A 115,343-nucleotide genomic window follows, 5' to 3' on the forward strand; every position below is an offset into this window, starting at 1 on the left:
ACTATTATCGACAATTAGCCGAAGATACGGCAGCATGACTCAAACAAATCCGCCTCCGAATTTACCGGCGCGATTCAATAGGTGGGAGTGGGTATGATAGGTTGGGATTGACCATCTCTAATTAAGCAGGAACCAATTTCTAATTCTAAAGTCAGAAAGTGGCTTTGTCTGAAAAATTACTAAAATGGATTGAAATTGAAAAATTAGATGAGCAGTTTTGAGCAAGCAAACTGCCTGCTATTACATTAGTTCTTTTAACTAGTTCTGTTACCTAAGTACTATTACTTACACCGGACATTTTGTAAGATGCCAAGCGGACATTTTGTTTAATCCTACCGGACAAAATATTATTCCCTATCGGACATTTTGTAAGGTCGAAAGTCAAAAACGACTTTTTTATAGTCGAATTCGACTTGACTCCATAGGTGGGAACAAGGGTGTTAATTTGAGCAAATAGCATCACGTAAGGCCTCGGCTCGCACTTCTTGTTTGTCCATCATGTAGGATTCCATATAAATTACTGTTGGGTCATCTTCTGATGCCCTGACGACAAATTGACTTCCTGAGTAGTTGTATGTAACCACTCCTAATTGTCTTAGTTTTTGAAGGTGCCGGTAAGCTGTACCTCGGCCTAGATTAGACCAGTATTCGAAATGCGCGTTTGACCTGAAATATAGCTCAGTCTGGCCTCTCGCAGATTGCGCCCAGGAAATTCTACAAAGCAGATAAGCAGATTTGATATCCTGCGTAGTGTCTATGGAATCAATAGTCAGTATTTGAAAGCTGGGTATCTCTTTATAGTCGTTCCCACAACCATCAAATTCCCCAAAATCATGATCGGGTGAATTATTTGTGAGAAGCTTCGTATAGAGTTCTTTTAACGCGTTACTGTTATGGCTGTTCACATGCGAGTATTCGTATGCTCCTAACCAGCCTGAGTTCATTCTTGTTCTTTTACGGTGGAAATAGCCCTGTTCTTCAAATAGTGTTCGCAGCTTCCTTCTAATCGTTTTTTCGTTTACGTAGAACATTTCAGCGTAGTCTTCGGCACATTTCCAAGGGTTGTAGCCTTTAGCAATCCAATAATAAATGTCGCCAGTCATAGCGGCTCCAAGTACACCCTGGTAATTAACAACAGTATCGAAAAGAAATATTTTCTCAGGGCGCTTTGTAAGCACCTTTCTTTCTGACATAATCTTTCCCCGAACGGGTAGCCCCTAAGGGCTACGCTGCGTTTGGATGGGACGGTGGTTCGAAGCTCAGTGGATCGGCTTTTCGCTTGCTACGAAAGAAATTAAGAAGAATTATCGCTTTCTTCCTCTGTTCATCGTCTGCTAACCAATAGCGATTGAAAGCCTTCTGGCAGTAGTTAACGATTGTCGATTTATCAGGCTTTCTCGCTACCGTTATTCCATGTTGTTTCTGTAAAGAGCTTACAGAAGTATGGAGGCACGATTCGCGGTAATCCCAAAATGCTTCAGGTTGGGTTATACCATCGCTTCCTTTTCGAATTAAAAGCATGAGAAAACGTTCTATTTTTTTTGGTGGATGTAATGGTTTAGACTTACCAGTGTTCAGATTGGTGTTGTCGTCTTTCGGGGCGGCTGCACTATTAATTTTCATAATAGTTACCTCATGCCGCTATTACGTCTAAGAGTCGACTTGCTCTTAATTTTCGATATTTGACAAGTCTTTCAACTATTTCTTTTAGTTCATCGTCACTCATACCAATAGAACGAGCCGTAAGAACCGCCTGTACTTCTTCAGTTATGTAGCCAGTTGATCGAGCACCTAAATTTAGAGCTGGTGGGAAAAGTCCTTCTAAAACTTGTCTTCGTAGGCCAGAGGTTGACCATGTAGTTAGTTTGAGGACTTCAGCGGGTTTCAGAATTGAAATATCATCTTTCATTTGAATCACCTGAGTTGTTGTTTAACGTTCAAAGCTCACAGTGATTTTCTTGATAATCCTAAGAGAAGTAACGGACAGCTAATCACGTTATTTGTCCGCTTTTTTTTTCCAGCGTCTCCAGTTTCGCAAAAATGTCTCAACGTCCGTACCGCTTAATTTTTCAAGAAACTCTTTATCCCCAAACGGATACCTACCGTTTAAAAATTCCTCAGCCAGTTCAGACTGAGAAGGCGACTTTCCCCCTTTATTTTTAGCTCCTAACTTTTCTAAGCCAACTATTCCAGAAAATGTCATATAAAGCTGATCAGAAGATCGTCTTGCTGCTTCATTACCGACAGACGGCTTTTCACGTCCAAAAAAAATGTGCTCTAAACTTTTTGAACCGCCACTCTTAAAGTACTCCATGAAGCAATCGGTTAACCATAGAAGAATTTCTGGGGGAGGATAAAATCCACTATCAATATAGTAATTAAAGGCGTCTAAGGGAGTCGCCGCTAGCCTCTCGTCGCTCTCACGATCTAATACATTATGTAAAGTGTGGTCGTAGTTAAAAGTATATACTTGATTACTGAGCACTTCCCATGAGTGTTCCAGTGAAGCTTTAACAGGATAATCATCATGATCTTTTAATTCTTCTCTCCATAGACGAACTTCGTTCCAATCATTTTTTTTAATTTTTCTGGCTCTCATTCATTCTTCTCCCTTTATTTTACGCGACCACCATTCCATCATTTCACGTCTACGCTGAAGATATTGAGCACGGTTGTACGCTGCCCTCACCTCATTCTCATCTTTATGAGCAAGCGCAGCTTCAATAACATCATGGTCAAAACCTTGTTCATTCAAAATTGTACTCGCAAGCGCCCTCATACCATGAGCCACTAAGCGATCTCTGAATCCCATATCTCTGAGTGCTTTATTTGCTGATTGTCGATTAGCGGGCCGTTTAGGGTCGATATGTGAAGGAAAAATATACTCACGGTGAAAGCTGATAGGTTTCATTAACTCTAGAAGTTCTATTACTTGTGGTGTTAGAGGCACTAAATGCTGCCTATCCATTTTCATTCGTTCCGCAGGTATAGCCCAGATAGCTTCTTTAAAATCAATTTCAGCCCATTTCGCTTCTGCTGCCTCGCCAGGACGAACCATTGTGTGAAGTTGAAACTCAATTAGACAGCGAGTGGTTATTTTAGCTGACGAATAACGCAAAGCTTTCATCAGGGCTGGTAATTCTTCCGGTGGCAAAGTTAATTGGTGCTTTACCTTGGTGATAGGAATTAATTCTTTAATACCTATCAGTGGATTATGGTGGATAATTCCCGCATTGACCGCATAGGTCATAACGCTATTCATTCGCCTAGCCACTTTTCGCGCTATTTCATGACTACCTCTTTCGATTATTTTATTTAAAACTTCTATCGCTCTAGGAGCTGTCAGGCTTTCAATTGGGACTTTACCGATATAAGGAAATATATCATTTTTAAATGAGCGCTTTATGTTCTTCAACGTTCCATCAGCTACTTTGCTTGAGTGAACTACAAACCACTTTCTCGCAACACTCTCAAAAGTGGTCTCTGCAGATTGAACCGCCCTCACCTTTTCTGAATCTCTGTGATCTTTCGGGTCGATATCTTTGACTAGGAGCTTTCTTAACGATTCTCTTGCTTCTCTTGCTTCTGCCAGGGATATTTCTGGATATGAACCAATACTTATATTGCTTCTCTTCTTAGTATGGGGGCGTGTGTAATTGAATAGCCACAGCTTAGAGCCGTTAGGTTTTACTCTTAAAGCGAGCCCTTTTCCATCCGCCAGGTTGTATTCCTTATCTTGCGGTTTCGCTTGTTTTATTTGGGTTGCGTTAAGTGCGGTTACATTCCGTGGCATGTTTTTGTAACACCGTTTAAGTAACATTTTTTCGTTGTTACAGTGAGTGTTACTAAAAAATTGGAATGTTGCAAATCATCACAAACGTTCAAAAGTGTTTTTAGTGAGGTAAAACACTGATTTAACAAAGTTAAAAACGTTTATAGAATTTTATGGAATTAGAAAATGGTGCCCGGGGCCGGACTTGAACCGGCACACTCTAACGAGCGAGGGATTTTAAATCCCTTGTGTCTACCAATTTCACCACCCGGGCATGGGCTTGTCTTTCGACAATAAGGTGTGGCCTAAAGCCATTACTGCGTAACGGAATAATGGAGGCGGAACCCGGAGTCGAACCGAGATCCACGGATTTGCAATCCGCTGCATAGCCATTCTGCCATTCCGCCGAATTGGAGCGGGAAACGAGACTCGAACTCGCGACCCCAACCTTGGCAAGGTTGTGCTCTACCAACTGAGCTATTCCCGCCCTTTTTGAATCCGTAACAGTGTTTGCAGTTTACATTTCGCGCAACCTGCCAAGAAGCTTGGCAATCGCTATCGCGACGAGGTATGTACACTACCAACTGTACTATTCCGTACTCTTTTGAGTCCGTAACAGTATTTGCAGTTTACATTTCGCGCAACCTGCCAAGAAGCTTGGCAATCGCTATCGCGACGAGGTATGTACACTACCAATTGTACTATTCCGTACTCTTTTGAGTCCGCAACAGTATTTGCAGTTTACATTTCGCGCAACCAGCCAAGAGGCTTGGCAATCGCTATCGCGACGAGGCATGTACACTACCAACTGTACTATTCCGTACTCTTTGTGATGAATCTCATCACTACAATTGAGCTAGTTATCAATACGGTAACCCGCTTCAAATGTGGGGTGCATTCTACCGTTAACACCTAAACTGTCAATACAAAAAAACGAATAATTTGCTGTTTATGAACTGTTTGCTAATTTTTTATTCAGTTTGCTTGAAGAAACATCAATTTTTAGCAGTGGCGGGTGATTTCAAGTATTTGCCCGCGGCGGCTGAGTAAACAACCATCGACCATAACGACAAAATTGCAGCTATGTATAATAAACCATGGCCTAACGTGACCCAATAAATAGGAATTCCCATGAAGGTTTCTAATTCAGAAAGTAAGCCTATTAGTGCCAGCATTTGTGCCATCGTTTTTGCTTTACCTATAAAGGATACTTTTACCTGTTCACTCATGCCAATTTGGCCCATCCATTCTCGTAGCGCAGATATGTACACTTCTCTTACCATTAAAATAATGGCCGGTATGGTTATCCATAGTGACTGATAGGAGTGCGTTATCATAAGAAGCGCGGCGGCAACAATCAACTTGTCGGCCACGGGATCCAGAAACGCGCCGAAGGGAGTGCTTTGTTGTAGTTTTCTAGCCAAATAACCGTCTATCCAATCGGTTATTGCGGCTAACCAAAAAATAAATGCGCCAGCCTGTTTCGCCCACTGCCAGTCTAAAAAGTAAACGAACACAAATACAGGTATAAGAATAACGCGAAATAGGGTGATGATATTGGGTACTGTCCACATAATTACTTATTCACCAGCGTAACCGGCTGTCCTTCTTTTTGTTCTATTATCAGATTAACGTAATTTTGAACTCATCAATAGTGATTTATAAATGCAAATGATCATAAATTGTCTCAGCGAGTTCTTTACTGATACCAGGGACATTAGCAATTTCATCTTTACTTGCCTTTTTCAAACCTTGTAAGCCCCCCATATACTTAAGTAACGTTTGACGTCTTTTGGCCCCTATACCGGGGATACTCTCAAGGCTTGATGTGGTTTTAACTTTCTGACGGCGATTACGATGGCCACTGATGGCAAAACGGTGAGATTCATCTCGTATGTGTTGGATTAAATGCAGGCCCGGAGAATGCGAGTCCAACGCGATAGTTTCATGCGAACCAGCCAGGATCAAGGTCTCCAACCCAGGTTTTCGAGTCGTGCCTTTCGCCACGCCTATCAACAAAGGTTTGGCCTCTTCTGGCCAGTCCTCGAAAAAATTTTCAGCTTGAGCTAACTGGCCTTTTCCTCCATCTATAAACAAGATGTCAGGAATTTTACTGACCTCTTTAACATTCTTATAGCGGCGTTTTAGTGCCTGTGCCATGGCCGCATAGTCGTCGCCAGGGGTAATACCTTCAATGTTGAAACGTCTGTAATCACTTTTAAGCGGGCCTTCGCGATTAAACACCACACATGAGGCAACCGTCTGCTCCCCCGCGGTGTGACTGATGTCGAAACACTCCATGCGCTGAATGGGCATATCCCGTTCAAGGGCCGATTCCAAGTCTATATAACGCGCTAAAATAGACTGTTGTTTGCCAAACTGTGCTTCTAATGCTGATTCTGCATTTTTTTGTGCTAATTGCAGATAACGACGTTTTTCCTCTCTCGCCCCGCGGAAAAGTTTAACCTTATGTTTGGCTTCGTGTGACAATAAGTCAATAATTGCGGGCTCATCCGAAAGTGCAGTATTAAGCACTATCTGTTTGGGGATAATTTTATTTCCTGCTAAATAAAATTGTAAAAAGAATGATTCAAATATTTCTTCTTGTTCTGTATTAGCGGGCACCTTGGGAAAATAGGCTTTACTTCCTAATAATTGATTATCGCGGATAAACAGCACCTGTATACACGCCATCCCCCCTTTAACAGCGAAACCGAACACATCCATCTCATCCAGAGTCCCAGAGACCCATTGACGTTCCTGCACTTTCCTAAGTACATTAATTTGATCACGATATCGCGCAGCTGCTTCAAAATTTAGCGATTCGCTGGCGCGTTCCATTTTATCTACCATTGTGGCAATAACTTGCTGGTTCTTACCCTGTAAGAATAAGCGCGCCAGACTCACCTGTTCCTGATACTCTTCGTCGCTTACATAGCCTTCTACACACGGCGCCGAGCAACGCTTCATCTGATATTGCAGGCATGGACGGCTGCGTGCCCGGTAATAACTATCCTCACACTGTCTCACAGGAAATATTCGCTGCATTGAGCGCAGACTCTCTCTCACTGACCACGCGCTGGGATAAGGACCGAAGTATTCGCCTTTGGCTTTTTGAGGACCTCGATGAAACGCGAGTCTTGGGTGGTCGTGAGCGGACAAAAAAATAAAAGGGTAAGATTTATCATCCCGTAAAAGCACGTTATAGCGAGGTTTGTATTTCTTAATGAAGTTATTTTCTAACAGGAACGCTTCAGTTTCACTGTTAACCACCGTTACATCCATGTTCGCTATTTGACTGACAAGCGCACGAGTCTTAGCATTATCCACTTTCATTCTGAAATAGCTGGATACCCTATTTTTCAGGTTTTTGGCTTTCCCTACATAAATTACATCCCCTTCCTGATTGTACATACGGTACACACCAGGTTGGTGAGATAAATGCTTTAGGAACTCATTTGCGTCAAAGTCTGACATGCATCTTATTACTATCTACAACAAGTTTGGATCGATAAGTTTATGGCGCAATGCGAGATGCGTGAGTTCAACGTCAGTTGAAACACCCAGTTTCTCGAACATGCGATAACGATAGGTATTAACCGTTTTCGAATTGATGCTTAATTCAACAGCAATTTCTGGCACTTTTTGCCCACGGGTAAGTCGCAATGCAATATTAAGTTCACGGGTTGAAAGGCCATCAAATGGATTATCATTGTCGGGGGCTATCCGGCTAATCGCAATACTTTGTGCAATGTCAGGGGGTAAATATTTTTGTCCCGCCGCCACTTTATAGATAGCACGGATCATTTCATTGGGTTCAGTATCTTTTGTCAGAAAGCCGTAAGCGCCTTGCTGCATTACCTGCGCAGGTATGGGGTTTTCTTTGTGCATTGATAAACATATAACACGCGTGTTTTCAGACATGCGTACGACTTTTTTCGTCGCCTCTAAGCCTCCCATACCTGGCATGTTCACATCCATTAACACCACATCAGGGGCATTTCTACGACATAACTGGACAGCTTCTTCACCATTTTTAGCTTCGCCAATCACGGTAAAATCACCTACATCTTCGAGAATTCGGCGAATTCCATTACGTACCAGGTCATGATCGTCCGCTAGGAGTATTTTGATCACGTTTTACGCTCACTATTTTGATAGTGGTTTCACTTCGAATCGCATCATATCATGTTAGTTAAAACTGTGAATACTTGAACGAGAGAGTTTTGGCTATCCCTAGTAATTAAGTGTTGAACGATGAAACGATAACAGAAGTATAAAGTTATTTTCAGAGGAATAATAAACCATGCCATACGAAAATAAACAGGATTTACCCGTCGCCGTCAAAAACAATTTACCTTCCCATGCGCAGGATATATTCAAAGAAGCCTTTAACAGTGCGTGGGACGAATATAAAGATAAAGAGGATCGTCGAGGAAACGACAGTCGTGAAGAGGTCGCTTTTAAAGTTGCATGGGCCGCTGTCAAAGAAAAATATCATAAAAATGCAGATGACAAGTGGGTGAAAAAGTAACGGGCTATATCGCCCCCTCACTTACCCCTTCACAGGCTTTCTGACAACATACAACACCACCCAAGCTGCTGCCGCCACAGCAAGCCCAGTTAGCTTAGGGTTTATTTCTTGAAAATTTAAAAATAAACCAGCATGCATAGTTAGATAAAGAAAAAGGCAATAAAAGCCAAATGGTTTGCGTTTTATTACGCCATATGCACCGGTGAGTAGAATCCCCCCCATTAAGAAAATATATAAAAAATAGATTGGGAGTGTGAATACAACAAGTTGTTCATTCAATCGCGCATTAATAAAAGATTGGGTTTCCAGTAGTGCATCTTGCAGCGGTACTAGATCGATTAGCGTCTGTGACTGTAAAAAAAGTGCCGCCCCTACCCCTACACGCACGATCCCAAACAATACGAAATATAAAATAATTAACCAGCCGACGAGATGCGTCAGGCTAGTAATGTATGAATGCAAACCTCTGAAATGCGCCATATTCCCTACCCATTTTTTTCACTACCTTAGCAGAAACTTTCTGCCATGGGCTGGCTGGGAAACAGAACGTTACATTTTATGCCAGGTTGTTACGAGTAAGGCCCACCTTTATCGATAGTAAAAATCTGGTTAACGTCATTGTTCGCAAAAGAGAGTCATGGTTATTTAAATGGAGCGGGTAATGACAACAGTCGGTTCGTAAAACGATTTGGTAAGCTTAATGATGCTGTTGTTACTAGCCCTAATCAAATAGGCCGCGCATAAACCCATCCGTTTTTGCCGCTTTTTCGACACTAATTGGGTGCAACAAAGTTGAAGCGTTAATTGCCCTGCTCAATTTTTTTGACGTAAGTTTGAAACGGCAATGCGAAAAAATAACTAAGGTTAGGGCCACGGATGAAAGCGACATTCTCTAAGGGTAGCGGGCTGCTTCCCGCATATCATTACCGCTACAAAACTGAGGAGTTAGCAAGCACCCCTTCTCCCACCGCAGCCTACCCGATAGCCTGTTGATTCTTCAGGCTAAAGCAGATGGGGGATAGAACTAACTTAGCATACTTCACTTCTTCAGCGACGCCTGTCCTATTAGAGCCCGCCCTGCCACAACCGTCTTAAAACCAACGAGTTAATAGCTGAAATTAACATGCTGAGGCAGCACTTTGTTGCGGATAAAACTAGATATACCGGAACGGACCCGTTCCAACTGTAAAAAGAAAAAAACCGCACGATTGTGCGGTTTTAAGAATGTGGCGGAGAGTGAGGGATTCGAACCCCCGGAAGGTTTGACCCTTCGCCTGATTTCAAGTCAGGTGCATTCAACCGGACTCTGCCAACTCTCCGTGAAGTGAGGCGTATCTTAATGATATTTTTCGCACTGTAAAGGGTTAATTTAAAAAAAAAGTTTAACTGCTTGAGAAATAACCATAGCGTTTATTTTTACAGCTTGTTACACAAAATTTGTTTTGAATAGTGGGTATAGTTGCCGAAAACACTTGAAAAAAGAAACCAAAAGCCATACAAAGGAAGTAATAAATAGTATGACCGTTTATGGTCGAATTCGAGTGTCCAGTTGGAGAAAATAATGGATCAACGTTCGATGTATGCAAGTGCATCTCAGACATCTGTACTGCAGACTAATAAAGTTTTGCGCAACACCTATATGTTACTCGCCATGACACTGGCATTCAGTGCGGTGTGTGCAGGTATCGCAATGGCTGTTGGCATTACTCCTATGATGTCGTTAGTAATGACAATCGGTGCTTTCATCACCTTGTTTGTCGTTCATAAGAAAGCGGACTCAGCTTCCGGTATCTACTGGGTTTTCCTTTTCACAGGCTTGATGGGTGCATCCTTAGGTTATACGCTTAATTTTTATTTAGGTGTAGCGGGCCCTGGACTCATCATGGAAGCGCTTGGAGCGACAGCGCTCGTGTTTTTTGCTCTTTCCGGTTACGTTCTAACTACTAAGAAGGACTTCTCATTCTTGGGTGGTTTCTTAATGGTTGGTTTGGTAGTAGCTATTATTGCGGGTATAGCAAATATCTTTTTTGCTATTCCAGCGGTTAGCCTGGCATTAAGCGCAGCTATCGTATTCATCATGTCTGGCCTGATTTTGTTTGATACCAGTCGAATCATTCACGGTGGTGAAACCAATTATATCCGGGCTACTGTCTCGTTATATTTGAACATCTACAACTTGTTTGTATCTATGCTTCACCTATTAGGTGCATTCGGTGGCGACGACTAATACCGCTAGTCGAATTGTAATGGAGAAACACCCCTTTTAGGGGTGTTTTTTATTGGTATGCTTTCATATTCGATGTTAATTACCAGCGCCCCGTATGATGGCGAACGTATAAGCAGTGCACAACTGTTTGCCCAGGCGCTAGCAGAAAACCCTGATACCTGTTTACGCAATATATTTTTTTACCAACAAGGCGTATTTAACGCTAACTTTCTCAGTACGCCTACAGCAGGCCAGGTCAATCTGTATAAAGGTTGGTGCAAACTGGCTGCGCAAAACAATATTAAATTACAAGTCTGTGTCACGGCTGCGGCAAAACGTGGAATAATTAGCCAACAAGAGCAAGTAGAAAACGATTTAGCTGCATTCACTTTACAAGCTCCGTTTGAACAAACCGGGTTAGCGGATTTTTTTACTCAGCTTCATAAAGCTGATCGATTGGTACAGTTTTAATGGCAACTATTCTTATTCGTATGACCAGTGCTCCCTACGGCACCAACAGTGCCGAGGAAGGATTAGACTTTGCTATTTCAGCAACCAATTTTGGGCACGAGGTACTGCTAGTTTTTGAAGGTGAAGGCCTTTATCAACTAATAATGCGACAACAGCCAGAGGGTACGCCAAATCATGCTAAGCGATTAACCGCCCTACCATTTTTTGATATTGAAGAATGTTTTTACAGTGAACTCAGTTTACAGTTGTTAGGTTTGTCGGAAAGTGTACTAGGCGACGTCGCATCCCCAGTCACCGAAAAAGAATTGCAGGCTTTGTATAATAAAGCCAATCATGTGGTAACGTTCTGATGCTTTATATCATTAGAAATTCACAATTAAGTGAGTGGCAAAAGCAAACCCTTAAATCCTTAAGCGCTGAAGACGCTATTATGTTTGCCGAAAACGGGGTTTATAATTTGTACACGGGTGTTATAAACAGTAACGCAAATATATATGCGTTAAAGCAAGATTGCCTTTCGCGAGGCGTTGACAGTGTTGACGTTGATATGGTCGATTACGCAGCATGGGTTAAGTTAACTACAACACACAAACATTGGTTGAACTGGTAGTGCAGAATTCTTATTTTTTAGACTGGGAACAACAGCAAATAGAAGTCGACAAGGCGGGCTACCTGCTGGATTACCGAGACTGGCGAGAGGAAATGGTTCCCATTTTAGCTGAACAGGAGAATATCGTTTTAACCGATGCTCATTGGGAAGTCGTACGGTTTGTAAGAGCGTTCTATTTAGAGTACGAAACGAGTCCAGCAATACGAGCGCTAGTTAAAGCAATGGCAGTAAAATTCGGCCCGGAAAAAGGTAACAGCCGTTATCTGCAACGATTGTTCCCCAGAGGCCCTGCCAAGCAGGCCACAAAATTAGCGGGTCTGCCAAAACCCGCTAAATGTCTTTAATGCTATTTTGCTGCAGCGCGAAGCTCAGTTATTCCCCCCATATAGGGAAGTAGCACTTCAGGTACTTTAACTGAACCATCAGCTTGCTGATAGTTTTCCAAAACCGCTACCAGTGTTCGGCCAACGGCTAAACCAGAACCATTCAAAGTATGAAGCAATTCAGGCTTTTTCGTTTCAGGATTACGATAGCGGCCTTGCATACGACGGGCCTGAAAATCGAGCATATTCGAGCACGACGAAATCTCTCGATAAGTATCTTGTGCAGGCAACCACACTTCCAAATCGTAGGTTTTGCACGACCCGAAACCCATATCTCCAGTACAAAGAAGCATCTTGCGATAAGGAAGATTGAGCTTTTGTAAGATCACTTCAGCATGATTGGTTAGCTCTTCAAGTGCTTCAAAGCTTTTCGACGGTTCGACCAATTGGACCAATTCCACCTTATCGAACTGATGCATTCTGATAAGGCCTCTGGTATCTCGCCCGTAGGAACCGGCTTCACTCCTGAAACACGGCGTATGCGCTGTCATTTTCACGGGCAATTGCTTTGCTTCAAAAATGTGATCGCGAGCGACATTTGTCAACGGCACTTCGGCGGTAGGGATTAGCGACAAGCGCTGGCCTTCTTCGGTAGCAGGTTCTGTATGAAAGGAATCACCTGCGAACTTAGGTAGCTGTCCAGTACCCAGCATACTTTCAGTATTAACTAAGTAAGGTACGTAATTTTCCTCGTAGCCATGCTCCTGAGTATGGACGTCCAACATAAACTGCGAAAGTGCACGATGTAGCCTGGCAACCTCTCCCCGCATTAACACAAAACGGCTTCCAGAGAGTTTTACCCCAGTCTCGAAATCTGCACCATTATCCAACCCCTGGGCAATATCGACATGATCTTTCACTTCAAAATCGAATTTAGAAGGTTCTCCCCAACGAGATACTTCCTCATTTTCTTCTTCATCTTTACCAACAGGCACTGATTCATGAGGTAGGTTCGGGATGCCTAGCGCAATATCTTGTATTTGTTGGAGAAGCTCTGACAACTCTTCTTTTGCACTATCCAATTCATTACCCAATTTACCCACTTCGGCTAAAAGTGGGGCAATGTCCTGGCCCTGAGCTTTGGCTTTCCCAATCGACTTACTTCGAACGTTACGTTCGTTTTGTAGTTCCTGTGTTTTAATCTGTAAGCTCTTACGCTTTTCTTCAAGCGCTTTTAGTTGCTCCACGTCCAGCATAAAACCGCGGCTCTTAAGACGCATCGCCGTGTGTTCAATTTCTTCTCGTAAAAACTTAGGATCTAACATGGATCTTCTTTTATCCTTTAATTAACAAAATAGCCAACCAGCCAGCAATCAGGCAGGCGGTCACATTTACCAGTATGTTCATTACTGCTTTTTCCCACAAACCGTTTTCTAGTAGAGTTAGCGTTTCCAGGGAAAAGGTTGAAAAAGTGGTAAAAGCACCAAGCAGCCCTACCCCAACTAACGCTCGATAAGGAAATTCTGCCCAACTGCCATGTTCGATTAAACCGTACACGATGGCCAGTAAAAAAGAACCCACTACATTAACCGTGAGTGTACCAAATGGGAATTGTTTTCCAAACCAAGAATCAACTGATTGGGTGACAAAAAAACGTAAACATGCACCAGCAGCCCCACCCAGGGCAATGTAAAAATACAGGGTGACTGACGGACTCATCTTAATTCCTTTTTAGACTACTGTTGCGGTTGAGCTCGTCCAGATAATCGCGTTTAGCTTTTAAGGTTTTTTCCAGTCCCCGTTCATTCGGGTGGTAGAGTCTTAACTCAGATAATTCTGGTGGGAGATAACATTCACCGGCGGCAAAAGCATTCGCTTCATCGTGCGCATAACGATAACTTTTACCAAACCCTTGATCTTTCATCAAACTCGTTGGGGCATTGCGTAAGTGGTTCGGTACCGGATAGTCAGGACATTTAGAAACAATCGCCTTGGCCTCGTTAAAAGCCTTATAAACCGCGTTACTCTTTGCTGCTAGCGCGCAATATATAGCGGCCTGGGCAATTGCACGTTCTCCTTCAGCTGGCCCCACCCGATGATACGTATCCCAGGCATTCAGACTTAATTGAATAGCGCGCGGGTCTGCATTACCAATGTCCTCAGACGCTATCGCCAACAACCTGCGAGCAACGTAGAGAGGGTCTCCGCCACCGTTGAGGATCCTTACATACCAATAAAGTGCTGCATCCGGATCTGACCCCCGCACCGACTTATGAAACGCCGATATAAGATCATAAAATGCGTCTCCTTGTTTGTCGTATGCGGCTATCTTTTGACCCACTGCCGCTTCTACCTCACTGAGACTAATAGTATTATTTTCTGCAAAATCACAAGCCAATTCCAAATAAAACAAGAGGCGTCTTGCATCGCCAGCACACGCTACCAGCAAGGCCGTTCTGGCGTCGTCTTCAAGTGACAAGGATAAACTACCCAGCCCTCTGTCTACGTCAGACAGCGCCCTGTCTAGTAGTCCAGACAAAGCTTCTTCATGTAAAGATTGTAGAATGTAAACCCTGACCCTGGATAACAATGCTTTATTAAGCTCGAATGAGGGGTTTTCGGTGGTTGCACCAATGAGGGTTACCGTACCGTCTTCAACAAAAGGGAGAAATGCATCCTGTTGACTCTTATTGAACCGATGGATTTCATCTATAAACAAAATAGTGCGTTTGTGATAACGAGCATCCTGTGTAGCCTTTTCCATTGCCGCTCGCACATCCTTCACTCCTGATGTAACAGCAGACAGCTGAATGACACTGGCCTCGGTATACTGAGCAATCAATTGGGCGAGCGTTGTTTTGCCTGTACCCGGAGGCCCCCACAGGACCATCGAATGACATTGCCCGGCTAACAACATCTTTCTAAGTGGCTTCCCTTCACCAAGAATATGCTCTTGCCCTACATATTCATCCACATTTTGTGGACGCAGCCGAGCCGCAAGTGGTGTATAGGGTTTTGACGACTGCTGGTTCACCGTTGATCATCGACCGTGAACGAATCTGGATAGTTGGGAAGGAACATATCGTCAACAACCGAAAACTGCGTTTCAATATTGGAAAATAGCAATTCACTGATTTGCTCTTGTGCGTCCTTCATGGTCAGGCCAACAAGTTGATCATTTTTAAAACGCAAAGTTAAACGCTTAATCTGCCCTTTATCTGCCTTAGGAGTGATAACAAATTGGTTCGCATTGGCTACTTTTTCAATATTAAATTGCGACCATGCCTCCTCACTGGTATTCGTTAGCAATATAAACGGATTGTCAGCCACAATCTGACTCTGACTCATGATGGTGACTTGCTCAACAAATTGATCGATATTCCATACATTGTTACCGTCGGCAATTAACAAAACTTCATCAGGTTCATCGGTTTGCCAGCGCAACTTATCCGGCCGAGCCATCACCAGACGGCCCGCTGACTGGTGTACCATTTCTTGATTACTGTCTTTCACCACTTGCTTGAACGATGCCCGATATTGTTCCATACCAGATAATTTTTGTTTAAGCATCTTTTCATCTGACTCGGCTAAGGTACAAAAACTCAAAACGAGCATGCTAAAGCTTATCAATCGAAACATATTCACCATCACTTTTCTATTACTCTTTTTGTTTCCAATCTAACACCAGGGGCGACTAATCTTTGGGTGCAGGCGGGGCTAACACTTCACGATTTCCGTTATGCCCTGGCGAGCTAACCACTCCGCTTGCTTCCATTTGTTCGACGAGTCGGGCCGCACGATTATATCCGATACGGAATTTACGTTGTACACTCGAAACACTTGCTCTTCTCGACTCCGTCACAAACGCTACAGCCTCATCATAGAATGCATCAAGTTCTTGATCAGCGCCCTCAGGTTGTTCGCCAGGAAGTAAAACTTCTGCTGAAGCTTCACCATTGAGAATTTCGTCAATGTATTCAGGCTCACCCCGTTTCTTCCAATCTGCGACTACTGCATGCACTTCGTGGTCGTCAACAAATGCTCCGTGCACTCTGGTAGGGACAGGGCTGCCCGGCGGTAGATATAACATATCTCCCATTCCCAACAACGCTTCTGCTCCCTGCTGGTCAAGAATGGTACGGGAATCTATTTTACTAGATACCTGAAATGCAATACGGGTTGGGATATTGGCTTTTATTAGACCTGTAATCACATCAACCGAAGGACGTTGGGTTGCCAACACTAAATGTATACCCGCTGCACGCGCTTTTTGTGCAATACGCGCGATAAGTTCTTCTACTTTTTTACCCACGATCATCATCATGTCAGCAAATTCATCTACGACGACGACGATTGCTGGCAATTTTTCCAGATCCGGAGCTTCAGTTTCCATACTGTCTTCTGACCGCCAGAGGGGATCCTTAATTGGTTGCCCATCAGCGATAGCTTGTTTCACTTTCGCGTTGTAGCCCTTTAGGTTTCTTACGCCTAAAGCAGACATAAGACGATAACGCCGTTCCATTTCACCCACACACCAGCGCAGAGCATTTGCCGCCTCTTTCATGTCAGTAACGACCTCTGCCAAAAGGTGAGGAATGCCTTCGTAGACCGACAGTTCCAGCATCTTGGGGTCAATCATGATCATCCGTACATCCTCTGGCGTGGATTTGTACAATAAGCTTAAGATCATTACGTTTACCCCAACCGATTTACCCGCGCCAGTCGTACCGGCCACCAGTAAGTGGGGCATTTTTGCCAGATCAACTACGACTGGCTTACCACTGATATCAGCGCCCAGCACCATGGTTAAAGCAGAACTATTTGATTGGAAGGTGTCACAACTGATGACTTCACTTAATCGCACCATTTCACGCTTTTTATTTGGAAGCTCTAACCCAATTACGGACTTCCCGGGGATGACTTCAACCACGCGCACTGAAATAGCTGACATTGCACGAGCTAAATCTTTAGATAAACTGGTGATTTTGCTGACCTTAACGCCTGGCGCAAGATCTAATTCAAAACGGGTAATAACGGGGCCAGGAAAGACACCCACGACTTTTGCTTCGATGTTAAAGTCAGAGAGTTTTTCCTCGACTAAACGAGAAACAATATCCAATTCTTCCTGCGAAATTGGGTTTTCATGTTTGTCAGCTCTTTCCAATAAATCGAACGATGGCATCGGACCTTCAGGCGTCTGGATTTCATCATCACGCGATAGCGATGAAGTCTGCCCTGCCCCACTGTCGAGATTTTTTTCGCCATCAGGTTGCCTCGCCTTTGCCTTACTTTTAAAAGGGTTGCTGAATTTTTTGGTCGGTTGCTGGGCTGACGAATTCTCCTCCACTGAAAATGGCGGTAAATCTTCATCGTCATCTTCAAATACTTCAGCCGGAATATCAAACTTAGGCTCTTCTCTTTGAAAAGCAGGCTTCGTTTGATGGTTAAACGCAGGTGGCTCTGCGCGCATGCTGGTGATATCTATTTCTGTGTTACTTTCACTGGCTTGTGAGACGGTGCGATTGGGCAACGCAAGTGTCGGAAATTCTAAGCCCATCAACTGCTGAGGCATCGCCATTGCTTTTCTACCAGACCAGACCACACCCGATCCTATACCGTCAATTATAGCGAGCCAGCTTATCCCTGTAAGTAATGTAAATCCCGTACAAAAAAAGCAAAGTAGTAACAAGATTGTGCCAGGGATATTAAAATAAGGCACCAGCGCAGAGCTAATGACATCTCCAACAAACCCGCCTGCGGAAAAGTTGAATAAGTCGTTAAAGTTAAGACTCGCAATACCGCACGCGCCTAACGCCATTAGCACGCCGCCAATGATACGTAGTCCGATCGTTAAATAATCAAATTCTTCCAGAGTTTTTATATGCTGAAAAAGAAACCAACCAAGGAATGCACTACAAAAAGGAAGCAAATAGGCAAGATACCCAACGCTAAATAATAACAAATCTGCAATCCAGGCACCGGTAGCGCCTACCCAATTATGTACATCGAGTTGCAGGCCAGCCTGACTCCAGCCAGGATCGCCCGGATGGAAAGAGGCCAATGCTAACAACAAAAAAAATGCAAAAACGCAAGCTATAATCATGCCTGCTTCCAGCAATCGCTGAATACCTGAAAGTCGCGCCATACCCAAAAAATTTCTATCCAAAAAAACGTATCTTCCTGATCTTAAAAAATAAACGTAAACAGTAAAAGTATTGGTAACTATGCTATTTCCACTCTTAACCGATACTGAATCAGGCGTAATGTTAGTTGTTATAATATCTATATTAGCTATTGCTGAAGACTACCACATCCCCTAAAGCTTACCTACTTTTTACTTTTAAGAAAATTCCTCAGCGCATTTACTTAATTTGTATGCGTAATGCTGAGGTACTTTTAACTTCTTCCATTACGACGTACGTGCGTGATTCACTCACCCCTGGCAACCTGAGTAAGGTATCTCCAAGCAGGCGACGATAGCTCGACATATCAGCGACTCTCGCCTTAAGTAGAAAATCAAAATTACCTGATACTAGGTGACATTCCTGAATATCGTCATGCTTTTGCACTGCCGCAGAAAATTCGGCAAAGATATCAACAGATGTTTTAGTCAGAGTTATTTCAACAAACACCAGCATTGCTGCGCCTAGTTTAACCGGGTCAACTTCGGCATGATACCCTTTAATATAACCTTGGGATTCAAGTCGCTTTACCCTTTCCAGACAAGGGCTTGGACTGAGCCCCACTTGTTTGGCAAGTTCCACATTGGAAATTCGACCATCTTTTTGCAGCACGACTAATATATTTCTATCGATTCTATCTAAGTGTTTTGGTGTTTTTACCAACATTACAATATGCTTTCCACTCCATCATTTACAGAATTTTACACTGCCTTTGCGCAACATTCAGCATACAACGCTTTTTTTATTTCAGTATACTGCGCACCAAATTTGTTCCCTACATTTGAAGGAAGCCGTTATGCTTATAGGTGTACCAAAAGAAATAAAAAATCACGAGTATCGGGTGGGCCTCACTCCTGCGGCCGTTAAAGAATTCGTTACTCACGGCCACAAAGTTGCCGTGCAGTCCACCGCTGGGGAAGCGATCGGCTTTTCTGATACCATGTATCGTGAAGCGGGTGCCCAAATTATTGACAGTGCGGAAAAAATCTTTGCTGAAGCAGAAATGATCGTTAAGGTTAAGGAGCCTCAGCCGAACGAGTGTAAGCAGTTGAGTAAAGGCCAGACCCTGTATACCTACCTTCACCTGGCTCCAGATCCTATTCAAACAGAACTTTTAGTCGCTTCAGGCGCTACCTGTATTGCCTATGAAACAGTAACAGATGATCGTGGTGGCCTACCTCTGCTTGCACCTATGAGTGAGGTAGCTGGCCGTATGTCCGTTCAAGCAGGCGCCCATTATCTTGAAAAGGCTCACGGTGGCAGCGGTACGTTGCTTGGCGGGGTGCCGGGCGTTGCTTCAGGAAAAGTCGTCGTCATTGGCGGTGGAGTTGTGGGTATTAATGCCGCCAAAATGGCGCTTGGTCTAGGCGCAGATGTCACTATCCTGGATCGTTCGTTACCACGCTTGCGTCAGCTGGACGATATCTTTAATGGACACGTTAAGACCGTATTTTCAACAGTAGATGCGTTGGAATACTATTCGTCTAAGGCCGATCTCGTAGTGGGTGCAGTACTCATTCCTGGTGCGGCCGCTCCAAAGTTACTTAATCGCGACCATATTGCCGCTATGAAGCCAGGCAGTGTCGTGGTTGATGTTGCAATTGATCAGGGAGGATGTTTTGCCACATCAAAAGCAACCACGCACCAAGACCCGGTTTACATTGTCGATGACGTTGTTCATTACTGTGTAGCTAACATGCCAGGCGGCGTGGCGAGAACCTCCACTATGGCGCTTAACAATGCCACTCTTCCCTTCGGCCTGGCGTTAGCCAATAAAGGACCAAAACAAGCAATGCTTGCAGACCACCATTTACTCAATGGTTTGAATGTGCATGAAGGTAAGGTGACATATAAAGCAGTGGTTGATGCATTGGGTGACCAACTAAACCTAACCTATGTTGATGCAAAAGACGCGTTAAAATAACACGTTAAAATGATTGGAAAGCGCCTGACTAGGCGCTTTTTTTTAGGCAATATCTTTATTAACCTGCTTAAGCGTTTCTAGGGGGTGCCCAGACTGCGTAATGGGACGTCCCATAACCAGGTAACTGACACCACTTTTCATCGCCATCGCTGGCGTCATCACACGTTTTTGATCGCCCTTATCACTTCCGGCAGGTCTGATCCCCGGTGTAACCAGCAAAAAATCGGGGGCGAATTTATCACGCAATAATTTTGCTTCCTGTGCTGAACAGACTACGCCATCCAAGCCGGCCTGATTGGCTAACGTGGCGAGTTTAGTCACTTGCTCAGCAGGAGTTACTGCTGGAACGACCTGAGCAAGTTGCTCAGCATCCATACTGGTAAGCACTGTTACCGCAATAAGTTTTGTTTCTGGATGAGTGCTATCCGCAATAGCTTGTTTCGCTTTCTGCATCATTTCGAGACCGCCGGATGCGTGTACATTAACCATCCACACGCCTAGTTCAGCAGCAGCTTTGCATGCTTTTGCCACTGTATTGGGAATGTCATGAAATTTTAAATCCAGGAAAATATCGAACCCTTTGGCAATCAGCAGCTTTACGAAATCTGGGCCAAACAGAGTAAACATTTCCTTCCCGACTTTGAGCTTGCACTCGCTTGGGTCCAGTTGTGCTACCAGCGCCGTGGCCTCCTCTTTAGTGTCAAAATCGAGGGCGACAATAACTTTAGGATCTTGATTCAACGATTATTCTCCATCCAGACCTTTTATAGGCTTAACTGTATTCCACTTTTTACACGATGGGCATAGCCAGTAAAGTTTTCGCCCTGAAAATCCACAACTTTGACAGCGGTATTTAGGACGTTGAGATATCTGGTCTGCTACCAACTCTTTAAGCATTTTAAGACTGTCGGTGGAGGCAGAATCGCCCAAGTTATCAATATACAGGCCCATTAAGGTTTTGAATCCTTTCATGGTGGGCCTATCGCGTAATTGATTTAATAAATATTCTGCCGCTTGATTGGCATTCCCTTTCGACACCAATACATCGACCATTGCTAAATAAGATGTCGCACATTGTTGCCAATGCGCTTGTAATTGCTGTTCAAATGTATCCCAGTCGCCCGTTTCGGTGGCGATAGTCTCAAGTTTAGGTACCGCTTCACTAAACCAGTTGATATCTCTTTCAGCGACCTGTAACAAATAGCTTTGTGCTTCGCCGTAGCGCTTCTGTTGTAAAGCGAGATCGCCTAACATTAACCAGGGCCTGACTGCATGTTCATCGGCATTCACCGCCTTTTGCAGTAACGAAAGAGCCTGTCCCTGGTTATCGTCATTTATTTCACGCTGCGCTTGTTCACAGTAAAAGTGAGCAAGACGCTCACTCACATCATCGTTATCCCCGTGACACTCCACCATACGCTCTGCTAACTCGATCGCGCGGTCCCATTCTTTCGTAGTTTGGTAAATGCTGAACAGCTGTTGTTGGGCCACTAAATAATGTTTGTCACTATTTAACAACTGCAAAAATGCATTCTCTGCACGTTCAAGAAAACCTGCTTGCGTGTAATCCTTACCTAACTCTTTCAACGCATTTTCACGCTGACTCGGTGGTAATTCTTCCCGACTTACAAGATTTTGATGGACGAGGATAGCGCGATCAATTTCGCCTCGATGACGAAAAAAATTACCCATTGCGATATGGGTTTCAACCGTATCGCTATTCAGGTTTATCATTTTAATTAGGGTGTCGACGGCTTTATCCGGTTGGTCAGATAAAAGAAAATTAAGCCCTTTGTAATAATGTCGGGACAAAATACTTGATTGCTTACGCTGTGCCTGACGGACACTGTTTCGCCCCATCACCCATCCGTAACCGGCAGCAACTGGCAGCAAAAGAAACAGCAATTCGAGCATATCAGGCTTCTTTGGTTAACTTACGTATTTTTGCACGTGCCGCCATCAACTGGACACGCAAGGCCAACCAGCTTACCAGCATCATTAACAATCCAATTACAACGCCGAGAGCAACCGAAACGGCTATCAACGTAGACACGCGCATATCAGATTGTGCGATGAGGTAATTCACTGTAATCAGCGTTTCGTTTTGGGATCCCACAGCAAAGGCCAGAACCAATAAAACGAGAATCAATATAAGAGAAATTATTCCTTTCAATACAATAGTCTTAGTCGCGTTGCATTAAATCAAGCATAGCAAATTGAATTCTAAACTAACATGCAAAAATAGCTTTTTGACTTAAATTCTAGAATTTGGAGGGGGGAGATTAACCTAACTGGCCTGTTTTGCTATTTCTTTTGGCGATGAGCCTGAAGTGTTATTTTCTTTCTTGGCTGGCCGCAATGGCCGTAACTTAGCTTTTAACAACTCATTATGTAGGGTCGACTCATTGGTCAAGTAAATTACATGAGTATAAGCTGATTGCATATTGGCAAGTTTGTCGTACATTGTTTTATCAATTTTCGATAGTTGCGCTAAGCGTTTCTTAGTCAATGGCGTAGTAGCTTTACTGCAACGCACCGGCTCAATATGAGTTACGCATAACTCAACTTTATCCTGTTGCAGGTGGTTAGCGATATTTTGCCGCATGGTGCCATAGAGAAAATGCTTTTCGGAAATATACACTAGTTTACTATCATCTTTTCTCACACAATGAACGACTAACGCATCCGCTTTTTTACCTATCATTATCTGCTCTAGTAAAGCAGATTTAGGGCGCATGGTTTCTCTGTCTGCAAAAAAGCCATGCAATGGTACGACGTTTTGAAACCTTGAAAATGGATACAAGTCATCAGACTTTTCGCTTTGATAGACGGTTTTCAAGCGATCGAGAATGTGTCGATTTGATACACATAAAACACTGACTGATGGGTGATGGCGCATAGCGAGTTCCCAAATGAATCTATGCGTATTTCGTTGAGCCCTTGCAATATCCCGTTGGCGAAAAAATGCCAAATTCTGTTCTAATAAGGAATCAACCGACCCCTTCTTATTGAGTTCGGGGAGCTTAAGCCGCAAGATACCTCGTGTTTCATTATAATGCACTACCATGTATTTCTCGTTGCGCATTTTAAAGTCTGGTACGGATATTTTAATAGCATCGGTAAAGTTGGATGCTGCGACCTTTTCAACTAATTCAACCTGCATCCCACTAGCAGAGATATCTTTTACTTTAGCTTGGAATGAGGTGAGAAATCCGGTCTTAATGGAAGCTTCTTTTTCGATAACATAGCGATGTTCACTGCGTCGATCTAGGTCTTCCTCCATAACATAAGAAATAGACCATTTATTTTTATCAGCCACAAGTGCCTTAGGTATTGCTGGAAACTGGCACTTTTCACCAATAGTAAGTTCTTTAAGCGTGGGCGTAATGTCTTTACAAAAGACAATTGAAGTCATGACCGCCAAATCAGGAAAATCGGCTTTCGAGAGGTCGTGGATCTCAAACGCTTTACTTTTATCCTCTTCATCTACGCCAGCCAGCCGACAATGCATGCACGTCAACGTACCTGATTTCATCATCAAATATATTAGTGGGCTCATTTGCTCGCTTGCTACCAAATCTCGGTGTGTTGCGCAAATTTCGATTGGCCCCTTTTTTGTATTGACCGTCCCATTAAATAAGAATGCTTCACCAAATCGCTGCAGTTCTGCATAAAGCCTGTTAAACGAATTTTTGCCCGCAAGTTTATCCAGAAATACATACGCATTGTTTCGTTCAACATTAGATTTTGTGAATAAAGCTATAATGGGAATCGCCTGCTTTTTGTTAGCTTTAACAAAAACCGGCATCCAAGGGCTATTTTCTAAAATACGATCACGTTCCAAATCTTGCATAGCACGCTCAATTTCTAACTCGCGTTTAAGCGGTTGATGAAACGCTGCGGTATCGATGTATTTTTTTAGTTGATCAAATAAGCGCTTGTCCGTCTCTTCATTGAAATCAAACTGCAACTCGTAGTTGGAGGTATGTTGATTGAATTTTATAGAATCCAACTTACATTTAATTTTAATTTCTTTCGTCGTCAACCCCTGTACTTCAGGAAAATTAAAGGAAACCTCCTCTCCCTGACTCATTTTCGGCGGTCTTCTAACCTCGACAGCCATGGTTTTGTAACCCAATGAGGCAATGTTGCAATTTCGTCCATTTTGAAAATCGGCAGAGGATACCTGGAAGTTAGGAGTGATAGATATATCGTCCCCAAAGTCGATGTCATTCTGAGATTGTGACTCCACCGCGAAAGCATCAACAATTTTTTTATATTGTTCTTTCTTAATTTGCGTTTGATAAAATTCAGAGCTGGTGATGGACTCAAACACACCGACGGTATAACGGTTTTGATAAAGTCCGGACTCTTTTTTCAAAATCTGGGCGCCAATCTTATCCAGACACATATCAATACCGAAGTGCTTGAATTTAATGACAGGAAATTGTGCGAAAGATGAGTTATCCGCGGGCGCGTCGGTAAGAGAAGTAAGCCTGATAACTTCTTCTTTTATAATTTTCCGCACATTTGTAGGTAAACGCTGCGAGAATTTATTTAATCCTTCAAGCAACCTGTTTTCTTGCTCATAAGGTATGAGCGCCCGAATCAAATGTTGGAACTGTTTAATTACTTGCGTTTCATCACCGGCAGACATTCGACCACACCAGCCTCAAGACTATATTATTATTCGTTATTTAAGGCTTCTTCTTAAACAAAAGTACTGTGCAATTAACGTATCGCAAAGCGCCTTTCGTTACTACTAAGAGATATAAAGGTTATCGGCAGGTATCAATATTATATTAACGAAATGTTATTTTCGTTCAACCTTTAACCAAACATTAAGAATAGTGCCTAATTATTTAATGAAAGGCAATAAAAAAGCCGTAGAAACTACGGCTTAATGTGAGGATGCGTCAACACGTTCTCTTAATTCTTTACCAGGTTTGAAATGGGGGACGTACTTTCCATCCAACTTTACAGTTTCACCCGTTTTCGGATTTCGACCGACTCTAGGCGCCCGGTAATGAAGAGAAAAACTTCCAAAGCCACGAATCTCTATCCGTTCACCTTTTTGCAGGGTTTGCGCCATCTGCTCAAGCAACTCTTTGATAGCCGACTCCAACTCTTTAGCAGGAACATGGCGTGCCGAATCGGCTAGCCGCTCAATTAGTTCAGACTTAGTCATAGTAATCCCTATGTCAAAATTTAATCAAAACAGCTACCAATGAGAGGAGTGCCCAATCTGAACACCCCTGACCAAATTACTCGCCTTTAGCAGCCTTGAAAGCTTCAGCCATTGCATTTGCAAAACCAGCGTCATCTTGCTGATTTACTTTATCAATAGCGTCTTTCTCGTCTGCTTGATCCTTCGCTTTAACCGAAAGATTTACAGTGCGGTTTTTACGGTCAACACCCATGAATTTCGCTTCAATGCTGTCACCCACGTTCACTTCTTCAGAAGCATCTTCTACACGGTCACGTGACAAATCACCAACACGAATATAGCCGTCAACTTCTTCTGCTAAGTTAACAGTAACACCTTTAGCATCAACTGCGGTAACTGTACCAGTAACAATAGCACCTTTCTTGTTATCTGTCAGATACTTATTGAACGGATCTTCTTCAATTTGCTTAACGCCTAATGAAATACGCTCACGCTCTGGGTCGACTTGCAGAACAACAGCAGAGATTTCGTCGCCTTTCTTGTATTCACGAACGGCATCTTCACCTGTTTTGTTCCAGCTGATGTCAGATAAGTGAACCAAACCGTCGATACCGCCATCAAGACCGATGAAGATACCAAAGTCAGTGATCGACTTAATCTTACCAGAAACTTTGTCACCTTTTTCGTGTGACTTAGCAAACTCTTCCCAAGGGTTAGCAATGCATTGCTTAAGACCCAGTGAAATACGACGACGTTCTTCATCGATTTCAAGTACCATTACTTCTACAGTATCACCAAGATTAACCACTTTAGACGGGTGGATATTCTTGTTTGTCCAATCCATTTCAGAAACGTGAACCAGACCTTCCACACCATCTTCGATTTCAACGAAACAACCGTAGTCAGTAAGGTTGGTTACCTGACCTGAAATCTTAGTACCTTCAGGGTAACGCTGAGCAATTTCTTGCCATGGATCGTTGCCCATTTGCTTCATACCAAGAGATACACGTTGCTTATCTTTGTCGAACTTCAACACTTTTACGTTGATTTCGTCGCCAACGTTCACTATTTCACTTGGATGCTTAACACGCTTCCACGCCATATCGGTGATATGTAGAAGGCCATCTACGCCGCCCAAGTCAACGAATGCACCGTAATCAGTAAGATTCTTAACGATACCTTTAATCTCATGACCTTCTTCAAGGTTCGCTAATAAAGATTCGCGCTCAGCGCTGCTTTCTGCTTCAATCACTGCGCGGCGAGATACCACGACGTTATTACGTTTAGCATCTAGCTTGATAACTTTAAACTCAAGCTCTTTACCTTCAAGGTGAGTAGTATCACGAACAGGGCGTACATCTACTAATGAACCAGGCAAGAACGCGCGTACACTGTTAACTTCAACAGTGAAACCGCCTTTAACCTTGCCATTGATAACACCTTTAATTGTCTCTTTTTCTTCGTAGGCTTTTTCAAGCTCAACCCACGCTTCATGGCGCTTGGCTTTTTCACGAGAAAGAATAGTTTCACCGAAGCCATCTTCAACTGCGTCAAGCGCTACATCTACTTGATCGCCAATTTCAATTTCCAGCTCGCCTTCGGCATTTTTGAATTGATCCGCAGGGATCGCACTTTCTGATTTCAAGCCAGCATCAACAAGAACGATGTCTTTGTCGATTGAAACTACCGTACCTTTAACAATTGAACCTGGACGGGTTTCTAGTTCTAAAAGGCTTTCTTCAAAAAGTTGTGCAAAATTTTCAGTCATAAGGTTTAAATTTAATATAAAGTTGAGATCCATATGTCAATCCAGAGCACATGGGGTTATTAATACATATCGCAACATCCTATTGTCGCGACTTTAACCAATGATAATTAAAGGCTTCTTGTTACAATCGTGAAGTAATAATTTCCATTGCTTTTTCAAACACTTGATCGATATTCAAGTGCGTTGAATCTATCACTACAGCGTCTTCAGCCGGTACCAATGGTGCGATTGAACGATTAGCATCACGCTCATCACGAGCTTTGATATCGGTTAAAAGGCGCGCAATATTAACATCCATCCCTTTTGCTTTCAACTGGCTATATCGCCTCTCAGCTCTAGTTTCAGCACTTGCTGTCAGGAATAGTTTGACCGGTGCATCAGGAAATACCACAGTGCCCATATCGCGTCCATCCGCAACCAATCCTGGTGCCTGCTGAAACGCGCGCTGTCTTCTTAATAACGCTTCCCGTACGCGGGGTAAAGCTGCGATCTGCGACGCCACACTGCCGACTTGCTCTGTACGAATGTCGTCAGTAACATCTTCACCTTCTAATATGATGCGACTGGATTCACCGTTCGTTTCGAAACTAACATCTAAACCTGTGGCTAATGGCACAATTGATTCTTCGTCATTGCATGGTAAATCATGATGTAAGCTAGCTACGGCCAGAACGCGATAAATGGCTCCGCTGTCCAAAAAATGCCAGCCTAGTTGCTTTGCCAACAAACTGCTTAAAGTCCCCTTGCCTGCTCCGCTAGGGCCGTCAACCGTGACTATAGGTGTTGGATGCATACCTGCTCCAGATTTCAATAGTTAAAAAACGCGCGCAATTATACTCACAGATTGCTGTATATACCATGATTGTTTAAAAATGGTTGCCCTACGGCACTGCTTTAATGTTTACAAATTGTTGCTAAACGGGAGAAGTAGTCGGGAAACGTTTTGGCTGTGCAACCAGGGTCATTTATCGTTACGGGCTGTTCGTTCAACGCTAGCAGTGAAAAACACATGGCAATTCTATGGTCATGATAGGTGTCAATGGCGGCGTGTACGAAGTTTCCTAAAGGCCACACCTTGATATAGTCTCTCCCCTCTTCCACCTCTGCACCAATTTTCTTTAATTCCGTTGCCATTGCATGCAGGCGGTCAGTTTCTTTTACCCGCCAGTTATATATATTCCGGATCGTCGTGGGTGAATCTGCAAACAATGCAGTGGTGGCAATCGTCATGGCTGCATCAGGAATATGATTCAGGTCCATATCGATACCGGTAAGCGTTCCTCTCGTTACGCTTATCGACTCTTCCTGCCAATTCACCTTCGCGCCCATCTTTTCAAGGACATCCGCAAAACGGATATCACCCTGAACACTGTTACTGCCAATCCCGGTTACTGTAACTTTTCCCCCCTTGATAGCCGCAGCTGCAAGAAAATAGGAGGCTGATGAAGCGTCTCCCTCCACCATAAAGCGACCCGGTGAAACATAGGCTTGCCCTGCCTTTATAAAAAATTGCTGGTAATCACGGTTTATTACTTCAACACCAAACTGTTTCATTATATGCAGCGTGATGTCGATATAAGGTTTAGAAACGAGCTGGCCTTGAATATTGATTATGACATTACCTTTAAAGAGTGGCGCTGCCATTAGCAATGCAGTTAAAAACTGACTCGACACACTACCGTCGACAGATATTTCGCCACCACTGAGCGGCTTTCCGTGGACAAGCAAGGGAGGAAAGCCAGCTGTTTGGCGATATTGAATGTCTGCGCCGGCTTCCTGCAGGGCGTTGACTAAGTCACCGATTGGCCGCTCTTCCATCCGTGGCTCACCTGTCAGTTCTACGTTTACATCACTAGCGGCAAGCGCAGCGCACAGCGGCCGCATCGCCGTTCCTGCATTTCCTAGAAACAACGGTTTACTCGGCGAATGAGTGAAGGCGCCACCTAAACCTTCAACTCTACATTCAGTTTTATCCGAACTGAGTTGATAGCTTACGCCTAATAGCTTCAACGCATTTAACATATGGCGGATATCGTCACTGTCCAGCAGATTAGAGACGGTGGTGGTTCCCTTAGCCAATGCAGCCAGCAGCAGAGCCCGATTAGATAAGCTTTTTGAACCGGGTACATTAACCGTCCCTTCCACTTTTTTAATCGGATTAAGCGTTATAGCGTTTTGTTCCATTAGCCCTGTCTCCGTTCAAAGTCGCGCATAAACTCGACCAAACGTTTAACACCTTCTAGTGACATGGCGTTATATATACTCGCACGCATCCCCCCTACGAACCGATGTCCCTTAAGCGCTACGAGTCCTTGTTCTGCAGCCTGTGTAAGAAAGAGATCATCCAAAGAGGGATCGCTTAATTGAAAAGGGACATTCATTATTGACCGGCATTCAGGGTGAATTTGACTGCGATAAAAATCGGATTGATCTATCGCGTTGTATAAACAGGCAGCTTTGGCTTCATTATGTTTCGCGATTGCCGCTACACCGCCTTCATTGAGCAACCATTTGAAAACCAAGCCAGCCAGATACCAGGAAAATGTTGGCGGGGTATTATACATGGAGCGCGTGGTGGCCAATTCGTTGTAGTCAAATATAGAAGGAGTATATTTTTGCGCTCGCCCTAATAAGTCGTCTCTGACAATCACAACGCTCAAGCCTGATGGCCCGATATTTTTTTGCGCGCCAGCATAAATAACACCGTACCGGCTCACGTCAATAGGTTTGGATAGTATGCAGGATGACATGTCTGCGACTAAAGGTACTTCACCTGCTTGTGGTAACCAATCAAACGCCACACCATCGACAGTTTCGTTGGGACAAAAGTGTAGGTAGGCCGCATCTTGATCAATTTCCTCTGCAGAAGGTTGCTGCATGAAGTCCAGTCCGTCTTTCTGAGTAAGCTCTCCAATTACCTTTGGCTGGTTAAATTTGCCCGCTTCAGATACAGCACCCTTTGACCAGGAGCCGGAAACAAGATGGAGCGAGGTATCTTCAGGTTTGGACAAATTTAAGGGTACCGCAGCAAAATGTGCACGCCCACCGCCGTGGGTAAACAGGACATGGTAGTTATCTGGCACTTGCATGAGTTGGCGAAGATCGGTTTCAGCCTGTTCCGCAACGGCCATAAATTCATCTCCCCGATGACTCACCTCCATCACCGAGCAACCACTGTTTTGCCAATTTAATAACTCCTGCTGCGCTTGTCGCAATACAGCAGGCGGCAACATCGCCGGCCCCGCACTAAAATTGAATACTTGCGTCATTTGAAATATTAACCTCAAAAACAAAACAAGCGGCTCAGAGCCGCTTGTTTAAGACATGATAACAGTGTGTCAGCGTCCTGACATCACCGCACTACTCTTCTGTCGCGGGCTTATCGCTGGCTTCTACTGAAGCTTCTGAAGCATTTTCTTCGAGGGTATTTTCGTCTCCCTCAACGCTTTCTAATAATTCTTCATCCATCTCTTCGATGCGTTGAAGACCCACCACGTGTTCATTCTCTCCGGTACGAATTAAGCGAACCCCTTGTGTATTCCTTCCCACAATGGATACCTCGCTGACACGAGTTCTTACCAGTGTTCCTTGATCACTAATCAACATTATTTCATTGGTTTCGTCTACTTGAACAGCCCCAATTACTTTACCGTTGCGCTCAGAAACCTTGATAGAAACAACACCCTGTGTGGCACGACTTTTCGCTGGATAATCTGCGAGTGGTGTACGTTTTCCAAAGCCATTTTCTGTAGCCGTAAGAATGTCGCCTTCGCCTTGAGGGACAATTAACGACACGACTTTCTGACCCTCTTGCATACGAATCCCACGTACACCGGTGGCGGTACGACCCATTGGACGAAGGGCCAGAATTTCTTCACCAGTTTCAGGATCAATTTTCACTTCACCCGTTTCCGCGTCACGCGCTTTTTCGTTAAAGCGTACTACCTTACCAGCATCAGAAAACAGCATAATGTCATCACTACCGGTAGTAATCGCCACACCAATTAACTCATCACCTTCGTTAAGGTTGACGGCAATAATTCCGTTAGAGCGTGGACGTGAGTAAGAACTTAAGTCTGTTTTCTTAACCGTACCGTTAGCGGTTGCCATGAGAACATATTTACCTTCCTCAAATTCTTTGATGGGAAGAATAGCGGTTATTCTCTCGTCGGCCTCTAACGGCAATATGTTAACGATTGGTCGGCCACGTGCATTTCGCGACGCAAATGGGAGCTGATACACTTTTAACCAGTATAATCTACCCCGTGTCGAGAAACATAAGATATGATCGTGTGTATTAGCCACTAACAACCGTTCGATGAAATCTTCATCTTTCATTTTAGTTGCTGACTTACCTCGACCGCCGCGACGTTGTGCTTCATAGTCTGACAGTTTCTGGTATTTAACGTATCCTTCGCGCGAAAGCGTAACAACCACGTCTTCTTGCTCAATCAAATCTTCAATATCGATATCGTGCGTGGCAGCGGTAATTTCAGTGCGGCGTGCATCACCGTACTCGTCGCGCACTGCTTCCAGTTCTTCACGAATAACTTCCATTAAACGCTCTGGCGAACGAAGAATGTGAAGTAACTCAGCAATCTGTTCAAGCAACACTTTGTATTCATCAAGAATTTTTTCGTGTTCTAGACCTGTTAGCTTATGCAGGCGAAGATCTAGAATGGCTTGAGCTTGTTGCTCGGTTAAATGATATTTTCCTTCCCGGATCCCAAACTCAGGTAACAACCAATCTGGACGCGCAGCATCGTTCCCTGCCCGTTCAAGCATGTCCGCTACATCTCCAAGCTGCCATCCTTGTGCTACTAACGCCTGCTTAGCTTCCGCTGGGCTTGGCGAGGCTTTAATTAAATCAATAATTGGGTCGATGTTAGCAAGCGCAATTGCTAAACCTTCAAGAATGTGAGCACGGTCGCGAGCTTTACGTAGCTCAAACACCGTACGCCTGGTGACCACTTCACGACGGTGAAGGATAAAACATTCTAATGTTTCTTTAAGATTAAAGACTTTTGGTTGGCCATTGTCCAACGCCACCATATTGATACCGAATACCGTTTGTAACTGAGTATTCGCATATAAATGGTTCAATAGCACTTCGGCTGATTCGGAGCGTTTTACTTCGATAACGATACGCATACCGTCTTTATCTGACTCGTCGCGTAGAGCTGAGATACCCTCAATACGTTTTTCTTTGACCAGCTCTGCGATTTTTTCAATTAGGCGCGCTTTGTTGACCTGATACGGAATTTCATTGACCACAATGGTCTCTTTGCCATTGGTGTCAGTTTCTATTTCAGCTTTAGCTCTAAGGTATATTTTGCCCCGTCCTGTACGGTATGCGTCATCAATGCCCTTACGGCCACTGATCATTGCAGCGGTGGGAAAATCAGGTCCAGGAATGTGTTCCATCAAGCCATCAATACTGATGTCTGGGTCTTCAATTAGTGCTACACAGCCATTGATCACTTCAGATAAATTGTGTGGCGGTATATTAGTCGCCATACCTACGGCAATACCGGAAGATCCGTTAACCAGTAAGTTGGGGACCCGCGTAGGTAACACCTCTGGAATTTGTTCTGTACCATCATAATTAGGTACAAAATCAACGGTTTCTTTATCTAAGTCGGCAAGGAGTTCGTGCGCAATTTTCGCCATCCGAACTTCGGTGTAACGCATCGCAGCAGCTGAATCGCCATCTACCGAACCAAAGTTACCTTGGCCATCAACCAGCATGTAACGCAATGAGAAAGGCTGCGCCATACGTACGATAGTGTCATAGACGGCTGAATCGCCGTGAGGGTGGTATTTACCGATAACGTCCCCTACAACACGGGCTGATTTTTTATATGGCTTATTGAAATCATTTTTAAGCTCATTCATCGCGAAAAGAACGCGGCGGTGAACAGGCTTCAAACCATCTCTAACGTCAGGCAAAGCACGCCCGACAATTACGCTCATTGCGTAATCAAGGTAAGAGTTTTTTAACTCTTCCTCTATATTAATGGGAAGGATTTCTTTCGCGTCATCACTCATAAACTGCGTTATCCCTTTTTTCTAAACACATGCGGCGCTGTACAATTCGTTTGTAGAAAACGATAAAGGTGGGAGCGCACACTATTATTATTGGGTTGTAAAACAATCGATGAGTGTACCACTGCCAAATGAAATTATGTAGCAGTTAATCTATTACATGCGTTAATTTCATCGATTTTGGGCTTCCATTGGCTCAAGTTGATTACTAAATCATCGATTGCAGCCAATATTAAATAAAGCGGCTCGTATTTTCTATAAATTGCGGTAAGGTTTAGTGATCAATTCCATTACAGGCGGATTAAAAAATGGTGAATGTAGACAGTCAGGAAATTAATAAGTTTGCTGAACTTGCTTCGCGATGGTGGGACCCGGAAGGAGAATTTAAACCATTACATGCAATCAACCCCCTGCGGTTAGAGTTTATCGAAACCCACGCTAAAGGCCTGCATGGCAAAAAAGTGGTAGACATTGGATGTGGGGGGGGCATTCTTGCTGAATCAATGGCGAAATGCGGCGCTTCAGTTACCGGTATAGATATGGCGGAAGCGTCATTGGAGGTAGCCCGATTACACGGTCTGGAAAGTCAGGTTAGCGTGAATTATTTATGTATCACAGCTGAAGATTTTGCTGCCCAACATGAAAATGGTTACGACGTTGTAACCTGTATGGAGATGCTTGAGCATGTCCCAGACCCCGCTTCAGTAGTTGAAGCCTGCGCTAAACTTGTTAAACCCGGCGGCCACGTTTTTTTCTCTACATTAAATAGAAACATTAAATCCTATCTGATGGGCATTATCGGTGCAGAGTATATAATGAACTTAGTGCCCAAAGGAACGCACCAGTTCAGCCGTTTTATTAAACCATCTGAACTGATGGCAATGACAGATCAGGCCGGTTTGCTCAATAAAGACGTAACGGGATTACATATGAACCCGTTAACCCAAGCGTTTTATCTTTCTGAACGTAACATCGATGTGAACTACTTACTTCACACCCAAGCCTAGACCCCACCCATATATAGTGCGTACCCTTCAATTTTCGCACTATATATCGTGTTATTATAAAAAAACAGAGATAGCAAACAAATTAGTTTAATAAATTTTCAACTCGCAAAAAACGCTTGCATTTGATTAAAAGAAGAGACGTATAAAGCTGTTAGGTGAGTCACCACTAACCAAAGCCTGCTCAATGTCTGATTGCTGTTAAAACCACCAGATATTGGGTTGCAATACGGTTAAAACCTCACTATCTTGTGTCATGTTCAGAGCGTTAAAACGATAAAAAAAATTAGTCCTAAAACGTTCACAGTTGCCAAGGAAAGCAATGGACACCAACACTTATAATGGCCTCTTTAGAAGTAACGTGTCGTTAAAAGTGTTAATCAACAAGATTGAAGAATAATAATGTGGCTTCCGAAACTATTCCCAGTTTTTACAACTGTTTTGCGAAGACCAACGCTACATGCGCTAACTAAACTACGGCCAGCACAATGAATAATAATTTGTATGTCACCAAACGTAATGGTGAGAAAGAACCCATCGATCTAGATAAAATTCATAAAGTTATTACCTGGGCAGCAGACGGATTAAATAATGTCTCCGTTTCACAGGTAGAAATTCGTGCTCACATCCAGTTTTATGACGGTATTACTACCAGTGAAATTCATGAAACTCTCATCAAGTCAGCGGCAGATCTTATCTCTACCGATGCACCCGACTATCAGTATTTAGCAGCTCGATTGGCGATTTTCCACTTACGTAAAAAGGCCTACGGTCAGTTTGAGCCTCCTTCGTTACTTGATCATGTGAAAAAAATGATCGCTGGGGGCAAATATGACTCTCACATTTTAGAGGATTACTCTGAAGCTGAAATTGCCGAAATGGGTAGCTTCGTTGACCATTGGCGCGATATGACGTTCAGCTATGCTGCGGTCAAACAGCTTGAAGGAAAGTATTTAGTTCAAAACCGTGTTACCGGTGAAATTTATGAAAGCGCGCAGTTTTTATATGTGTTGGTGGCTGCCTGCTTATTTGCAAATTATCCTAAAGCTGAACGCCTCAATTATATACGTCGTTTTTATGACGCAACCTCCACTTTCAAGATTTCATTACCCACGCCGATTATGGCGGGTGTGCGTACGCCCACAAGACAATTTAGCTCATGCGTGCTTATCGAAACTGGAGATAGTCTGGACTCAATCAATGCCACAGCTAGTGCGATTGTTAAGTACGTAAGCCAACGTGCTGGAATCGGGGTGAATGCAGGTAGGATCCGCGCTCTGGGCAGCCCGATTCGCGGTGGTGAGGCCTTCCATACAGGTTGTATTCCTTTTTATAAATATTTTCAAACCGCGGTAAAAAGCTGTTCCCAAGGCGGCGTGCGCGGTGGTGCCGCCACCCTGTTTTATCCATTGTGGCATATGGAAGTAGAATCGCTCCTGGTACTTAAGAATAACCGTGGGGTTGAAGAAAACCGGGTTCGTCATCTCGACTACGGCGTGCAATTTAATAAGTTAATGTATCAGCGCATGATGAAAGATGATTTCATCACTTTGTTTAGTCCTTCAGATGTACCAGGGTTATACGATGCGTTTTTTGCTGATCAAGCTAAATTTGAACAGCTATACGTACAATACGAAAACGATGACAATATTCGCAAGAAACGTATTAAAGCGATGGAGTTGTTTAGTTTGTTTATGCAGGAACGTGCCAGCACTGGCCGAATTTATCTGCAAAACGTCGATCATTGCAATACGCACAGTCCGTTTAATCCAGAGCTTGCACCGGTACGTCAAAGCAACTTATGTCTTGAAATAGCATTACCGACCAAGCCGCTTGAGCATGTGAATGACGAAAATGGTGAAATTGCCCTGTGTACCCTTTCAGCTTTCAATTTAGGCGCGATAAAGTCCCTGGATGAATTCGAAGAGTTAGCCGATTTAGCCGTACGTGCACTAGATAACTTGCTTGATTATCAAGACTATCCGGTTCCAGCAGCCTACAACGCAACGATGAACCGCAGAACGTTGGGAATAGGCGTTATCAACTTCGCTTATTATCTGGCTAAAAACGGGGTTAAGTATTCTGATTTCAGCGCAAATGGTCTTATCCATCGCACTTTCGAGGCAATGCAATATTACTTGCTTAAAGCATCAAATAATCTTGCGAAGGAAAAAGGTGCCTGCCCTAAATTTAATGAGACAACCTATTCTCAGGGAATATTACCAATAGACAGCTATAAAAAAGAGCTAGACCAGGTTTGCAACGAACCTCTTCACTATGACTGGGAAAGTTTGCGTGAAGAAATTAAAACTCATGGTCTTCGCAACTCTACTTTATCCGCACTGATGCCATCTGAAACTTCGTCTCAGATATCGAATGCCACAAATGGAATTGAACCCCCGCGCGGGCACATTAGTGTTAAAGCAAGTAAAGACGGCATACTTAAACAAGTCGTGCCGGAATATGAAGAGCTTAAAGACAAGTATGAACTGTTATGGGATATCCCGTCTAACGATGGTTACCTACAGCTTGTCGGCGTGATGCAAAAATTTATCGATCAAACTATTTCTGCTAACACGAATTACGACCCAGGCAAATACGAGGGCGGAAAAGTGCCTATGAAAGTTTTGCTGAAAGACTTGCTAACTACATATAAGTTGGGTGTGAAAACACTTTACTATCATAATACCCGAGACGGTGCGGCGGACCAGAGCACACAAGAAGTGAAAACAGCTGAGCACGTGCCCCAAGAAGCGGTAATGGTAGAAGATGATGATTGTGCAGGTGGTGCGTGTAAAATATAGCACGCCTCGCACCATCTAGTGTTGTTACGTTAACTAAAGATTTCTATTGAGCAATTATGAAATACACAACGTTTAACCAGAAAAGTGTCAACCCACTCGCGGAACCCATGTTTTTCGGCAATCCCGTAAATGTGGCACGTTATGATCAGCAAAAACATGACATCTTCGAGAAATTAATTGAAAAGCAGATAAGTTTTTTTTGGCGTCCGGAAGAAGTGGATGTATCCAGAGACAGAGTTGACTTTCAAAAACTCACCGAACCAGAAAAGCATATTTTTATTTCAAACCTGAAATACCAGACATTGCTAGATTCGGTGCAAGGTCGAAGCCCGAATATTGCTATGCTTCCCATTGTATCCTTGCCAGAATTAGAAACATGGATTGAAACCTGGTCCTTTTTTGAAACGATCCACTCGCGCTCGTACACCCATATTCTTCGCAACTTGTTTTCAGATCCTAGCGCTGTATTTGATGACATTGTGGCCAATGAAGAAATAAAACGTCGCGCTACCGATATTTCTCGCTATTATGACGACTTGATATTCGCCACCCAACTTTGGCAGACCCAAGGTGAAGGTGTTCACACGGTGAATGGTGAAACGCATGAAATCACCATGCGCGAATTAAAGAAAAAATTATATCTTTGCATGAATTCCGTTAATGCTTTGGAAGCAATTCGTTTTTATGTTTCCTTTGCGTGTACTTTCGCTTTTGCTGAACGTAAATTGATGGAAGGTAACTCGAAGATTATTCGTCTTATTGCTCGCGATGAAAACCTGCATCTGACGTCCACGCAACATATTCTAAACATCTGGGCCAAAGGTAAAGATGATCCGGAAATGGCTGAAATTGCTCAGGAGTGTAAAGAAGAAGCTACCGCTATCTTTCTCACCGCGGTAGAGCAAGAGAAGGAATGGGCAGAATACTTGTTCCAGCATGGATCAATGATTGGATTGAACAAGGACATACTCTGCCAGTACGTTGAGTATATAGCGGTTCAACGGATGGGCGCTATTGGTCTTGAAGCTCCGTATTCAGTTAAAAGTAATCCCCTGCCCTGGATGAATAATTATTTGAATTCGGATAACGTACAAGTGGCCCCGCAAGAGTCCGAAATCAGCTCCTATCTGGTTGGGCAAATTGATTCATCTGTTAGCGGAGATGACTTTGCGGACATGGAACTATAGGTTAGACAGTTCCATTCATGTCCACCCCACCAGGTGAAGTATTCCACATCGATGTAATAGATGTGGGATGCGCAAGGTCTTCGCCTGACAAGACCTTATTGGAATCGCTAGAAAGCGCCAGCATTGATATTCACTTTCATTGTCGTGAAGGATTCTGTGGTGCGTGTCGAACTCAATTACTTGAGGGAGAGGTCGATTATACTACCGACCCGCTCGCCTATATTGATGATGATGAAATATTACCTTGTTGTTGTGTCGCTAAAAGCAATATAAAAATAAAAGTACCGCTTTAAAGTGTCTTGAAACAGGTTTGATTTCTTCCAGATTGCTTCGCTTCGTATAATAACTTGTCGGCTTCTTCTATCATGGGCGTAATAGCATAAGGAGCACTCGCGGAGACACAACCTATACTTAACGTAACCCTACCCGCTTCCGTGTCTTTGTTCTCTAATTTGCGTTTGGCAAGGGATTGGTGAATATTCATAGCCACCAACTTAGCGCCTTTTTGATCCGTAGCGGGAAGCATAAGAATAAACTCTTCGCCCCCATAACGCGCGACAAAATCAGTGCTACGCGTTGCCGTTTTCGATAATATCTGTGCGACCTCTCGTAAACACTCGTCACCCTGTTGGTGACCATAATTGTCGTTGTAGCGTTTAAAATAATCGATGTCCAACATCATCAAAGTGAAAACCTGATAATCCCGTGTCGCCTGGGTATTATGTTTGGTGAGGTAGTTTTCGAGGTACCGACGGTTGTAAACGTTTGTCAGCCCGTCAAGCATCGCTAGCGTGCTTAGTTTGTCTGTTACCAGCTTAAGTTTGATGTGGGTTTGCAACCGGTATTTGAGTGTGGCGAAAACAATAGGTTTGGGGACAAAATCCACACACCCCGCCTCCCAGCACTTGAGCTGGGTTTCCTGATCATCGTGGCCAGTTAAAAATACAATAGGCAAATCTTCTAATTGTTCAGTTGCTTTAATTTGGCGACAAAGCTCAACCCCATTTAATCCTGGCATTTCCATATCCAGCATAATCAAGTCTGGCATAGCTTCTTTAATTTTCCGTAGCGCTTCCGTAGGTTCGCTGCAGCCAATCACATGATAATCGTTCTGTAAATTATGTATCAGCATTTCAAGCGTTATGATGTCATCATCGACAATAAACACTTTCGCCCCTGTTTTTGGTGTGCTTAACACATGTTTAAGAAATGATGTCATTAAACCTCTCAAAACCAATGAACAAGCAAATTTCTACGTAACTATCTAACATAGAAAGCATAATCATCTAATCTATAGATGAAGATCAATATACCCAGTAAAGCAAATTTAACTGACTTTGGGAAGATGCAAAGCAAAACACCCGCTTAATGCGGGTGTTTTCAAATCGTGTTTTACAGTTCAACCCCGAGTCGATTTGCCACTTCGATATAGGTTTCAACAACGCTTCCTAATCCTTGCCTGAATCTGTCTTTATCCATTTTATTTTTCGTTTCAGCATCCCATAAGCGACAACCATCCGGCGTAAACTCGTCGCCTAACACTATGTTACCTTCTCTATCCACACCAAACTCTAGTTTATAGTCTACCAGTATCATACCCGCATCAGCGAAAAGGGTTTTCAACACCGAATTAACTTCAAAAGTTAACTCTTTCATCTTCGCTATTTGCGTCTCTGTTGCCCAACCAAACGAAATAATGTGGTAATCGTTAACCATGGGATCGTGCAATGCATCATTTTTTAAGAAGAATTCGAAAACCGGTGGGTTAAGCTCCCCCCCTTCTTCCACACCTAATCGTTTGACTAACGAGCCGGCAGCAACATTTCTTACCACGCACTCCACCGGGATCATATCCAGCTTTTTAACTAACGATTCGGTATCCGAAAGCAACTCTTCAACTTGCGTTTTGATGCCCGCTTGTTCAAGCTTCGACATAATAAAGTGATTGAATTTGTTATTCACTTCACCCTTACGCTCTAACTGTTCAATTTTTTGCCCATCAAATGCTGAAGTGTCATTCCTAAAATGCAAAATTAATTTATCTTCTGCATCAGTTAAATAAACAGTTTTTGCTTTACCACGATAAAGTTCGTCGCGCTTTTCCATTATACGTCTCAAATTAAATGTCTAAATTTTCTTCTGACATTACCTTTTTAAAAGGTTCAAAAATGTCAGCAATCATATTTGCTTCAAAAGGTTTACTTTCATCGTCCATGAAGGTGACTGAAGTTTTTTCACCAGCCTTTTTTACTACTAAGCGATAATCGTCTTCTTCCAGCAAGTCATCATCACTGCTAAACCAGTCAGAAAACCAGCTGGAATCATCCCCTACATAAGAAACGAACAACAAGCCAGTCGATTTATCAAGGTCTTTGACGTTGAAGCCTAATTTACGCAAAACTAGAAGCAATCTTGGCCAGGTAATATCATATTTTTCATCCACCACGAAGGCAGGATTACCGTCTGCGTCAAAACCCATCGACATTTGTAATCCTTGACGGATTTTGGTTAATTTGCGGCTGTCTTCAAGTTGTACCTGATATTCATAATGGTTAATTACCTGGTTTAGAATATCAACTTCTTCACGGCGTTGCTGTGCATCGTCCAACGATGCCACCACATCGCCTTTGGTGGTGGCCATGTAATCTTTTAATTCAACATGGAGTGCCGCCGTGCGTCCGTGGGATTTTTTGTCTAACGAGAATTCAAAACGCTTTCCTATTTGACTTTCAGTAGACGTCCACTTATACCATTTGCTATCCACTTCCTTGGTGATAACCATCCAGTCGGTCAGCAACTTCCCCGCTTCCGGGTCAAAAGAGTCAACGCCTATCCCCTGCTGTTCAAGAAAACTTAGTAATGAATTCCAGATCGCACGATCCAACGGTTGGCTATCATCAACCTGATCAAACCACACTGTGGCCGCAGTTTGCCCCTCCTGGACATGTGAACCTGTGACTAACGGCAGTACCAACGCAGGAGACTGCACCGATAACTTTTTACCAAGCAAATCAGGGTCAGCATTTTCTCCTAATGAAGGAAGCTCATAGTCTCTGGAAAACTCTGGGTTATCAACGTCATCAGGAACTTTTAGAGACGCACGTTCCTGAGCCTCTAGATAATCGTAACTGCCAGAAGCGGTGGTACGCTCCAGCTGGCTTGCACAACCCGTAAGTGTTACTACTGCGCCACTTACTAAAGCCAGAAATATTTTCATTTATTGTCCTTTATTACCTGCAATGAGTGCATGTTTATCAAGTAAGGCTTCGATTTGTTTTTTACTTTTTAGTTCCGGTAATACCAATGGCAGACGTAAATGAGCAGAATTAATTTTGCCCATCTTGTATAGCGCCCACTTTGGCATAACTGGATTAGACTCGACAAATAACGCATGATGGAATGCGTGGATCTGTTCATCCAACTCTCTACATTTAGTAAAGTTACCCGCTAGCGCCGCATTGCATATTTGAGCCATAATGGCAGGTAAAATATTGGCTGTTACCGAGATAACACCATGTCCACCCTGACAGAGAAATTCGCAACTTGTGGCATCATCGCCACTTAACAAAACAAAGTCTTCCGGTACCAGTGCTTGGGTAACTTTTAATCTGCTTATATCACCTGTCGCGTCTTTTAGACCGACAATATTCTTATGTTGCGCCAGCTCTGCAACTGTTTCAGACAACATATCGGCCACCGTTCTGCCTGGCACATTGTATAATAAAAGCGGGATATCTGTCGCGTCAGCTATTGCATTAAAATGGGCCACCATACCAGCCTGTTGAGGCTTATTATAATAAGGTACCACACTCAGGAAGCCATCAACCCCCAGATGTGCCATTTGTTCGCTCAAGTATATTGCTTCTGCAGTAGAGTTGGCACCGCTTCCTGCAAGGACGGGTAAGGCGCCATTTACCATCGCAACGGTCTGTTTGACGACTTCAATGTGTTCTTCAAAAGGTAAGGTCGCCGATTCTCCCGTCGTTCCTGCCGCTACAATTCCATGCGTGCCGCTGTCGATATGAAATTTAATTAAGTTTTCTAAAGCCGGATAGTCTACCCTGCCTTGATCATTCATTGGCGTAATAAGTGCGACATAGCTGCCTTTAAACATTAGAAACCTCATTGTTGAGAAGGCCACATGGTAATTATCTAAACTAGTAAAAACAAGCGATCTATCCCCCTCAAACGTAAAAAACAATCTTTTTTTTCACATTTCAGTTTGCATGTGGTCATAAGAAAAAACTCTGTGCTACCATTTGCTCCTCTCAAGACTGGAAAAGTTTTCATGAAGCAGCAATTGATAGTGACAATTCTCGGTACTGACAAAAGTGGAATATTGAGTCAGATTGCGTCAACTGTCTCTGAGGTACAATGTAATATTTTGGATAGCAGGCAAGCTATATATGGCAAGGAGTTTTCTCTTACCATGATACTGGAAGGGTCTCATACCGCCATCACCAAGGCTGAATGTACTTTGCCATCAGTTTGTCAGCGCCTTGATTTACTCTCTCTGATGAAGCGTACAAGCCATCATGAAAAACAAAATCTTGAGCATCTTTTTAATGTTGAGTTTAGTGGAGCTGATGCCGCGGGTTTAGTTCAGGCGGTGACCGGTTTTTTTGCTGAACGAAACGCATCAATTAGTGCATTCAGACAGCGAACGTTTCGCGATAGTGCCACTCAGCAAGAAACCATGCGCTGTAAATTTGTCGTCAATGCGCCCAATTCGGTAAACTTCAATGAATTGGAAGTGGCGTTGAATGCCCTCTTTGAAAAGTTGAATGTAACGGGCAAGGTTACAGATAAACAAAAAAAGGAAGAAAATGAAAACTCTACAAGCTGGTGATAAAGCACCATCATTCACTTTACCAGATCATAACGGCAATTTAGTCTCGTTAGACAACATTAAATCCAGCAAGGTCTTAGTTTACTTTTACCCAAAAGCAATGACCCCTGGCTGCACAGTCCAAGCCCAAAACCTTCGCGATAGTAAAACAGAACTAGAAGCTAAAAATGTAGTGATTTTAGGGATAAGCCCCGACCCGGTTAAACGCTTGCCGAAATTTATCGAAAAAGAAAACCTTAACTTCACTTTATTATCAGACGAAGATCATGCCGTCGCAGAAAAATTCGGCGTGTGGGGACAAAAGAAGTTTATGGGGAAAGAATATGATGGAATACATCGTATCAGTTTTTTAATCAACGAAAACGGCGAAATCGAGAAGGTGTTTGATAAATTCAAGACCAAAGAACATCATCAAGTGGTATTGGATTATTTAAGCTAAACAAAAGCCAAACGGCCCGTGCCCATGTTGTTAACACAACATGGGTCAAGATAGATTAAACCGCATTGGCTTTACTTGGACTGGGATTACTAGACCACGCCGTGATGACTGCCTTTACCAATGTCGCTAGGGGTATAGCAAAAAATACCCCCCAGAAGCCCCACAGTCCTCCAAAGAACAAGACCGCAATAATAATGTACAGAGGGTGCAAACTTACTGCTTCTGAAAATAAGATGGGCACGAGAACATTCCCATCTAAAGCCTGGATGATTCCATAGGCTGCCATTAGGTACCAGAATTCGGGGCTAATTCCCCACTGGAACATAGCAACTACTGCCACCGGAATGGTTACAACCGCAGCGCCTATATAAGGAATAAGTACCGAGAGCCCCACTAGTACACCTAACAACATCGCATAGCGCAGATCCATAAGCACAAACGTGATACACGAAACAGCCCCAACTATCACTATTTCAATCACTTTACCACGTATGTAATTGGCGATTTGCGCATTCATTTCGTGACCCACCTGGGTAATCAGCCGGCGCTCCTGCGGCAGCAAACGAGATATGCTCTGAAGAAAAAACGCCTTGTCTTTCAACATAAAGAACACCATTAACGGCACGAGTATCAGATACACCAACAGTGCCGCTAAGTTACCTATTGAACTAAATGACGCCGATAATAACTGTTCACCAAACTCAACAAGCTTGTCATTAAGCCCCTCCATCATATTGTGGATCTGGTATACCTGAACGTAATCTGGGTACTTTTGCGGAAGCGTTATTAGCCAGTCTTGGGCACGTTGCCAAATGAGGGGCGTTTCTTGGATTAAATTTACACTTTGTTTAGAGATTATGGGCATAAGACCGATGAGGATAAGTACCGTCACACCAATAAACAGGGAAAGTACGATAGCACAGGCAATGGCTCTTCCCACCCCAATCCGCATTAAACGATTTACCGGCCAATCCAGCAGATAAGCAATGCCCGCCGCGACCAGAACAGGCATGATAAGCCCTCCCCAGAATACGATCACCGCGGTGGACAAAAGGATTAAGATGAGTAACATCGCGGCGTCGGGATCGGAAAACTTTCGACGATACCAGCGACCAAAAACACTTAGCATAAATATTCCCGCTAAAACGACTTCGCTTTAAGGTTTGGCATAATAGGTAAATGACGTAGGGCTAGCAATAGAATTATTTCTATTCTTATCACAATCTCTTACAGCTTAAGATTGGAATTTACTTAATGTACGTTTAAAAATTAGGATAAGATGACTATTTAATACAATGTGTTGTGGTAAACGTATATTAATACGGTAATTAACTTGAAGGTGAGTGCTGCGTTGATCTGCCCTCCCTGCAGGACGAATTGTGAAACCATCTGACAATTAAAGACTCTAACGCACCATAAACGCAATTGCAGTGCTCAAATTTGGCAGGATCAATGAGATTATTCGCGCGAACTTTACGATTTTCTGGATTACTAACCCTCGGTCTGACGCTTGCCGCTGTGGCTCAGGATGGCACGTTTAATAATAAAAATACTCTTCCCGAAATTGGCGTGGTGGCATCCGATGCGCTCCCCCTCGATAAAGAATTGATTATTGGCGATGCGGTGATGCGCCAAATGCGAGCGCAATCCCCTGTTATCGCCGATCCGCTACTCGATGAATATTTACAGGATTTAGGGAACCGTTTAGTCGCCCAGGCGGAGAATGTGAAATTCCCATTCAAGTTTTTTTGGGTCAATAATAACGCGCTGAATGCGTTTGCTTTTTTTGGAGGCCATATTGGTGTACACACCGGCCTGATATTCAAATCAAAATCTGAAAGCGAGTTGGCGTCTGTACTAGCGCACGAAGTCGCTCACGTCACTCAGCGACATCTAGCCAGACGTATCCAGTCGCAGCAGCGCTCTACTCCCATTGCAATAGCTTCAATGCTCGGGGGTATCCTCGTTGCCATGGCAAATCCGCAAGCGGGGATGGCAGTAATGCAAACGGGCCAGGCCGCATCTGCTCAGATGCAGATTGATTATACGCGTTCTAACGAACAAGAGGCAGACCGCATCGGAATTGCCATGCTGTCACGGGCGAACTTTGATCCTGAAGGCGCAGCATCATTCTTCTCAACCCTGGCTGAAGAATATCGGTTGGTATCCAGACCCCCTGCACGCTTACTTTCACACCCTCTTACTGAAACACGTATAGCTGATGCCCGGGCACGAGCGAGCAGTTATCCCCAAACGCACGTGCCAGAAAGCCTGTCTTTTCATCTGGCCAGGGCACGTGTAATGGCACGCTACGTATTTGAAGCGGATTATGCGTTGGATTACTTTAAAGCGGCAGTGGAAAAAAATACGTTTAAGGTTAATCAGGCTGCTCAATACGGTTTGGCGCTCGCCTACCTGAGAGCCGAAAAATATGACAAAGCAGAAGAAACACTATCAGTTTTATTGCAACAACGTCCGGAAAATCTGTTTTATCTCGATTTAGCCACCGACATTTCTTTGGCAAAAGACCAGTTCGCAGAAGCCATTGAGCGATTAGCTCCGCATCTGGCGCGTACGCCCAGAAACCAGGTGTTAGCGTTAAATCAAGCTAACGCAATGATTGAAGCAGGACAATACCAAAACGCAATAGCGATACTAAAAGACTTCTTATTGGTAAATAATCAGCATCAATTACCTTATCAATTGTTAACTGAGGCGTACAAGCAATCCCGTCAATTAAAAGACATGCATCAAAGTAAAGCGGAGACGTTCGCGCTTTATGGTGCTTATTCGCGTGCAGTGGATGAACTTCAGCACGCTTATAACTTTGCCAAAGAAAATCATCTAGAAAAACAAAAAATTCGCGCAAGAATTAAACAGCTACGGGAAGAAGAAGAGCGCTTAAAGCGATTGTGATTTTAGCGCTTGAATTTTTTGATGAAGCCCCTTTTCAGTTTGTTCACCGAATAAGGTAGCGGCAACGTCCCCATTTGGGGCAATAATAAATGTTGCGGGTAGATAGCCTGGGGTCTGAGTGGGCAGTTTGTTATCGACCTCATTGGGAATAACCGGGAACTGAATCTTGAATTCTCGAATCAGCGCCTGAATCTCAGGGGTAGGCATCGGGTCATAGTTCACCCCAAATAATTTAACATCTTCATCAACAGAATCAGCGAAGCGATTTAATTCTGGTAATTCTCGTAGACAAGGTGCGCACCACTTAGCGAAATAGTTTAGTACCACCCATTTTCCTTCTAAATGCTGCCAACGATATTCTTTGCCATCAACGGTTTTAAAATCGGCATTTACCTGAGTGGCAGTAAACACTCCTAAAGCGAGACTTGCCACTCCAATCAAAAAAGCACAGGTAAAAAAGACCCTCTTCTGTCCTGAAGTACGGCTTAACGATTGCTTCATTGTTTTGGATTACCTCTTGATAAATGTTTACAAAATCGCAATAGTGTCGCCATTCATATCATCATAAAAAAGAACATTATGTCTACTGTTAAAATTCTACATAACCCCCGCTGTTCAAAAAGCCGCCAAACGCTTACCTTGTTAGAAGAGAGAGGGATTGATGCGGAAGTAGTCGAGTATTTGAAAAATCCCCTTGATAAAAAGGAATTACAACAGCTTTATAAGAAGTTAAATGTCGACGCAGTAATAAAAATGATGCGCACAAAAGAAGCAGAATTTGCGCAAGCAGACTTGAGCACCACCCATTCTTCTGAAGACGACCTTTTTAATGCTATGGTTACCTACCCTAAATTGATAGAACGGCCAATCGTAATTAAAGGAGATCAGGCGCGCATCGGCCGGCCTCCAGAATCTGTGTTGGAAATATTATAATGAATCCTATTTTAGTGCTGTATTACAGTCGCTACGGCAGCACAAAAAAGCTCGCGGAGGCGATCGTTCAAGGCATTGAAAGTGCAGATATGCCTGTATTGGTTAGAACCGTACCATCGTTAACGCAAGATGCTGAGCCGGTCGATCAAAGTGGCATGCCTCCTGAAGTCTCCATCAGAGATTTTGAGCGTTGCAGCGGCCTCGCTTTGGGTAGCCCTACTCGCTTTGGTAACATGGCTGCGCCCTTGAAACACTTTTTGGATAGCACCAGTCAAAGTTGGCTAAAAGGAGCAATGATCAATAAACCGTGCTGCGTATTTACCTCTACTAACAGTATGCATGGTGGGCAAGAATCAACCCTGCTCAGTATGATGCTACCGCTTCTGCATCATGGCATGGTATATTGCGGTGTACCTTACTCTGAACCAGCGCTTCACGAAACGAGAACGGGTGGTTCGCCCTACGGTGTGTCTCATGTGGCTTTTGATAATAACAGTGAATTATCAGAACATGAGCGAACGCTAAGTTACGCGCAAGGTAAACGACTGGCTGAATTAGCCAAAAAACTCTATTGATAATGTAGTGAATGCTGTATGAATCTTTCTACCTCGTTTTATCGTTATTTAGCATTAATTTCTTATGGTGGTTTACTTCTACTGGTAGCCAGCTGGCACTTTATAATAGTAGAAGAAACACCTTATTCCGCTTTATTTATTTTCCTCTTCTACATACTTCCATTATTACTTCCGTTTAAAGGACTTATACAGGGCAAACCCTACACTCACGCCTGGGCAAACTTTATCGTGATGTTTTATTTACTTCATGGTTTTACCATTAGCTATGCCGAACCAACACTACGTATTTATGGGATAATAGAAATCTTACTTAGTTCGTGTATGTTCATAGGTTGTAGTTTTTTTGCGCGAAAAAGGGGAAGAGAGTTAAACTTAGGAATAAAAAAACTTAAAGTAGAAATGCAGGAAGAGCGCGAACGGTTTAAAGGAGTACAGTAGTGATGCGTTGGTTATTATACATAAGTGTGGTATTAGTCGCCGGCTGTGGCGGTTCCGGGGGAAGTGATTCACCTGGCACCACGCCCCCTGCTAATAACCCTGTATTGATCATCTCTGGCCCAAGTGAAGTTGTGTCGGGGGACTCTGTTGATCTTGTGGTTACCGCAGACAACAATACCGCATTATCAGCGGTAAACTGGAAGGTAGATCAGGACAATCTTAAACTATTGACCGCCCATACCCAAGTGCTTGGTTTTGATGCACCTTCTGCGGGCGACTATGTTTTTACGGTCACTGCAAGAACAGCCTCCGGGAGTTCGATTAGCACAGAGTACGCTTTAACAGTCTTGGACGGCGATACCCCAGAGGCAGTATTGAGAGTGGGCCATCAAGCTGCAGAGGGTGGTAGAGTATCCTTACGCGTTGATAATACGTCCTCAAAAACGGTTGAATCTGTCAGCTGGCAACAAGTCAGCGGGCCCGCGGCGGTTGATGTGGTTTTTGATGACAACGATGAGCCCAAACATAATATATATTTCGATGCCCCTCGAGTTAATAACGATGTAGTTATTACTTACCGCGCTACCTTGCATTTTGATGATGGCTCAGAGGCATCAGATGAAACGCAGATACTGGTAAAAAATATGGAAATCATTGAGGACGCTTTTTTTACCCGAAGTGAAATGTTCGTCTCCAGTCATATGCAGGCCTATCGCAAAAACAGCCCTTATGCGGATGCGTTGGATGAGTGCGTTTACAATAATAGAATCACCTACCCGTGTGAGTTTGAAACACTTCCGTTAATAGGGCAACAAACTGAGTCACCTACTGTCGCCGACGTTCTCGATAGAACTTATGTTTCGCACCCTTGGATGGGAGATGCGTTAAAAGCATATTTAGAGAATGCTCCGGCAGGGGAAGACATGCTATCTTTGTTGCGCGGCGTGACCGCCGTAGTGATATCCTATGATATTCGGCCCTCTTTTTATTGGGTAGTCACGGGTGCCATCTATCTGGATGCAAGAAACTTTTGGCGCACCCCAGCACAACGAGATACTTTGAATACCGAGCCGGATTATCGCAGTAATTTCGGCAATGAGCTTGCTTATCGTACCACCTGGCGCTATGTAAAAGATGGCGAATATTATTACCCACAACCAGGCTTAGCGCCTGAATTACGGAATACGCGCACCCTGCTTGGTGTGCAGCAGGCGGTAGATTGGCTGTTATACCATGAGCTGGGTCATGCTAATGACTTCTTCAACTATGCCAGTTGGTCCCAAATTCCATTGTCCACCACCCCCCTTGATTGGTTCGAAGACAATGCACCCAAATCTGATGGGTTAGCGACAGCATTGCCGCTAACGTCGGTTGAGCTGCATGAGTTAGCACAGGTTAATTTTGGTGGGGAAAAAGCGACCCCACAACAAAAAGCCTATACTGCTGAGGATGTGGCAACCTTCTTTCAGGATGACGGCGCTTCTTCCTTCTATTCGTATTTCACCACCCGGGAAGATTATGCCACCCTTTTCGAACAGTTTATGATGCTATATCGCATACAAGCATCATCTGATGTGGGCGTATTCACCGCCGAAACGTTCGAAAATGAAGAGTATATTCTCACCTGGGGCCAACGAAATCGAATCAATCACGCCAACGTTCAGCAACGCGCAAAATACGTGGTGAATCGTATACTGCCAGATTTGGATGTCGATGCCATTCAAACCACGTTGCCCGAGCCGCAACTGCTACCTGTTGGTGAAGACTGGTATGACACGGTAGTGCTGAAGGGAGAAGCAGTAGAATCCCTAGAATCGATTTCTCTTCTACGTTTACAAAAAGTGATGGCAGCTGAGCGACCAGAAATTCTGCCCGCTCTTCCACTGCCCGTATTGGAAGGTCAGCCTAAATAATCTAGGTTACAAAGAAAGGGCTAATTCACTAGGTGGATTAGCCTTCACTTTCCATCACCTGCCTGACCAACGTTAATGTCAGGCGTCTTTTTTCCTGTAAAGACCTTTCATCAAGTACATCAAGTACTCTGAGTAGCGAAGGTAAATCTCTGTCACTTCTATTGAGCAGATAATCCAGCGCGGCTTCGGATAACTTCAAACCTCTTTGTTTAGCGCGAAGCCGAATAACCGTTTTGCGCTCTTCTTCAGTCAATGGCTGTACTTGGAATGTTATACCCCACCCCAATCGAGACCGAAGATCGGGTAACGCAAAATCAGGATGTGAAGGACCAAATTCTGAGGTGCATACAAGGGTGGTAAGGTGGCTTTCGCTAACCCGGTTAATTAAATCGAACAGGCCTACTTCCCACTCCCGGATGCCAGCTACAGCATGCATATTATCAAGACAGATAAGGCTTACCTGCTCAAGTCCTTCAAGCACTTGAGGGTGTAATTGCTTATAGTCATTAAGATTTAAATAAATATGTGAAGATTTGCGCTGAGCAAGTTCATGACAGAGTGAAAACAGCAAGTGACTCTTTCCCCTGCCCGGACCGCCCACGATGTTAATCAACGGTAAGTTTTGTCCGGAGAGCAAACTTAGCAGCTGTCTGCCATTTTCCCCTGATGCATTCGCCAACTTGCTCAATAGATCAACTAGTTGACGATTTTCGCCGGCCACAAAACTGGAGAAGGTCTCATCTACAGGTAAGCTTACAGGCAGTGGAAGCTGAACCGCCTGCGTTGAGTTTTTGCTATTCATCCCAATAAAAATTTAATCCTTCCAGGGGTTGTCCAAACGTGTCATTCACCGGCAAGAGCCGAGATTGCAGCGAGAGATTTTTAATCAAATCATCCACTGTGGCTACCAGTTCTACGTTGAACGTGGCAACCGAACCTTTTTGTTGGGACAACGCTGCTTTACGGACCACGCTCAAACTTTCCAGATAGCGCTGCGCATGCACATATTTTTGTAAGGAGTTAATATTGGCTATAGATATTTGCACCACATTGGCTGGGCCATCTCCGGCGTCAGCGGTAACTGAAAACTGCTGGCTCAGGTGATCAGCCAGAGCATCTATAATTGATGAGGCCAACTCTTCAACTGAGCCTCCATGCAATGAACCAAACTCTGACTCAGTGCGCCCTATAAAAACCCAGTCAGCCGCAAACTTCCCCTCTGCTACTGAATCTGTCGAGCCAGTGTTATCACCCGTGGTCGCATAAATACGCGCGCCGATCACATAATCGGCGCCATAGCGTCGTGAAGCCTGGCTTAATGAACTGGCAAATCTTCCCCACACATCATAAACCGAAATGGCATCATTATCGGCCAGATCCATCAGTGGCAAACTTAAGGGCACGCCGCGCTCAACCGCTTGTTGGCGAATACTGCGGGTTAGTGCTGAAAGCTGCGCTTCGTCAACAATGTAGCGTTGGCCTCGCTCATCCTCTATGGCTAACCATAGTAGGGATTCAGGGCGTCGATTTCCCCAAACGGGTAAACCTTCATTGTGCAGGCGCTGAAGTAATGCCTGATAATCAAACTCAGCCACAAACAACAACTGGTTTTGATGAGATTCATACTGATAGGACCGTAAAAAACGTTGCGGGTTAGATAACCACTGCTTAACCGAAGGTAACTTCAGAATATCCGTACGTCCGCTCATTTTTACCAGTGCCTGTTGTAGTGCTTGTTTTTCTGCTGACTGCTGAGTTTTGCGAGACTGATCAGGGACAGGAACTTTAGCAATATTGGCTTGAATGGTGACGCTTGCGTTAGCGTTGGAGAAGAAAACAAACGCCACCATGCAAGTCACTGCGATTACGAATGAGTACCGAATAAAAAAAGAAACCAAATGCGTGACAACCTTTACGTAAAACTGAATTCAAAAAAATGAGCCGTTATTGTGTGCTATTTGGAAAAGTTTTTCACCTGCTAAAGCATAATTTATCGCGAATGGCTTGCCCGAAAAATGGCGTAACAAGATTGGACTTACCCTCACTACCTGATAGAATTCGCGTTTTTCTTACCACTACCGAACCAGGGCGATATTGTGAGCGATAAAACCACCCCACTTAGCTATAAAGATGCTGGCGTAGATATTGATGCTGGGAATCAACTTGTCGAGCGTATCAAAGAAGTGACCAAACGTACGCATCGTCCGGAGGTCAAAGGCGGTCTGGGCGGTTTTGGCGCGTTATGCGAAATTCCTGCAAAATATAAGCGTCCATTGCTGGTTTCCGGCACAGATGGTGTGGGTACTAAACTTCGTTTGGCAATGGATGCTGGAGTGCACGACGGTGTAGGCATAGACCTTGTCGCCATGTGCGTCAACGATTTAATCGTGCTGGGTGCAGAGCCTTTATATTTTCTAGATTATTACGCCACGGGCAAATTAGACGTGGAAGTAGCCACGCAGGTGGTTGCGGGTATCGGCAAAGGCTGCGAGCTGGCAGGTTGCGCTTTGATTGGGGGCGAAACGGCTGAGATGCCCGGCATGTATCATGGCAGCGATTATGATATCGCAGGATTTTGTACAGGTGTGGTTGAAGCCGATAAAGTGATAGATGGTAGTCAGGTCAAAGCCGGGCAAAAGATTATCGCCCTGGGTTCGTCAGGCCCTCATTCCAATGGATTTTCATTAATACGAAAGATTATTGATGTCACAGAGGCAGATATCTCAGCGGAATTCGATGGCAAACCTCTTAAAGATCATTTACTCGCCCCGACCAAAATTTACGTAAAATCGGTTTTAGCGCTGCTCGAACAAATTAATGTACTCGCCATCAGTCACATCACTGGCGGTGGGTTTTGGGAAAATATTCCAAGAGTGCTTCCAGATAACTGTAAAGCGGTTATCGACCAAAGTAGCTGGCAATGGCCGGCCATTTTCAACTGGTTACAGCGCAAGGGTAATGTTGAACGCCACGAAATGTACCGCACCTTTAACTGTGGTGTTGGCTTAGTTGTGGTGGTAGACGAAGCAGATGCGGAGCAAACGGTCTCAATTTTACAAGCACAGGGTGAACAAGCCTGGGTCATTGGCCATATTGATGAAAAAGATTCTGACAAGGCAGTTGAGATTAACTAAATGACATCAGCAGTTCCTTCGATTTGTGTATTGATTTCTGGCAATGGTTCCAACCTGCAAGCGATGATTGATGCCATTGCCACCGGAAAACTGGAAGCAAAAATTGCCTGCGTTATTTCCAATCGCCGTGATGCCTACGGTTTAGTCAGAGCTGAAGCGGCTGATATTCCTGCGCATTGTCTTGAACATACCGCATTTCCTGATCGCGATAGCTACGACAAAGCGCTGATGAAATTAATCGATAAATATAAGCCGGATTGCATCGCACTGGCTGGCTTCATGAGAATTTTAACAGACGATTTCGTGAATCATTATGCTGGCAAAATGTTCAATATACATCCGTCTTTGCTGCCTAAATATAAAGGTTTGCATACCCACCGCCAGGCACTTGAAAATGGCGATCAGGAGCACGGCGTAAGTGTTCATTTTGTGACTCCCGAGCTAGACGGCGGTCCAGTGGTTATACAAAGCCGGGTGCCAGTATTTATCGAAGATACTGAAGAAGAACTCGCTGCGCGAGTGCAAGAGCAAGAACGCCAAATTTACCCCCTCGTGCTGCAATGGTTTTGTAAAGGCAGGTTGGTAATGCGTGAAAATGAAGCCATAATGGATCATCAACGTCTTCCTCAAACAGGCTATGCCAGTGACTAAAATGTGTTCGCTAAAAACATTAGAATATGCCGTCATCTGCACGTTAATTTCAGTGATTTTAGCCTTCCCAACTATTGCCTCCACCCAGCCTCTTCGCCCGTTTCAAGCTGAGTATAGAGCCTATAAATGGGACGACGATATTGGCAAAGCGGAATTAAAGCTGGAGAAATTATCTAAAAACCAGTACTCCCTCACTTATTCTTCTGACGTATCTAAATTCTTTTTATCTGACAAACGGTATGAGCATTCGATTTTCACCTTTAAAAATGGTGAGTTTATACCTCTCCAATATTATTACAGCCGTAGTGGCACGGGCGCAGATAAGAAGTTGAAACTCAAATTTGAATCTACCCCCAAACGGCAAATTTTGGTTAACGAAAGCACAGTGCTTGATTGGCAGCAAGAATTAGACAATCAACTCTACCGAATAGACATCCCCCGGCAATTAGCCGCTGGTCAGAAGTCACTAAAATATGATTTTATTAACTATCGCGGTGAAATTAAAAGCTATCAGATTGACGTTGTAGGTAACGAAAGGCTCTCGTTACCCTATCGAGAGCTTGATACCATCAAAGTTGAAATTGTCAGGCAGTCCAGTTCTCGTGAAACCTATGCCTGGTTCGCTCCTGAACTTGATTATAACCTGGTCAGACTGCAACAATTTAAGGATGATGATGAACAAGGCGATATCCAACTCGTTCGCTATAAGCGTTTACCTTAGCCAGGTGTTACGTTATCAGCTATACACGTAAGGGCTACTCCAGCTAATAGACTGAACTCTGAAATCCGCTACGGATAAATCTGAACGTAAATCTACCTCAGCACGCTATTTCTAATTTCTCTTTTTCTCGAGCCCATTGTGTCAGTCAAAAACAGGCCGGCGTTTTCCAACATAGTTAATCCCACGCAGGTGGGAATTTCCCCAACTGTAAGAACCATCTGTAAGAACCAACTGTAAGAACCATCACATAGTCGTTCTCACGTAGGTGGGAATCTTCTCAACTGATATCATTAGGTGAAAGTTGCTTTTAACTTTGCCCTGGAAGGAAAGAGATCCTCCGCCTTCGCGGAGGATGACGAGGTGGTTGCAGAGGGCAACGGGTAGATGCGGAGGATGATGTACGGGCCTACCCCATCCTAGTCATTCCCACGCAGGTGGGAACCTCCCAAACTGATAGCATTATGTTAAAGTTGTTTTTAACTATGTGATGGCTATTTTAACGTCTTTACACTACTTCGGCTTCAATGATATTTCGTACACAATTTCGCTCATTTCACCTTGATCTTTTAGCGCTTTGATTATACGTTTAAACTATTCTGGTCAGACCTCACTTCACGCTGAATATACCGTGTCTGAGTAAAATCTATGTTCGTTAACATTAACGAAATTAGAGAGCCGTTTATCAAGGAGACATGCTAATGGCTGAATTCATCTGGTTTTTAATTATTCTGGTTGCGCTAAGTATTGCAAGTTATAAACGCGCAAGCCTCACTACCGCTGCAGCCGTTGTAGCAGGGATCATGGTCATTGGTACCTTATTCTCTGAAATTGACTGGCTCGGCTGGCTTGTATTTTTGGCCATTGCAGTGCCATTGCTAGTACCTTCACTTCGTAAACAACTGATTTCCAGTAAGCTGCTCGCCTTTTATCGTAAAGTCATGCCTGAAATGTCCAGTACCGAACAAGAAGCGATTGATGCCGGTACTGTCTGGTGGGATGGCGAAATTTTTAGCGGTGACCCTGACTGGAATAAACTTCACAGCATTCCTAAAGGGCGTCTGACCGCGGAAGAGCAAGCTTTTCTGGATGGTCCGGTAGACCATGTTTGCTCAATGGTAGATGAATGGCAAATCAACCATAAAGATGCGGATTTATCTCCTGAAATTTGGGCTTACCTTAAAGAGCACAAGTTTTTTGCCATGATCATTAAGAAAAAATATGGTGGGCTGGAGTTTTCCGCCTTTGCACAGTCGCGGGTTCTACAAAAATTAGCAGGTACCAGCGCTGTGTTATCCAGCACCGTAGGCGTGCCTAACTCTTTAGGTCCCGGCGAATTGTTGCAGCATTATGGTACCCAGGAACAACAAGAGTATTATTTACCTCGCCTAGCTAAAGGAGAAGAAATTCCCTGTTTTGCCCTGACCGGCCCTGAAGCTGGATCTGATGCAGGGGCAATACCTGATGTGGGTATTATCTGTAAGGGCCAGTGGGAAGGTGAAGAAATTATTGGTATGCGCTTAACCTTTAATAAACGTTATATCACGCTAGCCCCTATCGCTACCCTTATTGGGTTAGCCTTTAAATTACAGGACCCTGATGGTTTATTAGGTAGTGAAGAAGATCTGGGTATCACGTGTGCGCTGATCCCTCGCGACACAGAGGGGCTTGATATAGGTCGTCGTCACTTTCCACTGAATGTACCATTCCAGAACGGCCCCATCAAAGGCGAAAACATTTTTGTTCCACTTGATTACATTATTGGCGGTCAAAAAATGGCGGGGCGTGGCTGGCGAATGCTGGTTGAGTGCTTATCGGTGGGCCGCTGTATCACATTGCCCTCAACTGCGGCAGGGGGAGCAAAGCAACTTGCGCTGGCGACAGGCGCATACGCTCGTATTCGTCGTCAGTTCCGCATTCCGGTTGGGCATATGGAAGGCGTGGAAGAGATGCTTGCGCGCATCGGAGGTAATGCCTATTTAATGGATGGCGTAACTCGCTTTTCAACAGTAGGGATAGGATTGGGCGAAAAGCCCTCGGTGATTTCGGCGATCAGTAAATATCATCTTACCGAAAAAATGCGGCAAGTGGTTAATGACGCAATGGATGTGCACGGCGGTAAGGGAATTATGCTTGGTCCAAACAACTACCTCGGTCGCGGATACCAGGGCGCCCCTATCTCGATCACGGTTGAGGGTGCCAATATTCTCACCCGGAATATGATGATTTTCGGCCAAGGTGCAATGCGTTGTCACCCGTGGGTTTTAAAAGAGATCCACGCCGCCAACTTAGAAGATCCAGAAGAAAGATTGGATGAATTCGACAAAGCGGTGTTCGGTCATATTGGCTTCACCCTCTCCAATCTCGTTCGCAGTAAATGGTTTTCCTTTACTGGGGGATACCTGCATAGTAGTCCCTTCAAAGATAGCACAGCGCAATATTATCGCTTGCTACAAGGCTACAGTGCCAACCTCGCATTACTCTCAGACGTATCTATGGGTGTATTAGGTGGGGAATTGAAGCGTCGTGAACGGCTGTCTGCGCGCTTAGGTGACATTTTAAGTGGGTTATTCCTGGCCAGTGCCACACTTAAACGCTATGACGAAGATGGACGCTTACATGAAGATGCATCGCTTATGCATTGGGCCATGATGAATACATTATTCGATATTGAAACAGCAATTGATGATTTTCTGGCTAATTTCCCCAGTAAGCCTGTAGCGTTCTTTTTACGTGCCATTGTGATGCCCTTCGGGCGTCGTTGCAGTAAACCTTCTGACTATATCGAACATAAAGTAGCGCTGTTGCTTCAACAACCCTGTTCTGCGAGAAGCCGTCTAGGTGAAGGACAGTATCTCACGCGAGAAGAAGGTAATCCTTTTGGCGAGTTAGAACAAACGTTAGATGATATTTTAGCCAGCGAACCTATTTTCGATAGGATCAGTAAACAAAAAGGTGAAAAGCTTTCTTTTACGCAGTTAGACAAACTCGCAGATGAGGCGTTGGAGAAGGGCTGGATAAACGAAGATGAAGCAGAGCAGTTACGCAAAACTGAGGCGGGTCGCCTAAAAATCATCAACGTTGATGACTTTGAACACGAAGAGTTGATTGCCAACCAGGCGACAAAACCTAAAGCAAAAGGGAACCGCAAAACCAAAGTAGCCTAGCTAGCCATTTTCATACAAGACCTTAAGACATAAAGGGCTGCTATTGCAGCCCTTTTTTATTGTTCAAATTATCAACGCTTGAACATCACCCTACAGCGCAATAAAAAGAGCATATGAACTAGAGGTCCACGACAACATGTAATCAGTCAAGTAACCATGTAAAGTACAGCAAAAAATTACAAATACAGTGAAAAGATCGGCAGAATCGCTTGGTAATTAAGATACGACAAAGTCGCTTGGTGTTAACAGAACAAGCTGTAGTAGCTTAGACTTGATCTGACAATTAAGGTCAGACGTTTTCGAACTAATCTCACAGCCAGAAATAGTACCATAATCAGACCGTTACCCCCCCGTCTGTCCAACTACCCATCCGTCACACTCCTCCCATTTGTCACCCTCACGAAGGTGAGGGTCTCCCTAGCGGCAGTAGCGGAGGTTAATTCGTTAGCCCTCAGGGCGTGAAGCGGTCCTCAAATAACGTCATCTGCGCGAATGCGGAGCGCTGTTTCGTCCAATTGTAATGTTGAGTAGCTCTTTTTTTGAATTTACGAGAACAGTTTTGGAGGTTCCCATTTCCATGGGAATGACGACTCTTCGAAACTGCAAATGTAAGATGTCGGATAAGATATGTGCAGCTAAGGATAAGCGCTTAAACGAGGGGTAATCTATTTACTTTTCTGTTTAAGTTTGGCTTTTTCTTCATCACTTAAAAAAGCTTGCTCCACGGCATTGAGTTGTATTTGTGCCAATTGTGTTTTGCTAAATCCAATGACGTCGTAAGCAACTTTATACTCATGTGCCAGATCAATGGCAGAAACGCCCGGATCATCTGTATTCAAAGTTACCGCAATGTCCCTTTCAAAAAACGCCTTCATCGGATGATTTGCCGTATCCACCATGGTAGTGGTTTGGTAATTAGACGTTGGGCAGCTTTCAATTCCTATTTTATTTTCAGCCAGATAAGCTAAAAGCTTCGGATCGTCCATTGCTGCCACGCCGTGTCCAATTCTCTGGGCACCTAGTAGTTTTATTGCATTCCAGATACTGTCACTACCCGCTGCCTCCCCTGCATGCACCGTGATTGACCAGCCAGCGTCTCTGGCTTGCTTAAAATGCTCACTAAACAAGGGAGCGGGAAATCCTACTTCATCACCTGCTAAATCTAACGCGACGATATGCTTTTTATGGGCAAGTAACCCATCTAACTCTAACTTACACACCTCTGCACCAAATGTTCGGCTTAAAATACCAATCAGGTTTGCTTTTACCCCAAATTGCTTTTCGCCCTCGCGCACGCCGTCAATAACTGCTTCTACAACAGCCTCAATTGGAAGTTTATGTGCGCGAGCCATGTAGTAAGGCGAGAAACGCAATTCCACATAATCCAGTGACTCGTGATGTGCATCTTGTAAATTCTCAAAAGCAATACGATAACAGGCGTCTAAGTCGGCCAATACCGAAACGCCGTAATCCAGCTTTTGTAAAAAAGCCAGCAGGTCGCTTGTACGATCATGGATTTGCGCGATATCCGCTACTTGCGCAACATTCTGCGCGGGTATGGTTAGATTGTGTTGTTGAGCTAAGTCCCAGATGGTTGCCGGTCTTATATTGCCATCGAGATGGCGGTGTAAGTCAATTACTGGCAACCTGTAATCAATCATATTAAACCAATTGTAATTTAGACATGATAAGCACCGCTTGCGTTCGTGTTTTAATGTCGAGAGTACGTAATACGGCGCTAATATGAGCTTTTACCGTGGCTTCCGTTACATTCATCTTTTCCGCAATTTGACGATTCATCAACCCTGCATGCAGATGTTGTAGAACTTCAATTTGCTTACCGGTCAAGCTTCTGAAACGGTATAAAATATCGATTAAGCTGGTATCTGCGTGGCGGATTTCGTCAGTCATCGACTCAGGCAACCATTTTTCTCCATTTTTAATTGCCGAAATCGCTTCGGCAACTTGGGCAATAGAGCCTGATTTAGGGATAAAGGCACTCGCCCCTAAATCCATCACCAACGCAACCACTTCGACTTCCTCAGTGGCAGAAATTACTGCAATCGGAATTTTAGGGAATTTTTCCCTCAGGGTAATTAGACCATTAAAATATGCGCAGCCTGGCATGGTGAGATCGAGTAGAATAAGTTCGATGTCCGGATGCTCATGCAGTGCCGACAGCATACTTTCTAAATCGTCAGCCTGATACATTTTTGAATCAGGAAAGTGTGGTTGTAGCGCTGACATCATCGCTTCCCTGAACAGCGGATGGTCATCTGCGATTAATAGTTGAGTCATTCCATAAACAGCCAGCTATATTTATTTATATTAAGGGTAATACGTATAGCGTAGAAGGTGAAGAATTTTGTCAGATTTGTTGAAAAAATCGCCCGTAACCATGCGAAATATTTGGCAAATTGCGCTGAGCAGGTAGAATAAGCGCCCTTCCAATGAGTGGTGAGCAACATGGCACAAAAATCAGACAACATTTTCGCAAAACCCATGCAGTCAGTAAAGGATTTCACATTTGATGAAGCGGTAGCAGATGTCTTTCCTGATATGATTCAACGGTCGGTTCCCGGTTACGAATCAATTATTCATACCATCGGTGAAATCGCCAGCCGCCATGTCACTACCCACTCAAGGGTGTATGATTTAGGTTCTTCCTTAGGGGCGGCAAGTTTATCCATTGCGCGTGCTACTTCCCTACACCCCTGTGAAATCATCGCCGTCGACAACTCAGAGGCCATGACTGAACGCTGCAAACGAATTGTTGCGGGATTTTCATTACCCAATCCTATTCGTGTGCTGTGTGACGACATTCAAAACATTGAGATTCAAAATGCGTCAATGGTGGTAATGAACTTTACCCTGCAGTTTATTCCCCCCGCTGACAGAAAAGCGTTATTACAGAAAATCTACGATGGACTTAATCCAGGTGGCGTTTTGGTACTTTCAGAAAAAATAAGCCACCCTTCGAAAGAGGGAAACGAATTGCTCATTGATTTGCATCATCAATTCAAGCGCAATAATGGTTACAGTGAATTAGAAATAAGCCAAAAACGAGCAGCCTTGGAAAAAGTCATGTTAGTGGATACATTCGCGGATCACGAACAGCGTTTGCTAAACGTGGGCTTTACCGATGTGGTTATGTGGTTTAAGTGCTATAACTTCACTTCCCTGGTCGCAATTAAGTAAAAAAAATTGAAGGTAGAAAGTCGTTCATGAGTCGTTTATATGATGTCTGGTTCGCAGACTGTTACCAGAGTTTGCTGAACACCCCCCTCGCCCACTGGTTGCAAACGCTGCCGGCACAGATAGAGCAGTGGCAACGAAACGATTTACATGGCGAATTTTATAAGTGGTGCAAATTACTGCAAAAGATACCGCAAACGCATCCCAGTATCATCGAATTGTCTGACAGTGTACGTGTCGGCAAGGCGGAAGACATTACTGAATATCAGCAAAAGCAAATTACTGGCTTATTAAAACAATTTATGCCGTGGCGTAAAGGCCCATTTTTTATTCATGATATCCACATTGACACGGAGTGGCGGTCTGATTGGAAGTGGGATCGCGTGTCGCCCCATATTTCTTCATTAAAAGATCGCTTCGTTTTGGACGTAGGCTGTGGTAGTGGCTATCACATGTGGCGAATGTTAGGTTCGGGGGCAAAGGGGGTTTATGGAATCGATCCGACCCAATTGTTTCTGATTCAGTTTCATGCCATCCAACAATTCATAAAAAACGAACATATTCATTTTTTGCCATTAGGCATTGAGCAAATGCAACCTCTGAATGCCTTCGATACTGTTTTTTCAATGGGTGTACTTTATCATCGCAGAGATCCCATAAACTTTCTAAGCCAGTTAAAGCAGCAGCTTCGCAAAGGTGGTGAATTAGTACTCGAGACCTTAGTCGTAGAGGGAGATGAAAAAACGGTAATGATGGCAGGAGAACGCTATGCGCAGATGCGTAACGTGTGGTTTCTGCCCAGCATTGATGCGTTAAAAGTGTGGCTAAGCCGGCTAGGCTTTGTAAATATCAAAGCGGTTGATGTCAATACAACTTCTTTAGATGAGCAACGCAGTACTGAGTGGATGACAAATAATTCACTTAAAGATTTCCTCGACCCCGATGATCTATCGAAAACAATTGAAGGTGCTCCAGCCCCTAAACGAGCAGTGTTAGTCGCTACCAGAAATTAACTTGGTAGCGAAGGGATTAAAATTTTTGCAAATTGCTTTTTATTTCACAATAGTATTTTGAATCTGATAGCGGCTAGTCAGGATACTCTTGAGTCAACCTGCAGTTAAGAGGTACGTAAAAAAGCATGTCGATAACAATGCTTTACCTGTATCCATGCAGTTTATCACCGCATAGTGGAAAACCGCACCAATGGACGCAAATACCACTCTCATCAAAAATTTGAATGCAATTGTCTAGGCATTAAACGTTTAAGTATGCCTACCGCTGCACCCACGTGGGTTTGGCGATAGTTGTCAATCCCCCCCGCTTCTCAGTATTTTTTTATGCCGAGGGTTTAAAACGTTCGCTGAAGAATGCCCTCACTGTTGCTGAAGAGCTTGAAATTGTCGATATTAAAATTATCCTTGAACTTGTCGAATCGACATACACATCAATCGTCAGCGCGGAGCAAGAGATGATTGGCATCTGGCTGGCAAAACTTTATAAAGAGTTCTGTTGAGTTCGGATAAGTGCAGTTTCATAAGAATTTACTCTGCTATTAGTTATTCATAGTTGTGTATCACAAAATAGTGTCAGCTAGGATATCTGGCCGAATACTCCTTTTTATGCTTTTTACTCAAATTTTCGCAATTGGCACATATGTTGTAATCTTAACGTATTGATTTTGTGCATCAGAATCACCAAGAGGTTGCCATATGGATTTACATCGTTTTCTTTTACATCACCAGCTTCCTGACGGATATCGGGAGGTTGCACAAAAATGGTTCGTTCCTCTGGCTGAATCTATCGTATTGCAGCTTAACGGTGCAGCCCGTCCGTTTTTTATTGGTATTAATGGTTGTCAAGGGTCCGGCAAATCCACCTTGACCGACTTTCTTTCTGAGTATTTCGCTGCCACTTACTCTTTACACGTGGCAAGCATGTCATTAGACGACTTCTATCTGCGTCAAAATGAACGAGTCACGTTAGCTAACACCATTCATCCCTTGCTAAAAACCCGGGGGGTGCCAGGCACGCACGATATTGCCTTGATGAATGAAGTATTTACTCAGTTAAGCATCAACGGTGAACTTGCTTTGCCACGCTTTAATAAGGCCACTGACAACCCAGCCGCTAAAGAAGCATGGCCGGTGATCAATACACCGCCTGACATCGTTATAGTAGAAGGATGGTGCTGGGGTGTACCACCGCAGACGGAACAGGATTTGGAAAAACCCATTAACGCACTTGAAGAAACAGAGGATCGGGACGGTATATGGCGCCGTTTCGTAAATGCTCAGTTAACACAGTATTATCAACCGTTGTTCGAAAAAGTAGATTATTACATTATGCTCAAAGGGCCATCATTTGAGCATGTGTATAAATGGCGGTGTGAGCAAGAACACAAACTTGCTGCCAAAACTTCAACAAAGAATACCGCGATCATGACAGACAAACAGATAGCGCGGTTTGTACAGCATTATCAACGCCTGACGGAGCATAGTTTTGAAGCTTTACCGCCGCTATGTAACCTAGTATTCGAGTTGGACGCTGATAGAAAAATTACCAACGTAATCAATAAATAAAACATCAGGCAATCATTAGAAGGTATGCAATTGAAAACGGTTATTTTTACGGACATGGATGGCACCTTACTCGATCATGACACATATAGTTTTGAAGCGGCCAAGCCCGCGCTGGAAAAACTTGCGGAGCGTAAGATCCCGGTTATTCCTACCACCAGCAAAACCTTTGCTGAGCTTCTCGATTTGCGACTGACTATTGGCTTAAATGGTCCGTTTATCATTGAAAACGGTGCAGCAATTTACATACCCCATGGTTTTTTTGAACAAAAACCTGCGGGGACCACCTGGCAGGATGGCTACTGGTGCAAAACTTTTATCTCCACTAAAGGGTATTGGTTAAAACAGTTGGACATTGTGAAACTCGAATTCGGCGGCGAATTCAATCATTTTAGCAATATGGACATTAGCGAAATCCAGCAATCCACCGGGTTAAATGAAATATCTGCAGCCAAAGCCGCACAAAGACAGTTCGGAGAGCCTGTTTTATGGAAGGGTTCTGAGGAGCGAAAACGCGAATTTATCAAAGCAATGACTGAGCGCGGCGCTAATCCTTTAGAAGGGGGACGCTTTATTCACATCTCTGGCGACTGTAATAAAGGTACCGCACTGACTTGGTTTATGGAGGAATATCAACGGCAAATTGGCGAGGCCACCCAGGCAATTGCACTGGGAGATGGTAAAAATGATATCGCCATGCTGGAAGCTGCCGATATTGCCGTGCGCATTAAATCTGAACATCACCAGCCACCCGTGCTGGATAAAGAAGATAACGTCTACACAAGCACTCTCCCCGGCCCAGCAGGCTGGCGTGAAATGCTAAATCAACTGATATTAGAAAACTAGCAGGAGCGCTAATGGCTGATTTTCATCAAAATGGTATTGTCACTACTCTTCACAATCTGGCAAATCGTCCCACCGAAGAAATGGAAGCCGATTTACTGAGGTTTTCGCAAAAGCGGCCGATGGCCCTTATTCTGCCTTCTCTTTTTTCAGAACTGGAAGGCGAAGCGCTGCCCCTCATCGTGGATGAATTAACGAATGTTCCCTACTTGTCAGAGATAGTTATTGGACTGGATAGAGCTAGCGAAGAGCAATACAAGCACGCGCTGGAGTTTTTTTCTGCGCTACCGCAGCATCACCGGGTGCTATGGAACGACGGGCCTCGTTTACAGGCTTTAGATAAAGAATTAGCTGACTTAGGGTTAGCCCCCAAAGAATTGGGAAAAGGCAGAAATGTCTGGTACTGCATGGGCTATATATTAGCCTCGAATAGGGCTGAATCGGTAGCGTTACATGACTGCGACATTGTCACCTATAATCGCGACCTGTTAGCTCGCCTTATTTATCCAGTGGCAAATCCCATGTTTAATTACGAGTTTTGCAAGGGCTATTATGCAAGGGTGGCCAACGGTAAAATTAATGGCCGCGTTTCCCGCTTGCTGGTGACCCCTTTGTTAAGAGCATTGAAACGTATCATTGGGGATAACGAGTATTTAGAGTACATGGATAGCTTCCGTTATCCACTGGCAGGCGAATTCTCATTTCGACGCGACGTTTTAAGCGATATCCGTATCCCTAGTGACTGGGGACTAGAAATTGGGGTGTTATCTGAAATGCACCGCAACTATGCGCACAACCGCTTGTGTCAGGCAGATATCGCCGACGTGTACGATCATAAACATCAGGATTTGTCGCTGAATAATGATCAAGGTGGATTATCGAAAATGTCAATTGACATCACCAAAGCGATCTTTCGAAAACTGGCCACACAAGGATTCTCATTCAGTAACGAAATGTTCCGTTCGGTTAAAGCGACCTACTTCAGAATTGCGTTAGACTTCATAGAAACATATCACAATGATGCCATTATGAATGGTCTTACACATGATGTGCATAATGAAGAAAAAGCGGTCGAAATGTTTGCCAGCAATATTATGAAAGCAGGACAGAGCTTCTTGGAAAATCCCATGGAAACCCCCTTTATTCCAAGTTGGAACAGGGTCACCAGTGCAGTCCCAGACATATTAGATCGTTTGTTAGAAGCAGTAGAAGCGGATACCTCAGAACACTTAGGGTAGATTATGACCACCAACTGGACCATTCTTCATGAAAAAGTCATGCACCATCTGGATGCGATTTATGCAGATGTGCCGTTGGATATGCCTATCGGTAAGTTGGCTTCCCAACTTATCGAAACCATAGGCATAAAACGGGAAGAAGATATCGTCATGCCCGGTCCCTATGTGAATTACTGGGATGAGCAAGATATTATCATGATCACGTACGGTGACAGTGTGATCAATGAGGGAGAGCTACCACTCACGACCCTATACAACTTCCTGAATAAGTACTGTAAAACCACGATCAATAATGTCCACATTTTGCCTTTTTTCCCTTTCAGTTCTGATGATGGTTTTTCAGTTATCGACTATTCCAGTGTAAATGAATCGTTAGGGGACTGGGCGGAAGTCTCGCAAATAGCCAAAGACTACGGCTTGATGGTCGATTTAGTTATAAATCATTGTTCTGCGCGCAGTGTGTGGTTTGAAAATTTCATCAAAGGTGAAGGCGCGGGTCACGATTTTTTCTTTACCGCGTCGCCTGATGATGATCTTTCAATGGTCACCCGTCCCCGCGTGTCGCCTTTGTTACGAGAAACACAGACAGCTAATGGAACACGTTACGTATGGTGCACCTTTAGCCATGACCAGGTTGATTTTGACTTTAGAAACCCACAAGTGCTGTTAGCATTTATCGATATAATCCGCTTGTATATCGAAAAAGGTTCAAAGATTTTTCGCCTCGATGCGGTGGCTTTTTTATGGAAAATTGTAGGAACCACCTGCATCAATTTAATCCAGACCCACGAAGTGATCAGATTAATTCGCACACTAATTGAACATATTGATCCCAGCATAATGCTGATCACTGAAACAAATATTCCTAATCGTGAAAATCTCACCTATTTCGGTAACGCAAATGAAGCCCATGCAATTTATAACTTCTCGTTACCACCGTTACTGGTCAATACGCTTGTAACTGGAAGCTGTCGTTATTTGAAAAGCTGGATCATGAGTATGCCGCCAGCCCAACACGGCACGACTTATTTTAACTTCATCGCTTCGCATGACGGGATTGGGTTACGTCCGGCCGAAGGATTACTGGATGAGGATGAAATCTCAGAGCTAGTGCATACTATGCAAAATTTCGGTGGAAAAATTTCTTGGCGAGCTTCAGCGCATGGTCAACAAAAGCCTTATGAAATAAATATCACTTTGTTTGATGCGCTACAGGGAACAACAAAGGGGCCAGACAAGTGGCAGATTGAACGATTTATTTGTGCTCATGCAATTATGTTGGCGATGGAAGGTATTCCAGGTATCTATATCCATAGCTTATTAGGTACGTCTAACGATTATGACAAAGTAGCCAATACTGGCCAAAACAGGTCTATTAATCGTAAGCGCTGGTCGTTGCCAGAACTGGAAGCGTTACTTGATTCTCCTTACTCGCAACACCACAAAGTATTAACCCGTGTTTCCCAGCTTATCCGCATTCGTAAAACCCAAGATGCATTTCATCCCAATGCATCTCAGTATACCTTGCAGATGGGCGATCAAATCTTTGGTTTTTGGCGACAAAGCCTGGATCGGAAACAAAGCGTTTTTTGTATAAGCAATATCTCGGACGAAGCGCAGTCGATTTTACTATCAGATATAAACCTGGTGGGAACCGACCATTGGTTGGAACTCATTTCCAGAGAAGTCATCCACGATGTCAATGCCTTTATGACCCTGCAACCTTATCAAACCATTTGGATCAGCAACCAGGATAGCGAATAATCTTTAGTTTATCGTTTACCCATGTGAAAAATTGCGAGATAATTTCATTTTGCAAGGCATTTCAAGGAGTTGTTGCCATGCAACGTTCAACATCCTTATTATTCGCGTAGCTTCATGTGTGGGCTAGAATACTAGGTAAGACAGAGTCGTTAACTTGAACAGCATATATACCATTTGTTTATGCTACTAATCGAATGGTAGCCCCATCCATAACGTCCACCACCAATGAATCGAATGGGGATAGTGTTTTCATGCATGGCAATTCAAGCTGTATTCATTCGGATGGGAATAATGATTACGTTACAGTGAGGAAACCGCTACGGGAACTGCAAGGGAAATAGGCGCAAGTACGTATATCGAAATTAAACCTTTTTATCACATGTGAGCAGCTATCCATGGTTTTAGTCACAAGACGGTTTGCACTTGAAAGCAAACGCCTGATCCACCTTGCCTGGCCCCTGTTGATTGCGCAAATAACGCAGATGTTAATGGGCGTGAGTGACACTATTATGGCTGGACGCTACGGTGCAGTGGATATGGCCGCTGTCGCACTGGGTTTTAGCATTACGATACCACTACTGTGTTTTTTACAAGGGATCGCCTTTGCTCTTCCTCCTTTTATTTCGCGCTTACAAGGCAAACGCGCATTTCATGATATCCCCCATATAACCCAACAATCAGCTTACTCACTCATTTTGGTCAGTTTACCGATGTTACTGCTCTACCCGGTTGCCGATAAAATAGTGAGTATATTTCCTATGGAGCCGGCACTTTTTGCCATTACCATCGAGTACACCCGCTACGTTATATTAGCCCTGCCGGCGTTTGGATTATACCAGTGGTTACGAAATTACTGTGAAGGGCTGGGCAGCACAAAACCTACCATGTTAATAACTGTCATTGGTTTAATGGTTAATATTATTGCAAATTACCTGTTCATTTATGGTGTCGGGCCGTTTCCAGAAATGGGCGGTGCAGGCTGTGGTGTCGCTACTGCCCTGGTATTCTATGCCATGCTTTTCGCCACATACATTTATACCGTTTTTGCACCGAAAATTAAAAAATATAGTTTGTTCGCAAAATTTTACAAACCTGATAGCCGGGCATTGAAACGGATCTTTAAACTGGGCCTACCCATTGCCATGACACTTTTGTTCGAAGTGACATTATTCGCGGTGGTGGCATTGTTGCTTACCCCTTTCGGTGCAACGACTATTGCCGCTCACCAAGTGGCATTGAATTTTTCTTCTCTCATGTTCATGTTTCCGTTGAGCATGGGTATGGCTGTAGCAATCCGGATCAGTTATCGCATGGGCCAACATCGAGTTGAACAAGCCCGTACGGTTGTGAAAAGCGCCTTAACGGTTGGTCTAAGTGTGGCCTTTGCCACTGCATCACTCACCGTGTTTGCCAAATCATTCATCATTGGGCTGTACACCACCGATGAACAGGTATTTGTTATCGCTAATTCTTTGCTGATTTATGCAGCTCTGTTTCAATTTTCAGACGCAATACAGGTAATTTCTGCCAATGCTCTACGCGGATACAAAGATACTACTGCTATGTTTTACATTACTTTTTGTGCTTATTGGGTTATCGGGTTACCAGTGGGGATCGTGCTTGCTCGAACGAGTTGGTTGACCCCGCAACCCATGTCAGCAGCGGGATTCTGGATTGGATTTATTGTCGGTCTAAGTAGCGCAGCGATTATGCTAGGGGCGCGGGTTTTATACATCCAGAAGCAATATGCATCAGGCGAGCGCGCCTTCAATCTTGATCATGTTTAGAAGAGTGCTGCTGTTTCCATAAGTCACCAATCACTGGATCATCACTATCCTGCTCTTCCCAAGGATACTTTTTTACTAAAGGTTTGGGATCGTTCCGCCAAAACATTACGGCAGCGATAGCTCCTCCCACCGCACCAAAAAAATGCGCCTCGTATGAGATTCCTGGTTCGCGGGGGAAGATTGTCATTATCATGCCGCCATACATGAAAAAGGCAATCATCATCAGACCCACTGAACGGGCATCTCTGCGTAATATTGAAACCACAAATAAATAGAAGAATAGTCCGTGGCTGATTCCACTAGCGCCAAAATGAACCGAGTCTCGGCCAAATAGAAAGATCCCTGATCCAGAAACCAGCCATGTGATGACTAGCGCCCACCACCTGGTACGCGGGTACCCGTAGAGTAACGCACTCCCTAACACCAGCAAAGGCAATGTATTATTGAACAGGTGTTCATAAGAACCATGAACTAATGGTGCGGTCAGAATTTTCCACACACCCTCAACGTCAAAAGGTCTGACACCCAACGATTGCAAGGGCAGCTCGAACAAAACACCCGCCGACTGGATCACCCAAAGTACACTTACTGCGAATATACTAAGCAGCACCGCCCTTTGTATCGAGTAACTTTTAAAATCGGTTTTCATTTAGTGGATATGAGGATGAACTTTGTAAACACAATTGGCATCCGAGCTTTTCCCATTACCCTTTTTTTATTAGTCAGCCCCTTATAAGAAGCTAGCCTAATGCCTTCTAACGCGCTCAACACTACACATTCTCGACTTACAGAACAAACGTTTCGCTCACGAGGGTTGAGTTGATGAAATTGAACCAGTACTGGTGAGTATTACACCTGGCTCGATGCGTTAGCTCTTACCTGACGGCGTATATCAATCACCAGTGTCTCGGAAATTTTATCCTGAATGGCCTGACGATTGGGATCCCAATAAATTTGAAGAAACCCTAATAATCCGGTCGCGAGACCGGCGCCGTAGCCACCATAGCGACCAAAACTCTCCCACAGTGTCAGAGAACTGTTATCCAGCTTCACTACCCGCAAACCACACAATTTCTTACCCGGTGTAACCCCGCCCCACCAAGCGGTGAACACGCTAAAATACAACGCCGCCCAGCCAAAGCCTAGCCCGAGGTCGGCAGCTATCCCTTTGATCCATTTGATGACACTATAGTTTTCACTTTCTGTAGCCTTTTCATCAGTTACCTCTGAGGGGGAAAAGTCCACAGACATTGTAACTTTCTTCGTTTCCTTTTCAGAGCCGTAAGCCTTTAAATAGTGAGTAATGACTTCCTCTTTTTCCAAAGCAGTCAATCCTTTATCTGCCAATCGATTTTGAATCAGCTGTTCTGCGCTGGTTCGAGTCATACCCGTACTTGCCAATTCTGGAGATAACTCAAGCGCCAGTTCGTTATGGCAGACCACGTCTGAACCGCACTGTTCTAGTGCGATTAACCCAATGCCCGTAGCGAGCTGTTGACTTACTTCTTTAGATGATGAGGACGCCGACCCTGAGAAATCGTCATCAATCGCCTCTACAACACCGAAGATAGTGACAAATAACAGGAAAGCCGCACCTAATCGTAGACATTTGCGCGCTACACCGCGTTTTGGCCGATCAGCTAAATGGCTGCCCGCGCGTACAAACGTGATGGCCGCAAAAAAAGCTAACACCAGCGCACTGGCTAAGCTCACGACCGATATCAGAAAAAGATCAACTAATATCGCCAGACACCTTTTTAATGGAGTTGCTAAAGGCTTACCTAACAACTCAACGGATACCTGAAACGCGAAGGGGGTCACAATCTCTCTGGTTTCCGATGAGGTGGGGTTTTCTGGTAAATCGTTACCCTTAATCGAATCAGTGATGAGCTCGGTCATGGTGAAATGGTTTATCTTTTTAGTTTGTTTTTATTTTCAACTAATTAGCGTTGCAGTGCAATAAATCAAACCAGATCAGTGATGGAAAAACCCCATGGAGTGTTGACCGCATTTTATGCATTAGGTTGTTTGCTAGCCTTATTTGTCACGAGCATCCACTACCATTTTAGCAGTACGTTCAAAGGTGATAGTCATACGCGCAAACATTCCTTCGATTAAAGGCAGATACTGTGCTGCATTTTCGTCGGTACCTAGTTCCTCCAACACTTTTACACATGCGGATTCAAATGCGGGTGAAGTCTGCCCCTTTGCGGCGTTATAGAAGGCTGTGGCCAGAGCTTCCTGCCAGTTATCTAGTAATGGCAACATCTCATCATCTATGGCTCCGCGTATTAGCGCGCGCAGCCGCAGTGATGAATGGCCCAGATTGAGTGCAGTGAGCCCCAGGTCGGTCACCACCCGTTTTTCACTTTTTACGCCTTTTTCATAATTTGCAATGCGTAATAAACGATCCCCCATACGGGCATTAAACCAGTCTTTAGCTGAACGGTGGCGCCCAACTCGTCTGATATCACGACGCATAGCATTGAGCAGCCGCCACTGAACGCGCGACACTCCCGGCCCCGTAAACAATTTGAATACCCAGTACAACACCGTTACGCCAACAACGATGGCGAAAGCGTTACTCAGCGTAAAATCGACTTGAAATGATGACGACATATCATTTCCTGGCCTTACAAGTACCGCAAAAGGAATGCAAAAACCTATCCCGTACGGCAGCGACTCCTGCTTAGAGATGGCCATCAGACCTAGAAAAAATGGCCCGGCCAGCACCAGAATAAGCATTTCAAAATCACCGCTGCTTTGTGCCAGTAATCCCAGCGCAAAAAAGATCGCTACGGGAATAGCGATGAACACACCAATCAGCACTTTCCACAAGGCTTCTCTCACCCCTTCGGGAGGCAACCGTGCGAACATAATGGAATAGATAACAGGCAGTATCATCAGCATAATCGCTGCGGGTGAACCGGTTCCTGTCCAAAGCAAGGCACCGATACTGAAAACCAGAAACGAGCGAAAACCTGTGGTCAGGCCGATTAGGGGATCGCGGTAGGGCAACTGACTCGACGCTTTAAGTAATGAGTCCTTTCCCTGCTTCATCGCATTAAATGCACGTAGCACAACCACTAAATCAGATACCATTTCCTGCGCGGCGCGTAATAATCTGAGTTCTAATGGCGGCACGTCGGTAGTTTCATTGACAAATTTTAGTAATTTTCTGCGCTGGGCCTGCGCTGTGTTGTAGCAGCGTTCGAAATCCTCAGACTCCGATATGGTGGTAAAAGCTTCACGCAAGCCGTCGATAAGTTCTGCTAACACACCGGTTACCAGCTCAGGATTGTTACGTTGAAGCCGCCCAAAAATCTGAATGGTGGCCACCAGCGATAACACACGATTTGATATAACGATGGCCGCTCGCGATCGCCCCGGCCCGTCAGGTCCCTCGTAAACCACTGCGCTGGCATCATCGTTGAGCATTGCCAATGTTTCGAGAATTTTATCAATCCGCTCATGTCTGGCTTCGTGAGAACCCGCCGGGTCAAGTTCCAGCGACAAATACTCCATGGTCTGATTAATAACGGTCTGCGCCTGTGTGAACAGACCATCAAGGACGCGCCTTGGCCATAACAAAAAACTTACCAGCATGGCACATAACGCGCCGACAATGATTTCGCTGGTGCGGGCCTGAGCAATCTGAAAAATAGCCGCGCTTGTAACCGTTTCTGGCTGCGCCATAACCAATAAGATAATAATACATGGGGTGACGCAGGCCATGGCAAAAAGGTAGATAAAATTAACCCGACGCACCATGGATGACAGGGTTGAGTTAATACCAACCCATAGCGCCAGCGACGACAAAGCGGGAAGAGGGCTGGCATGGAAGTGTTGTAGTATAACCAGGCCAACCACCCCGCCGATTAATGTACCGCCAATCTGACACAGCGCTTTTTCAAGCACCATGCCGCTTTCCGGACGGGTTTGCAGAAACACCGCCGATACCATGGCCCAGTAAGGGTGTTCCAGATTCAAAAACATGGCGATGTACAGCGCGAGTGCCATCGCAATGACCCCTTTCAAGGCAAACGTCAGTGTGGCCCTGTCAGGTGTCAGATAGGTTGCCTGAAGTGGGGAAAGTGTCACTGTGCTGCGACTTCCAGATGAACTGACACTGTCATCCCAGCTACCAGCTTACGCTCCACCTTTACCGGATCGAGTTTTATATCCACTGGAATTCGTTGCGCTAGTCTGACCCAGTTAAAGGTTTGCTGAACCTGCGGCAACAGCTGATCATCTTTGGTTGTGTTGGTGTTCGCGATGGCATCACCAATACTCGCCACGGTGCCGGAAAGCGGTTCGCCTCCACTCATTAATTTGATGGTTGCCTGCTGCCCTACTTCGATTAATGGCAGCTTGGTTTCTTCAAAGTATCCGGTAACGTAAAATGAGCCTGCCTGAACAAGGGAAATTACTGCTTCCCCTTTTTCAACGTAATTACCTTGTCTGAGGCCTAAATTGATCACTGTACCATCAGCAGGGGCTTCAATTCGGGTGCGGGCCAGGTTGATTCTGGCTGTCTCGAGTTGCGCCTTGGCTAATTCATAATCAGTTCTGGCAAGTTGCGCGCTAATACGCTTCGCCTCGCGACTTTCTTCACTGAAACCATCTTCACCGTTCAATTTTTTACGCCGCTCGTACTCGTGCTCCGCCAATTCCCACGCGTACTTTTTATTTGCAACCATTGCTTTAAATTCTTCAATCGCAGCCTGATAGCGGGTCTCATCGACCACAAACAGGGTTTCACCTGCTTTAACCCGCTGGTTATCCTTAATTGATATTTCTGTCACCCAGCCCGACACATCAGGCGCGATAGTGATAACTTCCGCCCTTACACGGCCATCTCGGGTCCATGGTGAATATAGGTAGTGCTCCCATACCCAGCGACCTGAGAATATAGCTAGGGCAACGACCAGCAATGTAATGAATATGCGCAATATAAGTTTCATCGGTGTGCTAACTCCCTAACCAAACGACAACTGCCAGATAGCAAATATAGAGTGACACTTCCACCCAGGCGGGCTTCCATAATTGGCGGTAAACCCCAGTTTGATATATAACGATACGGGTAATCACTGACATCAAAAATGCCAGTGGCATCATCAGTAACAACGGGCTGAACAGCATACCGCCCAGTGCAAGTTCCTGAAACATGATTTCTCTGAGTTAAGTGTTTGTTTTAGTAGATTAGCAATATTCCATCACAGGGATCACCTCTTTACCTGAATCAATGGTAAAACTGTGACGTACACGCTTAGTAAATAACCGCGAATGCTGTTCTTCCTAGTTTCAGCACCGCCTATAGTCATATTGTTCTTTAAGTTTTACTATTGGTTGATATCATTCACTTCAAGCCAGTTCAGAGATTCTACGCTTTTCTGCTAGCGGACTCGTTGCAACCCATTTAAAAAGATACATTATAATTAGTTTTGTGACACCGCTTGTAATCGCTAGCACCAATAGCGGCCACCCCTCTTTTAATCCCATGCTCAATGCGAATACAATAGTAGAAATATCCATCATAAGTATGAATTGACTCATTTTAAGATCGACCGCCCCTGTTTGGCCGGATTTAATAATAAGTCTTATTTGATGAAAATAGCCTTGCGCAATTAAAACTGAAACTACAAATATGATCGAGGTAGATATAACCTTCCCTTCATCAGCAATCGTTTCTCCATAAAACAGGCCTACAACTGCCAGAACGAGGCTACCAGCGGCGAAGGAAAAACTTGTGATTGCAGTTAATGATTTTCTGTCTATCAAAATTTCTTTAATGATTTGTAGTACTAGTAAAGCCGCTATCAATCGAGGCCAAACTATATAGTGATTAAATGGCTCAATTGAGTAGCCGTAAATGAAAAAGGATAAATAGGCAAGATAACTGACCGTTATCTGGTTTATCGATAAAAGCGCGGTAGGACGAACGCTATTGTCACTAGTGCGTTTTCTTCTCCCTATTTTTTTCAACTGTGAGAATACCCCATATAAACTCACTAATATAAACGCCGTGTTTACTGTCCCTGCAACATCATAAAAATTCAATATTCTTCTCCATAGCCCATTCAATGTCGACAAAATAACGCAATTTCTTTTAGATACCATATTTAAAGTAGAAATTTACATTATATTGTCGACAATATAGCAAGAAGGAGAAGTGATGGGTTAAGGTGTTGCAGTTATCACAAGAAGTAGTAAAGGAATTGAAGCTAACCCAGCGATGATTTTGCCTGACTATTTTGTTAACAGCAGAAACGCGTCAATGTGGCGCAGGCCCCAACCTCATTAGGCTATCTAGCTGCCCTTAAACCATAACTTCCTACACTTATCTTATGACTTTACGTTTATCGAAAAACGCTTAAACGGACCGTGAGGCAGAGAGGGAAAATATGAGGAAATAATATTTTCATTTTGTAAAAAATGATAATTTATTTTATCTGTACTCTTTTCGTACCTGGTACCACCATGAAATTAGTTGCTTTACTGTTTGGCTTATCGCTACATGGTTTGCATACCAGTTATGCTAGCACTCCTAATGTAGAGGTCAGTAAAGGCCATATTGAGACAATCGAAAATTTTACGTCTGAGTATGTAGAAGATCGTTTTTTATATGTCTGGCTACCGCCGGGATACAGTGAAAACAATAACTATGATGTACTCTACATGCATGATGGTCGCATGTTGTTTGACGGCAACACCACATGGAACAAGCAGGAATGGCGCGTAGATGAAGTCGCCGGAGCCCTGATAGAGCAAGAAAAAGTACGCCCGTTTATTGTGGTAGGTATTCCCAACGCAGTGGAAAACCGTCATAGCGAGTACTATCCACAACAGCCTTTTGAAAACCTGAACAAACAAAAACAACAAGCTTTATATCAACTTGAAAGATACCCGGGCCATAAGCTATTTACTTCTAAAGTATTTTCAGATAACTACTCGCGTTTTTTGGTGCAGGAGGTTATCCCGTTCATTGAATCGCACTACAACGCAAACAAAGGCGCACAGCACCGTTACATTGCAGGCTCCAGTATGGGCGGGCTTATTTCATGGTACACGCTACTCAATTATCCAGACGCGTTTGCCGGCGCTATTTGCATGTCAACCCACTGGCCTGGTGTTTTTGAAGAAGATAGTGAAGTATTTGCTGAATTTAAGAAGTATATAGCCAACAACATTTCTAAGTTGAGTAACCAAAAAGTGTATTTTGATTACGGCAACGGCACGTTGGATGCCATGTATCCGCCTTTACAAAAGGAAATTGACACGCTATTTATCAGGCAAAAATATCCCGCAAAACTTTGGCAAAGCCAGTACTTCCCAGGAGAAGACCATAGCGAAAATGCGTGGGCAAAACGGTTACACATTCCACTAGAATTCATGTTTGGAAAAAAACAAGCAAGTGATTGAGTAGTTGTTGTGATTCCTTTCTTTACTTACGCTACCGTGTGTGAACGCGGTTGTTATTACTGCACTATCACTTATCTGATTCCACGTAGTTTTTAAGTGCGAGCAACCTGCTTTCCCATTCTTTTTCTAGCTGTGCGATGAAACGCTGCGCCTGCTGAAGTGAGGTGATATCTAATGCGACCTTTGTTTCCCTGCCCACACATTTGAGTGAAGCAATGTTTGCATTAACCAATATCTGCAATTGCTTTCGGGCGCCTTGTCTGGAGATCCCTAAGTCTTTGCATAATTCACCGATAGCGCACGAACGTTTACTAGAAAGGCGTTTAACGATTTCCAAACGGGTTGGATCGCCAAGCGCTTTATAAATCTCTGCTTCTGTGCTCATGGTTAACCAAAGTATTTCCCTAACCTTTCAAGCATAAAATTCCAGCCATTGGTATTTTGCTTAAGCGCATCGTCTATCATGTCTGACGGCAGATCTGAAAAGCCTGATTCCAGCAACGTTACTTTACATGTCTCCTCACTCACTCGTTCTAAGCGAAACTCCACCAGAGTTGTTGGTACACTTAGCACATCGCCCACGTAACATTCACTGCCGGGTACCCAACGAAAGGCAAAATACTCAGGCGCTTTCACGTCCACCACATAAATCTGACACTTACCATGCTCACCAAAACCTAAAATGGGCTGTTCACCGACCGCAAAACGGCCTTCAACAGTATCGGGAAACCAGTGAGTGATTTGTTCTGGATCTGAAATAGCCTGATACACTTTTTCTATAGGCGCATTCACCATAATCTCTTGCCGAATATTCTGTTGCATACGTCCCTCTTATCAAAGAGCCTTCTGGTATGTATCAGTAAAGCACACACACCACAATATGCAACCATATAGTTGCATATTTAATATTTCAGTAAGGGTGTCAGCTAAATAAGCGTTATCACGAAAAAATACCGGTAGTCCTGCCCTTTTGGCAGGACAAGGCAGTGTTTTTACCGGGATCTACTTAACGCGCCGATACCTTCGGATAGCCCATCAAGGGTAAGTGGGTACATTTTTCCTGATACCAGTTCACTGATAATATCGATTGAATGATAATAGGGCCAGTATTGTTGGGGTTGAGGATTTAACCAGATCACCCGCTCAAAGTGCTGGGTCAGTCTTTGCATCCAGGTTGCGCCAGGCTCTTCATTCCAGTGTTCTACACTGCCCCCCGGATAGGTTATTTCATAGGGGCCCATGGTCGCATCACCGACGAAAATCACTTTGTAATCGCTGCCATAGCGATGAATGATATCCCAAATGGGGATACGCTCTTCGTCCCGTCGGTGATTATCCTTCCATACTTCTTCGTACACACAGTTGTGGAAGTAGAAGTATTCCAGATATTTAAATTCAGAATGTACAGCGGAAAAAAGTTCCTGGGTGGCCTGGACATGCGAATCCATTGAACCACCAATATCAAAAAACAATAACACCTTAACTGCGTTGTGCCGTTCTGGGGTCATATGGATATCCAGCATACCGCCTTTACGGGCCGTTTCACCGATGGTAGTGGAAACATCCAGTTCTTCGCTTGCCCCCGTGCGCGCAAATTTTCTTAGTTTGCGTAATGCCATTTTAATGTTGCGGGTACCTAATTCGACATCACTGGACAGGTTTTTAAACTCGCGCTTATCCCATACCTTTGCTGCAGAAAAATTGCGGTTGCCGTCCTGACCGATACGCACTCCTTCGGGATTGTAGCCGTATGCGCCAAAGGGTGACGTGCCGCCGGTGCCAATCCATTTGCTGCCGCCCTGATGACGCTCTTTTTGTTCCTCCAAACGCTGCTTCAGCGTTTCCATCAACTTATCCAGGCCACCTAAGGCTTTGATTTGCTGCTTTTCTTCCTCGCTAAGTTGTTTTTCAAACACTTTGCGAAGCCACTCTTCAGGGATGTCATTATCAAAGATATCGATGCTTTGCACACCGTCAAAATAATCTGCAAACGCTCTGTCGAATCGATCATACTGGGTTTCATCTTTTACCATGATGGTGCGGGCTACATAGTAAAACGCTTCAATGTCGGCATACACCACTCGTTTGTCCAAGGCAGCAAGAAGATCCAGCAATTCTCTCAGGCTGGTTTTTACGCGATATTTTCTTAAGGTATAGAAAAAATCAATGAGCATTAGCGACGCGCCATAAACGCCAGTTTTTCAAACAAATGGATATCCTGCTCGTTTTTAAGCAGCGCACCATACAAAGGTGGAATACTGTTTTTCTTATCTTTGTTATGTAACGCTTCTGGTGGGATATCTTCGGCAACCAGCAGCTTCAACCAGTCAATCAATTCTGAGGTGGACGGCTTTTTCTTTAATCCCGGTACGTCACGTAAGTCGAAGAAGGCAGTTAACGCTTCATCTAACAAACGTTTTTTGATGTCGGGAAAGTGAACGCCGACAATTTCACGCATTTCGTCTGGTGTGGGAAATTGAATATAGTGAAAGAAGCATCGGCGTAAAAAGGCATCAGGCAGCTCTTTCTCATTGTTAGAAGTAATAATTACAATGGGTCGCTGTTTGGCCTGGATCCGCTGCTGCGTTTCATAAACGTAAAACTCCATCTTATCCAGCTCTAACAATAGATCATTGGGAAATTCAATATCCGCTTTATCTATCTCATCAATAAGTAATACCGGACGCTGCTGCGATTCAAATGCCTGCCACAGCTTCCCCTTAACAATATAATTTTTTATATCGTGAACCCGTTCGTCACCAAGTTGTGAGTCGCGCAGGCGTGATACAGCATCATATTCATACAGCCCTTGCTGAGCTTTTGTAGTGGATTTGATGTGCCACTGAATAAGTTCAGTTTGCAAGCTATTAGCCAGTTCTTCAGCTAACATTGTTTTACCTGTACCCGGCTCACCTTTTATAAGCAGTGGTCTTTGTAGGGTGATAGCAGCATTTACAGCCAGACGCAGCTCTTTACTGGCAATGTAATTGTCGGTACCGGAAAAATTCATGTAGAGTCCTTATGTATTGTAAATAAATCACTATCATGAGAAATAGCGATAAGATATAGCGAAAAAACACTTTGCATTTTAGCAAATGACACCAATGATATAAGGGTTAAGTGGGATAAACCAATAAGATGTAGACTATGTCATTATGGCGAAGGCAAAATAAACGTTATCCCCCAATTAGCTAAGGATTAACTATGCAAATATTTGACGACAATTCACTTTCGATCGGCCGCACACCCCTTGTGAAGCTTAACCGGGTAACTTCAGGTAATGTTTATGCAAAAATGGAGTCGCGTAACCCTAGTTTCAGTGTTAAATGCCGGATTGGCGCAAACATGATCTGGGATGCCGAAAAACGTGGAATTCTTACCGCTGGAAAAGAGATCGTGGAACCCACCAGTGGTAACACAGGTATCGCTCTTGCATTTGTGGCAGCCTCTCGCGGTTATAAGCTCACCCTGACAATGCCTAGCAGCATGAGCTTGGAACGCCGCAAATTGCTAAAAGCACTAGGTGCCAACTTAGTGCTCACGGAAGCGCCTAAAGGCATGAAAGGAGCAGTTGCCGCAGCGCAAGAAATAGTGGAAAGTGATCCAGAAAAGTACGTGCTGCTGCAGCAATTTGATAATCCAGCTAATCCAGAGATCCATGAGAAAACCACAGGCCCTGAAATTTGGGAAGATACTGAAGGTAAAGTTGATGCCTTCGTGGCAGGAGTGGGTACTGGCGGCACCATCACAGGCGTAAGTCGCTATATCAAAAATACGCAAGGTAAAGCAATAACCTCTATTGCCGTAGAACCCGCCGACTCTCCCGTTATTACCCAAGCGAAAAAGGGTGAAGAACTGACCCCCGGCCCTCACAAAATTCAAGGTATTGGTGCGGGTTTCATTCCCGGCAACCTTGATCTGGAGATGGTTGATGAAGTCGAACAAGTGACCAATGAAGAATGTATGGAAATGACTCACCGGCTAATGAAAGAAGAAGGGATCCTGGCGGGTATTTCCTCGGGTGCGGCGGTGGTTGCTGCCAAGCGCTATGCAGAGCGCCCAGAAAATAAGGACAAAGTTGTCGTCGTGCTGCTGGCCAGCGGGACAGAACGATATCTAAGCAGCCCCTTATTTGCCGGTGCATTTTCTGATCAGGAAGAAGTCCAGTAAATAATTTTTGCATAAGGAGGGGCCCTCCCCTCCATATATTTATCGCTAAGAGGAATCAGAAAATAAAAGAATAACCTGCGGGAAAGTAAAGATAGCCGGTTCGTTTACTTTTTGATACTATGCAGCTTCTTGTTGTAGGTGCTCATTTAATTTGAGCAAAGCTTGTTTCCGCTAGATCGTCATAAGTCCCGCCAGTGATTAACATTTCGATATTAACCGTTCTAAGCCTTACCCAATCTGGAAGCCTATCAGCGCAGCTATTTCATATAGCTTAAACAATTTATATTTGGAACGAATTATGTCATTTGAATCATTGGGTCTTATCGCCCCCCTTATGGACGCCATAGCCAAGCAGGGGTATCAAACCCCCTCACCTATCCAGGAAAAAGCAATACCACCTATTTTAGCGGGTAAAGATATACTCGCAGCCGCGCAGACCGGTACCGGCAAAACTGCCGCCTTTACCCTGCCATTACTCCAACAGCTCGTAGTGAGTAACAAAAGGGTGACGTCCAATCAGGTCAGAGCACTAATTTTGACGCCCACCCGTGAATTGGCCGCGCAAGTAGCAGAGAACGTTGCTGCGCTGCGCGCTTTTGTGCCGATTAAGACAGCGGTGGTATTTGGCGGTGTGGGAATAAACCCCCAAATGAAACAGCTACGGTCGGGTGTGGACGTACTCATCGCAACGCCCGGGAGACTGCTAGATCTCTACCAGCAGAACGCAGTAAAATTTGACCAGCTTGAAACCTTAGTCCTCGATGAAGCAGACAGAATGTTAGACATGGGTTTTATTCATGACATTCGACGTATTCTCAAAGTGTTACCGAAAAAACGTCAAACCCTTTTGTTTTCTGCCACCTTCTCCAGCGAAATTACGCTCCTTGCCGAATCCATAACAGCGGATCCGGTAAAAGTATCGATCACACCTGCTAATTCAACCGTGGAGAAGATCGAACAACGCCTGATCACCTTAGATAAGTCCCGCAAAATAACAGCCTTGATAAGTTTGATAAAAAACCAAGGGTGGAAACAGGTATTAGTATTTAGTCGGACTAAACATGGCGCCAATCGGATAGCGACAAAATTATGCAAAGCTGACATACCCAGCGATGCCATTCATGGCAATAAAAGCCAAGGAGCACGAACTCGCGCGCTCTCCAATTTTAAAAGTGGTGAAATTGACGTGTTGGTGGCTACCGATATCGCTGCCCGAGGAATAGACATCAACGAATTACCTATTGTGGTCAATTTAGATCTTCCCAATACGGCAGCCGATTATGTTCATCGCATTGGTCGTACCGGTCGTGCTGGTTCCAGTGGGCAAGCCTGGTCATTTGTAAGCAGTGATGAACTGCAGCAGCTTAAAGATATTGAAACATTGACTCAAACTCTTTTGCCACGAGAGGTACTAAAAGGATTCGAACCTCAGCAACCTGTTCCTGAAACACGACTCTCGGCACCGAAGAAACCCAAGAAGCCGAAAACGGCCAAGCGTTCTGACCCGCTAGAGATAAAACAAAAAACTGAAGTCAAATCAAGAAAAAGAACGCGACCACAAAATAGTCGGGTTCGTCATACCGAAAGGAAGCAGGTGGAATGTGCGTGAGCATTTGTGAATTGCTCGTGCATAGTGGGTCGTTTTTTCTTACACTGTTATCACTAAGTTAGTCACTTTTAATTAAATTCATGCTTAAAAAATACGCGTTTTTTCTCTTCGGTACACTCTTCTTCTTGATCTCCTGTGGAGGAGAAAAAGAAGAAGGGCTCGGTAAGTACGGTATGCTTGACGATAGTACCCCCGAATATGCCGCAGTTAGGTTTATGACCAGCATTTACCATGATTCTAATATTGACGTGGCAGTATCACTAAGCACACCCAAAATGGCTCGAATTTTAAATCGTTACCATACGAACCGAAATATACAGCGTCACCTGCTAAACCTTAAATTTGACACCGTTACGATTACACCTGAAGAACGAAGTCGTGTTGGTCGTTCAGAATTTTCTGAAAAAGCCACCATTACGCTATTTTTTAGTGGCAAATTAAATGATAGCAAACAGGAAGATTTGCGAAGAGTAGATTTGGTGAGAGAGGATGGAAAATGGTTAGTCGCACGCATCCATCCTGATCATTTTATGTGAATAAGTCTTAACTTTATCTGTCTGGTTCGATTAACTAAATTCAATCAAATCTGACCGTTGCACACGTGCCAGCAACAAAGAAAAAAGTAAATCCCATCAGTCGGCTGTAAGAGTCTCGGCATATTAATGGACACGCATTGTATTTAGTTGCTGGAAGAACAAAAAATCTTACGATGAAGCCAAGTAGCTAAAATCGCTGAAAGATAAAATTTCGTCACCTTTGACGGCATAAAAACACGTGTTAAATGACTCAGGGCGGAAGCGCTCCTCAAAGAACGTCATCTGCGCGAATGCGGAGATCTGTTTCGTTCAATTGTAATGTTGAGTAGCTCTTTTTTGAAGTTACGATAACAGTTTTGAAGGTTCCCTTTTCCATGAGAATGACGACTTTTCGAGGAAGCATTTTAACGACCGCAATTTGTTTCAAACGGACTACAAAGGCACACTCAGCTAGTATGACTACGTCAAAATCGCTTGGTAATTAGACCGTCAAGTTCCCTTGGTAATCACACTACTACATTTTATGTAATTGAAAGTAGCGCTTTAGATCAAAAGCGCTACCTGGTGAATATCAGTAAAGTCGTTTCTCACAGATTCGTTCACGGATATTTGAGCCAGTCGCTGACTGGCTTCGACAATTAAGATCCTTGGCGTCAGCGCCATAGGTCGCAATGTGCTCTGCAACGAGTGGCTCCATCGCTTGAATGAACTCTTCTGGTAGAGCCCGTTCTATACGGTCATAAAACATCTGCCATTTAGCAGTTTTTTGCTCTAGAGCCACATTTAGCCATAACCAGCCAATTTGATAGTCCTGCTTAACGTGTAGCCCTTTGAAGTACATTTCCGCTAGATAAAATTGCGCGGTTTTGTTTCCCCAACTGGCGGACTCTGTTAATAAAGTGAAGGCTTTTTCGTAATTCCCTGCCTTCAGGGCGTGTAAGCCATTGTCTAACGCATTGTGGTATTCCATTTCCCATACGTTTTCTTTGGTGCGTTTTTGCGCTTCTGCGTCAAAACACGAAAAACCTAAAACTATAAGCAGAACACCGTAACCTAATCTCATCATCATTTCCCTTTTTGTAAAGATAAGCAGAGTGTAGTGGGTTAAAGTATGGCTTACTGTTACTTTATGTAAGAAAATGTTAACAATCTAACATTTCATCGCCCCACTGCAATTCCTTCTCGTCGTGGATCGGCACCACCAACCAGCTTGCCATTACGGATCTCTATTCCATGCAAGCCGCTATTTAAATCCATTACTCTGACTTTATGACCCCGCTGGATCAGTGCAGGTTCTAATTTTTCTAACCCTGTTCCTTTCTCGAGTGCCGTATAATCATTGCGGTTGGTAACTTTAGGCAGATTTATCGCTTGCTGGATATTTAAATCATAATCCAGGACGCCGATAAGCGTTTGGGCCACGTAACTTACAATACGGCTTCCCCCAGGAGACCCCACTAACACTTCTAACTGCCCTTTATCGTTAAAAACCATAGTAGGACTCATTGCGCTACGAGGACGCTTTCGAGGCTCTACTTTGTTAAGAACCTGATAACGATCCTTTGAGGGCTGAAACGAAAAATCGGTCAGTTGATTATTCAGTAGGAAGCCTTCTACCATCAGTCCTGAACCAAACATAAATTCAATGCTGGTGGTCATGGAAACAGCGTTCCCTTCTTTATCGACGATAGTGAGATGGCTCGTATTAGGCTGTTCTACTGACATACCTATGCCAATTTTCGCATCCGCATAAGGTCTGCCAGCGCGTACCTGACGCCACCGTTTATTCAGCCTGACATCCTGACTACGACGATTAAGGTAGGCGGTATTGATAAGCGCGGCAAAAGGCAGATTGGTAAAGTCGGAATCAGCGATAAACTGCTCACGATCCGCGTAAGCTAAGGCGGAAGCTTGGCTAAAAAGATGTATAAACTCAGCGCTTAATAACTCAATCTGTGACAAATCATGGCGTTCGAGCATTTTTAATATCTGATAGACGTTGATGCCCCCAGAACTGGGAGGTGCCATGCCACAAACCGAGAATTCTCTATACATACCGCACACAGGGTCGCGTTTAATAGCCTTATAAGCAGCGAAGTCCTGTTCCGTCATACTGCCAGGGTTAATCTTCGATGAATTGACTTCTTTGACTATTTTTTCTGCCAACCTTCCTTTATACATATAGTCGGCACCCTGCCTGGCGATCTGCAGCAGTGTGCGTGCCAGGGGTCTGTTTTTTCGAATAAAACCCTCAGACAACGGTTTCCCGGAAGGATAAAAGTACGAAGCGCTGGCGGGAAACTTTTTCAATCCTGGGTGGTAATTAAGCGCAACGAGATCCGCTAAACGTTTGGAGACTCTGAATCCTTTATCCGCAGTGTTGATGGCATCATTAAACAGATCTTTCCATGCTAAATGTCCAAACTCGTTCTGGGCCATTTCCAAAGCCTTCATCACACCGGGCACCCCCACAGACTTTCCGCCCACTACAGCATCAATCCATTTCATCGGTTTGGTGCCATTCATAAACCAATGGGAGTTAACATTGGCTGGCGCCGTTTCCCTGCCATCATATGTATGCAATGTTTGACTTTTATTATCCCAGTACAGGATAAATGCGCCGCCTCCAATACCAGAGGATTGAGGTTCAACCAAAGTGAGCATGGCTTGAACAGCCACAGCGGCATCAATAGCTGATCCCCCCTTTTCGATGATATTTCGGCCCGCCCATGACGCATAGGGATTGGCGGTCACCACCATATAGTCTTTCGCAACAAACGCTTTTTTTTGTGTATAGCCAGTAGCAGCTTCAGGTTCAGCTCGGTTTACCGAATCCTGTGCTATCGCTGTAAACTGAAATAAAAAACAAAGAAGACCCGTACACACCCTACGGAAAAACGTGGTAGTCAAATTAACACCTATTTAAGTTCGTTTTTAATTATTTAAATTTTGTGCGATCGACCGGGCGCTTTTCCAAAAATGCAGAAAATGCTTCTTTAGCTGCCTCGGTGGTCATTGCTTCCAAAAGAATATCTAACTCTGTATTCATTTGTTGTTGAATTGCGTCGGTCTCATTGGAAAGTAATTGTTTAGTCTGCGATAACGCAAATGCAGGTTTTTCCGCCAAAGCCTGACATATCGCTGAAACGGTACCTTCCAACATCTCTGATTCAATAATCCTGCTGACTAATCCAAAATTCATCGCTTCCTGGGCATCGAACGGTTCCCCAAGCATCAGCCATTCACTGGCTTTTCGTCTACCTGAAAGACGTGGGAGGATATAACTCGATGCATATTCCGGGACCAGTCCAAGATTGATGAAGGGCAATACAAATCGAGTGTCTGGAGCACAGTAGACTAAATCACAATGTAGTAGCAAGGTGGTACCGATACCAACGGCCAGACCATGTACTTGCGCCACTACCACTTTGTCACATTCAATTAGTGCTTGCATGAACGCCACGGTATCCGTCACATTGTCGCTGTCACTGTGATTGGCAAAGTCATGAATGTCGTTACCGGCTGTGAAACAACTCCCTGCCCCATCAATTCGTATTACCCGAATAGTGTCATCCGCACGGGCTTGAGTGAGTGCTTCAGCCAGTTGCCTGTACATGTCTCGGGTCAGCGAATTTTTTTTGCTCTCACGGTTCATAGTAAGACGCATGACACCTTTCTCAGTTTTTATTTGAATACTCATAGCCTTCCTTATTTGCGAATTTGGGGCACCTGAATAACCCGCTAAGAAAACATCAAGCGTTAAAAATTGCGCTTCATCTACTTAAACGTGTCTTCGGTACTATAATTTACGTTATCATAGCGCGCTTAGCCAATTAGCAAAAATGTCATACCAAAAATATGTTTAAAAAACCTTCCCGCCCGGCCAATTTTACAGGTCCGTTAATTATTGCACTGATGGCAGTAGTTCTCTACCTGTTGGAACCTGCTGCAGGCCAGTTGTTGGCATACGATCGTTACGCAGTTCAAGGAATGGAAACCTGGCGAATGCTTAGTGGAAATCTAGTGCACACCAATGGCGTTCACCTATTATTAAATCTTGCAGGCTTAGCACTGTTATGGGCGCTACACGGGGAACATTATTATCTACCGACATTTTTACGGGTATTTTTATGGGCCTGCGTGGGTTGCAGTATCGGAATTTATTTTTTCTCTGACAATTTAATTTGGTATGCGGGTCTATCGGGCGCTTTACATGGCGTCTTTGTGTGGGGCGCATTTAAGGACGTAGAAAAAAATATTCATTCTGGCTGGATTCTCTTGGCGGGCGTTGCACTTAAGATTGTTTATGAACAAACCACTGGCGCAAATGCGGAGTTAGAACAATGGATCGACGCGGCAGTGGCGATTGATGCGCATTTATATGGCGCGTTAAGCGGCCTCTTTTTATTTATAATAATGCGTCTGCTTAATACCTTCGGTACACGCTGGGCACTATTAACTCAAAAATAATTATTATCCTAGAAAGCCGCCATCCCAGAGGATGGCGGTGGGGGCAATTAAAGATGCGTTTCGAACAGCTTATAAATTCTGCGATATTCGTCCAACCATGAACTAGGTTGCACAAAGCCATGCGGCTCTACCGGATAAATAGCCGTTTCGAAATTTTCTTTTTCCAATTCAATCAGACGTTGTACCAATCTTACGACATCTACAAAAAACACGTTGTCATCCACCATTGGCGCATTTATAAGCAGTGGCTTAGTCAAGCCCTCTGCAAAATAAATCGGCGAACTGCGCTCGTAAGCAATGGGATCGATATTGGGGGTGTTAAGAATGTTAGCCGTATAGCCGGTATTATAATGCGCCCAATCACTTACCGGTCTTAACGCTGCGCCAGCCTGAAACAGATCTGGTTCGTTGAAAAGCGACATGAAGGTCAGGAAACCACCATATGATCCCCCGTACGTTCCAATTCGCTCTCTATCTACATTGGCATTTTCAACAAGCCAATTTACACCATCTTTAAGATCTTGCACCTCTGGCGTTCCCATTTGACGATATATTGCGGTTCTCCAGTCGCGCCCGTAACCTGCCGAAGCGCGATAATCCATATCTAATACGACATAGCCTTGCTGCGCCAACATACTGTGAAACATATATTCACGAAAATACCCTGACCAACCAAGATGAGCATTTTGCAGATAGCCGGCCCCATGGTTAAACACCACTGCTTTACGCGGTGCCCCCTGTTCGTAGTTGTCAGGTAGATACACGCGAGCATAAATAGGCTGCGTAGTGTGACTCGAATTAATGGCAACAACCTGAGGGGCGGTCCATGGTAGTGATAAATATTTATCACTAACTGTATTGGTGACTTGCACAGGCGCCTTATCACTATCGATTCGACTCAGGTAAAGTTCAGGTGGACGGGTAACTTTACTGTGGGTTAATAGCAGATGTTTTTCGTCCGGACTAAGTACGTATTCTGTCACCCCATTTAAATCGGTGAGTGTTTCATGTTGCTTCGTGGTCAGATTCACACGGTATATTTCGTAGATCCCTGGATGTTTTTTATTCGCTTCAAAATAGATCCAATCGTCATCCCGCGTCAGCGTGGGATTGTCCACAATGTATTGTCCTGACGTTAAAGCCACCGGCGATTGGCCCGGTTGCTGAACATAAAGGTGTGAATAGCCGGTGTGCTCAGATTGGAAATAAAGGGTTTCACTTTGATGAAGCCAGCCAAATTGATTAAATCGATAGTTAATCCACGCGTCATCATGCAGGCGATGCTGATTAACTAATTTTTTACCTTTAAAATCAACCGTCGCGATCCAGCGATCTTTGTTGTCCCATGCTTCCAGCATCAGGGCAACCTGCTGACCATTTTGATGCCACCTTACCGAGGGCTCAGTCCAGTACCAGCTTTCCAGTAGGGTAATTTCCCTCGGTAAGCGATTTACTTGATAAGTTTCCCCTTTGGCCTTCGCATTTTCTGCTTTAACTTCAGCTAACACATCTTCGTTATAGCCAGGCAAAACGGAAAATGCTAACTTGTGTTTTTGGTTGGTGCGTAAATCAACCAACCAGACGTCATGATTCTCAGGCTCAGCGTCCGCCACACGTTGGCGCGCATTAATTGACGTAATACGGCCGTTTTCTTGAATATAATGAGGCATGATATCGCTGTCACTGCGCCAGGGTTTGTCTTCTGTGGTTACCACAATGGCAAAATTAGCAGCCGGAGAAACCGTTGCCGTTACCAGACGATGCTTTTTGTTGAAATAGAGAGGCTCAGGGGCAAACGCTTTATTCGCTGCGACCAACTTTTTATTTTCATCATACAAAATCTGGCGATCGTTGCGCTTGTTTTTGATGTATTCGATTAATTCAATTTGCTGTTCCGCAATATAATCTTCAGGCGGCTTGACCGCTTCTGGTTTATCCTCGAATTTCCAACTAATTAATTGTTCTCGCACGCCGGTCCTGACGTCAATGGCAATAACTCGGTTACCGGTTTGTGCCATTAATCGTCCATCGGTCATAAAATTGATGCCGCGCAGGGCACTGCCGCCTCGGGTGAGTTGATGAAGCTTTTCGTCGGTGTACACAAAGATACTGTCTCCAGCGCGGATAGCTGTCATTGTACCGTCGGGACTAACCACTTTTTCATCGTATTTAAAGCGGTGGCGTTGATCGTAAGAAACCTTTGTCGCGTGGGAAGGAGTATCCAGATCCGCGGCAAATACATCGGTGATTGGTGAGCCTTGTTGCTTGCGCGTATAAACTAACGAGGATCCATCAAGGGAAAAACCTGGACTTTCAGGTTGCCGACCCAGCCAGTCCGGATCGGACATGATTTGTTCCAATGTGATAATATTTGCTGCGTTCCCTGCCATTTCCACCTCAGGGGTGACAGTGCGAACCACCTCACGCGATTGTGTTTCCACTTGCGTTTTTACTGAGTCTGTTGTGGTCATACAGGCAGACAATGCTGTAGAAATTGCGCCGACAGCAAAATAAAATGTGATTTTTTTCATATATTTTTCTGTAAATTGATTTAATGAGTATCCCGCCCCATTATACCCAGCGTTCGAAGCTGATGGTCAAGTTTGATCGTCAATAGTGTGGCTTTCAGCTTGCAGACTGGGGAATTTCCGCGCAAAATCAAAGTAACTACGTCGACAGAGATTACAGTTATGAGAAAAAGAGCCCTTACCCTGGCATTGGTATTGATGTCCTCAGCAGCCTTAGCGGATACGTGTCCCTCGGTGCTGAAGTTTATGAAGCGTAAGTTAAACTCTCAGGAAACGGTAAATTTATGCAAAGAGTTTCAAGGTAAAACACTGTTAATTGTGAATACTGCCAGCTACTGTGGCTTTAGCAAACAATTCAAGGGGCTGGAGGCTATGTATGAAAAATACCGGGATAAAGATTTTACGGTTTTAGGTTTCCCTTCACACGACTTTAACCAAGAAGCCAAAGATGAGAAAAAAACGGCTGAGCTTTGTGAACTCACTTACGGTGTCAAGTTCCCGATGTTCGAACCTACAGCGGTTAAGGGCGAAGACGCTGACCCTCTCTATAAAATGTTAGAAAAAGAAACGGGAGAAGAGCCCTCCTGGAACTTTAATAAGTATTTAGTCGACAAAAAAGGCAACGTATTAAAACATTACGGTAGCAGGGTAAGACCCACTGATCCTGAGTTGGTTGATGATATTGAACGGGCACTGAAGATGTAATGTGAGCTTATATTACCGTATTACAGTTTTTTATTTCACAGCCTGCTAATTAATTAACTAAAATGTCGGTTAACCATAAAAAAAGCCCCGCAACTCCTGCGGGGCAATCAAGCACACTCAACTTGGAACACACTTTAGCGAAAAAGTGTATTAAACATGATTTCAACATGACCACAAAATAACACTTTTTGCTAACTGCATAGGTTTAGTCAACGTTGCAGGCTAGAAGTTCCTCAGATCAGGTTGGCTTACGAGATTGCTAACTGCACGACCTAAAACACTTAATTCTTGATATTCAAAGGCTTACATTAAGATTTAATTATTAAGTGCTTAAGTTAAAATTATTTAATGCCTGCGTGAAGTCGGTTACCAAGTCGTCAATGTCTTCAATCCCCACAGAGAGCCTGATCATACTGTCTGCTATTCCCATCTGTTCTCTCTCTTGGGGGGTATTTTCTGAGTAAATCGTGGCCGCGACCGGCAAAGCCAGCGTGCGGTTATCCCCTAAATGCGTTGCGCAAATCACTAGCTTTAGGGAATTAAGAAAAGCGACCACATCTATGCTCTCATGCAAATTAATACTTAAAATGGCACCATAGCCTTCCTGAAAATGCTCACGGGCGATAAAGTGTTGTGGATGATTCGAAAGCCCGGGATAAAAGACATCTTGTATTTTTTCATGACTATCTAAAAACGTGGCTAACTTCAGTGCATTATCACACGCTTTTTGCATTCTTAGCGCTAATGTTTCCATGCCGATAGAAATAGCATGTGCGCATCCCGGTGCTAACGTTGCTCCCATGTCGCGTAACCCTTTCTTTTTGATTTGGGTAAGCCCCCATTGCGAAGGATCGCCATTTTTATATTGCTGCTGTATATTGGGATAGTGTTGCCATAAAAAATTTCCCGTATCAACGACTGCTCCGCCCAATACATTGCCATGTCCCGAGATATATTTGGTGAGTGAACTCAACACCAGTGACGCTTGCATAGCCTTTGCATCGAAAATGGCAGAGGGTGTCATCGTATTGTCGAGAATAAACAGGATGTCGCGTTCTTTACAGTAGCTTCCGATTGACTGAACGTCAGCCACCTGGGTCACAGGATTCGCGATAGTCTCACAATATACTCCTCGCGTATTGGGCTGGTATGCGTCAATAACCTCGGTTAATTTAGTGACATCAACATAGCTGATTTGTATACCAAACGATTCCAAAGAACCCATTAAACTGCGCGTATTACCGAATAAATAACGACTGACAATGAGATGATCACCTTGTTTAAGTAACGCGAGCAACGTACTTGAGATGGCCCCCATCCCCGTGGCAAAACACAATGCACCCACCCCATCTTCCAGTTTATTAATCATTTCCTGCAAAGCGCTTACTGAGGGTGAGGATGAGCGAGAATAAACATGACCGGGCTTTTTGCCCTGAAAGACATCGATAATCGCTTGGGCGTCTTTATACTCATATAGTACTGAATTAGTAGTGGGAGAATGCACGGCCCCCTGTTCAATATGGTTACTGGTTCGGTCAAGATGTACTAGCTGTGTGGTAATGCCTTGCCTGGTCACCTACTTACACTCCGTCACTTTGCATTGGGCTGGATATCTTGCTGTCACCGTAGCATAAAATGTATAAATTGTTTGCATTTGTTGTTCTACCTTGTCGTCAATCTGTAGGACAGGGCCAAATATAAGTCGTTTCCGCTTGTAATCTAATCCCACACATTGCACCGGCACACCGGCAGCCTGAGCAATATATAAAAAGCCTCTGCGCCAGGGAAAAACTGCCTTGCGCGTTCCCTCTGGTGCCAGCACCAACACTATTTTTTGCTGTTTGCGAATATTTTCAGCAGCTTGTGCTACTACACCATGTGACTGAGTTCTATCAACCGGGATCCCCCCTATACGTTTCAAAAACCACAGTAACGGTGGTTTGAACAAAGTGTGTTTACCAAAAAACGACACCTTCAAACGCATGGCTGTAATAATCAATACACCCAGTACAAAATCCCAATTAGAGGTGTGAGGCGCAAGCGTCAGCACCACCTTGGGAGCGGGTATCATTTCCCCTTGGGCTCGCCATCCCATAAGGTTTAATAGCCACTGACTAACGGAAGAAAATATCGTGTTGCCCCCCGATGGATATATGGCGGGTTTAAGGCGCGGTGTAATGAATTCTGAATTGGGCATGATTGATAATTTCTAACACCTTGATACTTAATATATTAGCAAAAACTATATTTGGATCTAGCGCAAAATTAAGCAGATTAGCAAGGCTCAATACCTGCCACGCCCAGTTACGCGTAACATCTTTCCTTTATCCCGTTTTCTGTAGACATATGATTACATTGCTATAAAGCCAGGTTGACGCCGCAAGTTAACAATTAATTTCTGTCAGCACTCGATCTTTTACCGAGCGATGGCATAATGCCCTTCACAGACATTCATTTTCAATTCCTAAGGAACCATTGTGTTTGAAGTGTTAACTCCCCTTGCTCCCGATCCTATTTTAGGACTTTCTGTTGCATACAACGAAGATAGTCACCCTCACAAGATAGATTTGGGAGTTGGTGTATATAAAGATGAGCAAGGCAACACCCCAATTTTAAAAGCAGTGGTGAAGGCGCAGCACAAATTGTTGGCAGCGGAAAAATCGAAGACATATATTTCTCCACAAGGCCATCAAGGTTATATAGATGGCATGCTTACATTATTACTCTCGGAAAAGAGTCAGGCATTGCGTAGCAACCGTGTAGCCGCCGTGCAGGCGCCTGGTGGCTGTGGGGCGTTGCGTATATTGGCAGAACTGATTGCGCGCGCGAATAAAAACGCAAAAGTATGGGTGAGTGATCCTACCTGGGCTAATCATATTCCACTCATTGGCTCCGCGGGTCTTGAAATCCAAACCTATCCCTATTTTGACAAAGCCACCGCAAGCATTAACTTTGATGCCATGATGGACACGCTACGCCAGTGCACGAAAGGCGATGTGGTACTTCTACATGGCTGCTGTCATAACCCAACAGGCGCAGACTTAACCAACGCCCAATGGGACGAAGTATTGCAGGTAGCAAAAGAGCGTGAGTTCGTTCCATTTCTCGATGTCGCCTATTTAGGCTTCGGTGATGGATTAAACGAAGATGCATATGGTATTCGTTTGTTAACTGATAATTTGCCAGAAGTCCTGATTGCCGCCTCATGTAGTAAAAACTTCGGGCTTTATCGCGAACGCGTGGGCCTAGCCGCAATCATCACCAAAGACACCGCTAATAAGCAGATTGTGCAGGGACAGATACAATCTGTGGCAAGAGGTATTTATTCCATGCCCCCCAGTTACGGGGGCGCCCTCGTTGATATGATCCTGAATGATGAACAACTAAAACATGAATGGATAACCGAGGTAGATGAAATGCGCAATCGCATGAAGTCGCTTCGCGCGATGTTAGTGGATCAGCTAGCTGCTAATGGTGCAGATCGTGATTTCAGTTTTGTGAATTCTCAAAAAGGAATGTTCTCGTTCTTATGCATTACTCCTGAGCAAGTAAGAGAAATCCGTTCACAACATAGTGTATATTTTGTGGAATCGAGCCGCGTTAACATTGCTGGTATTAATAAACAGAATGTTAAAACATTGGCCAAGGCGCTAGTTTCTGTAATTAAATAAAGCTCTGGTAAGGGGTGGTGGAAACCTGCCCCTTACCATTAAATTCACTTTTGATTAGCAGCGGGTAAACATTGGATAGGCAGGTAACAAATTCGTTAGAGCTAGTCCGCCGCTATCGCTAACTCATCAATTTTTGCTTTCAATCTAAACGTTACCGCATTTAACAGTGTGTCTAAATCGGCCATCCCTTCATGATTTGCTCTGGTCTCCAACTCTTTTTCAATGAGTTCTAAGAAAAAATTTTCCTGACTCTCTGTCAGCCCTAAATCGTGAAAACTTGAGTGAATTTTAGAACTTACCGTTTCCAAAATTGTGCGCATCTCTTTGCTCAAACTCAATACGTTCTCATTTAACTTGTCTAATACTACCTGCATATCTGAATGGGTGTCGAAAAGCGCTTGTTGCTGCAACAATTTTACATGCTGAGTACTGATTGCGGTGATGAGTTTAGCGCCCATATCCAGCACCGAATCGAAAACCTCTGGATCAGTAGCTCTTATATTTTTTATTAATAAAGACACATCTTTTTCATTAAGCATGATGCGTCTGCCAAAACGATAGATACGACCTTTATCATGGAGTACCTTAAATACGTTTTCTGTGGTTTCATCGCAAGGTTCAAGGTGAGTATCGAAATACTCAACCTGGCTTTCACTTCGCAAGGCCAGCGCACAATGAATGCCGCTTTCAGCTAACGTTGGCAACACTTTTTCAGCGATACTCTGACTGTCTGTCGCTTTACTGACAGATGCAGCTAGATCCATACCAATCCCATAAACCGATGCCTGATTTAACGCTGATTGAGTAGCTTCCTGAAAATCAAATGCTTGTTGTGTGGCCCCATGAATGGCTTCTATGCCCTTCTTGAGCGCTAATATATTTTCAGTAAACTGAATGATTTTATAAGGTTTGGTGAAATAGTAAGACACGCCCCCCTGAAACGCTTGAGCCATAGCATCTTCACTATCCTCCTTTGCCACCACAATAATGATAGGCTCTGAAAACTGCCCCTTTTCTACTACACACTGGCCTAATTGGTCGGCTGTTTGCTGTGCAATTTGCCATTCACAAATTACAAGTTGGTGATGGGTGGCTTTAAGAACCTTAATCGCGGTAGTAAAATCCTCAACTCGCGATAAATTGAAGTGCTCAGATAACGCTAATTCGTAAATTTCAGCTTGGGTATCGTCCGGCTCTACAATAAGTAAATTAAACATTCAACCTCCCTATCACTTGCTTATTTTTAAGACTTTGCGATGGCGAATCCTGCTAACACAGCCCATCAAAGCTACAGGTTTTAAATAGCAGGGTCTTCCCAGTATAGGAGATAAATTGAAAATACCGCTAACGAGCGAGGAATAATGACGATAAGTGAAGTAAACAGTTACGCGCTAGTGGGTTTATCTCGCTCATTTCTTCTATGCGGCTTAGTTTGCTCCGCACCCTGCCTGGGACCCTCTTAACCTCTACCAGTGAGCAAATATTAGCCCAAAGAGAGGTTTGAGTTGCCTTTTGACAAAAAATAAAGCTGCGTAATACTCTATATGTTGGTGGCTGAAATTGTGGAAGATTACCCTATCGTTAAAGCCGTCCCGCACTGATACCTCGAAGGTTTTTCTTATATTGATAAAATTTTGTGAAGAAAATTTTCAATTACGCTGGTATCATTCACGCCCGCAGTTATAGCTGACTTACCTAATTCAGCAAAAATAAAAAATTGGTTGCTGTTGTCATTTAATAGTAACTATCACGATTTAATAAAAATAATAATAACATTTGAGTAAATAACGCTTAGAGCGGAGAAAACACATGCTTAAATTAACCCGAGTAGCCCTTTTGGTTACAAGTGCACTTGTTGCAGCTGGCCAGGCTTCGGCACAAGAGACATCGTCTGAAATTCGTGGTCAGGTTGTAGATACAACCGGCAACCCAATTTCGGGTGCGGTAGTCGAAGTTATTCATACCCCTACAGGAACCAGAAAGGTTTTAACTACTACGGATAGCGGTATTTTCCAAACGTCAGGTTTGACCGTTGGTGGGCCCTACATTGTTCGCTTACAGGACGGCTCACAATATGAAGCACAGACCATTGATGACTTGTTTTTACAACTGGGACGCACAGCAAGTGTCTCGCTCACGGCTGCAGAAAGTCAACCAGAGTACGAAACCATTTCTGTCACCGGACAGGTTGCCATGGCTGGTGCGTTTAAGAAAGGGCCGAGCTCTGAATTTACTGAAGGTGATATTAACAAGACGCCCTCAATTAGCCGTGATATTAAATCGCTGCTTAAGCGTGACTCTAAAATTATTGTTGACCCCACCGCAGATGGTGGCCCAGCCATGTCTATCGCCGGTGGTAACGTACGAGGCAACAGCTTAACGGTAGATGGTGTTAAGCAAAACGATGATTTCGGCCTAAATAAGAATGGGTATCCGGGCCGTCGTACGCCTATCTCTCTGGACGCTATTGAACAGTTATCAGTAAACATCGCTCCGTTTGATGTCACCTATGGTGACTTCCAGGGCGGCAACGTGAACATTGTTACCAAATCTGGCACAAACGAATTTCACGGTTCCGCGTTCTATTTCCGTTCAGACGACAGCCTGATCGGTGATAAGAGTGAAGGTCAGGATCTTAACATTGGTGAGTTTAAAGAAGATACGTACGGTTTCTCTTTAGGCGGCCCAATTTTAGAAGATAAACTTTTCTTCTTTGCTTCCTACGAGAAATTCGAAGCCACTTCACCCTACTCGTTTCCACTAGATAATCAAAACGGCAGCATTGAACCTAATGAACGGATTGGGGTAACACAAGCCGATTTCGACCGCATTTCTCAAATTGCACAAAGCGTGTGGAATTATGATATCGGTGGTTACAACGTTCCAAAAGAAGAAGAAGATGAAAAGCTGCTGGTTAAATTAGACTGGTATATTAATGATGATCATCGCGCTTCACTGACTTATCAGGATAACGAAGGCAATACGGTTCGTGATTACTGGGTAGAGACCTTCCCTAACTCTAATATAGCCAGTGCCCAGTCCAACCGTTATAATCAGGCTGAAACCCTTGAGGCGGTTAGCTTACAAGTATTCTCAGACTGGAGCGAAGATTTTTCTACTGAAATCAAGGTTTCTAACAAAAAGGTAGTGACATCACAGGATCCACTGCTAGGGGCAAACTTTGGTCAGATGCTGATCACCACAGATAATGGTGGTCAACTGTATATTGGTCCTGATCAGTTCCGTCATGCAAATGAGTTGGACAACAACCGTCTGGCGTTAAAGCTAAAAGGTGATTACTACCTGAATGACGAGCATAAGTTGACCTTTGGTTGGGAACATGAAGAGCTGGAAATTTATAATTTGTTTGTTTTCGGTTCATTAGGCATGTCAATGTTTGATAGTGTCGACGCATTCGAAAATAATTTGGCCTTCCACGTATTCCAGAATTCATTGGATGGCAACCCGCGTAACGCTGTAGATGAGTTCGAATATTCTTTAGATACGTTTTATCTGCAAGATGAGTGGAATATCAATTTTGATCTGACGCTAACCTATGGCTTCCGTTATACAACCTATACCAATGATGACAAACCTGTTTTAAACGAGAACTTTGTTGAACGTCACGGGTACACCAATCAAGAAAACTTTGACGGGTTAGATTTATTCGAACCTCGTGTTGGCTTTACCTACAACTTCGATGACGAAACCATTTTCCGTGGAGGCGTTGGCCTGTTTGGCGGCGGCGGCCCGAACGTTTGGTTGTCAAATTCATACGGTAACGACGGGGTAAGAAAAGCATTTGCAGGTTGTTTTGGTAGTTGCTTTGATGGCAGAAACACACCGCCGGAAGTGCTAAGCATGTTAGAAATGGGCGGTTTTGCAGGCGTGATAGGCGCTGGCGACACCAACTCTATAGCGCCTGATTTTGAAATTCCAAGTGTCTGGAAATTAAACTTAGGGGTAGAACGTAGACAAGATATTCCTTACCTAGGTGAGGAGTGGACACTAAGTGCTGACTTTATATTGAGTGAAGTTAATAACGCGGCTATCTATCGCGAATTAAACCTTGAACAAGTCGGTACCGCCCCAGATGGTCGTCCAGTCTACAATCAGGTGGCACCTTTTGACCTTTCTTTAGAAAACACTGGCAAAGGTGGTGGTCAAGTATGGAGCTTTGGCGCGAGTAAAAGCTGGTACACCGACTATGGAATGTTTGGGTTAGATCTTGGTTACACCTATCAGGATATCGATGAGGTGAACCCAGGTAACGCATTTGTAGCGTTCGAAGGTTACTCAATGCCCGCTAACTTCGATTTCCAGTCAGAGACATTATATAATTCTGAATACGAAGTTCGTCACGCATTATCGGCAAACTTTAGCTGGAGTGAAGCGTTATTTGGTGACAGTTTGACAACGGTTAACGTCCTGTATACTGGTCGCTCAGGCAGACATTACAGTCATACAATGCGTTCAACAACGGCTGAATTCGGTGGCTTCGTTGCGGCTCCTTTTGCTGACTGGACTGCTTACAACTCCCAATCGCTATACATTCCAACAGATCCTAACGACTCAATTGTTACGTATGCACCTGGTTTTGACCAAGATGCGTTCTTTAACTATATCGGTGCAAACGATTGTTTAGCTGATAATGCTGGCACCATTTCGCGTCGCCATGCCTGTGAAAGTTCATGGATAAACCGTATCGACGTACGTTTTATGCAGGAAATCATGATCACTGACGAGCAAGCAATCGAAGTTATTTTCGATATTGAGAACCTGGGTAACTTGTTAAATGATGACTGGGGTCGTGCAGAAGGTTATGTACAGCCGTTTAATGCACCTGTGGTTGACGTTTCAGTTAATGATAACGGTCAGTATGTCTATGACAACTTCTCTGAACCACAGCCTTCAGTGGCCTCTGTGGCGTCAGTTTGGAAGGTTCAGTTAGGTGTGCGTTATAAGTTCTAATTGACGCGGTAAACAGAGAATACAGTCAGAAATAAGAGACCCTCTAATCGAGGGTCTCTTTTTTTAAATTCCTCCACCTTTCATAGCAGCGGTAAAAAGTTGCAGAATTTGACAACGTGTTTGTTAACTGCTTGAAAGTCAGAGTGGGATGCCGCCGACACTATGTTTGCGAAGCGCCAATGCATAAATAAAAAAAGCCCGACCTCATCAAGAAATCGGGCTTTGATATGATAGCTAACAGGAACATCCGGTGACTAGCTTTCTTCCGTTTCCTGCGTCTCAGAGTTTTGCATGTTATAGGTGAAACTTAGCTTTTCACCATCATAATCGACAATGACGTTCCCCCCCTTATTCAACTCACCGAATAACAGTTCATTAGCCAGCTCTTTTTTAATTTCTTCTTTAATCAAGCGTGACATTGGGCGAGCCCCCATGGCCTTGTCATATCCCTTTTCTGCAAGGTAAGCGCGAGCACCTTCGGACACCTCAAAGGAAACACCTTTCACATCTAATTGTGCCTGCAACTCAATAATAAACTTGTCTACCACTTGCAGAATGACATTGGCATCCAGATGATTAAACCAAATGATGCCATCAAGACGATTTCTAAACTCAGGCGAGAACACCTTATTTATTTCTGACATTGCATCGTGACTGTGATCCTGTTGACGGAATCCAATCGACTTACGAACCGTCTCCTTAACCCCCGCATTAGTGGTCATAACCAGCACCACATTACGAAAGTCAACCTTTCGCCCATTGTTGTCAGTCAGCGTACCGTGATCCATCACCTGCAACAAAATATTGTAAATATCACTATGCGCTTTTTCGATCTCATCCAGTAAAACAACCGAGTATGGATGTTTTATCACCGCATCAGTCAGTAAGCCGCCCTGATCAAATCCGACGTAGCCTGGAGGAGCACCAATTAAACGGCTTACGGCATGACGTTCCATGTACTCAGACATATCAAAGCGGACTAACTCCACGCCCATGATTTTGGCGAGTTGTTGGGTAACTTCTGTTTTACCCACCCCCGTTGGTCCAGCGAATAAGAAACTGCCAATGGGTTTAGTATCGGTACCCAAACCAGAGCGTGATAGATGAATCGCATCAGTCAGCGTTTCAATCGCTTTATCCTGCCCAAACACCACCATTTTCAGGTTACGTCCTAAATTCTGCAGCACCTCTTTATCCGAAGCCGATACAGACTTTTCGGGGATGCGGGCCATCTTGGCAATAATTTGCTCGATATCGCCCACATTAATCGTTTTCTTGCGCTTCGATTGAGGCAGTAATCGCTGACTGGCGCCCGCCTCGTCGATAACATCGATCGCCTTGTCCGGCAAATGTCGTTCATTTATATACTTGGCTGACAGTTCAGCAGCTGCTTGTAGGGCTTTTTGGGTGAAACGCACACTGTGATGCTCTTCGTATCGAGATTTAAGCCCCTGCAGAATTTTCGTGGTGTCACTCACACTAGGTTCGGACACATCAATCTTCTGAAAACGACGCGCAAGCGCTCTGTCTTTTTCAAATATACCTTGGTATTCCTGAAAAGTTGTTGAGCCGACGCAACGCAATTCGCCACTGCTTAATTTAGGTTTAAGCAGATTTGACGCATCCATCACCCCACCTGACGCTGCTCCCGCGCCAATGATGGTATGAATTTCGTCGATGAACAAAATCGCGTTTTCGTCTTTACTAAGTTCACGTAAAATTGACTTTAAACGCTTTTCAAAATCTCCTCGGTATTTAGTGCCCGCCAATAAGCCTCCTAAATCCAGGGAATAGATTGTGCTGTTTTCAATTACCGCCGGTACAGTTTCATGCTCTATCCGATACGCTAGCCCTTCTGCTATGGCGGTTTTTCCCACCCCGGCCTCGCCCACTAACAGAGGGTTATTTTTACGCCGGCGGCAAAGGATCTGAATTGTGCGTTCCAGCTCCGCATCACGACCAATAAGCGGATCTATTTTACCCTCTTTGGCCAGTCTATTGAGATCAGTCGCATACTTTGACAAAGCTGAGCCACCCTCTTCGGATTCCGCCGTTTCTTCACCCGGATCCGCCGAGCCCTCGCCTTCGTCGTCGGCTTTACTGACGCCATGACTGATAAAGTTCACCACATCCAGCCGCGTTACATCTGACTTTTTAAGAATATAAACAGCCTGCGATTCCTGTTCACTAAATATAGCCACCAACACATTTGCGCCTGTCACTTCATCTTTACCGGAGGACTGCACATGAAATACTGCGCGTTGCAGTACGCGTTGGAAGCCTAAAGTAGGCTGCGTTTCTCTTTCGTTACTTTGATCTTCTAAAATCAAAGGCGTGGTATCTTTCACAAATTCAATCAGTTCACTTTTGATTGAATCAATGTTGGCGCCGCACGCTTTTAACGCTTCCTTGGCAGCGCTGTTATCCAATAGTGCTAGCAATAGATGCTCTACAGTCATGAATTCATGGCGATGTTCTCTGGCAAAAACAAACGCTTCATTTAAGGTTTGTTCTAATTCTTTATTTAACATAATACGCGCCCTCTATTGGTTAACTACGCCTGCTCCATGGAGCACATAAGCGGATGTTGATGCTTACGTGCATACTGATTGACCTGCATAACCTTGGTTTCCGCCACTTCTGCAGTGAAAATTCCGCAGATTGCTTTACCTTGATAATGTATTGTCAGCATTATCTGATTGGCCTTCTCAGCATCCATATTAAAAAAGTGCATAAGCACCTCGACTACGAAATCCATTGGGGTGTAATCATCGTTATTCAATAACACCTTATACATCGGCGGCGGCTCAACTTTCTTGCGCACCGTTTCTCGTAACTTTTCTTTCTCAATACTTATCGAGTTGTCTTTACTCATAATCTAATCATAGTTGTACTCAGCGGATCATTTAGAATTTTTTTAATATTAATTCTTCAATTTAGCCTTGACATACGCCGGTTAAAATATCTACAGTTTGTTCTGTGATAGAGATTGTGACAACTTTATCACAGTGTCCTTAGCTTTATTGTGGGGACATATTTGTGTGAGTTCAAGGATTATGAGGAAGTCGAAGTATGGCGGTTGGTAAAGTAAAGTGGTTTAACAATGCAAAAGGTTTCGGATTTATCGTTCCTGAAGACGGTGGTGAAGATATCTTCGCGCATTACTCAACCATTCAAATGGAAGGTTATCGTTCTCTCAAAGCGGGTCAGGAAGTGACCTTTGAAGTACAGCAAGGTCCTAAAGGGCTGCACGCTGAAAATATAGGTTTAAAAGACGAACCTGAACGTTGAGTTCTAACCTGAATTAATTTTAAAGAAAAAGGTCTTTTATTAATTCCTTTTGAATATAAAAGACCTTTTTTATGGCTATTGACCGATTCCAAACAATGGGGTTGGCAAATAGATACAAACAGAAGCGATATGCTCCCTCTTCTGGATGATAGTGTTGTGCCATAATTAATAAGTGAACATTCCATAATATAAAAAAACCCGGTTGAAACCGGGTTTTTTATATGTATTACCTGAAGCTATTGCAGTATTTCATGCAACGTCTTACTTGGCGACATTGCCGAATACACTTTATCTTCGTCAGGATAATAATAACCACCAATGTCCTGAGGTTTACCCTGCGTGCTATCGATTTCTGCAATAATTGCATCTATCTTGGCAGAAAGCTTCTCATGTACTGACTTGAAGGTGGTTGCCAGTTCACTGTCTTCAGTTTGATTTGCCAGCTCTTGTGCCCAATACAAAGCAAGATAAACATGGCTGCCTCGGTTATCTAGCTCCCCGGCCTTACGACGGGGTGACTTGCCATTATTTAAGAGTTGCTCTGTGGCCTTATCAAGCGCACTAGAAAGAAGTTTGGCTCGATTATTACTTTGCTTATTAGCTAAGTCTTCTAACGAAACTGCCAGCGCTAAAAACTCACCTAACGAATCCCACCGAAGATGTCCCTCTTCAACAAACTGCTGAACATGCTTAGGCGCTGAACCACCTGCACCCGTTTCATACAGACCGCCTCCCGCCATAAGGGGGACGATTGACAACATTTTCGCACTGGTACCTAATTCCAGAATGGGAAATAAATCAGTCAGGTAGTCACGCAATACGTTACCCGTTACCGAGATAGTGTCTAAACCTCGAATCGCACGCTCCATGGTGTAACGGATCGCACGTACGGGAGACATGATCTGGATATCTAGTCCCGACAGGTCATGCCCTTGCAGATACTTATTCACTTTCTTTATAAGCTGCGCATCGTGTGCACGCTCATCATCAAGCCAAAACACCGCTGGCATACCTGACTGACGCGCTCGCGTGACAGCAAGCTTTACCCAATCCTGAATAGGTGCGTCCTTAACCTGACACATGCGCCAGATATCGCCCTGTTCGACATCGTGTTCAATCAACACTTGGCCATCTTGATCGATAATTTGTACTTTACCGTCAGCTTCCATTTCGAAGGTTTTGTCATGGGAACCATATTCTTCGGCTTTTTGTGCCATTAAACCTACGTTCGGCACGGTTCCCATTGTGGTGGGATCGAATGCACCATGGGTTTTACAGAAATTAATGACTTCCTGGTAAATCGTCGCGTAGGTGCTTTCTGGGATCACCGCTTTGGTGTCATGCGCTTTTCCATCTGGTCCCCACATTTGACCAGAATTTCTGATCATCGCTGGCATGGAGGCATCGACAATTACATCGCTTGGCACGTGCAGATTAGAAATACCCTTGTCAGAGTTTACCATCGCAATTGGTGGGCGATCGGCATAACACTTATTAATGTCTTTTTGGATCTCAGAGCGTTGTGACTCAGGCAAGCTCGAAATTTTATCGTAAACACTACCCAAACCATTGTTAGGGTTCACGCCGAGCTCGTTGAATAACTCACCATACTTGTCAAACAATTCTTTATAGAAGACTTTAACGCAGTGCCCGAATACGATGGGGTGCGATACTTTCATCATGGTGGCTTTTACATGCAAAGAAAACAACACGTTGGAGTTTTTCGCGTCTTCAATTTGCTCTTCGAAGAACTTGCATAAGGCATTTTTGCTCATAAACATGCCATCGATGACTTCATCTTGTTGCAGTTCTACTTTCGGCTTCAGGGTTTTCTTATTGCCGTTTTTATCCGTAAATTCAATGCTGACATGTCCGGCTTTGTCGATAGTAGTGGATTTTTCACTGGAGTAAAAATCGCCACCACGCATGTGAGCCACATGGGAGCGTGAAGCCTGACTCCACTCCCCCATTGAATGAGGGTGTTTACGCGCGTAATTTTTAACAGCAGTAGGCGCACGACGATCTGAGTTGCCCTCGCGCAATACCGGATTCACCGCACTTCCCAAAATCTTTCCATAGCGTTCACGAATCTCTTTTTCTTCGTCGGATTTGGGATCTTCTGGAAATGGTGGAACATTGAATCCTTTGGCGTTTAACTCTTTAATTGCGGCTCTTAACTGAGGGATTGACGCACTGATGTTAGGGAGCTTGATGATGTTTGCATTCTCATCTTGAGTCATCTCACCTAACTGGCTTAATGCATCCGGAATTCGCTGATCATCTGCCAGATAATCAGGGAAATTCGCTAATATACGTCCCGCGAGTGAAATATCACTCAGCTCAATTTCTACGCCTGCTTCGCCCGTAAACTTTTTAATTATGGGTAACAGGGAATAGGTGGCCAGCATTGGCGCTTCATCTGTTTTGGTATAGATGATTGTCGACTTGGCTTTAGTCATTATATACCTCAATGTTGTCGGTATTGTTTACCGTTTTCGTTCCGTTTTGATTTTTTGCTAACATAACCTCAAATTCTTGCTGATTGCTTATAAGTCATGCAACAAGTGTTATGATTTACGTAAGACCTTCTTAAAATGGTCAGGAAATTACGCCAAATACCTCAGTGAACAGGTTATATTAAAAACCGCGCCCATTAGTATAGGGTCGATTATCTGAGTTACAAGTCATACCAACGGGTTATAGACGTTACACACCTCTTAAATGTGAGCTTTTCACAAAAAATGTAAGGATTATCTGACGCTCTATGAAAAAACAGACAAAATCAACCTCTTCGACCATCGTTCTGTTTAATAAGCCATTTAATGTGCTTACTCAATTCACCGATGCCGATAACCGCCAAACGCTGAAAGATTTCATTGATATCCCAAATATTTACGCAGCAGGCAGGCTTGACCGTGACTCCGAAGGCTTACTCGTATTGACTAATGACGGCAAGCTGCAACATAAACTCACCCACCCGAAGGCGAAAACCAGCAAGACATACTGGGTACAGGTGGAAGGTATACCTGATGACAGGGCAATTAAGGCCTTACAGGGTGGCGTGGAACTAAAGGATGGCCTAACCCAGCCTGCCAAAGTAAAGATTATTGACGAACCTGCTGTTTGGCCCCGTAATCCACCGGTCAGGTTTAGAAAACACATTCCCACTACCTGGCTAAGCATGACGATAAGTGAAGGTAAAAATCGCCAGGTACGCAGAATGACAGCACATGTTGGCTACCCTACCCTTCGTCTCGTTCGCTATCGCGTAGGCAACTGGACCATTGATGGTATAAAGAACGGTGAATATGTAACACTCAGTTAATCCTGTTGTTACGTCCAGTTTACTTGCATAAGAAAGCGCACCCTGCACGTGCCATATGCCAAATATTCTGTTAAAATCCGCGACTTTTAGTGACCCTCTGAGGATACAAGGTAGACGCCGTGTCAACATCTTCAACACCCATTACCGACCCAGCTGCGAAGAAAGTCATCGTAGGAATGTCTGGTGGCGTAGATTCATCCGTCTCCGCATACCTGCTCAAAGAGCAAGGCTATCAGGTAGAAGGCCTGTTTATGAAAAACTGGGAAGAGGATGATAACGACGAATATTGTGCCGCAGCAGAAGATCTCAAAGATGCCCAAGCCGTGGCGGATAAACTTGATATCCCTTTGCACACAATTAATTTTGCCGCTGAATACTGGGACAATGTATTTGAGTATTTCCTGGCGGAGTACAAAGCGGGACGCACACCCAATCCGGATATTATGTGCAATAAGGAAATCAAATTTAAAGCATTTCTTGAATTTGCCGCAGAGGATCTGGGCGCTGATTATATTGCCACCGGGCACTATGTTCGCCGACGTCATCAGCATGACAACTGGCAACTATTGCGTGGATTGGATGACAATAAAGACCAGAGTTATTTCCTCTACACACTGGGCGAGCATCATGTTGCCAAAACGCTCTTTCCGGTAGGCGAACTTGAAAAACCGCTGGTGAGAAAGATTGCGGAAGAGCAAGGGCTTATCACCCATGACAAAAAAGACTCCACTGGAATTTGTTTTATCGGTGAGCGTAAATTCAAAGACTTCTTATCCCGTTATCTCCCCGCACAACCTGGGCAAATCGAAACAGCCGAAGGTGAAGTAATTGGTAAACACGAAGGATTGATGTACCACACGCTGGGACAACGCAAGGGGCTTCACATAGGCGGCTTAAAAGAGCACGGTGACGATCCTTGGTATGTCGTGGATAAAGACGTAAAAAGAAACGTTTTAGTGGTTGGACAGGGCGCGGACCACCCTCGCCTCTATTCGAAAGGGTTATTGGCAAAGCAGCTTCATTGGGTGGATCGCAAAGCGTTGACCACGCCCATAAAAGCAATGGTTAAAACACGTTATCGCCAAGCTGACATTTCATGTACCGTTACGCCCATTGGTGAAGACGAAATTGAAGTGATGTTCGACTCCCCCCAAAAAGCAGTAACCCCAGGCCAGTCAGCCGTTTTTTATCAGAGTGAAGTCTGCCTGGGTGGTGGAATTATAGAGAGTTATATTCGTTAATTATGACACCTCAAATTGAACAACATTTAGCTCTGGCAGGAGTTTGTCAGGCGGCAGCTTTGGTTAAGCAACTTGCGCGCAAAGGTTCAGTTGATGAACGCGCTTTTGAGGCTAGTCTTTCGAGCATATTAGTCACCGATCCTGATACCCCACAACAGGTTTTTGGCAGCCTTGAAAATTTAAAGTTGGGTTATCAGACTTTAGTTTCTCAATTATCAGATAAGTCCACCTCCAAGGATACTGAGATCACCCGCTATGTGGCGAGCATCCTGGGACTGGAACGCAAGCTGGCGGGAAAACAGGAGGCACTCGATGAACTTGCTAAGAGGATTTCCCACGTTCAACGTCAACTGGCACACGTGGATTTTGAAAATACGCAAATCACTGCAGCATTAGCTAGTATATATAGTGATATCGTGAGCCCTTTGGCACCTAGAATTCAGGTGGCGGGAAATCCAGAACATCTTAGTAAGGTGACCAATCAACAACGCGTACGCGCCTTGTTACTGGCGGGGGTTCGCGCCGCCGTCATGTGGCGCCAAATGGGCGGTAAGCGTCGCCAAATTCTGTTTAAACGCAAACAAATTTTACACAGTGCTTATGAAGCACTTAAGTTAATCAATTAATCGAGGTGTAACAGGTGGAACTGAGTCAGTTAACCGCAATTTCCCCAGTGGATGGCCGCTATGCTGGAAAAAGCCAGGCATTAAGAAGTATTTTCAGCGAGTATGGTCTACTTAAATACCGTGTTGAAGTAGAAGTGCGCTGGTTACAAATGCTGGCCGAACATCCGCAGATAAGCGAAGTTCCCGCTTTTTCCCAAAGTGCCAATCAACTGCTCGACAAAATTGTCACTGACTTCTCTGTTAATGATGCCCAACGTATCAAAGACATTGAGCGCACCACGAACCACGATGTCAAAGCGGTTGAGTATTTTCTTAAAGAAAAAGTTACCAGCCACGACGAACTCAATAAGGTAAACGAGTTTATTCATTTTGCCTGTACATCGGAAGATATAAACAATTTGTCCCATGGCCTGATGCTATCAGAGGCCCGGGAGTCCGTTTTATTGCCTTATTGTGATAAATTAATCGACGCCATCAGCCAGCTGGCCAAAGCGTACCGTGACATTCCAATGATGGCACGCACGCACGGTCAACCTGCTTCTCCAACGACGATGGGGAAAGAGATGGCCAATGTGGCACTGCGTCTTATCAGACAACGCAAGCAAATTGCGCAAATTGAGCTGATGGGTAAAATTAATGGCGCGGTAGGTAATTACAACGCGCATCTGTCAGCATATCCGAATATTGACTGGCATGCCTTTTCAGAAAAGTTTGTTACCCGTTTGGGCCTCACTTGGAATGCCTTTACCACCCAAATTGAACCTCATGACTACATTGCGGAATTATTCGATGCTGTTGCGCGATTCAACACGATTCTGATTGATTTTGATCGCGATGTCTGGGGTTATATTGCGTTAGGCCATTTTAAGCAGAAAACCGTGGCTGGTGAAATTGGCTCCTCAACGATGCCGCATAAGGTTAACCCTATTGACTTCGAGAACTCTGAGGGCAACCTCGGCCTAGCCAATGCGGTGTTCAATCATTTAAGTGCCAAACTACCGATTTCGCGCTGGCAACGTGATCTTACAGACTCTACCGTGTTACGTAATTTAGGTGTGGGTGCAGGTTATTCTGTCATTGCTTATGAAGCGACGCTAAAAGGCATCGGCAAGTTGGAAGTGAATGAGGCCAGTCTGCGCGCGGAGCTAGACGCTAACTGGGAGCTTTTAGCTGAACCCATCCAAACCGTTATGCGTCGCTATGGCATTGAAAAGCCGTACGAAAAATTAAAAGAATTGACTCGAGGTAAAAAGGTTAACGCTGAAGTTATCGCCGACTTTATCGACAAGCTAGAGATGCCGGATAGTGCTAAAGCTGAACTGAAAGCACTCAGCCCCGCCACATATATCGGTGATGCAATCAGGCTGGTGGATCAGTTACCTTAACATCAATGGTCAGTTAGTCTTGTTTCTGGTTTTATCCACACTCCAGAAGCAAGGCTTTGTATCATTTAATTTATCCTTCGGTTGCCGAGAGGCGAGAACAATACCAGACGCGTATTGTAAAGCGTACAACTCTCATCGCGTTGTTTTGTCTTAGCGCCCAGTTGCCACTGGCCCTTATCTATTATCATTTAGCCACGCCATTTTTACTTTTTAATTCTATCCTCCACCTGTGTTTACTGCTGTTTTCCTTTACGCTTTCCTATTTAAATAAGTGGAAACTGGCTCGTGCAACCCTGACCCTTTCCTTCCTGACTTTTATAACTAGCACCACGGTATTGTGGCAAGAGGACCTCGGTCTTCATCATTTTTTGTTGTTCAGCGTGTTAGTGAATAACAGTTTTTATTTGCGTCAGGAGAAAAAAATGAAATGGTTCACCCATTCAATTTTGTTGATTACGTTTCTAGGTTTAGAGGTTTATTGCTTGTTCCCATTTGAGCATTGGACGGCAACAATGAGGCTGACAAATAGTATCACTCTCATGGCGGCCAGTTGTATGATTCTCCTGTCGATGCAACACTATGCCAGACAAAAATGGAGGCATTTGAAAGCGCTGCAACGCAAGACTCATGAAGTGATTGAGTCGTTTTTACCACAGCCTCAACACTTGGCGCAGTGTCAGTGGCCAAAAGGTTACCAGGAACGGTTCGACAACGTTTGCGTTTTATTTGCCGATTTACATGGCTATACCCAGCTTTCACAGCATTATGACGACGATGAAATAGTCGCAATTTTAGATTCGCTATATCGGCAGTTTGACCAGCTCGCTTCAAGGTTTAACATTGAAAAGCTTAAAACCAATGGTGATGAATATATGGCAGTTGCTGGCTTACCCTTCATGTCATCGACAGCGGTAACTAAACAACAGTGCATCGGCAACGCTATAGAATTCGCCCGTCACATGGTAAAAGCAGTGAACAGAGTATTTGGTGAATTGCATATGCCATGTGATATACGCGTAGGCATAGCGATGGGCTCAGTTACGGGCGGCGTGATTGGCAGTCAGCGTCCTTGTTTTGACGTGTGGGGTAAGACGGTGAATCGCGCTGCTCGCCTGGAGCAGGCTGTAACGCCTGGCTATATTGCAGTTTGCGAAGTGATTGCCCGCAGTGTACAGTCAACGCAGTGCTACCAGGTTATCTTGGTGCAGCAAGAAAATGCGTCCCATCATATTTTGGCATAAAGAGAATTTACCCGCTTAACGTTGCAAGACGTGCTGGCAGGTCGCATACTTCACGCACTTATATCATTCTTGTTAGGTAATAATGTCTTTCAACTCTGCAATTTTTCTAGATCAATATTGGCAAAAAAAACCGGTCGTCTTACAGCAATTCTTTACCGACTTTGAGGACATTATCGATGAACATGAATTAGCCTATCTTGCCCAGGATAGTGAACTCGATAGCAGAGCCATTATCAAAAATGGACAGCAGTGGAATGTCATTCAGGGGCCGTTTAAATATTTTACTGATGTGTGTCAGCATCAATGGACCTTGCTTGTTCAGGGAGTAGATAAAGTTCACCCAGAAGCTGCCCGGATGATGGAAGCGTTTAAGTTTATTCCCTATTGGCGCATGGACGACCTGATGATCAGCTTTGCTGTTGCTGGTGCGGGTGTAGGCCCTCACGTTGATCAATACGATGTCTTTTTAGTACAGGGGAAAGGATCGCGACGCTGGAAAGTCGGCAAGCCGGGACATCACGACCCTGTTTATCCTCACCCTCAGCTTGCGCAGGTAGCACCATTCGAGGCGGAAATTGAGGTGGAATTACAAACAGGCGATGTATTGTATATTCCGCCAAACTGGCCCCATGAAGGTATCGCCACCAGTGACTGTCTAACTTATTCAGTCGGTTTTCGCGCCCCCGATACTGAAGTACTTACTCGCAGTCTTGAAGCATTGTTTTCCGACCCTACCTTCAAAAACCTGCGCTACAGTGATCCCGCTTTATCGTTACAAGCTCATCCAGGACAGGTCACCGAGACCAGCATAGAAAAATTGAAGGATCAGCTACTGAATACACTGAACCATCCTGCATGGGAACAATCTTTGTTAAGACTACTAAGTGAGCAGGAATTATTGACTCTCCCTCCTGAATCCCTTTTATCGGCACAGGACCTTGAGCGACGATTGTGTGAAGGGGAGAAATTTGAGCGGCTAACGGGGTGCCGCCCCCTGTTTACTGAAAAAGGTAATCAGCTCCGCATTTATATCGATGGGGAATATTTTGAAGTAAATGACGATTTTGATGTGGTAAAACGGTGCATTGAAGGGGACGCATTTGCCAAAACGGATCTTGACGAATGCCACAATCGACCAGAGTTATTGTCTCTGTTTGCCGATCTTATCAATAAAGGCTATTGGCATAGCGCTGGGGAACCCTAGCAAAGAGACGTGTACACATCTGCTCTGAACCTGAAATAACTTTAATGTATATTTTTTGTGCAATTTATCGTATTGACTAAACTATTACATTAGGGGGAATAGGAATTCTTCTCCGCTAATAGACAAGATGTTAAGGAAAATTCGGCTTTTTAGATTTCAACTTCATCAGGATACTTTATGACGTTTCATGTCGAACACGTCGATTGGCAGAGTGGTAAAGATCGACTAACCCAATTACGTGAACAAGTATTTGTCTTTGAATGGCAATTGCCCAGAGATGCTGAGTTTGATAAAGAGGATTTAGAAGCTTCACATGTACTGGTATGCGACAATCAGTTGAACCCCATCGCTACGGGAAGGCTTACCAAGGCAGGAGAAATCGGTAGAATTGCAGTACGTAGAGAATATAGAACTAGCGATGTTTATCAATCATTGTTTAGCGCGTTGCTTGACATTGCCAAACAGCAAAATCGCAAAACTGTAAGAGTTAATTGCGAACTTCAAAGTGTGGAATATCATCAGAGTCTGGGATTTAAGCCGTCAGGGCCTGCATTCATGGAAGCAGGAATACCCAGACAACGCATGGCTTGTCCGTTGAGACGATTCGCGCAACCTGATGTTACGCAAATGCATTAGTTAAGGACGTGGGCTACGAATCAAGCCCACAGTTCTTCTTTTTCTTTAATTTTAAATAATCCTTCGGCGCGATTCTCCAGAAAAGCTACGTAGTTTAGTTGCGTGGGATCATTAATCCCTGAGGCGCGCAGATTTTCTGCCTTCATTTGCCATCTCAAAGCAAAATAGTTTAGCAACTCACGCGCATCGGCGGCATTTTCATAGTGAGTGAAATCTGCTGGCACGTCACCAGAAATTACCCAGAAATATTTACCATCGGTGGTTTTTATTTTCCAAATCGCTACCAGCGGCGCAAGATAACGGCACTCTTCGGTGACCACAGAATCGAATAAAACGCCATTTTCGGCAAGATGTTGATTTGCACGTTGAAATTGTTCACGCACCCAGTTGTTTTGCATCTCTTCGGAAACATGAGGAGGAGTTTGATCAGTCATATAAGACACTACTTTAATTTTAATAAATGAGAATTGAACCAGTCTTGGCTGGCTATTAGTGGGGTATAATCTACCTTCAATACCGGTATATGTCGATAGCAATTATCGGCTAAGCCCGGAGGAGCCAATTAATATTACCAGTTCATGTCAGTAGGCAAGGTGCAATACAACCGCCTGTCAGCTATACCAGTAACAAGAATTTATTTTGGCACTACAATCGATCACCACTGGCACTAATACCTGAGCAGTGGTCTTAGTTTAGCAATTGCAGCATAACCTGCACCGGATGTTTCGGTTTAAACCCTTCGATACGGTCAACCTGGCTACGACAAGAATATCCGGTCGCCATTATCTGCTCTTTCGAATACCGCTTGATAGCCTGCTCCCAGCTTAGCGCATAAATACCCAGCGATTTATCTTTTTGATCCGCTTCGTGGCCATATGTTCCCGCCATGCCACAACACCCAACTGCAACAATCTCCATATCTTGGTGCAGACATGAAAAAATCTGTTGCCACTGCATTTCAGTTTTTGGTAAAGCGGTTTTCTCAGTGCAATGGGAAAATAATGCATAAGGTTGCGGGTGATTAGAGGCTGGAATTAAGCTGTGATCACCTGAGTCTAACAACTGGATTAGCCATTCGTGAGCAAGCAACACATGAAAATCTCCACGTTTATCCTGCAATGCTTTGGTGTATTCGTCTCGATAACAAAGGACTAAGGATGCATCGACACCTACCATGGGAATATCAAGCTTACTAATGGCATTCAAAAAAGCAGCGGTACTTTTGGCCGTTTTTTCAAACCGGGAGAGAAATCCTTTAACGTGTTCAGGTTTGCCGTTGGGTTTAAACGGTAACAACACCGGAATTTTCCCCAATTTACTAATGAGTTTGCAAAAATCAGCTACTACTTGCGCGTCATAATAACTCGTAAAAGGGTCCTGCACGATCAAAACGCGGTTTTGCCTTTCAACTAAGCTTAGTTGTTCGAGCGCTCGAAAATCGAAACGTTCGACGTTGCTTGCTAACTGATTGCTTAGCGTTGGCGTGCTGAGCAGGGGTGTATCCACATAACCGATCGTTTTTTCTATGATCGCCTGCGTTAAGGGTAGTTTGAGCAGGGCGTTTACCAGCCTTGGCGCTTTTGCCATGAGCGGTGCCATGCGTTCAATATTTGCCACCATGAAATCTTTCAGTGGTCGACTGTAACGCTGATAGTAGAGTGACAAAAAACGCGCCCGAAAATCAGGTACATCTACCTTCACCGGACATTGACCCGAGCAGGATTTACACGCCAGACAACCGTTCATGGCTTCTAACACTTCATGAGAAAAATCCTCCTCATCTTTTCTGGAGTTTAACCAGCGACGCCACCATGAGGATGAAAACTGTTCTGCTTTAAGTTGGGTGGTATGCACCCCCTGCTCTGCCAGCAAGCGGATCCATTCACGGATAAGCCCAGCCCTGCCTTTGGGACTATGGCGTCGGTCCCGGGTAATCTTACTGGAAGGGCACATTGGCGAAGTCGTGTCGTAATTAAAACACAAGCCATTGCCGTTACATTCCATGGCGGGAGCAAATTCATTTTTAAAGGCAATTGGAATGGTGCGATCAAAGGTCGCCCGCTTGATGTCGCTTACTCTCACCAGTTGTGCTGCACTTTCAATTGGCGTACAGATCTTGCCGGGGTTCATTTTATTATGTGGATCAAATACCGTTTTAATTTTGCGTAATTCATTGAACAGGGTCTCGCCGAAAAACGCCGGGCCGTATTCGCTGCGATAGCCCTTGCCGTGTTCGCCCCACATCAACCCTCCATACTTGGCGACCAGTTCTACGACCTGATCAGAAATCTGATGCATCAGCTTTTCCTGTTCCACATCACATAGATCTAATGCAGGGCGAACATGCAGCACGCCAGCATCCACGTGCCCGAACATGCCGTAATGTAAGCCGTGACTATCTAACAGATCGCGGAATTCCATAATAAAATCCGCCAGGTTTTCGGGTGGTACAGCCGTGTCTTCGGCGAAGGCTATTGGTTTTTGTGTCCCTTCCACCTTTCCTAATAAGCCTACAGCCTTCTTGCGCATAGCGTAAATCTTACTGATATCGGACTTGTCAAACGTCACCTGATAACCAATGACGCCCGACTCTCCTGTCTTCGCCGCCACGGTTAACTCTTTTTCAAGCGCCTCAATACGTGTGTTAATTTCCGCTTCGTTCTCACTGTTGTATTCCACCATGTTAAGACCCTGCAACTCTTTGCCGGGGACGTCGGTGATGAGATCTGCAATCGAATGCCAGATAATGTCAGTCTGTGCAAGATTAAGAACTTTGCTGTCCACAGTTTCAACCGAGGTTGCATTTGCAGCAATCATTCGCGGTGCATGTCGAAGTGCAGACTCGAAACTATCGTATTTAACATTCACCAATGCTTTATGCGGTGCCAGGGGGGTAAGCTTGAGCTTTGCTTCTGCGACCATACCCAACGAACCTTCAGATCCTGTGATCAGCCGACTTACATCTATGCGTTGATTTTCGGCATCAAAAGCATGCTCTAAATCATATCCTGTTAAAAAACGATTCAGACGCGGAAATTTAGCCAGAATTTCCTCGCGTTTGCCAACACAGGTTTCAATTACCTGGTGTAAGATTTGCCCGAAAGCATCATTTTGGGTTGCCCTTACACTGGCTTCTTCTAGGGATAAAGGAGCCGTCACTAAAAGCTCGCCATTGGCTA

The 115,343-nt window shown here is 44.2% G+C and carries 103 protein-coding genes and 4 tRNA genes (1 of these 107 running past the window's edge); 46 read left to right on the forward strand and 61 right to left on the reverse strand.

Features of this window, described 5'->3' with window-relative positions; genetic code table 11:
• Window positions 1-440 precede the first annotated feature (440 nt).
• The 11 genes from OPS25_RS06165 to uvrY all read right to left on the reverse strand — a co-directional run bounded on the left by OPS25_RS06165 (window position 441) and on the right by uvrY (window position 7,909).
• Window positions 441-1,193, reverse strand: coding sequence for a helix-turn-helix domain-containing protein (locus OPS25_RS06165; RefSeq protein WP_265616774.1), 753 nt, complete (start codon window positions 1,191-1,193; stop codon window positions 441-443).
• Between the two features lie 31 nt (window positions 1,194-1,224).
• The gene (locus tag OPS25_RS06170; protein ID WP_265616775.1) at window positions 1,225-1,623 is read right to left on the reverse strand and encodes a hypothetical protein; all 399 of its coding nucleotides are present in this window, start codon (window positions 1,621-1,623) and stop codon (window positions 1,225-1,227) included.
• A gap of 10 nt (window positions 1,624-1,633) precedes the next feature.
• The gene (locus OPS25_RS06175; RefSeq protein WP_265616776.1) at window positions 1,634-1,909 is read right to left on the reverse strand and encodes a helix-turn-helix transcriptional regulator; all 276 of its coding nucleotides are present in this window, start codon (window positions 1,907-1,909) and stop codon (window positions 1,634-1,636) included.
• An 87-nt stretch (window positions 1,910-1,996) separates the two neighbouring features.
• Window positions 1,997-2,599, reverse strand: coding sequence for a hypothetical protein (locus OPS25_RS06180; protein WP_265616777.1), 603 nt, complete (start codon window positions 2,597-2,599; stop codon window positions 1,997-1,999).
• Window positions 2,600-3,793 carry a tyrosine-type recombinase/integrase gene (locus OPS25_RS06185; RefSeq protein WP_265616778.1) on the reverse strand — a complete coding sequence of 398 codons (1,194 nt, stop codon included), beginning with the start codon at window positions 3,791-3,793 and terminating at the stop codon, window positions 2,600-2,602.
• A 166-nt stretch (window positions 3,794-3,959) separates the two neighbouring features.
• A tRNA-Leu gene (locus OPS25_RS06190) sits at window positions 3,960-4,046 on the reverse strand.
• Window positions 4,047-4,105: 59 nt separating this feature from the next.
• Window positions 4,106-4,179, reverse strand: a tRNA-Cys gene (locus tag OPS25_RS06195).
• Between the two features lie 4 nt (window positions 4,180-4,183).
• Window positions 4,184-4,259, reverse strand: a tRNA-Gly gene (locus tag OPS25_RS06200).
• Between the two features lie 508 nt (window positions 4,260-4,767).
• Entirely contained in the window at window positions 4,768-5,346 is a 579-nt protein-coding gene (gene pgsA, locus OPS25_RS06205) for a CDP-diacylglycerol--glycerol-3-phosphate 3-phosphatidyltransferase (RefSeq protein WP_265616779.1), read from the reverse strand.
• A gap of 85 nt (window positions 5,347-5,431) precedes the next feature.
• Window positions 5,432-7,249 (reverse strand): excinuclease ABC subunit UvrC, encoded by a 1,818-nt coding sequence (gene uvrC / locus OPS25_RS06210; protein ID WP_265616780.1) that lies wholly within the window; start codon window positions 7,247-7,249, stop codon window positions 5,432-5,434.
• 15 nt (window positions 7,250-7,264) lie between these two features.
• On the reverse strand, window positions 7,265-7,909 hold the full coding sequence (uvrY, locus tag OPS25_RS06215; RefSeq protein WP_265616781.1) for a UvrY/SirA/GacA family response regulator transcription factor: 645 nt from the start codon (window positions 7,907-7,909) through the stop codon (window positions 7,265-7,267).
• Window positions 7,910-8,078: 169 nt separating this feature from the next.
• On the opposite strand from uvrY, the gene chaB reads away from it, so the two are divergent.
• Window positions 8,079-8,306 carry a putative cation transport regulator ChaB gene (gene chaB / locus OPS25_RS06220; RefSeq protein WP_265616782.1) on the forward strand — a complete coding sequence of 76 codons (228 nt, stop codon included), beginning with the start codon at window positions 8,079-8,081 and terminating at the stop codon, window positions 8,304-8,306.
• Window positions 8,307-8,327: 21 nt separating this feature from the next.
• On the opposite strand, the gene OPS25_RS06225 is transcribed toward chaB, so the two are convergent.
• Together OPS25_RS06225 and OPS25_RS06230 are read right to left on the reverse strand one after the other, a co-directional pair.
• A complete protein-coding gene (locus OPS25_RS06225) occupies window positions 8,328-8,786 on the reverse strand; it encodes a hypothetical protein (protein ID WP_265616783.1) in 459 nt (152 codons plus the stop codon).
• 747 nt (window positions 8,787-9,533) lie between these two features.
• Window positions 9,534-9,625, reverse strand: a tRNA-Ser gene (locus OPS25_RS06230).
• Window positions 9,626-9,867: 242 nt separating this feature from the next.
• On the opposite strand from OPS25_RS06230, the gene OPS25_RS06235 reads away from it, so the two are divergent.
• The 5 genes from OPS25_RS06235 to OPS25_RS06255 are packed head-to-tail and all read left to right on the forward strand — an operon-like array spanning window position 9,868 to window position 11,937.
• Complete coding sequence (locus OPS25_RS06235) at window positions 9,868-10,533, forward strand: Bax inhibitor-1/YccA family protein (protein WP_265616784.1); 666 nt, start codon at window positions 9,868-9,870, stop codon at window positions 10,531-10,533.
• A 57-nt stretch (window positions 10,534-10,590) separates the two neighbouring features.
• Window positions 10,591-10,983, forward strand: coding sequence for a sulfurtransferase complex subunit TusD (gene tusD, locus OPS25_RS06240; RefSeq protein ID WP_265616785.1), 393 nt, complete (start codon window positions 10,591-10,593; stop codon window positions 10,981-10,983).
• Complete coding sequence (locus OPS25_RS06245; protein ID WP_265616786.1) at window positions 10,983-11,333, forward strand: DsrE family protein; 351 nt, start codon at window positions 10,983-10,985, stop codon at window positions 11,331-11,333. The genes tusD and OPS25_RS06245 overlap by 1 nt, the downstream gene beginning before the upstream one ends.
• Window positions 11,333-11,593 carry a sulfurtransferase complex subunit TusB gene (gene tusB, locus OPS25_RS06250; protein WP_265616787.1) on the forward strand — a complete coding sequence of 87 codons (261 nt, stop codon included), beginning with the start codon at window positions 11,333-11,335 and terminating at the stop codon, window positions 11,591-11,593. The genes OPS25_RS06245 and tusB overlap by 1 nt, the downstream gene beginning before the upstream one ends.
• Window positions 11,593-11,937, forward strand: coding sequence for a TusE/DsrC/DsvC family sulfur relay protein (locus OPS25_RS06255; protein WP_265616788.1), 345 nt, complete (start codon window positions 11,593-11,595; stop codon window positions 11,935-11,937). The genes tusB and OPS25_RS06255 overlap by 1 nt, the downstream gene beginning before the upstream one ends.
• A 2-nt stretch (window positions 11,938-11,939) precedes the next feature.
• On the opposite strand, the gene serS is transcribed toward OPS25_RS06255, so the two are convergent.
• The 6 genes from serS to lrp all read right to left on the reverse strand — a co-directional run bounded on the left by serS (window position 11,940) and on the right by lrp (window position 18,764).
• Window positions 11,940-13,241, reverse strand: a complete 1,302-nt coding sequence (gene serS / locus OPS25_RS06260; protein ID WP_265616789.1) for a serine--tRNA ligase — start codon at window positions 13,239-13,241, stop codon at window positions 11,940-11,942.
• Window positions 13,242-13,251: 10 nt separating this feature from the next.
• Window positions 13,252-13,635: a fluoride efflux transporter CrcB gene (crcB, locus tag OPS25_RS06265; protein WP_265616791.1), complete on the reverse strand. Its 384-nt coding sequence runs from the start codon at window positions 13,633-13,635 to the stop codon at window positions 13,252-13,254.
• Between the two features lies 1 nt (window position 13,636).
• Entirely contained in the window at window positions 13,637-14,950 is a 1,314-nt protein-coding gene (locus OPS25_RS06270) for a replication-associated recombination protein A (protein ID WP_265616792.1), read from the reverse strand.
• The gene (lolA, locus tag OPS25_RS06275) at window positions 14,947-15,555 is read right to left on the reverse strand and encodes an outer membrane lipoprotein chaperone LolA (protein ID WP_265616793.1); all 609 of its coding nucleotides are present in this window, start codon (window positions 15,553-15,555) and stop codon (window positions 14,947-14,949) included. The genes OPS25_RS06270 and lolA overlap by 4 nt, the downstream gene beginning before the upstream one ends.
• Before the next feature lie 55 nt (window positions 15,556-15,610).
• Entirely contained in the window at window positions 15,611-18,061 is a 2,451-nt protein-coding gene (locus OPS25_RS06280; RefSeq protein WP_265617091.1) for a DNA translocase FtsK, read from the reverse strand.
• Between the two features lie 217 nt (window positions 18,062-18,278).
• Window positions 18,279-18,764 carry a leucine-responsive transcriptional regulator Lrp gene (gene lrp / locus OPS25_RS06285; RefSeq protein WP_265616794.1) on the reverse strand — a complete coding sequence of 162 codons (486 nt, stop codon included), beginning with the start codon at window positions 18,762-18,764 and terminating at the stop codon, window positions 18,279-18,281.
• Window positions 18,765-18,894: 130 nt separating this feature from the next.
• Between lrp and ald the strand changes: the two genes are divergently transcribed.
• A complete protein-coding gene (ald, locus tag OPS25_RS06290) occupies window positions 18,895-20,022 on the forward strand; it encodes an alanine dehydrogenase (RefSeq protein ID WP_265616795.1) in 1,128 nt (375 codons plus the stop codon).
• A gap of 42 nt (window positions 20,023-20,064) precedes the next feature.
• On the opposite strand, the gene pyrF is transcribed toward ald, so the two are convergent.
• The 10 genes from pyrF to gyrA form a co-directional block, all read right to left on the reverse strand.
• The gene (gene pyrF, locus OPS25_RS06295) at window positions 20,065-20,763 is read right to left on the reverse strand and encodes an orotidine-5'-phosphate decarboxylase (protein WP_265616796.1); all 699 of its coding nucleotides are present in this window, start codon (window positions 20,761-20,763) and stop codon (window positions 20,065-20,067) included.
• 3 nt (window positions 20,764-20,766) lie between these two features.
• Complete coding sequence (gene lapB, locus OPS25_RS06300) at window positions 20,767-21,936, reverse strand: lipopolysaccharide assembly protein LapB (RefSeq protein ID WP_265616797.1); 1,170 nt, start codon at window positions 21,934-21,936, stop codon at window positions 20,767-20,769.
• Window position 21,937: 1 nt separating this feature from the next.
• Window positions 21,938-22,138 carry a LapA family protein gene (locus tag OPS25_RS06305; protein WP_265616798.1) on the reverse strand — a complete coding sequence of 67 codons (201 nt, stop codon included), beginning with the start codon at window positions 22,136-22,138 and terminating at the stop codon, window positions 21,938-21,940.
• A 171-nt stretch (window positions 22,139-22,309) separates the two neighbouring features.
• Complete coding sequence (locus OPS25_RS06310; RefSeq protein WP_265616799.1) at window positions 22,310-24,679, reverse strand: PilZ domain-containing protein; 2,370 nt, start codon at window positions 24,677-24,679, stop codon at window positions 22,310-22,312.
• Between the two features lie 243 nt (window positions 24,680-24,922).
• A complete protein-coding gene (ihfB, locus tag OPS25_RS06315) occupies window positions 24,923-25,210 on the reverse strand; it encodes an integration host factor subunit beta (RefSeq protein WP_265616800.1) in 288 nt (95 codons plus the stop codon).
• 76 nt (window positions 25,211-25,286) lie between these two features.
• Entirely contained in the window at window positions 25,287-26,957 is a 1,671-nt protein-coding gene (gene rpsA, locus OPS25_RS06320; RefSeq protein ID WP_265617092.1) for a 30S ribosomal protein S1, read from the reverse strand.
• 121 nt (window positions 26,958-27,078) lie between these two features.
• Window positions 27,079-27,750, reverse strand: coding sequence for a (d)CMP kinase (gene cmk / locus OPS25_RS06325; RefSeq protein WP_265616801.1), 672 nt, complete (start codon window positions 27,748-27,750; stop codon window positions 27,079-27,081).
• A 101-nt stretch (window positions 27,751-27,851) separates the two neighbouring features.
• The gene (gene aroA / locus OPS25_RS06330) at window positions 27,852-29,141 is read right to left on the reverse strand and encodes a 3-phosphoshikimate 1-carboxyvinyltransferase (protein ID WP_265616802.1); all 1,290 of its coding nucleotides are present in this window, start codon (window positions 29,139-29,141) and stop codon (window positions 27,852-27,854) included.
• Entirely contained in the window at window positions 29,141-30,226 is a 1,086-nt protein-coding gene (gene serC, locus OPS25_RS06335; protein ID WP_265616803.1) for a 3-phosphoserine/phosphohydroxythreonine transaminase, read from the reverse strand. Before serC ends, aroA begins: the two co-directional genes overlap by 1 nt.
• Window positions 30,227-30,317: 91 nt before the next feature.
• A complete protein-coding gene (gyrA, locus tag OPS25_RS06340) occupies window positions 30,318-33,005 on the reverse strand; it encodes a DNA topoisomerase (ATP-hydrolyzing) subunit A (protein WP_265616804.1) in 2,688 nt (895 codons plus the stop codon).
• 305 nt (window positions 33,006-33,310) lie between these two features.
• Here gyrA and ubiG point away from each other — a divergent pair, with 305 nt between their 5' ends.
• The 4 genes from ubiG to yfaE all read left to right on the forward strand — a co-directional run bounded on the left by ubiG (window position 33,311) and on the right by yfaE (window position 38,290).
• Window positions 33,311-34,009 carry a bifunctional 2-polyprenyl-6-hydroxyphenol methylase/3-demethylubiquinol 3-O-methyltransferase UbiG gene (gene ubiG / locus OPS25_RS06345; RefSeq protein ID WP_265616805.1) on the forward strand — a complete coding sequence of 233 codons (699 nt, stop codon included), beginning with the start codon at window positions 33,311-33,313 and terminating at the stop codon, window positions 34,007-34,009.
• A gap of 485 nt (window positions 34,010-34,494) precedes the next feature.
• Complete coding sequence (gene nrdA / locus OPS25_RS06350) at window positions 34,495-36,810, forward strand: class 1a ribonucleoside-diphosphate reductase subunit alpha (RefSeq protein WP_265616806.1); 2,316 nt, start codon at window positions 34,495-34,497, stop codon at window positions 36,808-36,810.
• Between the two features lie 56 nt (window positions 36,811-36,866).
• Entirely contained in the window at window positions 36,867-37,997 is a 1,131-nt protein-coding gene (nrdB, locus tag OPS25_RS06355; protein WP_265616807.1) for a class Ia ribonucleoside-diphosphate reductase subunit beta, read from the forward strand.
• A gap of 17 nt (window positions 37,998-38,014) precedes the next feature.
• On the forward strand, window positions 38,015-38,290 hold the full coding sequence (gene yfaE, locus OPS25_RS06360) for a class I ribonucleotide reductase maintenance protein YfaE (protein WP_265616808.1): 276 nt from the start codon (window positions 38,015-38,017) through the stop codon (window positions 38,288-38,290).
• Here yfaE and OPS25_RS06365 read toward each other — a convergent pair.
• The 4 genes from OPS25_RS06365 to dapA all read right to left on the reverse strand — a co-directional run bounded on the left by OPS25_RS06365 (window position 38,287) and on the right by dapA (window position 42,111).
• Window positions 38,287-39,216 (reverse strand): diguanylate cyclase, encoded by a 930-nt coding sequence (locus OPS25_RS06365; RefSeq protein WP_265616809.1) that lies wholly within the window; start codon window positions 39,214-39,216, stop codon window positions 38,287-38,289. The two genes, yfaE and OPS25_RS06365, sit on opposite strands and share 4 nt — an antisense overlap.
• A 173-nt stretch (window positions 39,217-39,389) precedes the next feature.
• Complete coding sequence (gene purC, locus OPS25_RS06370; protein WP_265616810.1) at window positions 39,390-40,103, reverse strand: phosphoribosylaminoimidazolesuccinocarboxamide synthase; 714 nt, start codon at window positions 40,101-40,103, stop codon at window positions 39,390-39,392.
• Between the two features lie 13 nt (window positions 40,104-40,116).
• Complete coding sequence (gene bamC, locus OPS25_RS06375) at window positions 40,117-41,214, reverse strand: outer membrane protein assembly factor BamC (RefSeq protein WP_265616811.1); 1,098 nt, start codon at window positions 41,212-41,214, stop codon at window positions 40,117-40,119.
• Window positions 41,215-42,111, reverse strand: a complete 897-nt coding sequence (gene dapA, locus OPS25_RS06380; protein WP_265616812.1) for a 4-hydroxy-tetrahydrodipicolinate synthase — start codon at window positions 42,109-42,111, stop codon at window positions 41,215-41,217.
• Window positions 42,112-42,285: 174 nt separating this feature from the next.
• Between dapA and OPS25_RS06385 the strand changes: the two genes are divergently transcribed.
• Both OPS25_RS06385 and bcp read left to right on the forward strand, forming a co-directional pair.
• Complete coding sequence (locus tag OPS25_RS06385) at window positions 42,286-42,846, forward strand: glycine cleavage system protein R (RefSeq protein ID WP_265616813.1); 561 nt, start codon at window positions 42,286-42,288, stop codon at window positions 42,844-42,846.
• On the forward strand, window positions 42,824-43,285 hold the full coding sequence (gene bcp, locus OPS25_RS06390) for a thioredoxin-dependent thiol peroxidase (RefSeq protein WP_265616814.1): 462 nt from the start codon (window positions 42,824-42,826) through the stop codon (window positions 43,283-43,285). The genes OPS25_RS06385 and bcp overlap by 23 nt, the downstream gene beginning before the upstream one ends.
• Window positions 43,286-43,340: 55 nt before the next feature.
• Here bcp and OPS25_RS06395 read toward each other — a convergent pair whose 3' ends face one another.
• A complete protein-coding gene (locus OPS25_RS06395; protein ID WP_265616815.1) occupies window positions 43,341-44,414 on the reverse strand; it encodes an AI-2E family transporter in 1,074 nt (357 codons plus the stop codon).
• Window positions 44,415-44,737: 323 nt separating this feature from the next.
• On the opposite strand from OPS25_RS06395, the gene bepA reads away from it, so the two are divergent.
• A complete protein-coding gene (gene bepA / locus OPS25_RS06400; protein ID WP_265616816.1) occupies window positions 44,738-46,201 on the forward strand; it encodes a beta-barrel assembly-enhancing protease in 1,464 nt (487 codons plus the stop codon).
• On the opposite strand, the gene OPS25_RS06405 is transcribed toward bepA, so the two are convergent.
• Window positions 46,187-46,702 (reverse strand): TlpA family protein disulfide reductase, encoded by a 516-nt coding sequence (locus tag OPS25_RS06405; RefSeq protein WP_265616817.1) that lies wholly within the window; start codon window positions 46,700-46,702, stop codon window positions 46,187-46,189. The genes bepA and OPS25_RS06405 overlap by 15 nt on opposite strands.
• Window positions 46,703-46,780: 78 nt before the next feature.
• Between OPS25_RS06405 and arsC the strand changes: the two genes are divergently transcribed.
• Genes arsC through OPS25_RS06425 form a run of 4 tightly spaced genes read left to right on the forward strand, consistent with a single transcriptional unit; the run spans window position 46,781 to window position 50,060 of the window.
• Window positions 46,781-47,134, forward strand: coding sequence for an arsenate reductase (glutaredoxin) (gene arsC, locus OPS25_RS06410; RefSeq protein ID WP_265616818.1), 354 nt, complete (start codon window positions 46,781-46,783; stop codon window positions 47,132-47,134).
• A complete protein-coding gene (wrbA, locus tag OPS25_RS06415; protein WP_265616819.1) occupies window positions 47,134-47,709 on the forward strand; it encodes an NAD(P)H:quinone oxidoreductase in 576 nt (191 codons plus the stop codon). The genes arsC and wrbA overlap by 1 nt, the downstream gene beginning before the upstream one ends.
• An 18-nt stretch (window positions 47,710-47,727) precedes the next feature.
• A complete protein-coding gene (locus OPS25_RS06420; RefSeq protein WP_265616820.1) occupies window positions 47,728-48,147 on the forward strand; it encodes a DUF2069 domain-containing protein in 420 nt (139 codons plus the stop codon).
• 2 nt (window positions 48,148-48,149) lie between these two features.
• Window positions 48,150-50,060 carry a hypothetical protein gene (locus OPS25_RS06425; protein ID WP_265616821.1) on the forward strand — a complete coding sequence of 637 codons (1,911 nt, stop codon included), beginning with the start codon at window positions 48,150-48,152 and terminating at the stop codon, window positions 50,058-50,060.
• A gap of 37 nt (window positions 50,061-50,097) precedes the next feature.
• On the opposite strand, the gene hda is transcribed toward OPS25_RS06425, so the two are convergent.
• Together hda and OPS25_RS06435 are read right to left on the reverse strand one after the other, a co-directional pair.
• Complete coding sequence (hda, locus tag OPS25_RS06430; protein WP_265616822.1) at window positions 50,098-50,862, reverse strand: DnaA regulatory inactivator Hda; 765 nt, start codon at window positions 50,860-50,862, stop codon at window positions 50,098-50,100.
• A complete protein-coding gene (locus OPS25_RS06435) occupies window positions 50,855-51,910 on the reverse strand; it encodes a DUF2066 domain-containing protein (RefSeq protein WP_265616823.1) in 1,056 nt (351 codons plus the stop codon). Before OPS25_RS06435 ends, hda begins: the two co-directional genes overlap by 8 nt.
• 246 nt (window positions 51,911-52,156) lie before the next feature.
• Between OPS25_RS06435 and purM the strand changes: the two genes are divergently transcribed.
• The 4 genes from purM to fadE all read left to right on the forward strand — a co-directional run bounded on the left by purM (window position 52,157) and on the right by fadE (window position 57,730).
• Window positions 52,157-53,194 carry a phosphoribosylformylglycinamidine cyclo-ligase gene (gene purM / locus OPS25_RS06440; RefSeq protein ID WP_265616824.1) on the forward strand — a complete coding sequence of 346 codons (1,038 nt, stop codon included), beginning with the start codon at window positions 52,157-52,159 and terminating at the stop codon, window positions 53,192-53,194.
• Complete coding sequence (gene purN, locus OPS25_RS06445) at window positions 53,195-53,845, forward strand: phosphoribosylglycinamide formyltransferase (RefSeq protein WP_265616825.1); 651 nt, start codon at window positions 53,195-53,197, stop codon at window positions 53,843-53,845.
• Window positions 53,832-54,566, forward strand: a complete 735-nt coding sequence (locus tag OPS25_RS06450) for a DUF3108 domain-containing protein (RefSeq protein ID WP_265616826.1) — start codon at window positions 53,832-53,834, stop codon at window positions 54,564-54,566. Before purN ends, OPS25_RS06450 begins: the two co-directional genes overlap by 14 nt.
• Before the next feature lie 698 nt (window positions 54,567-55,264).
• Window positions 55,265-57,730 carry an acyl-CoA dehydrogenase FadE gene (fadE, locus tag OPS25_RS06455; RefSeq protein ID WP_265616827.1) on the forward strand — a complete coding sequence of 822 codons (2,466 nt, stop codon included), beginning with the start codon at window positions 55,265-55,267 and terminating at the stop codon, window positions 57,728-57,730.
• A 665-nt stretch (window positions 57,731-58,395) separates the two neighbouring features.
• Here fadE and add read toward each other — a convergent pair.
• Both add and OPS25_RS06465 read right to left on the reverse strand, forming a co-directional pair.
• The gene (gene add / locus OPS25_RS06460) at window positions 58,396-59,391 is read right to left on the reverse strand and encodes an adenosine deaminase (protein ID WP_265616828.1); all 996 of its coding nucleotides are present in this window, start codon (window positions 59,389-59,391) and stop codon (window positions 58,396-58,398) included.
• 1 nt (window position 59,392) lies between these two features.
• A complete protein-coding gene (locus OPS25_RS06465) occupies window positions 59,393-60,028 on the reverse strand; it encodes a response regulator transcription factor (protein ID WP_265616829.1) in 636 nt (211 codons plus the stop codon).
• Window positions 60,029-60,196: 168 nt separating this feature from the next.
• Between OPS25_RS06465 and cmoA the strand changes: the two genes are divergently transcribed.
• From cmoA to OPS25_RS06505, 8 genes are all read left to right on the forward strand, one after another.
• Complete coding sequence (gene cmoA, locus OPS25_RS06470) at window positions 60,197-60,928, forward strand: carboxy-S-adenosyl-L-methionine synthase CmoA (RefSeq protein WP_265616830.1); 732 nt, start codon at window positions 60,197-60,199, stop codon at window positions 60,926-60,928.
• A 26-nt stretch (window positions 60,929-60,954) separates the two neighbouring features.
• Entirely contained in the window at window positions 60,955-61,938 is a 984-nt protein-coding gene (gene cmoB, locus OPS25_RS06475; protein WP_265616831.1) for a tRNA 5-methoxyuridine(34)/uridine 5-oxyacetic acid(34) synthase CmoB, read from the forward strand.
• A gap of 281 nt (window positions 61,939-62,219) precedes the next feature.
• The gene (locus OPS25_RS06480; protein ID WP_265616832.1) at window positions 62,220-62,438 is read left to right on the forward strand and encodes a hypothetical protein; all 219 of its coding nucleotides are present in this window, start codon (window positions 62,220-62,222) and stop codon (window positions 62,436-62,438) included.
• A gap of 196 nt (window positions 62,439-62,634) precedes the next feature.
• Complete coding sequence (locus tag OPS25_RS06485; protein ID WP_265616833.1) at window positions 62,635-63,504, forward strand: kinase; 870 nt, start codon at window positions 62,635-62,637, stop codon at window positions 63,502-63,504.
• A gap of 24 nt (window positions 63,505-63,528) precedes the next feature.
• Complete coding sequence (locus tag OPS25_RS06490; protein ID WP_265616834.1) at window positions 63,529-64,347, forward strand: HAD-IIB family hydrolase; 819 nt, start codon at window positions 63,529-63,531, stop codon at window positions 64,345-64,347.
• Between the two features lie 11 nt (window positions 64,348-64,358).
• Entirely contained in the window at window positions 64,359-65,582 is a 1,224-nt protein-coding gene (locus tag OPS25_RS06495) for a glycosyltransferase family protein (protein ID WP_265616835.1), read from the forward strand.
• Between the two features lie 3 nt (window positions 65,583-65,585).
• The gene (locus OPS25_RS06500; RefSeq protein ID WP_265616836.1) at window positions 65,586-67,346 is read left to right on the forward strand and encodes a sugar phosphorylase; all 1,761 of its coding nucleotides are present in this window, start codon (window positions 65,586-65,588) and stop codon (window positions 67,344-67,346) included.
• A 395-nt stretch (window positions 67,347-67,741) separates the two neighbouring features.
• Window positions 67,742-69,133 (forward strand): MATE family efflux transporter, encoded by a 1,392-nt coding sequence (locus tag OPS25_RS06505; protein WP_265616837.1) that lies wholly within the window; start codon window positions 67,742-67,744, stop codon window positions 69,131-69,133.
• On the opposite strand, the gene OPS25_RS06510 is transcribed toward OPS25_RS06505, so the two are convergent.
• The 6 genes from OPS25_RS06510 to OPS25_RS06535 form a co-directional block, all read right to left on the reverse strand.
• Complete coding sequence (locus tag OPS25_RS06510) at window positions 69,114-69,782, reverse strand: rhomboid family intramembrane serine protease (protein WP_265616838.1); 669 nt, start codon at window positions 69,780-69,782, stop codon at window positions 69,114-69,116. The two genes, OPS25_RS06505 and OPS25_RS06510, sit on opposite strands and share 20 nt — an antisense overlap.
• Window positions 69,783-69,982: 200 nt before the next feature.
• A complete protein-coding gene (locus OPS25_RS06515) occupies window positions 69,983-71,032 on the reverse strand; it encodes an RDD family protein (protein WP_265616839.1) in 1,050 nt (349 codons plus the stop codon).
• 138 nt (window positions 71,033-71,170) lie between these two features.
• On the reverse strand, window positions 71,171-73,234 hold the full coding sequence (locus OPS25_RS06520) for an FUSC family protein (RefSeq protein WP_265616840.1): 2,064 nt from the start codon (window positions 73,232-73,234) through the stop codon (window positions 71,171-71,173).
• Window positions 73,231-74,097, reverse strand: coding sequence for an efflux RND transporter periplasmic adaptor subunit (locus OPS25_RS06525; RefSeq protein ID WP_265616841.1), 867 nt, complete (start codon window positions 74,095-74,097; stop codon window positions 73,231-73,233). Before OPS25_RS06525 ends, OPS25_RS06520 begins: the two co-directional genes overlap by 4 nt.
• Before the next feature lie 7 nt (window positions 74,098-74,104).
• Window positions 74,105-74,302: a DUF1656 domain-containing protein gene (locus OPS25_RS06530; RefSeq protein ID WP_265616842.1), complete on the reverse strand. Its 198-nt coding sequence runs from the start codon at window positions 74,300-74,302 to the stop codon at window positions 74,105-74,107.
• A 195-nt stretch (window positions 74,303-74,497) separates the two neighbouring features.
• Window positions 74,498-75,193, reverse strand: coding sequence for a hypothetical protein (locus tag OPS25_RS06535; protein ID WP_265616843.1), 696 nt, complete (start codon window positions 75,191-75,193; stop codon window positions 74,498-74,500).
• Between the two features lie 420 nt (window positions 75,194-75,613).
• Between OPS25_RS06535 and OPS25_RS06540 the strand changes: the two genes are divergently transcribed.
• Window positions 75,614-76,555: an alpha/beta hydrolase gene (locus tag OPS25_RS06540; RefSeq protein ID WP_265616844.1), complete on the forward strand. Its 942-nt coding sequence runs from the start codon at window positions 75,614-75,616 to the stop codon at window positions 76,553-76,555.
• A gap of 67 nt (window positions 76,556-76,622) precedes the next feature.
• Here the strand turns inward: OPS25_RS06540 and OPS25_RS06545 are convergent, their stop codons facing one another.
• From OPS25_RS06545 to OPS25_RS06560, 4 genes are all read right to left on the reverse strand, one after another.
• Window positions 76,623-76,940: an ArsR/SmtB family transcription factor gene (locus tag OPS25_RS06545; RefSeq protein WP_265616845.1), complete on the reverse strand. Its 318-nt coding sequence runs from the start codon at window positions 76,938-76,940 to the stop codon at window positions 76,623-76,625.
• Between the two features lie 2 nt (window positions 76,941-76,942).
• Window positions 76,943-77,377 (reverse strand): SRPBCC family protein, encoded by a 435-nt coding sequence (locus tag OPS25_RS06550; RefSeq protein WP_265616846.1) that lies wholly within the window; start codon window positions 77,375-77,377, stop codon window positions 76,943-76,945.
• Window positions 77,378-77,547: 170 nt separating this feature from the next.
• Window positions 77,548-78,729: a vWA domain-containing protein gene (locus OPS25_RS06555; protein ID WP_265616847.1), complete on the reverse strand. Its 1,182-nt coding sequence runs from the start codon at window positions 78,727-78,729 to the stop codon at window positions 77,548-77,550.
• A complete protein-coding gene (locus OPS25_RS06560) occupies window positions 78,729-79,565 on the reverse strand; it encodes an AAA family ATPase (RefSeq protein ID WP_265616849.1) in 837 nt (278 codons plus the stop codon). The genes OPS25_RS06555 and OPS25_RS06560 overlap by 1 nt, the downstream gene beginning before the upstream one ends.
• Window positions 79,566-79,759: 194 nt before the next feature.
• On the opposite strand from OPS25_RS06560, the gene cysK reads away from it, so the two are divergent.
• The 3 genes from cysK to OPS25_RS06575 all read left to right on the forward strand — a co-directional run bounded on the left by cysK (window position 79,760) and on the right by OPS25_RS06575 (window position 82,870).
• A complete protein-coding gene (gene cysK / locus OPS25_RS06565; protein WP_265616850.1) occupies window positions 79,760-80,725 on the forward strand; it encodes a cysteine synthase A in 966 nt (321 codons plus the stop codon).
• A gap of 298 nt (window positions 80,726-81,023) precedes the next feature.
• Complete coding sequence (locus OPS25_RS06570) at window positions 81,024-82,334, forward strand: DEAD/DEAH box helicase (RefSeq protein ID WP_265616851.1); 1,311 nt, start codon at window positions 81,024-81,026, stop codon at window positions 82,332-82,334.
• A gap of 80 nt (window positions 82,335-82,414) precedes the next feature.
• Window positions 82,415-82,870 carry a nuclear transport factor 2 family protein gene (locus OPS25_RS06575; RefSeq protein WP_265616852.1) on the forward strand — a complete coding sequence of 152 codons (456 nt, stop codon included), beginning with the start codon at window positions 82,415-82,417 and terminating at the stop codon, window positions 82,868-82,870.
• 571 nt (window positions 82,871-83,441) lie between these two features.
• Here OPS25_RS06575 and OPS25_RS06580 read toward each other — a convergent pair.
• From OPS25_RS06580 to OPS25_RS06590, 3 genes are all read right to left on the reverse strand, one after another.
• Window positions 83,442-83,933: an SEL1-like repeat protein gene (locus OPS25_RS06580; protein ID WP_265616853.1), complete on the reverse strand. Its 492-nt coding sequence runs from the start codon at window positions 83,931-83,933 to the stop codon at window positions 83,442-83,444.
• 95 nt (window positions 83,934-84,028) lie between these two features.
• Window positions 84,029-85,780 (reverse strand): gamma-glutamyltransferase, encoded by a 1,752-nt coding sequence (gene ggt / locus OPS25_RS06585; RefSeq protein ID WP_268741409.1) that lies wholly within the window; start codon window positions 85,778-85,780, stop codon window positions 84,029-84,031.
• Between the two features lie 28 nt (window positions 85,781-85,808).
• On the reverse strand, window positions 85,809-86,570 hold the full coding sequence (locus OPS25_RS06590; RefSeq protein ID WP_265616854.1) for an enoyl-CoA hydratase: 762 nt from the start codon (window positions 86,568-86,570) through the stop codon (window positions 85,809-85,811).
• A 158-nt stretch (window positions 86,571-86,728) separates the two neighbouring features.
• Here OPS25_RS06590 and rrtA point away from each other — a divergent pair, with 158 nt between their 5' ends.
• Window positions 86,729-87,340, forward strand: coding sequence for a rhombosortase (gene rrtA, locus OPS25_RS06595; protein ID WP_265616855.1), 612 nt, complete (start codon window positions 86,729-86,731; stop codon window positions 87,338-87,340).
• A 47-nt stretch (window positions 87,341-87,387) separates the two neighbouring features.
• Here rrtA and OPS25_RS06600 read toward each other — a convergent pair whose 3' ends face one another.
• A complete protein-coding gene (locus OPS25_RS06600) occupies window positions 87,388-89,871 on the reverse strand; it encodes a S9 family peptidase (RefSeq protein ID WP_265616856.1) in 2,484 nt (827 codons plus the stop codon).
• A 159-nt stretch (window positions 89,872-90,030) separates the two neighbouring features.
• Between OPS25_RS06600 and OPS25_RS06605 the strand changes: the two genes are divergently transcribed.
• Window positions 90,031-90,573 carry a glutathione peroxidase gene (locus OPS25_RS06605; protein WP_265616857.1) on the forward strand — a complete coding sequence of 181 codons (543 nt, stop codon included), beginning with the start codon at window positions 90,031-90,033 and terminating at the stop codon, window positions 90,571-90,573.
• A gap of 322 nt (window positions 90,574-90,895) precedes the next feature.
• Here the strand turns inward: OPS25_RS06605 and OPS25_RS06610 are convergent, their stop codons facing one another.
• The gene (locus OPS25_RS06610) at window positions 90,896-92,149 is read right to left on the reverse strand and encodes a cystathionine gamma-synthase family protein (RefSeq protein ID WP_265616858.1); all 1,254 of its coding nucleotides are present in this window, start codon (window positions 92,147-92,149) and stop codon (window positions 90,896-90,898) included.
• Complete coding sequence (locus OPS25_RS06615) at window positions 92,150-92,770, reverse strand: 1-acyl-sn-glycerol-3-phosphate acyltransferase (protein WP_265616859.1); 621 nt, start codon at window positions 92,768-92,770, stop codon at window positions 92,150-92,152.
• 280 nt (window positions 92,771-93,050) lie between these two features.
• Between OPS25_RS06615 and OPS25_RS06620 the strand changes: the two genes are divergently transcribed.
• Window positions 93,051-94,244, forward strand: a complete 1,194-nt coding sequence (locus OPS25_RS06620; protein ID WP_265616860.1) for an amino acid aminotransferase — start codon at window positions 93,051-93,053, stop codon at window positions 94,242-94,244.
• Window positions 94,245-94,345: 101 nt separating this feature from the next.
• On the opposite strand, the gene OPS25_RS06625 is transcribed toward OPS25_RS06620, so the two are convergent.
• Window positions 94,346-95,461 carry a response regulator gene (locus OPS25_RS06625; RefSeq protein WP_265616861.1) on the reverse strand — a complete coding sequence of 372 codons (1,116 nt, stop codon included), beginning with the start codon at window positions 95,459-95,461 and terminating at the stop codon, window positions 94,346-94,348.
• A 592-nt stretch (window positions 95,462-96,053) separates the two neighbouring features.
• Here OPS25_RS06625 and OPS25_RS06630 point away from each other — a divergent pair.
• Window positions 96,054-99,215, forward strand: a complete 3,162-nt coding sequence (locus tag OPS25_RS06630) for a TonB-dependent receptor (protein WP_265616862.1) — start codon at window positions 96,054-96,056, stop codon at window positions 99,213-99,215.
• Between the two features lie 254 nt (window positions 99,216-99,469).
• Here the strand turns inward: OPS25_RS06630 and clpA are convergent, their stop codons facing one another.
• Together clpA and clpS are read right to left on the reverse strand one after the other, a co-directional pair.
• Window positions 99,470-101,746, reverse strand: coding sequence for an ATP-dependent Clp protease ATP-binding subunit ClpA (clpA, locus tag OPS25_RS06635; RefSeq protein WP_265616863.1), 2,277 nt, complete (start codon window positions 101,744-101,746; stop codon window positions 99,470-99,472).
• Window positions 101,747-101,769: 23 nt separating this feature from the next.
• Entirely contained in the window at window positions 101,770-102,090 is a 321-nt protein-coding gene (gene clpS / locus OPS25_RS06640; protein ID WP_265616864.1) for an ATP-dependent Clp protease adapter ClpS, read from the reverse strand.
• Window positions 102,091-102,287: 197 nt separating this feature from the next.
• On the opposite strand from clpS, the gene cspD reads away from it, so the two are divergent.
• The gene (cspD, locus tag OPS25_RS06645; protein ID WP_169211691.1) at window positions 102,288-102,506 is read left to right on the forward strand and encodes a cold shock domain-containing protein CspD; all 219 of its coding nucleotides are present in this window, start codon (window positions 102,288-102,290) and stop codon (window positions 102,504-102,506) included.
• Window positions 102,507-102,742: 236 nt separating this feature from the next.
• Here the strand turns inward: cspD and OPS25_RS06650 are convergent, their stop codons facing one another.
• Window positions 102,743-104,965, reverse strand: coding sequence for an NADP-dependent isocitrate dehydrogenase (locus OPS25_RS06650; protein ID WP_265616865.1), 2,223 nt, complete (start codon window positions 104,963-104,965; stop codon window positions 102,743-102,745).
• A gap of 305 nt (window positions 104,966-105,270) precedes the next feature.
• Here OPS25_RS06650 and OPS25_RS06655 point away from each other — a divergent pair, with 305 nt between their 5' ends.
• From OPS25_RS06655 to OPS25_RS06685, 7 genes are all read left to right on the forward strand, one after another.
• Complete coding sequence (locus OPS25_RS06655; RefSeq protein WP_265616866.1) at window positions 105,271-105,831, forward strand: rRNA large subunit pseudouridine synthase E; 561 nt, start codon at window positions 105,271-105,273, stop codon at window positions 105,829-105,831.
• 119 nt (window positions 105,832-105,950) lie between these two features.
• Window positions 105,951-107,072: a tRNA 2-thiouridine(34) synthase MnmA gene (gene mnmA / locus OPS25_RS06660; RefSeq protein WP_265616867.1), complete on the forward strand. Its 1,122-nt coding sequence runs from the start codon at window positions 105,951-105,953 to the stop codon at window positions 107,070-107,072.
• A gap of 2 nt (window positions 107,073-107,074) precedes the next feature.
• A complete protein-coding gene (hflD, locus tag OPS25_RS06665; protein WP_268741410.1) occupies window positions 107,075-107,698 on the forward strand; it encodes a high frequency lysogenization protein HflD in 624 nt (207 codons plus the stop codon).
• Window positions 107,699-107,712: 14 nt separating this feature from the next.
• A complete protein-coding gene (purB, locus tag OPS25_RS06670; protein WP_265616868.1) occupies window positions 107,713-109,083 on the forward strand; it encodes an adenylosuccinate lyase in 1,371 nt (456 codons plus the stop codon).
• A gap of 422 nt (window positions 109,084-109,505) precedes the next feature.
• Window positions 109,506-110,324, forward strand: a complete 819-nt coding sequence (locus tag OPS25_RS06675; RefSeq protein ID WP_265616869.1) for an adenylate/guanylate cyclase domain-containing protein — start codon at window positions 109,506-109,508, stop codon at window positions 110,322-110,324.
• 82 nt (window positions 110,325-110,406) lie between these two features.
• Window positions 110,407-111,528 carry a JmjC domain-containing protein gene (locus tag OPS25_RS06680; protein ID WP_265616870.1) on the forward strand — a complete coding sequence of 374 codons (1,122 nt, stop codon included), beginning with the start codon at window positions 110,407-110,409 and terminating at the stop codon, window positions 111,526-111,528.
• Between the two features lie 177 nt (window positions 111,529-111,705).
• A complete protein-coding gene (locus tag OPS25_RS06685; RefSeq protein WP_265616871.1) occupies window positions 111,706-112,164 on the forward strand; it encodes a GNAT family N-acetyltransferase in 459 nt (152 codons plus the stop codon).
• A gap of 20 nt (window positions 112,165-112,184) precedes the next feature.
• Here the strand turns inward: OPS25_RS06685 and OPS25_RS06690 are convergent, their stop codons facing one another.
• Entirely contained in the window at window positions 112,185-112,598 is a 414-nt protein-coding gene (locus OPS25_RS06690; RefSeq protein ID WP_265616872.1) for a DUF4826 family protein, read from the reverse strand.
• 253 nt (window positions 112,599-112,851) lie between these two features.
• A protein-coding gene (gene ydiJ, locus OPS25_RS06695; protein WP_265616873.1) for a D-2-hydroxyglutarate dehydrogenase YdiJ crosses the window boundary here: on the reverse strand, window positions 112,852-115,343 show its 3' portion. Its footprint extends 553 nt past the window's final position; only the last 2,492 of its 3,045 coding nucleotides appear in the window; its start codon lies beyond the right edge, outside the window; the stop codon is at window positions 112,852-112,854.

Source organism: Alteromonas aquimaris (assembly GCF_026183695.1).
Classification (GTDB): Bacteria; Pseudomonadota; Gammaproteobacteria; order Enterobacterales; family Alteromonadaceae; genus Alteromonas; species Alteromonas aquimaris.

Excerpts from the sequence above, each read along its gene's own strand:
- OPS25_RS06165 (WP_265616774.1), bottom strand. The coding sequence starts at position 1,193 with ATGTCAGAAAGAAAGGTGCTTACAAAGCGCCCTGAGAAAATATTTCTT.
- OPS25_RS06170 (WP_265616775.1), bottom strand. The coding sequence starts at position 1,623 with ATGAAAATTAATAGTGCAGCCGCCCCGAAAGACGACAACACCAATCTG.
- OPS25_RS06175 (WP_265616776.1), bottom strand. The coding sequence starts at position 1,909 with ATGAAAGATGATATTTCAATTCTGAAACCCGCTGAAGTCCTCAAACTA.
- OPS25_RS06180 (WP_265616777.1), bottom strand. The coding sequence starts at position 2,599 with ATGAGAGCCAGAAAAATTAAAAAAAATGATTGGAACGAAGTTCGTCTA.
- OPS25_RS06185 (WP_265616778.1), bottom strand. The coding sequence starts at position 3,793 with ATGCCACGGAATGTAACCGCACTTAACGCAACCCAAATAAAACAAGCG.
- pgsA (WP_265616779.1), bottom strand. The coding sequence starts at position 5,346 with ATGTGGACAGTACCCAATATCATCACCCTATTTCGCGTTATTCTTATA.
- uvrC (WP_265616780.1), bottom strand. The coding sequence starts at position 7,249 with ATGTCAGACTTTGACGCAAATGAGTTCCTAAAGCATTTATCTCACCAA.
- chaB (WP_265616782.1), top strand. The coding sequence starts at position 8,079 with ATGCCATACGAAAATAAACAGGATTTACCCGTCGCCGTCAAAAACAAT.
- OPS25_RS06225 (WP_265616783.1), bottom strand. The coding sequence starts at position 8,786 with ATGGCGCATTTCAGAGGTTTGCATTCATACATTACTAGCCTGACGCAT.
- OPS25_RS06235 (WP_265616784.1), top strand. The coding sequence starts at position 9,868 with ATGGATCAACGTTCGATGTATGCAAGTGCATCTCAGACATCTGTACTG.
- tusD (WP_265616785.1), top strand. The coding sequence starts at position 10,591 with ATGCTTTCATATTCGATGTTAATTACCAGCGCCCCGTATGATGGCGAA.
- OPS25_RS06245 (WP_265616786.1), top strand. The coding sequence starts at position 10,983 with ATGGCAACTATTCTTATTCGTATGACCAGTGCTCCCTACGGCACCAAC.
- tusB (WP_265616787.1), top strand. The coding sequence starts at position 11,333 with ATGCTTTATATCATTAGAAATTCACAATTAAGTGAGTGGCAAAAGCAA.
- serS (WP_265616789.1), bottom strand. The coding sequence starts at position 13,241 with ATGTTAGATCCTAAGTTTTTACGAGAAGAAATTGAACACACGGCGATG.
- crcB (WP_265616791.1), bottom strand. The coding sequence starts at position 13,635 with ATGAGTCCGTCAGTCACCCTGTATTTTTACATTGCCCTGGGTGGGGCT.
- lolA (WP_265616793.1), bottom strand. The coding sequence starts at position 15,555 with ATGTTTCGATTGATAAGCTTTAGCATGCTCGTTTTGAGTTTTTGTACC.
- OPS25_RS06280 (WP_265617091.1), bottom strand. The coding sequence starts at position 18,061 with ATGGCGCGACTTTCAGGTATTCAGCGATTGCTGGAAGCAGGCATGATT.
- lrp (WP_265616794.1), bottom strand. The coding sequence starts at position 18,764 with ATGTTGGTAAAAACACCAAAACACTTAGATAGAATCGATAGAAATATA.
- ald (WP_265616795.1), top strand. The coding sequence starts at position 18,895 with ATGCTTATAGGTGTACCAAAAGAAATAAAAAATCACGAGTATCGGGTG.
- lapB (WP_265616797.1), bottom strand. The coding sequence starts at position 21,936 with ATGCTCGAATTGCTGTTTCTTTTGCTGCCAGTTGCTGCCGGTTACGGA.
- OPS25_RS06310 (WP_265616799.1), bottom strand. The coding sequence starts at position 24,679 with ATGTCTGCCGGTGATGAAACGCAAGTAATTAAACAGTTCCAACATTTG.
- ihfB (WP_265616800.1), bottom strand. The coding sequence starts at position 25,210 with ATGACTAAGTCTGAACTAATTGAGCGGCTAGCCGATTCGGCACGCCAT.
- rpsA (WP_265617092.1), bottom strand. The coding sequence starts at position 26,957 with ATGACTGAAAATTTTGCACAACTTTTTGAAGAAAGCCTTTTAGAACTA.
- cmk (WP_265616801.1), bottom strand. The coding sequence starts at position 27,750 with ATGCATCCAACACCTATAGTCACGGTTGACGGCCCTAGCGGAGCAGGC.
- aroA (WP_265616802.1), bottom strand. The coding sequence starts at position 29,141 with ATGGAACAAAACGCTATAACGCTTAATCCGATTAAAAAAGTGGAAGGG.
- serC (WP_265616803.1), bottom strand. The coding sequence starts at position 30,226 with ATGACGCAAGTATTCAATTTTAGTGCGGGGCCGGCGATGTTGCCGCCT.
- gyrA (WP_265616804.1), bottom strand. The coding sequence starts at position 33,005 with ATGAGTGATGACGCGAAAGAAATCCTTCCCATTAATATAGAGGAAGAG.
- ubiG (WP_265616805.1), top strand. The coding sequence starts at position 33,311 with ATGGTGAATGTAGACAGTCAGGAAATTAATAAGTTTGCTGAACTTGCT.
- nrdA (WP_265616806.1), top strand. The coding sequence starts at position 34,495 with ATGAATAATAATTTGTATGTCACCAAACGTAATGGTGAGAAAGAACCC.
- nrdB (WP_265616807.1), top strand. The coding sequence starts at position 36,867 with ATGAAATACACAACGTTTAACCAGAAAAGTGTCAACCCACTCGCGGAA.
- yfaE (WP_265616808.1), top strand. The coding sequence starts at position 38,015 with ATGTCCACCCCACCAGGTGAAGTATTCCACATCGATGTAATAGATGTG.
- OPS25_RS06365 (WP_265616809.1), bottom strand. The coding sequence starts at position 39,216 with ATGACATCATTTCTTAAACATGTGTTAAGCACACCAAAAACAGGGGCG.
- purC (WP_265616810.1), bottom strand. The coding sequence starts at position 40,103 with ATGGAAAAGCGCGACGAACTTTATCGTGGTAAAGCAAAAACTGTTTAT.
- bamC (WP_265616811.1), bottom strand. The coding sequence starts at position 41,214 with ATGAAAATATTTCTGGCTTTAGTAAGTGGCGCAGTAGTAACACTTACG.
- dapA (WP_265616812.1), bottom strand. The coding sequence starts at position 42,111 with ATGTTTAAAGGCAGCTATGTCGCACTTATTACGCCAATGAATGATCAA.
- OPS25_RS06385 (WP_265616813.1), top strand. The coding sequence starts at position 42,286 with ATGAAGCAGCAATTGATAGTGACAATTCTCGGTACTGACAAAAGTGGA.
- bcp (WP_265616814.1), top strand. The coding sequence starts at position 42,824 with ATGAAAACTCTACAAGCTGGTGATAAAGCACCATCATTCACTTTACCA.
- OPS25_RS06395 (WP_265616815.1), bottom strand. The coding sequence starts at position 44,414 with ATGCTAAGTGTTTTTGGTCGCTGGTATCGTCGAAAGTTTTCCGATCCC.
- bepA (WP_265616816.1), top strand. The coding sequence starts at position 44,738 with ATGAGATTATTCGCGCGAACTTTACGATTTTCTGGATTACTAACCCTC.
- OPS25_RS06405 (WP_265616817.1), bottom strand. The coding sequence starts at position 46,702 with ATGAAGCAATCGTTAAGCCGTACTTCAGGACAGAAGAGGGTCTTTTTT.
- arsC (WP_265616818.1), top strand. The coding sequence starts at position 46,781 with ATGTCTACTGTTAAAATTCTACATAACCCCCGCTGTTCAAAAAGCCGC.
- wrbA (WP_265616819.1), top strand. The coding sequence starts at position 47,134 with ATGAATCCTATTTTAGTGCTGTATTACAGTCGCTACGGCAGCACAAAA.
- OPS25_RS06420 (WP_265616820.1), top strand. The coding sequence starts at position 47,728 with ATGAATCTTTCTACCTCGTTTTATCGTTATTTAGCATTAATTTCTTAT.
- OPS25_RS06425 (WP_265616821.1), top strand. The coding sequence starts at position 48,150 with ATGCGTTGGTTATTATACATAAGTGTGGTATTAGTCGCCGGCTGTGGC.
- hda (WP_265616822.1), bottom strand. The coding sequence starts at position 50,862 with ATGAATAGCAAAAACTCAACGCAGGCGGTTCAGCTTCCACTGCCTGTA.
- OPS25_RS06435 (WP_265616823.1), bottom strand. The coding sequence starts at position 51,910 with ATGGTGGCGTTTGTTTTCTTCTCCAACGCTAACGCAAGCGTCACCATT.
- purN (WP_265616825.1), top strand. The coding sequence starts at position 53,195 with ATGACATCAGCAGTTCCTTCGATTTGTGTATTGATTTCTGGCAATGGT.
- OPS25_RS06450 (WP_265616826.1), top strand. The coding sequence starts at position 53,832 with ATGCCAGTGACTAAAATGTGTTCGCTAAAAACATTAGAATATGCCGTC.
- fadE (WP_265616827.1), top strand. The coding sequence starts at position 55,265 with ATGGCTGAATTCATCTGGTTTTTAATTATTCTGGTTGCGCTAAGTATT.
- add (WP_265616828.1), bottom strand. The coding sequence starts at position 59,391 with ATGATTGATTACAGGTTGCCAGTAATTGACTTACACCGCCATCTCGAT.
- OPS25_RS06465 (WP_265616829.1), bottom strand. The coding sequence starts at position 60,028 with ATGACTCAACTATTAATCGCAGATGACCATCCGCTGTTCAGGGAAGCG.
- cmoA (WP_265616830.1), top strand. The coding sequence starts at position 60,197 with ATGGCACAAAAATCAGACAACATTTTCGCAAAACCCATGCAGTCAGTA.
- cmoB (WP_265616831.1), top strand. The coding sequence starts at position 60,955 with ATGAGTCGTTTATATGATGTCTGGTTCGCAGACTGTTACCAGAGTTTG.
- OPS25_RS06485 (WP_265616833.1), top strand. The coding sequence starts at position 62,635 with ATGGATTTACATCGTTTTCTTTTACATCACCAGCTTCCTGACGGATAT.
- OPS25_RS06490 (WP_265616834.1), top strand. The coding sequence starts at position 63,529 with ATGCAATTGAAAACGGTTATTTTTACGGACATGGATGGCACCTTACTC.
- OPS25_RS06495 (WP_265616835.1), top strand. The coding sequence starts at position 64,359 with ATGGCTGATTTTCATCAAAATGGTATTGTCACTACTCTTCACAATCTG.
- OPS25_RS06500 (WP_265616836.1), top strand. The coding sequence starts at position 65,586 with ATGACCACCAACTGGACCATTCTTCATGAAAAAGTCATGCACCATCTG.
- OPS25_RS06505 (WP_265616837.1), top strand. The coding sequence starts at position 67,742 with ATGGTTTTAGTCACAAGACGGTTTGCACTTGAAAGCAAACGCCTGATC.
- OPS25_RS06510 (WP_265616838.1), bottom strand. The coding sequence starts at position 69,782 with ATGAAAACCGATTTTAAAAGTTACTCGATACAAAGGGCGGTGCTGCTT.
- OPS25_RS06515 (WP_265616839.1), bottom strand. The coding sequence starts at position 71,032 with ATGACCGAGCTCATCACTGATTCGATTAAGGGTAACGATTTACCAGAA.
- OPS25_RS06525 (WP_265616841.1), bottom strand. The coding sequence starts at position 74,097 with ATGAAACTTATATTGCGCATATTCATTACATTGCTGGTCGTTGCCCTA.
- OPS25_RS06530 (WP_265616842.1), bottom strand. The coding sequence starts at position 74,302 with ATGTTTCAGGAACTTGCACTGGGCGGTATGCTGTTCAGCCCGTTGTTA.
- OPS25_RS06540 (WP_265616844.1), top strand. The coding sequence starts at position 75,614 with ATGAAATTAGTTGCTTTACTGTTTGGCTTATCGCTACATGGTTTGCAT.
- OPS25_RS06545 (WP_265616845.1), bottom strand. The coding sequence starts at position 76,940 with ATGAGCACAGAAGCAGAGATTTATAAAGCGCTTGGCGATCCAACCCGT.
- OPS25_RS06550 (WP_265616846.1), bottom strand. The coding sequence starts at position 77,377 with ATGCAACAGAATATTCGGCAAGAGATTATGGTGAATGCGCCTATAGAA.
- OPS25_RS06555 (WP_265616847.1), bottom strand. The coding sequence starts at position 78,729 with ATGCTCATTGATTTTTTCTATACCTTAAGAAAATATCGCGTAAAAACC.
- OPS25_RS06560 (WP_265616849.1), bottom strand. The coding sequence starts at position 79,565 with ATGAATTTTTCCGGTACCGACAATTACATTGCCAGTAAAGAGCTGCGT.
- cysK (WP_265616850.1), top strand. The coding sequence starts at position 79,760 with ATGCAAATATTTGACGACAATTCACTTTCGATCGGCCGCACACCCCTT.
- OPS25_RS06570 (WP_265616851.1), top strand. The coding sequence starts at position 81,024 with ATGTCATTTGAATCATTGGGTCTTATCGCCCCCCTTATGGACGCCATA.
- OPS25_RS06575 (WP_265616852.1), top strand. The coding sequence starts at position 82,415 with ATGCTTAAAAAATACGCGTTTTTTCTCTTCGGTACACTCTTCTTCTTG.
- OPS25_RS06580 (WP_265616853.1), bottom strand. The coding sequence starts at position 83,933 with ATGAGATTAGGTTACGGTGTTCTGCTTATAGTTTTAGGTTTTTCGTGT.
- OPS25_RS06590 (WP_265616854.1), bottom strand. The coding sequence starts at position 86,570 with ATGAGTATTCAAATAAAAACTGAGAAAGGTGTCATGCGTCTTACTATG.
- rrtA (WP_265616855.1), top strand. The coding sequence starts at position 86,729 with ATGTTTAAAAAACCTTCCCGCCCGGCCAATTTTACAGGTCCGTTAATT.
- OPS25_RS06600 (WP_265616856.1), bottom strand. The coding sequence starts at position 89,871 with ATGAAAAAAATCACATTTTATTTTGCTGTCGGCGCAATTTCTACAGCA.
- OPS25_RS06605 (WP_265616857.1), top strand. The coding sequence starts at position 90,031 with ATGAGAAAAAGAGCCCTTACCCTGGCATTGGTATTGATGTCCTCAGCA.
- OPS25_RS06615 (WP_265616859.1), bottom strand. The coding sequence starts at position 92,770 with ATGCCCAATTCAGAATTCATTACACCGCGCCTTAAACCCGCCATATAT.
- OPS25_RS06625 (WP_265616861.1), bottom strand. The coding sequence starts at position 95,461 with ATGTTTAATTTACTTATTGTAGAGCCGGACGATACCCAAGCTGAAATT.
- OPS25_RS06630 (WP_265616862.1), top strand. The coding sequence starts at position 96,054 with ATGCTTAAATTAACCCGAGTAGCCCTTTTGGTTACAAGTGCACTTGTT.
- clpA (WP_265616863.1), bottom strand. The coding sequence starts at position 101,746 with ATGTTAAATAAAGAATTAGAACAAACCTTAAATGAAGCGTTTGTTTTT.
- clpS (WP_265616864.1), bottom strand. The coding sequence starts at position 102,090 with ATGAGTAAAGACAACTCGATAAGTATTGAGAAAGAAAAGTTACGAGAA.
- cspD (WP_169211691.1), top strand. The coding sequence starts at position 102,288 with ATGGCGGTTGGTAAAGTAAAGTGGTTTAACAATGCAAAAGGTTTCGGA.
- OPS25_RS06650 (WP_265616865.1), bottom strand. The coding sequence starts at position 104,965 with ATGACTAAAGCCAAGTCGACAATCATCTATACCAAAACAGATGAAGCG.
- OPS25_RS06655 (WP_265616866.1), top strand. The coding sequence starts at position 105,271 with ATGAAAAAACAGACAAAATCAACCTCTTCGACCATCGTTCTGTTTAAT.
- hflD (WP_268741410.1), top strand. The coding sequence starts at position 107,075 with ATGACACCTCAAATTGAACAACATTTAGCTCTGGCAGGAGTTTGTCAG.
- OPS25_RS06675 (WP_265616869.1), top strand. The coding sequence starts at position 109,506 with ATGAAATGGTTCACCCATTCAATTTTGTTGATTACGTTTCTAGGTTTA.
- OPS25_RS06680 (WP_265616870.1), top strand. The coding sequence starts at position 110,407 with ATGTCTTTCAACTCTGCAATTTTTCTAGATCAATATTGGCAAAAAAAA.
- OPS25_RS06685 (WP_265616871.1), top strand. The coding sequence starts at position 111,706 with ATGACGTTTCATGTCGAACACGTCGATTGGCAGAGTGGTAAAGATCGA.
- OPS25_RS06690 (WP_265616872.1), bottom strand. The coding sequence starts at position 112,598 with ATGACTGATCAAACTCCTCCTCATGTTTCCGAAGAGATGCAAAACAAC.